Origin of the sequence: Rhodococcus rhodnii NBRC 100604, assembly GCF_001894925.1 — a bacterium.
GTDB classification, from domain to species: Bacteria; Actinomycetota; Actinomycetes; order Mycobacteriales; family Mycobacteriaceae; genus Rhodococcus_F; species Rhodococcus_F rhodnii.
In genome coordinates, this window is sequence record NZ_BCXD01000010.1 from 1 (window position 1) to 114,568 (window position 114,568).

The window sequence follows — 114,568 nt, forward strand, 5'->3', positions numbered from 1 at the left end:
GATCGCATTCGTCGAATAGGCGGCGGATTCGGGCCCCCAACGGCAGTCGGGAGCGTGGTGACGATCCCCCACGCACGGGCATTCCTGAGGAGAGTCGACCCGGATGGGTGCTTGCAGCAACTCCCCTGCGCTCGAGCGTGAGGGCTGGCATCAACGACCACGGTCGAGAGGCCCCAGCAGGACCCGAGAATGGCCCTACACGGCAGGTTGAATCAGCTTCTCGACCTTGCGGTGCGGAGCCTGACGGATGTTCGGATTCCAGAACATCTCGTCGGCAAGATTCTCGTCGGCGATCCAGCGACGTTCGCCGGAGTGCCAGAACTCGGGTACGACATCGAAGTTCTCACGCGGGTCGCTGGCAGCACGAATCACGAGCGCGGGGCTCGACTCGTGATTCAGCCAGTAGTACACAGCGGCGATCGTATCTCGATAGCTTCCCGGCATCGGAATGCTATCGAGCGATCGGCAAAGCGTGCCGGGACGAACCGCGCCACGACCCGTGGGGGTCTTCTCCACGGCTGCGAGGCCCGGCGCCAGCCGTGGCGAACGTTGGCGGGGCGACAAAACCCGGACGCGGTACCGACGCCTCAGCGTGACAGGCCTTGGTCGCGCGCCGCTCCCAGCTGCTCGGCGTCCGCTGGGTCGATATCGACGACACGAACGGTGTCGTGGCGTGATAGGAAAGGTCCCGCGGGTCAACGGCGTCGGCCTCGTGAGGGTCGACGCCACGAAAACCGAGGCCGGCCGGCGAATGATCCCTCTCCCCGGTTCGCCCCGGACATGCTGAAGCGGCGGGCCGACGAGCCACAGATCGGGACGCTCGGCGTCGTGTTCTCGTCGACCGCAGGAACGCTGCGTGACCCCAACAACTTCGAGCTGTGGCGGCCCGTGCGCGACGAGCTCGGCGTCAGCGACACGAGGACGCACTCGTTCCGAAAGACGGTCGCCACCCTCATCGACGACGAGGGTCTGTCTGCACGGATCGGCGCCGGCCACCTCGGACACCAGCACGTGTCGATGACGCAGGACCGGTACATGACCCGCGGCCGGCAGCACTCCGAGGTCGCTGCACTCCTGGATCGCGCCATAAACGATGGATGCCTGATCTCGCGTCTGCGAAAACAGGCTATGACGTGGGGCGGGCGGGGCTCGAACCCGCGACCTACGGATTATGAGTCCGCGGCTCTAACCGACTGAGCTACCGCCCCCTGGCCGAGAAACCGGCACGCACATGCTAGCCGAGCGCGACCGTGCAACGAACAGGGGACGGCCCCTCGACAACGGCACGCGCGTGCACCGACGATCGCTAGTCTCGAAGCCATGGCCCGTCGGAGTGCATCCCGTTCCCTGCTCGAGATCGTGGTGACGCTCGTCGTCGTCGTACTGCTCGCCTTCGTGCTGCAGACCTTCGTCGCCCGGCCCTACGTCATCCCGTCGGAGTCGATGGAACCGACGCTCCACGGCTGCCCCGGCTGCACCAACGACCGCATCATCGCCGAGAAGCTCACCTACTACGTACGCGAACCGCGGATCGGTGACGTCGTGGTGTTCCGGGGACCGCCGTCGTGGAACGAGGGGTATCAGTCGATTCGCTCCGACAACGCGGTGCGGAGGGCGCTCGAGAACGCCGCTGCCACGGTCGGTCTCGCGCCGCCCGACGAGAACAACCTCGTCAAGCGGGTCGTCGCCACAGGCGGTCAGACCGTGGCGTGCTGTGACGTCCAGGGCCGTGTGACGGTCGACGGCCTCGCCCTGGACGAGCCGTACGTCGTCCACGACTTCCCGTGGAATCCGGGCGGCGAGAACGCGTCGTACCCGGTGGGACGCGCGTTCGGCCCGATCACCGTCCCCGACGGGCACCTCTGGATGATGGGCGACAACCGCAGCAACTCGAAGGACTCGCGCTTCTACGTCGGCGACGAGACCAACGGGACGGTGTCCGTCGACGACGTGCGGGGCCGCGCGGTCGCGGTGTTCTGGCCGATCAACCGCGCCGGCCCGATCGACTGACCACCGCGTCACCCGACTGACCACCGCGTCACCGGGGATGCGGCGTCTCGCCTCGCGACAGCATCGCGACGAGTTTCGCGAGGCGGCGCGCCCTGACGGTCTCGTTCGGCGCGGTGAGGACGCGGTGCAGCACGGCGTACCTGTTGCGGGAGTCGAGGGTCGCGAACAGCTCCGCGGCGGCGGTGTCGGCATCGAGCGCTGCAGCGAGATCGGGTGGCACCTCGGCTCCGCTGGGACCGGCGTAGGCGCGCTCCCAGCGGCCGTCCGCCTTCGCGGCGTCGATCTCCGCGTGCCCGCGCGGTCGCATCCGGTCTTCCGCGAACAACCGTGCCGTGTACTCGACGTTGCGCTGTGACCAGATCGACCGTGCACGCCGTGGGGTGAAGCGCTGCCGGAAGGTCGTGGCGTCGAGCGATTTTCGCTGCCCGTCGATCCATCCGCTGCACAGCGCCTCATCGAGCGCCTCGGCGTACGACAGCGAGGTGGGCGAGATCGTCCCCTTCTTCGCGAGCATCAACCACACGCCGTCCGACGTCTCCTCGTTCAGGTCCAACCATGCCCGCCACGCGACCGTGTCCGCGAGGACGAGTGGATCGACATCGTCACCAGCCATGTGCTCGTTGTACTCCCCGCCACCGACAGCGCGAGGAGATACTGCGGCCATCCTCGCTGTGTCCGTCTCGGTCCGTGCGTCGGACCCTTACGCCAGAATCCCCCTTACGCCGGAGTCGACGGTCGGCGCGGATGCTCACCCGGCTACCCGCCCGGTCGGCCCTCCACCGACTCACGGCACACGAACGGACGACAGGACGGACATGCCCGACTTCATGCGAGAGAACTACGACATCGCCGGCACTGCGGCCACCGGTGCCGTGCTGTGGTCACTGCACGCTCCCTGGCCGTTGTGGCTGGTGTGGTGCGGAATCATCGCTTTCATCGTGTACGACCGCACGGCGGCCGCTCGACAGAACCGCGACCACGGCGAACCCGCCGGCCGTGACAATCCGTGACAAAAAGTTGGAGTCGTCGTGAAACGACAGAAGCCCCGGACCGCGTTTCCGCTGTTCCAGGGCTTCTGTTGCGCTCCCCCGGCTGGACTCGAACCAGCAACCGTCCGATTAACAGTCGGAAGCTCTGCCAATTGAGCTACAGGGGAATGCTCCGCACGCTCACCTCTCGGCGGCGCCTGAAAAACTGTAGCGCATAGCCCCACCCCTTCACCAAATCCGCTGGTCGACGCAGCGCCGGGGCGAGTCGGACAGGGCGCACGGAATCAGGCAGGATGGACGGGCACGCTCGTTCGGAGAGTGCGACGACAGCGGAGGGTGAACACATGATGCGGTTGTTGATCGGTGTCGCCGCGGGGTACGTGCTGGGGACCCGCGCCGGGCGCGCCCGCTACGAGCAGATCTCCCGCGGGGCGAAGGCGATCGCGACGAGTCCGGCCACCAAGAAGGTCGTGGAGATCTCGCGCGCGAAGCTCTCGGAGTCGCTCGATCCGCGCCCGAAGCTCGAACCGCTGAAGCCGGTCGACGAGCAGACGACGATCATGGTTCCGCAGGATCAGCTGCGCAAACGGCGGGGACGCGGCTAGCGCCGACTAACCCGCGAGGCCGCCCTGCGTGTCGCCGATCGCCTGATCGAGCAGGCTGCGCCGGTACTGCTCGAGAGCGACGAGGTCGCCGAGCAGCGAATGGAACTCGTCGGATTCGGTCGCGGGCGAGACGCGCTGCAGGCGGGATTTGAGGTCGGCGACCTGCTCCCCGACCCACACCTCCTGCAGCCGCGCGATCACGCCGGTGATGTACCGCGGGATCCTGTCCTCGTCCGCCGGGATCTCCTCCACGGCGAGTTCGGAGACGAGCGACTGCGCCGTCGGATCGGTCAGCGTGCGCCCGACGGCGTCGACCCACTCTCCGCCGCCGAGCCCGCAACTCGCGCCGCCCGCCTCGCTCATCGCGCCGCGGATGGCCGCGTACGCGGGATGCGTGAACGTCTCCGGCGGCAGCGAATCGAACACCGTCCCCGCGATCGCGGGATACTGCAACGCCGACTTGAGCGCCTCGCGCTGCGGCCACAGCACCGGATCGCGCGGACGTGGCCGGGCGAGGCCGACCGGGCGCTCCGCCTCCTCGCCCTCGCCGCCGCGACGCTTGGGTGCGATCTCGACGGGCGTTCGCGCGGCGCGACGTGCCTCTTCGCGCACACGGGTGCGCACCTGCCCGATGTTGTTCCAGCCGACTCGCTCGGCGAGTTGCACGGCGTAGTTGTCGCGCAGCGTCGACTCCTTGATCCGCGCGACGACGGGCACCGCACGACGCAGCGCCTCGGCCCTGCCCTCGGCCGTCTCCAGATCATGTTCCGCGAGAATCGCTTTCACGACGAACTGGAACATGGGAATCCGACGCGCGACGAGATCGCGCACGGCGGCGTCGCCCTGGTCCTGCCGCAGCTCGCACGGGTCCATTCCGTCGGGCGCGATGCAGACGAACGACTTGCCCGCGATCTTCTGATCGCCGTCGAAGGCCTTCATCGCTGCGGCCTGACCGGCGGCGTCGCCGTCGAAGGTGTAGATGATCTCGCCACGAAAGTAGCTGTCGTCCATGAGGAGTCGTCGCAGCATCGACAGATGCTCGTCGCCGAACGCCGTGCCGCACGACGCGACGGCGGTGCGCACGCCGGCGAGATGCATCGCCATGACGTCGGTGTAGCCCTCGACGACGACGGCCTGATGCCCCTTCGCGATCTCACGCTTGGCGAGGTCGAGCCCGAACAGCACCTCCGACTTGCGGTAGAGGATCGTCTCCGGAGTGTTGAGGTACTTGGCGCTCATCTGATCGTCGTCGTGGATCCGCCGCGCCCCGAACCCGATGACGTCGCCCGCCAGGTTGCGGATCGGCCACAGCAACCTGCGATGGAACCGGTCGATCGGCCCGCGCCTGCCCTCCTTGGACAGCCCGGCAGCTATCAGTTCCTTCTCCTCGAAGCCGCGGCCACGCAGATGCTTGGTGAGGGTGTCCCAGCCGCCCGGCGCGTAGCCGCAGCCGAACATCTGCCACGCGGCCTCGTCGAAGTTGCGTTCGGTGAGGTAGTCGCGCGCGGCCTGCGCCTCGGGCGAACGCAGCCGCTCGGCGTAGAACTCCTGCGCTGCGGCATTGGCGGCGACCAGCCTGGCCCGCGTCCCGCGGTCCTTCCTGACGGCCGCTCCCCCGCCACCTTCGTAGCTGATGGAGTAGCCGATCCGCTCGGCCATCTGCTCGACGGCCTCGACGAACCCGATGTGGTCGATCTTCTGCAGGAAGGCGTAGACGTCGCCGCCCTCGCCGCAGCCGAAGCAGTGGAAGTGGCCGTGATTGGGGCGGACGTGGAACGACGGCGACTTCTCGTCGTGGAACGGGCACAGCCCCTTCATCGAGTCGGCCCCGGCGCGCTTGAGCGCCACGTACTCGCCGACGACGTCTTCTATCCGGGTGCGCTCACGAATCGCCGCGATGTCTCGATCGGGGATTCTGCCTGCCACCCGGACAGTGTACGTCGCATGCGGCGATGCCGACCCCGGGTCGCGCTCAGCAGGTGGAGGGCGCCGGGACGCCCGCGATCCGGTCGCCGAGGTAGCCGAACGCCGCCGGGCCGCCCGCGACGATCGCGGTCCCGTGATCGGCTCCGGGGAAGGAGTCGAATCTCACCGGCGTCCCGCCCGCGCAGAACTTCCCCACGGCGTCGCGGACGGGCCCGATCGTCACGAGCGGGTCCGCATCGCCGTGCCACACGTACAGCGGGATCCGGGGCGGCGGCGCGAACGTCACACTGTTCTCGTTCATGACGCTCCGAACCTCCGGATCGTCGAAGATGCCGGGCCTCGTCGTCAGCTCGTCGATACTGCGGCCGGACCCTGCGGCGAGGATGTCGTCGGTGCACAGGTTCGCCATCCGGTCACGCAGTGCGAGTCCGTCCGGGTTGAGAACGTCGCCGAGCGGGCTCCGGGTCGGGTACTCGCGTTCGAGCCCGATCGCGGCGGCGAATCCGAGGCCGAATGCGGGCGACGGCGTGCCGCCGAGGCGGTCGGCGAGCTCACCGAGGTCGACGGGCGTTCCGCCGACCGCCGCGCCGACGAGCGGCAGGTCCGGTGCGTGTTCGGGGGCGAGCGACGCGGCCCACGCCGTCGCCATCGCGCCGCCCGAGTATCCCGCCATCGCGACGGGTCCGCCGGCCGCGGCCTCGGGAACGTCGCGCACAGCACGGATTCCGTCGAGAACGAGTCTGCCACCGAGCTGCGCCGCGCCGTACGCGCTCGTCGGGCCGAGGTGATCGGGCACCGCGACGGCCCAGCCGCGCGCGAGCATTCCCGCGAGCAGCGGCGTCTCCTGCAGGCCACCTGTCGCAACCGAATGCGATGGAGCGCACTGCATCCCGAGCGAGTTGACGAACGGCTGATACGACACGAGCGGCTTCGCGCCGCCACCGGGCGGAGTGAGCACCGTCGTCATCGCGGCGATCGGCGCGCCCGCCGAATCGGTCGACTTGTACCGCACCTGCCATGCACTCGCACCCGGGAACGCGGGCGCCGCGACCGGCCTGACCCCCAGCACGGCGCCGTCGGGCGTCGAGGACTCCGCGCCGCCGTAGTAGAACGGATCGCCGTCGGCAACGGGCTGCACGGGCGCCGCCGAGGCGGTGGGCACCGTGAGCAACGCGGCGGCGGCGAGCGCCGCTGCGGCGACGGCGAATCGGGCTCGTGACGCACGAAGCGATCGCGTGCTCGGTCTCATGGGGCTCCTCGGCGGAAGGTCGGGCATCCGGTCGACCGCACGATTGTCACCCAGGGGTTCTCGCAGCACCGGGGAATGAGACAGAACTCGGTGCAGTCCCGGCTAACCCCACCCGGCCTGCGCGCCGAGGCTCGCCTTGTCGATGCGCTCGAGTCGGCTCTCGGTGTAGGACGCGATCTGATCGACGACGACGCGCGACCGCTCGGCGTCCGACGTCGCGGATTCCCACGCGGGCAACACGAGTGGGTCGAGACCCGACGGCGCCGTCGCGAGCAGCCACTGAGCGACGCGATGGATTCGTTCGCGCTGCCGTAGCTGCCGCGCCCGATGCCCGGGATCGGACATCACGTAGTACAGCGCGACCGTCTTGAGCAGCGCCACCTCGGCGGCAACGGCAGCGGGGACGTCGAGTTCGGCGTCGTACCGGCGCAACGGCGACGTGCCGAACCGTCGCCGCGTTCCCGCGATCGCGGCCGTCGCGAACCGCCCGACGAGTTCGCTCGTGAGTCGTTTGAGCGCAACCGAACTCGTGAGCGTGCCGTCGTAGTGGCCGACATCGGCAACGACCGGTAGCTGCGACAGCCGAGTCGCGGCGTCGACGAGTTCGTCCTCGTCCAGACCGCGGAACTCGGCCGCGCCCCGTTCCGCGAGCGCGCGCCGTTCGGTCGGCGCGTCGAGCGAACGCAGGTCGATCCGGCCCGCGATCACGCCGTCTTCGAGATCGTGGACCGAATACGCGACGTCGTCCGCCCAGTCCATGACCTGCGCCTCGAGGCACCGGACGCGGTCGGGCGCGCCGTCGCGAATCCACGCGAGGACGCCGGCGTCGTCGTCGTAGGCGCCGAACTTCGCGCCCGGCTCGGGCCGCGTCCACGGGTACTTCGTCGCGGCGTCGAGCGAGGCCCGTGCGAGATTGAGCCCCACGCTGCGCCCGTCGGCGTCGACGACCTTCGGTTCGAGGCGCGTGAGGATCCGCAGATTCTGCGCATTGCCCTCGAATCCCCCGCACGACGCCGCGACCTCGTCGAGCGCGCGTTCGCCGTTGTGGCCGTAGGGCGGGTGCCCGATGTCGTGGGCGAGGCCCGCGAGGTCGACGAGATCCGGATCGCAGCCGAGCCCGTCGGCGATACCGCGACCGATCTGTGCGACCTCGATCGAATGGGTCAGCCGGGTGCGCGGGGTGTCGCCGTCGCGCGGACCGACGACCTGGGTCTTGTCGGCGAGCCTGCGCAGCGCGGCCGAGTGCAGCACCCGGGCGCGGTCGCGTGAGAAGACGCTGCGCCGCTCGTCGCCGTCCTCCGACGTCCCCGGCAGCGCAGCGCGTTTCGGCGATTCGGTGACGCGGCGCGCGCAGTCGTGCGGCGAGTACTCGGCGCGCATCGTCACTGCCCCGCGGTGTACGGGAAGTCGGCCGAGAAGTGGGTGAGCTGATACCACAGCAGCGCACCGGTCTCGCGGGTGATGCCGTGGAACTGCGACTCACGGGTGAAGACGGCCGGCCCCTGCCGCGTCGGCGACGTCCACGCGTCGAGACCGGCGTCGCGCGCCATGGTGCGGGTGCGCAGCGAATGCCACGGATCGCTGACGAGCACGGCGGAGTGCCAGCCGGCGCCCTCCATCGTGTCGGCGACCGACTCGATGCTGCGCAGCGTGTCCGAGCCCTCCTCGACGGGGACGATCGCGTCTGCCGGGACCCCCTGGTCCGTGAGATACGCCTTGCCGGACGCGGCCTCGGTGAAGAGATCGCCCTCCTGCTTGCCGCCGACCGTGACGATGCGCGGGGCGACCCCCTCCTCGTACAGCTTGCGGGCCTGCTCGAGGCGCGCCTCGAAGACCGACGACGGCGTGCCCGAGTACTGCGCCGCGCCGAGCACGACGATGGCGTCGGCACTCGTGCGGTCGTCGATCCGCGCGACCTGCCACACCCGCACCGCGGTCCCGAGCCCGACGGCGAGGCCGACGAGGATCGTGCCGACGATCAACCGCCGCGTCCAACGTCCGACACCCGCGACGAAACCGCTCCGCACGGGACGTGCGGGCTGCGGTCGTGCGGGGTCGCCCAGCACACTCGTGGAACTCACCCGCTCGATTCTGCCAGCAGCGACCGATCCGCACCGCGCTCGACTCGCCCCGGCCGCCCTCGACTCGGCGGGGGCACCACCGGACGGCGCACGATAGATTCGTCGGCATGGGGCCGCACGCGAGACCAGGGACCGTGACCGTACGCAGGACCGTGAGCGGACGGGGGGTGCGCGCGCTCGCGGTGGTGCTGTTCGCGCTGTGCGCGGCGCTCTGGGCGCCTGCTGCCGCCGTCGCCGAACAACCGCAGCGGCTGCCCGGCCAGATCACCGATCTCGCGGGTGCGCTCGACGCCGGCCAGACGGCGGACGTGCAGGCCGCGTTCGATCAGCTCTTCGACGAGCACGGCGTGCGGATGTGGGTCGTGTACGTCACCGACTTCGACGGGGTTCCGGCGGAGACCTGGGGCAACCAGACCTACGCGCAGTCCTCCCTCGACGAGACCCGTGACGGCCTGCTCGCCGTCGCGACGATGGACCGCGCGTACTACTTCACGACGCCGAGCACCGGCGGGATCGGCCAGGCGGACGCCGACGAGATCCGTCACGACGCGATCGAACCCGCGCTGGGTGCCGGCGACTGGGCCGGTGGCGCGATCGCGGCGGCGGGTGGCGTCGCCGACGCCGCCGGTGGAGGCGGGGGCGGCATGTCCGTCGGGACGATGGTCGTGGGCGTCGGTGTCGGCGTCGCCGCGATCGGTGGCTTCACCCTGTACTCGCGGCGCCGCAAGACGCGGCTGGATCAGAAGCAGGTGGAGGCCGCCCGCACCGTCGACCCCGAGGACACCGCGACGCTCGCGACGCTGCCGTTGCCCGCGCTCGACGAACGTGCCCGCGAGTCGCTCGTCGAGGCCGACGAGGCGGTGCGGGCGAGCGCCGACGAACTCGACATCGCCCGCGGGGAGTTCGGTGACGACGCGACCGCGCAGTTCGCCGCCGCTCTCGCGAAGGCGCGCCGCACGCTCGGCGCCGCGTTCGAGCTGCGGCAACGGCTCGACGACGCGATCCCCGAGACGCCCCAGCAGCGGCGCGAGATGCTCATCGAGATCATCTCGTCGTGCGGCCGTGCCGACCGCGAACTCGACGAGAAGGTCGACAAGTGGGACGCGATGCGCAATCTCCTCATCACCGCCGACGAGCACATCGAGACGCTCACGCAGCGCGTCGTCGCGGTGAGCGCGCGGTTGCCGGAGTCGGAGGCGACGCTGACCCGGCTGCGGACGGAGTTCCCCGGTGACGTGCTCAGCTCGATCGACGACAATGTCGACCTCGCCCGCGGGCGCCTGGAGTTCGCCGAGGAGTCGGTGGAGCAGGCGCGCGAGGCCGTCGCGCAGCGTGTCGGGCAGCAGGGCGCGGCCGTCGTTGCCATCCGGGCCGCCGAGAGCGCGCTGACCCAGGCCGATTCACTGCTCGACGCGGTGGATCACGCGCAGAACGACATTCGCCGAGCGATCGGGACGCTGCCCGACGCGATGGACGATCTGCAGCAGGGCGTCACCGCAGCCGGGACGTTCGACGGCCGGCCCGGCGTCGGCGGGCAGGGTGCCGCCGCCCTCACCACCGCGCGCCGCGAGGCCGAGGACGCACTGGCCTACGCCGAGGCGAACAAGGAGTCCGATCCGCTGACGAGCGCGCGCCGCGTCGCCGAGGCGGATGCCGCGCTCGACGCCGCACTCGAGCAGGTGGAGCAGGCGTCCGAGCGCGCCGAGCAAGCGCGTAAGCGGCTCGATCACGACCTGCTCACCGCCGAGTCGCAGGTGACGGCTGCCGCCGACTTCATCTCGACGCGGCGCGGTGCGGTGGGCCCGAATCCCCGGACCCGGCTCACCGAGGCACAGCGTCACCTGGATGCCGCGAAGGCGGCGCGCGAGTCCGATCCGGCGACGTCCCTCCAGCACGCACAGTCCGCGATCTCGCTCGGCCACCGGGCACTGATGGAGGCGCAGGCGGATGTCGCCGAGTGGAACCGCCGCAACCGCCCGCCCACGAGCGGACATCACCGTGGCGGCGGCTCCAACGCGGGCGCGGTACTGGGCGGCATCGTGATCGGCAGCATCCTGCGCGGTGGCGGTGGTGGCGGCTTCGGCGGGGGCGGCCCGCGCTCGTTCGGCGGATCCGGCAGCTCGGGCCGCGTCGGCGGCGGCGGCCGCTTCTAGGCGGCTCCGCCGCTTGTGCGTGAGTTTCCGGCCCCCAGGCCGGAAACTCACGCACAAGCGCTACGCGCCTACCAGGTGCTGGGCGAGGTAGCCCTCGACCTTGTCGAGCGCGATGCGCTCCTGCGACATCGTGTCGCGTTCACGCACCGTGACGGCCTGGTCCTCGAGCGTGTCGAAGTCGACCGTGATGCAGAACGGCGTACCGATCTCGTCCTGACGGCGGTAACGGCGGCCGATCGCCCCCGCGTCGTCGAACTCGATGTTCCAGTTCTGCCGCAGCTGCTGCGCGAGGTCGCGCGCCTTCGGCGACAGATCGGCGTTGCGCGAGAGCGGCAGCACCGCGGCCTTGACGGGCGCGAGACGACGATCGAGCCGCAGCACGGTGCGCTTGTCGACGCCGCCCTTCGCGTTGGGTGCCTCGTCCTCGTGGTACGAGTCGACGAGGAACGCCATGAGCGAACGCGTCAGGCCCGCAGCGGGCTCGATGACGTACGGCGTGTAGCGCTCACCGGTCGTCTGATCGAAGTAGTTCAGCTCGACGCCCGAGTGCTTCGAGTGCGTCGAGAGGTCGAAGTCGGTCCGGTTCGCGACGCCCTCGAGCTCGCCCCACTCGCTGCCCTGGAACTCGAAGCGGTACTCGATGTCGACGGTGCGCTTGGAGTAGTGCGAGAGCTTCTCGGCGGGGTGCTCGAACAGCCGCAGGTTCTCGGGCGTGATGCCCAGGCCCGTGTACCAGTCCATCCGGTAGTCGATCCAGTACTGGTGCCACTTCTCGTCCTCGCCGGGCTTGACGAAGAACTCCATCTCCATCTGCTCGAACTCGCGGGTGCGGAAGATGAAGTTGCCGGGCGTGATCTCGTTGCGGAAGCTCTTGCCGATCTGGCCGATGCCGAACGGCGGCTTCTTGCGCGCCGTCGTGAGGACGTTCGCGAAGTTGACGAAGATGCCCTGCGCGGTCTCGGGACGCAGGTAGTGCAGCCCCTCCTCGCTCTCGACGGGACCGAGGAAGGTCTTGAGCATCATGTTGAAGTCGCGCGGCTCGGTCCACTGACCGGTGGTGCCGCAGTTGGAGCACGTGATGAGGTCCATCGTGACCGCATCCGGGTCGTCGAGCCCCTTCTTGGCGGCGTATGCCTCCTGCATGTGGTCCTGGCGGAACCGGTGATGACAGTGCAAGCACTCGACGAGCGGGTCGTTGAAGACGCCGACGTGCCCGGACGCCACCCACACCTCGCGCGGCAGGATCACCGACGAGTCGAGGCCGACGACGTCGTCGCGGCTGGTGACCATGTTCCGCCACCACTGCTTCTTGATGTTGTCCTTGAGCTCGACACCGAGTGGCCCGTAGTCCCAGGCGGACTTCGTACCTCCGTAGATCTCGCCGCACGGGTAGACCAGCCCGCGACGCTTCGCGAGGTTGACGACGGAATCGATCTTCGACTTGGGTGCCACTCGGGTGCTCTCCATCTGGGTGAGTAGATGCACGGTGCTCGTGCGCGATACGTCGGTCCTCGAACTGCCCGAGGACCGACTCCAGCCTATCTGCCACCCCCCGGCCGACCCCAAGTCGCGGCGAGCGCACGCGTTTGACATGCGTCGTCGCGCATACAACAATGGAAACGATTTGCATTAAGCGAGGCAGGCGCGCGACGAACCCGCGCGACCGGCACGCTCCAGACGGAAGGGACCGACCGTGAGTGCCCCCCACCCAGCGTCCGTGCCGGACACGGCGGGCTCGCCGGTGGATCGCGAGGCGCTCGTCGCGGCCGGCGATCTGCTCCGCGCCCTCGCCGCGCCGGTACGGATCGCGATCGTGCTCCAACTTCTCGAGGGCGATCGCTGCGTCCACGAACTCGTCGGCTCGCTCGGCGTGACGCAACCCCTCATCAGCCAGCACCTGCGGGTGCTCAAGGCGGCGGGCGTCGTCCACGGCGAACGATCCGGCCGCGAGGTCATGTACCGCTTGGTTGACGATCACCTCTCCCATATCGTCGTCGATGCCGTCGCCCACGCACAGGAAGGACGCTCGTGACGCCCAGTTCGGCCCGCACGACCCCGGCAGTGGGTGTGCGCTCGACCAGACAACGCAGTGCGATCTCGGCACTGCTCGACGACGTGGACGAGTTCCGCTCGGCCCAGGATCTGCACGACGAATTGCGCCGCCGCGGCGAGGGAATCGGCCTCACGACGGTCTACCGCACTCTGCAGAGCCTGGCCGATTCGGGCACCGTCGACGTGCTGCGCACCGACACCGGCGAGGCCGTGTATCGGCGTTGCTCGTCGGGGCATCACCATCATCTCGTGTGCCGCCGCTGCGGCTACACGGTGGAGGTCGAGGGCCCCACGGTCGAGCGCTGGGCCGACCGCGTGGCCGCCGAGCACGGCTTCGGCGACGTCACCCACACGATCGAGATCTTCGGGACGTGCCGCGACTGCGGCGCCGCGTCCGACTGAGCGTTCCGGGAAAACCTTCACACGACGACGGTGACCGCGGTTCGATCGAACGGTGAGCACGCCGACTTCACGCCGCGTCGAGCATCGGATGCTGCCTATCGCGGGCGTCGACACGTTCGTCCGCACCGCGGGCCCGCCGGACGCACCCGTCCTGCTGCTCCCCCACGGCTACCCGTGCTCGTCGTACGAGTTCCGTGATCTGATGCCGGCGCTCGCGGATCGGTGGCGCACCGTCGCGCCGGATCTTCCCGGTTTCGGCTACAGCGCCGATCCCGATTTCCCGTCGACCTTCGCGGATTACGCGACGTGGCTCGGGCGGTTCGCCGACGAGTTCGGGCTCGACCGGTACGCGCTCTGGTTGCACGACTACGGCTCGCAGATCGGGCTCGAACTCGCGATGAGCGCTCCCGAGCGGGTGACGGCGCTGATCGTCCAGAACGGCGACATCTACGAGGACGTGCACGGTCCGAAATATGCTCCGCTGAAACAGTTCTGGGAGAATCCGACCGATGCCGCGCGCGCCGAGATCGCGACGAACATCTCGCAGGACGGGTTCCGCGACGAGTTCGTCGGCGAGGTGGACGAGACGGTCGCGCGGCGCGTGCCGCCCGACCTGTGGACGCTGCACTGGACGCTCATGGACACGCCGGTGCGGCGCGCGAGGATTCTCGAGCTGATCGAGAACCAGGCGAGCACGCTCGACCGGTTCGCGCTGCAGCAGCGCTATCTGCGCGAGCACACCCCGCCCACGCTGATCGTGTGGGGACCACAGGACGGCTACATGCCCGAGGAGTCGGCGCGCGCGTACCTGCGCGATCTGCCGGACGCGCTGCTGCACCTCGTCCCCGACGGCGGGCACTGGCTGCTCGAGACGCATCTGGACGACGTCGTCCCGCGTGTGCGGGAGTTCCTCGCCGAGTCGGCGTGACTACGCGAGCGTCTCGCGCGCGTCCGCCGTCGCCGAGAGCACGAGCAGCACCATCGTGGTGAGCGCGGTGTCGTCGAGGCCCCCCGCGGGGAAGGTGTAGCGCAGGATCACGTCGACGGTCTCGCCGCGATCGACGGCCAGCACCGTCCCGAACTGGATGTCGGCGTTGAGCGTCGCGATCCGCTGCGGGACGGCGTCGGACGCCGGGACGTCCCACGCGAGGACGCACGTGAGCGCGAGGACGTCGAGTCCGTCGGTGAGTGTCATCGCGCTCACCGAGCACAGTGCGCCCGAGTACTCGAACCGCAGCGAGCCGTCGTCGGCCCGCTCCACCGCACCGAGCGGCGCGAGCGCTGCCTCGGTCCGGGCGAGCAGCGTCTGCGCGGCGTCGCTCATCGCACACCTCCGAATCGGCGATCACGTTTGGCGTACTCGACGCATGCGTCCCACAGGTCGCGGCGGTCGAAGTCGGGAAACAGCTTCTCCTGAAACACCATCTCCGCGTAGGCGACCTGCCACAGCAGGAAGTTGGAGATCCGCTCCTCCCCCGACGGCCGCAGGAACAGGTCGACGTCGGGCATGTCGGGTTCGTCGAGATACTTCGCGACGGTGTCCTCGTCGACCTTCTCCGGGTCGATCCGCCCGGACGCGACGCGGCGAGCGATCTCGCGGGCGGCGTCGGCGATCTCGGCGCGACCGCCGTAGTTGACGCACATCGTCAGCGTCATGACGGTGTTGTCCTGGGTGAGCTCCTCGGCGATCTCGAGTTCCTTGATCACCGACTTCCACAGCCGCGGACGGCGGCCCGCCCACCGAACGCGCACGCCCATCTCGTTCATCTCGTCGCGCCGGCGACGGATGACGTCGCGGTTGAAGCCCATGAGGAAACGCACCTCGTCGGGGCTCCGCTTCCAGTTCTCGGTCGAGAACGCGTACGCCGAGAGCCACTGCACGCCGATCTCGATGCAGCCGCACACCGTGTCCATGAGGACGGCCTCGCCGCGCTCGTGCCCTGCCGTGCGCGGCAGCCCGCGCTCCTGCGCCCAGCGGCCGTTGCCGTCCATCACGAGCGCGACGTGCCGGGGGACGAACTCGGCGGGCAACTGCGGCGGCCGCGCGCCCGAGGGGTGCGGGTCCGGCGGACGGACGCTCGCCTCAGAGCTGCGGGGTGTGCTGCGTCGAATCACGTGCACCATCCTGCCCGAAGGCGCCGTCGATTCCGTCATGCGGGCGGGAGCGTTCGATGAGCGGCAGCGTCCGCAACTGCCGTTCGAGATGCCACTGCAGGTGGGCGGCGACGAGGCCGCTCGCCTGCCGTCGCCGCTGCGCAGGGATGGTCTCGACGACCGCCCAGTCGCCCCGGACGTAGGCGTCCATGAGCGTGAGGACGGCGGGATCCGGCCGGACGGCGCCGGGCGGACGGCACACCGCGCACACCGATCCACCGGCCGCGACGTGGAACGCCGAGTGCGGGCCCGGCGTACCGCAGCGGGCGCAGTCGGTGATCGCGGGCGCCCAGCCCGCGAAGCCCATCGCCCGCAGCAGGAAGGCGTCGAGGACGAGTTCGGGTTCGCGTCGGCTCTCGGAGATCGAGCCGAGCGCCCCGACCGCGAGGCGATACAGATCGGGCGCGGGTGCGCGCTCCTCGCCCGCGAGCCGTTCGGCGGTCTCGAGCACCGCACACGCACTCGTGTACCGGGCGTAGTCGTCGACGATGCCGATCGCGAACGCGTCGACCGTCTGGACCTGCGTGATGGTGTCGAGGCTGCGGCCCGGGTGCAGTTGCAGATCGATGTGCGCGAACGGTTCGACGCGCGCCCCGAACTTCGACCGCGTGCGGCGCACGCCTTTCGCGACGGCCCGCACGAGCCCGTAGCGACGGGTCAGCAACGTGATGATGAGGTCGGCCTCGCCCAGCTTGTGCTGCCGCAGCACCACCGCGTGATCCCGGTACAACCTCACAGCACATCTCCTCGCTCGACGCCCCAGTCTCTCACCGCGTCACGACGAACGCGGCGAGGTGGGCGCCCGGAGACGACGAATGCCGCCGACCTCATGGTCGACGGCATTCAGGGTGACGGTGCTCGCCATCACGCCTCTCGGCGAGTGGTCGCTCGAAGCGACGATTCTTGTGTGGGGCCCGGGGGATATCCGAGCACCGTCACTCTCCTCAACCGAGTGGGTCCGAGATCCATTCCCGCCGCGCCGACGCGAGCACCACCTCAGATGCGTTCGGCGACCATCGGCACGACCTGATCGAGCGCGGACCGCAGCGACAGCACCGAGTTCGTCGAGTACGACTTCGCGATCGTCGGGTCGTCGAACACGAGATAGCGACCGTCGGCGACGGCCGGGATCGTCCGGAACAGCTCGGTGTTCTCGGCGTCCTCGGCGGTCCGCTGGATCGGGAAGACGACGACGAAGTCGGCATCGAGCACGTCGAGGTTCTCCTCGGACACCGGGGCCGAGAACTTCTGCACCGGGAGTTCGTCGATCGCCGGGTTCGGCACGAACCCGAGGCGCGTCATGAACTCCACCCGTTCGGTGTCGGCGGTGTAAGCGCCCCAGCCGCCGCCCGACAGTGCCGCGACGGTGATCGTCCGGCCCTCGAACTCCGGGTGCGCCTCGCGCGCGGCGTCGAAACGCGCGTCGAGGTCGTCGAGCAGTGCCCGTCCCTCGTCGGGGACGCCGAGCACCGTCGCGATCATCGTGACCTGCTGCTCCGGCGTCGTCTTGTAGTTGTCGGCGCCCTCGGGCAGGGAGATCGTGGGCGCGATCGCGGACAGGGTGTCGTGGCGCGCCTGCTCGCCCGCGCTCTTGGTGTCGAGGATCAGATCGGGGGCGAGCGCTGCCACCTGCTCGTATGAGGGTTCGAGCGTCCCGATGATCTCGGGCGGTGTCTCGTAGAGGCCTTCGGCCCACGGACCGACGCCGTCGCCGCCGAAGTCGAGCCAGTCGCTCGCGCCGACCGGCTGCACCCCGAGCGCGAGCGCGGTCTCGGCGTCGCCCCACCCGAGCGCGACGACACGCTGCGGTGCCTGCTCGATCGTGACGTCGCCGAACTTCGTGTCGACTGTCGCGGGGAACGCTCCCTGCTCGCTCGCGGCGGCCGGTTCCGGTTCGTCCGTCGTGGACGAGCACGCACCGACGAACATCACTGCGGCGGCTACCGCCGCCACGATCACCGAGTTTCGCATCAGGGCAGGCTAACCTCATCCGCGCTGTCGATGGGGTGCGCCCGTCCGGCAAGCGCACGCACGGACGCCGGAACGGGCGTGCCGTCGTTCACCCACGGTGCGGGAACGGGATTCGCCGCGGCCGTGCGCAACGGCACCGTCCCTGCCCACGCACCGCGATCCTCGGGATCGGGTTCCGAGGGCGGGCCCTGCCGGACCTTGACAGTGAACCGATCGATCGAGAGCGCGAGCACCGTCGTCCCCGCGAGTTCCTTGCGCGTGTGGGTGCGCACCTCGCCGGACCGTCCGGGAAGTATCGCGTCGGAGATCGCATCGATCGCCTCGCGAGCCTGCTCACCCCGGAGCACCTCCGCGGTGCCGTGCACGACGGCCGAGCGGTAGTTCGCGGAGGAAGCGAACAGCGTCGGCGCCACGACGATCGCGTCGAGCGCCATCACGGAGAACGCCGCCGGCGCACCGCGAGCGATCGCGCCGAGCGCGCCCGCCCCGGTCGACCCGTGCACCACGATGCGCTCGCCGACGCGGGCATAGAGCATCGGGACGAGCCACGGCTCGCCGTCCCAGGTGGTCGCGAGGGTTCCGACGCACTGCGCGTCCAGAATCCGGTGGAGCGAGGCGCGGTCGGTGGCGGCGCGCTCGGCGTGGCGGCGTACGTGTTCGGGGCGGGATTCGGTCGTCATGCGGTGATCCTCGCCCACTAACCGGTATGTCATCGAGTACCGGTTTCCGGAATCTTCAGCAGACCGGTTACGGTGCCGGAATGGCCCGTACCTCGTCGCCGGTGATCGCAGTCCCCGTCCTGACGGACGGCCCCGGCCCGCTGCCACGGCGGATCGCGGATGCCGTCATCGAGCAGATCCGCACCGGTGTGCTGGGCGAGGGCGACGTCGTTCCGTCGACGCGCAGCCTCGCCGCCGCACTCGCCGTGTCGCGCACGGCAGTAGTCGCGGCGTTCGACGAGTTGACGGCGGCCGGGTGGGTCGACGCGAGAGCCGGGTCGGGGACGCATGTCGCGCCGGGCGCCCGTGCTGCGGCGCTCACCCACGCCGGCACCCGCAGCCCCGACCCCGGCACCACCCCTCCCGCTCCCCCGGACCCCACGCCGGGGCCGCCGCGGTTCGACCTCGTCCCTGGCCGTCCCGATGCCTCGCTCGTGGACGGCCCCTCGTGGCGACGCGCATGGCGGCGAGCGGCCGCCGCACCGATCCGCGACGAGGTCGAGGCGGGCGGTTCGGCCGAGTTGCGCACCGCACTCGCACAGCACCTGCGCCGCACGCGTGCCGTTGTCGCCTCGCCCGACGACATCGTCGTCGTCCCGGGTGTCGGCGCCGCGCTCCGCGTCCTCGTCCGCGCCGCCGAACTCGATGGCGCCGCAGTCGCTTTCGAGGATCCCGGCTACCGGCGGGCGCGGCTGACTCTCACGCGTGCCGGCGCGAGACCCCGCCCCGTGCGCGTCGACCACGACGGCCTCGACCCGTCGCTCCTCGAGCCGGGTGATCGCGCCGTCTACTGCACGCCCGCGCACCAGTACCCCACCGGAGGACGGATGCCGGTGGCGCGCCGCGCCGCACTGATCGCCGACGCGCGCCGCCACGGCCGGCTCGTCGTCGAGGACGACTACGACGGCGAGTTCCGGTACGACGTCGCGCCACTGCCCGCGTTGCGCGCCACCGACGGCGGCGCCGACTGCGTCGCGTACGTGGGGACGGCGTCGAAGATCCTCTCCCCCGCACTGCGGCTCGCGTGGATCGTCGTTCCCACCGGCCTCCGTGAGCGGGTCCTGGCAGCGACGCACGAGTGCGCCGAGGTCTCCGCGGAGCCGAACGGCACGGCACTCGCGGCGTTCATCGAGTCCGGTGCGCTGGTCGCTCATCTCGCGAGGGCCGGGCGCGTGTATGCGGCGCGGCGCGCTGCGTTCGTGGCCGCGCTGCGCGCCGCGGACCCACAGGGCGTCCTCACGATCGAGGGAATCGATGCGGGACTGCACGTCGTCGTGCGGTACCCCGAACCGCACCGTGACACCGAACCGATGGACGAGCGGGCCACCGCGATGCTCGCCGAACGGTCCGTCGCCGCAGCTCCGTTGAGCGCGTACTCGATGACGGGCGGCGACATCGGCCTGGTGTGCGGGTACGCGCGACTACCCGAGTCGCAGGCGCCTGCCGCTGCGGCAGCCGTCGTCGCCACCCTCCTCCGTTGTGGCGCAATGTGACATCGTGTGCACCGAGCGCGCACACTGTGACATCGCGCCACACGAGCGGGGTCGGTCAGAAGCCGAGGCGACCGAGCTGCTTCGGGTCGCGCTGCCAGTCCTTCGCGACCTTGACATGCAGGTCGAAGTAGATCCTCGTCCCGAGGATCCGTTCGATCTGGGTGCGAGCCGCGGTACCGACCTCACGCAGACGCGCGCCGCCCTTGCCGATGACGATGCCCTTCTGGCTCGGCCGCTCGACGTAGAGGATCGCGTGCACGTCGAGCAGTTCGCCTTGCTTCTCGGTGCGGCCCTCGCGCGGCACGATCTCCTCGATGACGACGGCGAGCGAATGCGGCAGCTCGTCGCCGAGCCCCTCGAGCGCGGCCTCGCGGATCAGCTCGGCCATGAGCGTCTCCTCCGGCTCGTCGGTGAGCTCGCCGTCCGGATAGAACGCCGGCCCGGGCTCGAGGGTGGAGACGATGAGATCGACCAGGACGCCGACCTGCTCGCCCGACTTCGCCGACACGGGGACGACGTCGGCGTCCTCCCCCAGCAGCTCGGAGGTGGCGACGAGTTGCTGTGCGACGGCGTCGCGGCTCACCTTGTCGATCTTGGTGACGATGCCGATCAACTTGGTGCGCGGCGCGACGGCCTTGATCTGCTGCACGATCCAGCGGTCGCCGGGCCCGATCTTCTCGTCGGCGGGGATCGTGATGCCGATGACGTCGACCTCGGAGTACGTGTCCTTCACGAGGTCGTTGAGCCGCTGACCGAGCAACGTGCGCGGCCGGTGCAGTCCGGGGGTGTCGACGAGGACGATCTGCGCGTCGTCACGGCTGACGATGCCGCGGATCGCGTGGCGCGTCGTCTGCGGCCGCGACGACGTGATCGCGATCTTGCTGCCGACGAGCGCATTGGTCAGAGTCGACTTGCCCGTGTTGGGGCGGCCGACGAAACAAACGAAGCCGGAACGGAATTCGCTCACCACCGGGCCTCCACACTTCCGTCGAGCCGTGCGCCGAGGACGACGGCGTCCGGCGAGAGTTCGCGCACCGCGGCGATGCCGGCGTCCTGATCCGACGACCCGACGAGCGCCGCGGCCTCGAGTCCGCGCGCGCCGCTCGACACGGCGGCGGCGACGGCGGCCTGCAGCGCCGAGAGCTCGAGGGCCGCGAGCGACACTGCGCCCGCCGCGTACGTGCGGCCGTCGAGGTCGCGGACGGCGGCACCGCGTGCGCCGTCCGTGCGCCCGGCGGCGCCGCGCGCGAGGACGACGAGCTTGTCGTCTTCCGGATCCAGGTCGGTCATCGCGTGTGTTCTCCCTCGTTCGTCTCGGCGTGGACGGTCTCGTCCGCTCCCGTGTCGTCTTCGTCGTCGGCGCGTCGCGCGGTCACCGTGGTGACGCGCACGCGCCCGCGCTGGTCCTTGCCGCCTTCGCCGCGCAGCAGCAGCCCGTGCGATCGGACCTCCGAGCCGGGCAGCGGGACCCGGCCGAGTTCGAGCGCCAGCAGCCCGCCGACGGTCTCGACCTCGTCGTTCTCGATGTCGAGGCCGAACAGGTCGCCGAGGTCCTCGGTCGACAGCCGCGTCGACACGCGGTACTCGCCGTCGCCCAGGTCCTCGACGTTCTCCGGTTCGTCGTGGTCGTACTCGTCGACGATCTCGCCGACGATCTCCTCGATGAGGTCCTCCATCGTCACGAGGCCGGCGACGCCGCCGTACTCGTCGACGAGGATCGCCATGTGGTTCGCGGTGCGCTGCATGTCGCCGAGCAACTCGTCCAGCGACTTCGAGTCGGGCACGAAGACCGCGGGCCGCATGATCTCGCCCACGGTGACGCCGCGTCCGCCGTCGGCGGAGTAGTAGGTCTGTTGCACGAGATCCTTGAGGTAGACGACGCCGAGCACGTCGTCGACACCCTCGCCGATCACGGGGATGCGCGAATGTCCGCTGCGGACGGCGAGCGACGTCGCCTGGCCCGCGGTCTTGTGCGCTTCGATCCACACCATTTCGGTGCGCGGCACCATGACCTCGCGCGCGCTGGTGTCGCCGAGCTCGAACACCGACTGGATCATGCGTCCCTCGCCCTCGGCGACGACGCCGCGCTCCCGCGCGAGATCGACGAGCTCACGCAGTTCGACCTCGGACGCGAACGGCCCGTTGCGGAAGCCGCGACCCGGCGTCACGGCGTTGCCGAAGCCGATGAGCAGCCGCGAGATCGGCACCAGCAGCACGCCGACGGCGCGCAGCGGCAGGGCGAGCGCGAGGGTCAGCGAGTACGCGTGCTGCCGGCCGAGCGTGCGCGGCCCCACCCCGATGACGACGAAGTCCACGATCACCATGACGACGGCAGCACCGACGAGCGCCCACACCGGTTCGAGGAGATCCATGAACGCCGCTGCGAGGACGACGGTCGCCGTGATCTCGCAGACGATGCGCAGCAGGACGGCGATGTTGATGTAGCGGGGACGTTCCCGCAGGATCTGCGCGAGACGTTCCGATCCCGGACGGCCCTCCTTGACGAGTTCGTCGACACGGGCGGGCGAGAGCGTCGCGAGCGCCGAGTCCACTGCCGCGAAGATGCCACCGAGCGGGACGAGGACGATCGCCAGCACGATGAGCGGCAGCGCGTCCTCGACGTTCGCGGTCATCACTGATCGGGTGTGTCGAAGAATCCGGCTCCGCCGAGCAGTCGGCGATCACGCGCCGCGAGTTCCGCGTCGCGTTCGGCGCGGCGGAGGTCCTCGTACCAGTCCTCGAGGAGACGGTTCTGCAGCGCGAACATCTCCTTCTCCTCGTCCGGCTCGCCGTGGTCGTAGCCGAGCAGGTGGAGGATGCCGTGCACCGTGAGCAGCGCGAGTTCGTGTGCGAGCGAATGCCCCGCCTTCGCGGCCTGGTCGGCGGCGAACGACGGGCACAGCACGATGTCGCCGAGCATCGACGGTCCCGGCTCCGGCGAATCGGGGCGGCCGCCGGGCTCGAGTTCGTCCATCGGGAACGACATGACGTCCGTCGGGCCGGGCAGATCCATCCACCGCATGTGCAGATCGGCCATCGTCGCCGAATCGACGAGCACCATCGACAGTTCGGCCGCGGGATGCACGTCCATCCGGGCGATCACGAATCGCGCGACGCTGATCAGCTCCTCTTCGGAGACGTCCATCCCCGATTCGTTGGAGACCTCGATGCTCATCTCGTGGGTGTCACCGCTCTCGTTTGGTGTGTGATGCCGGGCGCGAACGTCACATCGTACCGCCGCGCTCGCGTCGTCAACGCCGCGACGACCGCGGCTGGCCGGCCCGCCGCTGGGCGCGGTTGCCGAACTCGACCTTGCGCCGCTCGAGCGACTCGTAGCGGTCGTAGGCGTCGACGATGTCCGAGACGAGCCGGTGGCGCACGACGTCGGAGCTGTCGAGCTGCGAGAAGTGGATGTCGTCGACGTCGCCGAGGATCTCGTTCGCGGCGCCGAGCCCCGAGCGTGCGCCGCCCGGCAGATCGACCTGCGTCGCATCGCCCGTCACGACGATCTTGGAGCCGAAGCCCAGTCGGGTGAGGAACATCTTCATCTGCTCGGCGGTCGTGTTCTGCGCCTCGTCGAGGATGATGAACGCGTCGTTCAGCGTGCGGCCGCGCATGTAGGCGAGGGGCGCGACCTCGATCACGCCCGCCTGCATGAGCTTCGGGATCGACTCGGGATCCATCATGTCGTGCAAGGCGTCGTGCAGCGGCCGCAGATACGGGTCGATCTTCTCGTGCAGCGAGCCGGGCAGGAAACCGAGCCGCTCGCCCGCCTCGACGGCGGGGCGCGTGAGGATGATGCGGCTGACCTGCTTCGCCTGCAGCGCCTGCACGGCCTTCGCCATCGCGAGATACGTCTTGCCGGTGCCGGCCGGGCCGATGCCGAACACGATGGTGTGCTCGTCGATCGCGTCGACGTACTTCTTCTGACCCACCGTCTTGGGGCGGATCGTCTTGCCGCGGCGCGAGAGGATGTCGAGCGTGAGCACCTCGGCAGGCGATTCGCCGCCGCCGTCGGTGAGCATCTCGACGGTGCGGCGCACGGCGTCGGGAGTGAGGGCCTGACCGCGCGCAACGATGGCCGTCAACTCACCGATCACGCGCTCGGCGAGCGCGACGTCGGCGGGGCGGCCCGTCAGCGTGACGGTCGTGCCGCGCACGTGCACGTCGGCGGTGAGGAGACCTTCGAGCGCCCGGAGGTTCCGGTCGGCCGAGCCCAGCAGCGGGGGCACGAGTTCGGGTGCCAGATCCACTCCGGACCGGACGGTGCGTTCTGCGGGCGCGGTGGGGTCGTCGGTCGGGGTGTGCGATTCGGTGGGCTGCGTCACGTGGAGGCTTCGGCCTGCTTTCCGGAACGGGGACGAATACGGAACGGCGACGGGTCCACGACGCCGGACTCACCACCGATTCTATCGCGCACGCTCGGCGCTTCCCACCGAAAAACGCGCGGCCCACCGACCTGGCGGAACTCACGCAGCGAGGTCGGGTGCGATCGTCTCCATCTGTTCGAGGACCAGCTCGATGGCGGCGGGCTGCTGATCCGGCGGATAGCCGTGCCGCACCAGCAACCGCTTGATCTGCGAACGCAGCTTGGCCGTGACGTCGTCGCTACGACACCCCGGCCGGCGGCAACACCACCGTGCCGAAGCTGCAGGTGAACATCATAGAGGTGACCGGGTCCGCCTGACGGATCATCGGACCGGGCGGAGCACCTGGAACGGGGCGTGCTCGTCACGTCCGCGATCGAGCGTTGCGTCGACGATGCGTTGCACCGTCGACCCGATCATCGCGGACGTGGCGGGTGCGCAGACGATGTCGTTCTTCTCCTGCACGACGTAGCGGCCGTCGCCCTCGAAGTCGTACCAGAACACGACGTCCCGGCCACTCCGCTCAGCGTCGGCGCGCACAACGATCGTGATCTCACCGGACGCCGTGCACGGCACCTGCACGAACGCCCGCACCGGGTCGCTCGTCGGAGCCGCTCCGGCGCTGCGCAGCACCGATGTCGAGTACGACGAATCCGATGAGCCACCCCTCGGAGCGCGAAACGGTCGGCGGGCACCCGGTGGGCACTCGGGCAGCTGTGCTGCGATGGCGGCACCGAGTCCTCGTGGCGAGCACGCCGTCACGATCACATCGCCCCGCAACTCCGCCGAAGACAACTGTCGCGCAACGGCACCGGCTGCTCCGTCGATTCCTGCGAGTAGCCGCACCCCGTCGGCACCTCGAAACCCTGCAACCTCGATGCGCACATCGGAATCCACCAACGCCTGCAGTGCTCGCACGAAGCTCACATCCGACGCCAGCGCCGCCACCCTCGACGCCGAAGCACGACGGCGCGCCGTGCGGCCCTCGTAGTCGGCGGGCTCGGCGCGATAGCGGAACGGATACGGCACCCGATCCACACCGGCAGCCTCCAGCGCGTGGACGAACTCGGCCGCAGTCAGCCGCCACTCCGTCACGAGGGATCGGCCCCGATGACGGGAGGCGCGACGCCGTCGAGTGTGCCGATCAACTCGTTGCCGTTGTCCATGTTGATCAGGTACCCGGGCGTCTTGTGCTCTTTGTCGTCGCTGCCGCCACCACGAGCGCCGCCGGCAGCACCCATCGGCATCATGCCGCCCGCGCGAGCATCCGCCGCACCCGCTGCAGCACCGGCTGCACCCGACGACACCACGCCCGGGGCACCGGCCACCACACTCGGACCGGCGGTGAGCGGTCCCCCGATTCCTGCACCGATGCCACCGCCCGCGCCGCCACCGAATCCGCCGGACGAACCGCCGAGCCCTGCTGCGCCCCCGGACAATCCGGAAAGTGGACTCGCCGATGCCGCGACCGTCTGCGAACCCGCGTCCGGCAGTCCGCGACCCGACGTAGGCGCGCTCTCACCGAGGCCGAGCGATCCACCCGATCGATCCGCTTCTGCGGCCGCGCCGCGATCAGCGACGGCGTAGTTGTCGACGCCGACTCCCGTCGTCGGCGCACCGACGAAGGGTGCCGACGTACCTCCGCCCGGGACTCCCCCTCCAGGACGGCCTCCGTAGCCACCGCCGCCGCCGGAGCCTCCGCCCCCGAAACCACCGCCGGGTGAACCGGCTTGCTCCGGCAGTCCCGGCGGAGCAGGGGGTGGAGGCAGGATCGGAACCTGATCGTCCGCCTGCCTCACCACGGGCGTGTAGACGAGAGTCAGCACACGCCGCGCTTCAGCTTCCGCTTCGTCCAGTCGCGCCTGCTCCCGACTGTCCGGGGTGCCGAACCCCTCGGCCGCGACCATCGCATCCATACCGGAACTCCAGAAACCACCCGTCGCGGGTACCTCGGGAATCAGCGACTTCACCTGCCGCATACCAGTATTCATCTCGTCGACCTTGTTCGCCGTGAGTTGCACCGCCCCCTGCAGTTGCTCGGCGTTCTGGACGTAGCGCTGCGCTGCGGCGGTAGCCGCGTCCTTCGAAAGCCCCTGCCACTCGGCACCGGCGGCGCGAATCGCGCTGTCGAACTCGCGCCACCCGTCACCGATCCGCCTCGCGAGGGAACGCCAACCGTCGGCAATTCCTTCGACAAGCTCGGGGTTCATCGACTGAACATGAGCCGCCATCGTGGCGTAGTCCATCGACTCGAAGTCGTCGGGCTCGGCGACCGCCTTCGGTGCATAATTCGGCTGGTACTGCGACGTGACGAGATCACGCTCGGCGTACAAGACGTCACGTTGGGCGTTCCCGTGATTCCAGACGCGGTCCTCGTCGCTGTCGCCCCAGAGATTGCGAAGCCAACTCGGCGAATCGAATCCCATCTCGCTACCTCAATGATCCAACGACGCGGTGTACGACGAGAGCCTGCTGACGAAAGCCTCGTCCTGCTGATCGATCAACTGACCAGCAGCGATATAGGCATCACGCATCGCCTCGACCAGTACGATGTGTTCCCGGAGGCGGAGCGCGAGGGAATCGTCACCGCCATCCGCTTTCAGGGTGAACTTCTCTGCCAATGCGATTGCCGATGGCAGCGTCCCGAACGAGACGACCTTGAAGCGGTCGACGTCCAGATACGCGTCCACCAGTTTGTCGCGATACTCATCGCACGCCTTCGCGCAACTCCTCGCCGTATCTTCACCGATCGTGAGTTGCCCTGCTGCGCCGGCGACGGCGAGTGCTGCCCATTCCGATACTTCGCTCATCGTTCCCCCCGTGCGTGATCTAACCGGATTCTATCCCCGCGGCAGCAGATCTCCGAGGGCAATCGCATATCCGACGGCAGCGTCGCAGATGTTCTCGGTCATCCGCTCGCCATCCGCCCCAGGTCGCTTGTACACAGTCAACTGGCCGGCTCCCGTCCCGTTCGGCCACGTGACCTCGCAGATGAACTCTTCCTCACCGAGGCGTCGCCACGTGTGGGCTTCCGGTGTGGGCTCTCCGACATGGCGAATGTCGGTGTTGTTTCCGGTATCCCGTAGCGACTCGAGCGATCTCTCTGCATATGAGATCGCGATGTTGTGGGTCTCGCCGGACCACTTGCAGATCCCCCAACCCCACTGATCGACCCCGGCCACACCGCGGTCTGCGGTCGCAGGGTCGAATCCCAGCTCAGCAATGGCCTCGTCCGGAATATCGTCACACGGCTCGAACATCACGGGACGCTCCGACTCCGACTCCACCGCAGTCGAATCACCACAGCCGGACACCAGCGCCACCGCGGCCACAGCAGCAATCCCGAACTTCACGCGCACGGCTCCCCCTTTTTCGACTCGCGAAGCCTATCCCACGGCCGGGTCCCGCATCGCGGCGACCAGGTCTTCGAGCCGCACGTAACCGACCACCGACTACCCCCGCGGCAGCAGATCACCGAGCGCTGTCGCGTACCTGACAGCGGCGTCGCAGACATCTTCCGTCATCGATTCACCGTCGACGCCGGAATGCTTGTACACAGCCATCTGACCTGCGCCGGCTCCGTGCGGCCACGTGAGTTCGCAGATCAAGTCTTCGAACCCGAGCCTTCGCCAGGACTCGGCACCGGGTACGGAGATGCTCCACGGGCGAAAGTCGGTGTTATCGGTTGCTTCTCGAAGCGAATCCACGGAGCGTTCGGTGTAGGAGACCGTGATCGCATGAGTCTCCGCAGTCCACGAGCACATCCCCCACCCCCACTGATCGACCCCAGCCACCGCGATCCTCCGTAGAGACATCGAACCCCAACTCGGCGATGGCCTCGTCGGGGATGTCGTCGCACGGCTCGAACATGACCGGACGCTCAGTCTCCCACTCCACCACATCTGAACCACCGCAGCCGGACACCAACGCCACCACGGCCACTGCAGCAGCGATCCCAAGCTTCACGCGCACAGAACTCCCCCTCTTCGACGCGCGAAGCCTACCGTCGCACGGGATCTCGCATCCCTCCGGTCGGCCCGGATCCACGTTGTTCGGACAGTTCCGTCACTTCCGCCAGAACAGGTGGTGTACCACTCCGCTGGGGCTGGGGACGACGTCCAGGTGGAAGCGGTCCCGCAGCTCGTCGGGCGACTCCCACAGCCGGGTGCCGTGCCCGAAGGTCAGCCCGGGGTGGACCGCGACGTGCAGGGTGTCGACGAGGTCGGCATCGAGGAACTCGCGGATGGTCGTCGCCCCGCCGCCGAGGCGGACGTCCTTTCCCTGCGCGGCACCGCGAGCACGACCGAGGACCGCGGCGGGCTCGTCGTCGACGAAGTGGAAGCTGGTGTCGCCGAGCGTGAAGTCCGGGCGCGGGTGGTGTGTCATCACGAACACCGGCGTGTGGAACGGCGGCTCGTCGCCCCACCAGCCGCGCCACGAGTGGTCCTCCCACGGCCCACGGTGAGGACTGAACTTGTTGCGGCCCATGATCTCGGCGCCGATGTTGTGGTGGAAGTCGCGGGTCATGTAATCGTCGAGGCCGCGGCTCCCTCCGGCGTCGGTGCGATTGGGCCAACTCGCGGTCGCCCCTGCCCACACGAACATCTCGCTCGGGTCCGCATCCCCGAACGGGTGCTCGAAGCTCTGATTCTCCCCGGCGCCGTATCCGTCCGCCGACACCGTGAAGTTCTGGACCTTCAACAGTTGAGTCACCGCGCGTCCTCCTCGTTTCGTTCCTCTTCCCGATATGGACCCGGCGACACGGGCGAACTCATCGCAGCGTCTACCGCGCCCGATCCCACGGATCGTCGCCGAGGACGGCATCGAGTGTCGATGCCCAGCTGCGGGTGGTGCGATCGAGAAAGGCGTTGTGGCCTTCGTTCGGAATTTCCCACAGCACAGCGCGATCTCCGTGCAGGCGTGCGGCCTCGACGTAGGAGCGGCTCGCCTGGATCGGCACCTGCGCGTCGTCGACGCCGTGGATGCAGACCGTCGGAACACCTGTCGGGACGCGGTGCAGCGGCGACGCATCACGGTAGGTCTGCGGATCGTCGGCGTACGAGACACCGAACAACGCCTCCAACGCGGGTCCGCCGACGCGCGCCGACGCCCGCGAGGCGAGGTCGAGCGCACCGGCCTGCGACAAGACACGCGTCGGGCGGACGGCGCACTCCTTCTGTCCCGCAAGCCATACCGCCAGTTGCGCCCCCGCCGAATGCCCGACGATGCGGACATCGTCGATATCGAGCGGCACCGCCGACTGCTCGGGCAGCAGCGTCGCGACGGCCCCCAGCGCCGTCTCGATGTCGCTGCTCGTCTCCGCCCAGCCGCCACCCGCACCGACGCGCCGGTACTCGACGTTCCAGGCCGCGACGCCGCGCCGCGAGAGCTCCACCGCCATCGACGTGGCGAGGGTGAGCTGGAAGTCGGCGCTCCAGTAACCACCGTGGATGAGCATCACGACGGGCACGGGGCCGTCGGCGTCCGTGGGGAGGTAGAGGTGGCCGAACTGTTCGGGATGATCGCCGTACGCGATCGTCACGCGACGCTTCACGCGGGCTGCTCGCCGAAGGGCGTCGCCCGCCAGCGCTGCGTCGCCGACCCGATCGCGGCCAGCGCGAGGGCAGCAGCAGTGGAGGTGCGGACGACCTGCGGTCCGAGCAGGACGGTCGCGGCGCCCGCGGCCTCGAAGCGCGCGAGTTCGTCGCCGGACAGCCCGCCCTCGGGCCCGACGATCAGCACGACGTGCGGCACGCGCGTGAGCGGCAGATCCACGAGATGCGACGACGCGCCCTCGTGGAGCGCGAGGACCAGCGCACCGCCCGCGACCGCGTCCGCGATCAGCGTCGCGACGCCCTTCGTCGTGTGCAGTTCGTCGACGGACGGAACGACGGGCCGGCGCGACTGCTGCGCCGCCCGCAACGCCGCCGAGCGCCAGCGACCGACGCCCTTCGCAGCCTTCGGTCCCTCCCACCGCGACACCGACCGCGACGCCTGCCACGGCACGATCGCATCGGCACCGGCTTCCGTCGCGAGTTCGACAGACAGCTCGGAGCGCTCCGACTTCGGCAGTGCCTGGACCACGGTGACACGCGGCGTCGGCGCCGTGACCGAGCGATCGCGGCCGATCAGCAGCTCGAGCCGATCCTTGCCCGCCCCGACGACCTCGGCGTCCGCGACACGGCCGTGGCCGTCCGCCAGGACGAGCCGCTCGCCGACGCCGATGCGGCGCACCGTCGCAGCGTGCCGTCCCTCGGGGCCGTCGAGCACCGCCCGCTCACCCTCGCGGGGCAGCGGATCGAGGTAGAAGAGGGTCGCGGCCACGGTCAGCGGCTGAACGCGTCGCGCAACCGCGAGAACAGCCCGCCGCTGTTCGACGACCCGCTCGTGACGACCTCCGCGTTCTCGCCGCGCAGCCCGCGGAACTCCTTGAGTACCTTGGCTTCCTTGTGGTCGAGCCGCGGCGGGACGACGACCTCGAGGTGCGCGTGCAGGTCACCGCGCACACCTGACCGCAGCTTCGGCATGCCGTGGCCGCGCAGCACCGTCTCCGACCCGGGCTGGGTGCCCGCCTCGACATCGATCTGCTTGTCGCCGTCGAGGATCGTGCTCACCGACACCGTGGTGCCGAGCGCGGCGTCGACCATGGGGACACGGATCGTGCAGTGGAGGTCGTCGCCGTCGCGCACGAAGATCTCGTGCTGCTGCTCGACCACCTCGACGTAGAGGTCGCCGGCGGGGCCGCCGCCGGGCCCGACCTCACCCTGCGACGCGAGCCGGATCCGCATCCCGCCCGCGACCCCCGCGGGGACCTTGACGGTGATGTCGCGACGCGACCGCACACGACCGTCGCCACCGCACTTGCGGCACGGATCGGGAATGACCTCGCCGGCGCCGTGGCACGTGGGGCACGGGCGCGACGTCATGACCTGACCGAGGAACGAGCGCTGCACCGACTGCACCTCACCCGCGCCGTGGCACGTCTCGCAGCGCACGGGCTTCGAGTCGCCGTTGGTGCCGCCGCCGTGACACAGATCGCAGAGCACCGCGGTGTCGACGGTCACCGTCTTGGTGACGCCGGTCGCGCACTCCTCGAGGGTCAGCTTGGTCCGCAGCAGCGAATCCGCACCCGGCTGGACGCGGCCGCGTGGGCCACGGGTCGCTCCCCCGCCGCCACCGAAGAACGCCTCGAAGACGTCACCGAGGCCGCCACCGAAACCGCCGAAACCGGCTCCCGCACCGCCGCCGCCGGCACCCGCGAGCGGGTCGCCGCCGAGGTCGACCATGCGCCGCTTCTCGGGGTCCGACAGCACCTCGTACGCCGCGGAGATGTCCTTGAACTTGGCCTGAGCGGCCTCGTCGGGATTGACGTCGGGGTGGTACTCGCGTGCCAGCTTCCGGTAGGCGCGCTTGATCTCCTGATCGGTCGCCTGCCGGTCGACACCGAGGATTCCGTAATAGTCGCGTGCCACGTCGGTCTACTCGTCCTTACTGTCCGTGCTTGTCGAAATGATGGGAGCTTGTCGAGATGATTCGGGCTCTCGCGCCCGCGTCGCGCTCAGCGTCCCGCGAGCACCTGGCCGATGTACCGGGCAACGGTCGCCACCGAGGCTATCGTGCCGGGATAGTCCATCCTGGTCGGGCCGAGGACGCCCATGCCGCCGAGAACGGTGCCGGCGGACCCGTAGCCCGTCGACACCACCGAGGCACTGCGCATCTCCTCGAACTCGTTCTCCTCGCCGATCCGCACCGTCACGGTCCGCGAATCCTGCGCGGCGGCGAGCAACTTGAGCACGACAACCTGCTCTTCGAGCGCTTCGAGCATCGACCGCAGCGACCCCGGGAAGCCGGCGAAGTCGGCCGCATTGCGCGTGAGGTTCGCCGTCCCGCCCAGCACGATCCGCTCCTCGGGATGTTCGACGAGCGTCTCGACCAGCACCGTCGCGCACCGCACGACGGCGTCACGCAGATCGTCGGGCGCCTCGTCGGCGAGCTCGGCGACGGCGATGGACGCGGCCTCGAGGCGCTTGCCCTCGAGGGCGTGCCCGAGCAGTGCCCGCAGCCGCGACAGATCGTCCTCGACGACGACGTCACCCAACTCCACGATCCGCTGATCGACCCGGCCGGTGTCGGTGATGAGCACCAGCAGCAGGCGCGCGGGCGTGAGTCCGACGACCTCGAGGTGGCGTACCGACGACACCGACAGGCTCGGATACTGCACGACGGCGACCTGGCGGGTGAGCTGTGCGAGCAACCTCACGCCGCGGCGTAGCACGTCGTCGAGGTCGACGCCCGACTCGAGGAAGTCGAGGATCGCGCGACGCTCCGCCGACGACAGCGGCTTCACCTCGGCGATCCGGTCGACGAACTGCCGATACCCCTTGTCGGTAGGGACGCGTCCCGAGCTCGTGTGCGGTTGCGCGATGTATCCCTCGCGCTCGAGGGCGGCCATGTCGTTGCGGATGGTGGCACTCGACACACCCAGGTTGTGCCGCTCGACGAGCGCCTTGGAGCCGATCGGTTCCTTCGTCGAGACGTAGTCGGCGACGATCGCGCGCAGAACCTCGAAGCGCCTGTCGTCCGTGTTCGACATCCGTCACCTCCGATTCGTCACCTGCCGCTCGGACCAGTCTAATGCGCGCCGCGCCGTCCGCCGATCGCCGCGCGCGGCTCCGGGAGCGACCGCCTACGCTCTACCGGTATCCGACGGCGGTGTTTCGATCACAGCGATCCGGGAACGACTGCGGGCCGACGACAGGACGGGGAGGAAGCGCGGATGATCTTCAAGGGCGTGCGAGACGGCAAGCCGTATCCCGATCACGGGCTGTCGTTGCGCGACTGGGCGAAGATCCCGCCCCGCCAAGTGCGGCTCGACGAGATCGTCACGACGACGAAGGTCCTCGAACTCGACCGCCTGCTGTCGGAGGATTCGACCTTCTACGGCGATCTCTTCCCGCACGCCGTCCAGTGGAAGGGCGTGCTGTACCTCGAGGACGGCCTGCACCGCGCCGTGCGTTCGGCCCTGCGCAACCGCGTCGTCCTGCACGCGCGGGTCATCGACCTCGACGAGATGCAGGGCATCATCTCGGCGTAGGCGTTCGCGCTCGTGAGTGATTTTTCGGTGTAGGGGCCGGAAGGTCACGCACGAGCGGCTCGCCGCCTACGCAACGATGTCGCGGACGATGCCGTCGGCGAGCAGGCGGCCACGGTCCGTCAGGACGTAGCGCTCGCCGCTCGCTTCCCCGCCGCCGGCTCCGTCACCGCCGGATTCACCGCCCTCGAGCACCAGCAGGCCGTCGTCGACGCGGTCGTCCGCCACGCGCCGCTCGGCAGCGGTGAGGTCGGCCGCAGGCAGGCCCGTCCGCAGCCGGATCGTGAGCATGAGGCGCTCGAGGTGCGCGTCGTCGTCGGTCAGCGTCTCGTGGCCGGCGACCGGCAGTGTGCCCTCGGCCAGGACGTCCGCGTAGCGCGCGGGGTGCTTGACGTTCCACCACCGCACTCCCCCGACGTGGCTGTGCGCGCCCGGGCCGGCGCCCCACCAGTCGCCGCCGTCCCAGTAGCCCAGGTTGTGACGGCACCGCGCCGCCTCCCCCCTCGCCCAGTTGGACACCTCGTACCAGTCGAAGCCCGCCGCACGCAGCCGCCGGTCGACGAGTTCGTAGCGGGCGGCGAGGACGTCGTCGTCGGGCGCCGGGAGATCGCCCCGCCGCACCTTGCGCGCCATCGCGGTGCCGTCCTCGACGATGAGCGAGTACGCCGACACGTGATCGACGTCCGCTTCGAGGACGGCGGACAACGACAGGTCGAGGTCGGATTCGGACTCGCCGGGCGTCCCGTAGATGAGATCGAGGTTCACGTGAGCGAAGCCGGCGGCCCGCGCCTCGCGTGCGGCCGCGACGGCGCGACCCGGCGTGTGGGTGCGGTCGAGGACGCGCAGCACGTGCTCGGCGGCCGACTGCATCCCGAGCGAGACGCGCGTGTATCCGCCGCGCAGCAACGCGTCGAAGAACTCCGGCGAGGTCGACTCGGGGTTGGACTCCGTCGTCACCTCGGCGCCGGGCGCGAGCCCGAAACTCGACCGCACCGCCGCGAGCACGTCGGTGAGCCCGTCGCCGCCGAGCAGCGACGGCGTGCCGCCGCCCACGAACACGGTGTCCGCCGCGGGTGCGCCCGTCAGTTCGGCGGCGGCGTCGAGTTCGCGCCGCAGGCCCTCCAGCCACGACGACGGCGACGCGGACGTCCCCAGCTCACCGGGCGTGTAGGTGTTGAAGTCGCAGTAGCCGCACCGTGTCGCGCAGAACGGGACGTGGACGTAGACGCCGAACGGGCGGGTTCCGACGCCCGCCGTCGCGGTCTCGGGCAGCACGAACGGCCCGTCGGTGGCGGTGGGGGTCGAGGTGGTCACCCTTCCAGTGTCCCACCGGTCCGTGCGGCGAGATCGGGCCTGGTCGCCACCCGATCGCCACATTTCCCCCGATTTTCGGGGAAATACGGTGCCCATGTGGGAACGGCCGCCGTGACGTGGCACAATCGGTCGCATGATCGGAACCGGGGTGCGACTCGTGGCACGACGCCACGTCGACCTTGCGCGCGTGTGCAGCAGCTGCTGTCGCTGCTGTCGCTGTCGCTGACCCGCCCTCGTTCGGTATTCGCGCCGCCTCCCGCAGGCACCGTCGCCCGTTCGACACGCGTCCTCGGTCAGCCCACCCGGGCGCCAGCGCCCGCTCCCAGCACGGCCCCTGCGCGCCCGGTCACGGGCGTGCTCCGACCCCCAGGAGCTCTCCCCCGATGCCCTCCTCGACCAACGAGACCCCGCCGGCCGCCGAGGCCCGTACGCCGCGTGCCCGCACCGGCCGGCCGGTCAAGCGCCGCGCCGAGGGCCAGTGGGCCCTCGGATACCGCGAACCGCTCAACGCGAACGAACAGAGCAAGAAGGACGACAACCCCCTCAACGTCCGTGCGCGCATCGAGAACATCTACGCGCACCAGGGCTTCGACAGCATCGACAAGGGCGATCTGCGTGGCCGCTTCCGCTGGTGGGGCCTCTACACGCAGCGCGCCGAAGGCTACGACGGCACGTGGACGGGCGACGAGAACATCGACGTCCTCGAGGACAGCCACTTCATGATGCGCGTGCGCTGCGACGCCGGCGCACTGAACGTCGAGCAGCTGCGTACCGTCGCGGGCATCTCGACGGAGTTCGCGCGCGACACCGCGGACCTCTCCGACCGCGAGAACGTGCAGTACCACTGGATCGACGTCGAGAACGTCCCGGAGATCTGGAAGCGCCTCGAATCGGTCGGCCTGAAGACGACCGAGGCGTGCGGCGACTGCCCCCGCGTCGTCCTCGGGTCGCCGCTCGCCGGTGAGTCGTTCGACGAGATCCTCGATCCCACGCCCGCGATCGACGAGATCGTCCGCCGCTACATCGGCAAGCCCGAGTACTCGAACCTGCCGCGCAAGTTCAAGACGGCGATCTCCGGCCAGCAGGACGTCGTCCACGAGATCAACGACATCGCGTTCGTCGGCGTCGTGCATCCCGAGCACGGCCCGGGTCTCGACCTCTGGGTCGGGGGTGGCCTGTCGACGAATCCGATGCTCGCGCAGCGCGTCGGCGCATGGATCCCGCTCGACGAGGTGCCGGACGTGTGGGAGGCCGTCGTCTCGCTCTACCGCGACTACGGCTACCGCCGGCTGCGGACCAAGGCGCGGCTGAAGTTCCTCGTCAAGGACTGGGGCATCGAGAAGTTCCGTCAGGTGCTCGAGGACGAGTACCTGCACCGCACGCTGATCGACGGCCCCGCCCCGGAGAAGCCGACGCGCCCGATCGATCACGTCGGAATCACCAAGCTGCGCAACGGAACCAACGCTGTCGGCGTCGCCCCGATCGCGGGCCGCGTCTCTGGCACGATCCTGCGGCAGGTCGCCGACGCCGCCGAGCGCGCGGGAAGCGACCGGATCCGGTTCACGCCGTACCAGAAGATCATCGTGCTCGACGTCGCGGACGACCGCCTCGACGGCCTGATCGCCGACCTCGACGCGCTCGGTCTGCCGGCGCGGCCGTCGCACTGGCGCAAGAACCTCATGGCGTGCTCGGGAATCGAGTTCTGCAAGCTGTCGTTCGCCGAGACCCGCAAGCGCTCCCAGGTTCTCGTGCCCGAGCTCGAGAAGCGGCTCGACGACATCAACGCGCAGCTCGACGTCCCGATCACGATCAACATCAACGGCTGCCCCAACTCGTGCGCGCGGTCGCAGATCGCCGACATCGGGTTCAAGGGACAGCTCGTCGACGACGGCGCGGGTAACCAGGTCGAAGGCTTCCAGGTGCACCTCGGCGGCAGCCTCGGCTTCGACGCCGCGTTCGGCCGCAAGCTCCGCCAGCACAAGGTGACCTCGGACGAACTCGGCGACTACGTCGAGCGGGTCGTCCGCAACTTCGTGAAGAACCGCACGGACGGTGAGCGTTTCGCCGAATGGACGGTCCGAGCAGACGAGGAGGATCTGCGATGACGGTGGACATCGCGACCGCGAGCGCCGACGAGTTGCGCGCCGTCGCCGAGCGCGGCGCCGCCGAACTGGACGGCGCCTCGGCGCACGAGTTGCTGCGGTGGACCGAGGACACCTTCGGCGAGCAGTACATCGTCGCGTCCAACATGCAGGACGGCGTGCTCGTGCACCTCGCCGCGCAGGTGCATCCCGGCGTCGACGTGCTCTTCCTCGACACCGGGTATCACTTCGCCGAGACGCTCGGCACGCGCGACGCCGTCGAGCAGGTGTACGGCGTGAACGTCGTGAACGCCCGGCCCGCCGCGAGCGTCGCGGAGCAGGACGCGATCGAGGGTAAGGACCTGTTCGCTCGCGACCCGAACCGCTGCTGCGCGCTGCGCAAGGTGGCGCCGCTGAAGGCGACGCTCTCGAACTACCGTGCCTGGGTCACCGGCATCCGGCGCGTCGAATCGCCGACGCGTGCCAACGCGCCGCTCGTCTCGTTCGACGAGGGCTTCGGACTCGTGAAGATCAATCCGATCGCGCCGTGGTCCGACGAGCAGATGCAGGCCTACATCGACGAGCACTCGATCCTCGTCAATCCCCTCGTCGACGAGGGTTATCCGTCCATCGGGTGCGCGCCGTGCACCTCCAAGCCGGCGCCCGGCAGCGATCCGCGCAGCGGACGCTGGGCGGGCAACGCCAAGACAGAATGCGGGTTGCACGCCTCATGAGCATCGATCAGTCCTCACTCCTCGAGTCGCGACCGCACCTCGACGGCACGCAGTTCGACACGCTCTCGGCGCTCGAGTCCGAGGCCATCCACATCTTCCGCGAGGTCGCGGGCGAGTTCGAGCGTCCCGTCGTGCTCTTCTCGGGCGGCAAGGACTCCACCGTCCTGCTGCACCTCGCGCTCAAGGCGTTCTGGCCCGCGCCGCTGCCGTTCGCGCTGCTGCACGTCGACACCGGCCACAATCTGCCCGAGGTCCTCGCGTTCCGCGATCACGTCGTCGCGAAGTACGACCTGCGACTGCACGTCGCGAAGGTCGAGGACTACCTCGCGGACGGCCGGCTCACCGAGCGTCCCGACGGCGTGCGCAATCCGCTGCAGACCGTCCCGTTGCTCGACGCGATCGCCGAGAACCGGTTCGACGCAGTCTTCGGCGGTGGCCGCCGCGACGAGGAGCGCTCGCGGGCGAAGGAGCGGATCTTCTCGCTGCGCGACGGATTCGGCCGCTGGGACCCGAAGAAGCAGCGTCCCGAGCTGTGGAACCTGTACAACGGCAAGCACTCTCCGGGTGAGCAGGTGCGTGTCTTCCCGCTGAGCAATTTCACGGAGCTCGACATCTGGCGCTACATCACGCGTGAGAACGTCGAACTCGCGAGCATCTACTACGCGCATCAGCGCCCCGTCTACCAGCGCGACGGCATGTGGATGACGCCGGGCGTCTGGGGCGGGCAGGACGAGGCGCTCGAGACCCGTTCGGTGCGCTACCGCACCGTCGGCGACGGGTCGACGACGGGCGCGATCCTGTCCGAGGCCGCGACGAACGAGGAGATCCTCGCCGAGGTGGCCGCGTCGCGGCTCACCGAGCGCGGGGCGACACGCGGCGACGACCGCGTGTCCGAGGCTGCGATGGAAGATCGCAAGCGAGAGGGTTACTTCTGATCATGAGCGCAACTCAGCTCCTTCGCCTCGCGACCGCGGGCAGCGTGGACGACGGCAAGTCGACTCTCGTCGGCCGTCTGCTCTACGACACGAAATCCGTTCTCGCCGACCAGATCGACGCCGTCACCCGCGCGTCGGTCGACAAGGGCCTGTCGACGCCCGACCTGTCGCTGCTCGTCGACGGCCTGCGCGCCGAGCGCGAGCAGGGCATCACGATCGACGTCGCGTACCGCTACTTCGCGACGCCGCAGCGCTCGTTCGTCCTCGCCGACACGCCGGGCCACGTGCAGTACACGCGCAACACCGTGTCGGGCGCGTCGACGGCGCAACTCGTCATCCTGCTCGTCGACGCCCGCAAGGGGGTCATCGCCCAGACGCGGCGCCACGCCGCCGTGATGGCGCTGCTGGGTGTGCCGCGACTCGTGCTGGCCGTCAACAAGATCGACCTCGTCGAGGATCCCGCGACCGTGTTCGGCGAGGTCTCGGCGGAGTTCGCCGAGATCACGTCCGCGCTCGGCTGGAAGCCCGACGCCGTCACCGCGATCCCGGTCTCGGCGCTGCACGGCGACAACGTCGCGGTGCGCTCCGAGAACACGCCGTACTACGACGGTCCGACGCTCATGGAGCACCTCGAGTCGGTCCCGGTCGACGCCGAACCGCACCGCGTGAACCTGCGCTTCCCGGTGCAGTACGTGATCCGTCCCCGCACCGCCGAGTACCCCGACTACCGCGGCTACGCGGGCCAGGTCGGCGCCGGGTCGGTGCGTCCGGGTGACGAGGTCGTCGTGCTGCCGTCCGGCATCAGGACGACGGTCGAACGGATCGACACCGCCGACGGCGAACTCGATGTCGCGCACGCGGGCCGCAGCGTCACGCTCGTCCTCGCCGACGACGTCGACATCTCACGCGGCGACACCATCGCCTCTCCCGAGGACGCCCCGGAGCCGATCGCGGACTTCGAGGCGACGGTGTGCTGGCTCGCGGAGAAGCCGCTGCACCCGGGTGCGCGTCTGCTGCTCAAGCACGGCACACGCACGACGCAGGCGATCGTCGGCAGTATCGTGGAGCGCTTCGACGAGCAGACGCTGTCGACCGAGCCGTCACCGGACTCACTGTCGCTCAACGAGATCGGCAAGATCTCGGTGCGCGTCGCCGATCCGATCGTCGCCGACGACTACGCCGTGAACCGGCACACGGGCTCCTTCCTGCTCATCGACCCCGCGGGCGGAAACACACTCGCCGCCGGGCTCGTGGGCGATGCGATCGCGACCGTCGAGGCCGCAGGAGTCGTGGCCGGAGCCGAGTGATCTCGTGTTCGCCACCTCTGCACCCCCGCTCGTCGCGGTCGCGCACGGCAGCCGCGATCCGCGCAGCGCTGCCGTGATCGGCGAGGCCGTCGCGAACCTTCGCGCGGCCTCGCCCGATCTCGACGTGCGAGCGGCGTTCCTCGATCTCAGCGCGCCGCGGATCGATCACGTCCTGACGACGCTGGCGCGCGAGGGCCACCACGAGGTCGTCGTCGCACCGATGCTGCTGGGCCGGGCCTTCCACGCGCGCGTGGATCTTCCCGGGATCATCGCGGCAGTGCGGTCCCGTCATCCCCGGCTGACGGTGCACACCGCCGACGTCCTCGGCCCGGATCCACGACTGATCGCCGCCGTCCGTGATCGTGTGACGGACATCGGTGTGGCGGCGGGCGATCCGGACGTGGGTGTCGCGCTCGTGGCGGTCGGGTCGTCCGACGCCGCCGCCAATGACGTGACGAGCCGCATCGTCGGCACACTCCGTGCGGGAGCCGGATGGCATTCGGCGACGGCATGTTTCGCGACGGCCGCCTCCCCCTCGGTGAGCGACGCCATTGCTTCACTGCGTGAGCGCGGTGCGCGCGACGTCGTCGTGGCGCCGTGGTTCCTCGCGCCCGGCCTGCTCATCGACCGCGTCCACGACGCCGCTGCGGCAGGCCGCGCCCGCGTCGCCCCCACGATCGGCGCGCACCCGGCCCTCACCGAGGTCGTGCTCGATCGCTACCGCGCCGCCCTCGAGCGGGCGCGGCACACGCGCGCCGCGGGCTGAGCCTCGTCTCAGCCGTTCGCTGTGGCCGGCTCCGCTGCCACCTCCGCGACCGGCTTCTCCGGCAGATCCGGTACGCGCGTCGCCCGCGCGTACACCGTCTCCCCCTCGCTGAGCCCGAGCGCGGCGCTGTCACCGCGCGTGACCTGGGCCGAGAAGTGCTCTCCCGTCGCCTCGTTGCGGAGATCGACACGCACCTCGAAACCGAGGTGCACGACGCGCTCGACCGTCGCGCGCGTGATCCCCAGCGATTCGACGGTCTCGCCGTCGCGCGCCACCGCGAGGTCGGGATCGCGCCCGATCCGGATGTCGTGCGGGCGCACGAGCTGCCCGTTGAGCTTCGCGACGGGCCCGAGGAACGACATCACGAAATCGTTCGACGGACGGTCGTAGAGATCGGCCGGCGGCCCGACCTGCTCGATCCGGCCGCGATTGAGGACGGCGATCCGGTCGGCGACGTCGAGCGCCTCCTCCTGATCATGCGTGACGAGCACCGTCGTCACGTGCACCTCGTCGTGCAACCGCCGCAGCCACAGCCGCAGATCCGCACGCACCTTCGCGTCGAGGGCACCGAACGGCTCGTCGAGCAGCAGCACCTGCGGATCGACGGCGAGTGCGCGCGCGAGCGCCATCCGCTGCCGCTGACCACCCGAGAGCTGCGCCGGGTAGCGGTGCTGGAAGCCGTCCAGGCCGACGATCTCCAGCAGCTCGTCGACCTTGCGCGCGATCTCGGCCTTGCCGCGCTTGCGGATCTTCAGCCCGAACGCGACGTTGTCGCGCACCGTCATGTGCTTGAAGGCCGCGTAGTGCTGGAACACGAACCCGATGTCGCGCTTCTGCGGCGAGACGTTCGTGACGTCGCGCCCGGCGATCGTCACGGTCCCGCCGTCGAGGTCCTCGAGTCCCGCGATCGAACGCAGCAGCGTCGACTTGCCCGATCCGGACGGCCCGAGCAGCGCCGTGAGGCTCCCCGACGGGATGTCGAGCGTGACGTCGTCGAGCGCGGCGAAGGACCCGTAGTTCTTGCGGGCGCCGGTCACGGTGATCATGATGTTGTGCTCCTCTTGCGGTCGAGCAGAGTCATCAGCAGCAGTGCGACGATCGCGATGCCCATCAGGAGGGTGGCCGCCGAGTACGCGCCGAAGGTGTTGTGGTCGTCGATGTAGCGCGAGTGGACGAGCAGGGTCAGCGTCTGCGACACACCGGGGAATCCGCTCGACACCATGATGACGGCACCGAACTCGCCGAGCGAACGCGCGATCGTGAGCACGATGCCGTACGTGAGGCCCCAGCGGATCGCGGGAAGGGTGATGCGCCAGAACGTCTGCCATCCGTTGGCACCGAGCGTCGCGGCGGCCTGCTCCTGCTCCTCGCCGATCTCGTGCAGGACCGGTTCGACCTCGCGGACGACGAACGGCAGCGTCACGAAGATCGTCGCGAGCACCATGCCGGGAAGGCTGAAGATGACCTGCAGTCCCAGCGATTCGAGTCCGCCGAACCAGCCGTTCGACCCCCACAGCAGGATCAGCGCGACACCCACGACGATGGGCGACACCGCGAACGGGAGGTCGACGATCGCCTGGACGATGCCGCGCCCGGGGAACCTGCCCCGGACGAGTGCGATCGCCGTGACGACGCCGAACACGACGTTGAGCGGTACGACGATCGCCACGATGAGCAGCGACAGGTTGAACGCCGAGATCGCCGCGGGCGTCGTGATGGATTCGTAGAACGCCATGAAGCCGTCGCCGAACGTTCGGGTGAGGATCACCCCGATCGGGACGACGAGCAGCACGAACAGGTAGACCAGCGCCACCGTGCGCAGCGTGATCCGGCTCCGGGTACTGGTCTTCACTGCGCGGCCTCCATCCGGCGCTGGTTGCGGCCGGCGAACAGCCGCAGCAGAAACAGCGTCACGAAGGCGATCGCGAGCAGCGTCACCGACACTGCCGCCGCGGCCTCGGGCCGGTCGACCTCGATGAGCTGCTGGATGTACTGCGACGTCACCTGCGTCTCGTGCGGAATGTTGCCGCCGATGAGCACGACGGAGCCGTACTCGCCGATCGCACGGGCGAACGCGAGGCCCGTACCCGACACGATGGCCGGCGTCAGCGTCGGCAGCACGATCGTCCGGAAGATCGTCCAGTTCTTCGCGCCGAGCGACGCAGCCGCCTCCTCGACCTCACGGTCGAGTTCGATGAGGACGGGCTGCACCGCACGTACGACGAACGGCAGCGTCACGAAGGCGAGCGCGATGATGAGCCCGCCCTGCGTCGCGTTGAGGTGCACACCGACCGGGCTGTCCGGCCCGTACAGCGACAGCAGCACGATGCTCGCGACGATCGTCGGGAGCGCGAACGGCAGGTCGATGAGCGCGTTGACGACCCGCTTGCCGCGGAAGTCGTCGCGGACCAGCACCCACGCGATGATCGTGCCCATCACGGCGTTGACGAGCGCGACGACGACCGACACGAACACCGTCACTCGCAGCGACGCGAGAGCGGCGGGCGCCGTGACGGCATCGAAGAACCCCGAGATGCCGCCTTCGAGCGAGGCCACCGCGAGCGCCGCGAGCGGCAGCAGCACGATGATGCTCAGCCACAGTGTGGCGACGCCGATGCCGAGCGGCCCCGTGCTGCCGGTCGTACGACGCAGTGCGCGTGTCCGTTTCGGGGCCGCCGGTGCCGCCGCGGCGGGTCCGGTGTCCGTGTCGGTCATGGTCGTCCGTGATGGGTCGGGCATCGGCCGGTCAGCGCGTCGCGTTGTCGTAGATCACGGCGATCGAGCCCGAGCCGGGAGCGAAGAGCTCGCCGTCGACCTGACCCCAGCCTCCGAGATCGTCGATCGTCCACAGTGTCTCGGGCTCCGGGTACTTGTCGGCGAACTGCGCGGCGACCTCGGGATCGACCGGACGGAATCCGGCCTCGGCCCACTGCGTCTGCCCCTCCTCGGTGTAGAGGAAGTCGCGGAACTCGACGGCCTTCTCGCGATTCGGGCTGTTGGACAGCACCGCGACGGGATTGTCGATCCGGAACGTCACCTCGGGGGTGACGTGCTCGACGGGCTCGCCGTTGCCCTCGATGAAGAGCGCTTCGTTCTCGTAGCTCAGCAGCGCGTCACCGGTCCCCTGCAGGAACGCCTCGGTCGCCTCGCGACCCGACTTCGGCTGCACCGTCACGTGTTCGGTGACGAGCGAGGACACGAAGTCGAGGCCCGCCTGCGGGTTCTCGCCGCCGCCACTCTTCGCCGCGTACGGCGCGAGCAGGTTCCACTTGGCCGAGCCCGAGCTGAACGGATTCGGCGTCACGACCTCGACGTCGGGACGCAGCAGGTCGTCCCAGTCCCGGATGTTCTTGGGGTTGCCCTCGCGGACGACGATCGTGACGACCGACCCGAACGGCACACCGCCGTAGGCGTCGGCGTTCCAGTCGGGATCGACGAGGCCGGCGTCCACCAGGCGGGTGATGTCGGGTTCGACGGAGAAGTTGACGATGTCGGCGGGCGCGCCGTCCTTGACCTTGCGCGACTGGTCGCCCGACGCGCCGTAGGACGGCTGGAACGCGACGCCCTCGCCCTCGTCGGTCTCGTTGAACGCGGGGATGACGCGGTCGAAGCCGGGCTTCGGCACGGCGTAGGCGAAGAGATTCACCGTGCCGGCACTGCCGTCACCGCCTCCTTCGGCACCCACGGTGTCGCTGGCGCCGCCTCCCCCGCACGCGCTCAGCGTGAGCGATGCAGCGGCGAGCGCGGCCAGCGCGGACGCGCGGCGACGATGACGGAGGGATCGAAACATGGTTGTCGTGCCTTTCGGGGCTGCCGGAAAGAGCTACACGGGAAGGCGCGGGCACGGCACGGAAACGAGAACCGAACCCGCGGAGGAGTGCGCTGGCGGTCGGACGTCACACGTCACGACGGCGGCGGACCGGGCGGCACCTGCCGAACGGCCGCACGGAGATACAGCGCAGCGGGAGGTTCAACAACAGTCGATGTCGGCGACCGAGGGCATGCCGACAGCGATCAACGCCAGCTGATGGCGGATCTGCGGGATGGTTGCCTCGGACACGCGAAGGAATCTAGCAGAGCAGGTGCGACCACTCACAACCGGGCGGAGGGCCGCTCACCACCGAACGCAGTCGATCACGACCGGGCACGGCTCAGAGCACGGACGTCACGAACCAGGCGACGACGACGAGGAGGAGGAGGGCGATCAGCGCCAGGGTGACTCGTGAGCGCGGCATCAGCTCTCCTTCGCCGGGGCGGCGGCGGTGTCGGGGACGGGGGCGTCGCCGGACTCGTCGTCCGGGACGGTGTCGGGATCGGGTGCGGTGTCCGGTCCACGCCGGAGCGCGACGAGAACCGCCGCGAGCACGCGATCGAGCAGCCACGCCCCGAGCGCACACAGCGGCACGACGACGACGAGCACGAGCGCGACCTGCGGGACGAACGCGAGTCCGACGATCCACAGCTCGAGGCCGTCCCACCAGCCCGCGATCCGATCCACGCCGACCACTGTAGCTTCCGCGGCACCCGGTACGCCGCGGCCACCCCACCGCCGTGCGCACCGGGAATCCCGCGAATCGCCGCACGGTTGATCGAGACGCGAGCATTCGCCGGATGCAGGTTTTCCCACACCGGGCACCCCGCGAACGCGCACAATTCTCGAAAGACGGTGAGCGCTCCACGGAAGGGGATGCCATGTCGCAGGCAGAGCACACCGACGTCGACGTCACCGACGTCGAACTCGACACCGATCAGGTCCGCAAGGCCCAGCGCGTCGTCGCGCTGCACTCGAACGGCACCGACGACTGCCGCATGCTGCTGTCGATGCTGGGGATCGGTGATCCGCCGGACTGACGGCGGTCAGGGCCGCCCGATGCGCGCGAGCAGCGCGTCCGCGTCGGCACCGATCCGCCGGACGACGTCCGCTGCAGGCAGCGTCTCGGTGACCGATCCCGCGGCCTGACCCGCGTAGACGACGCCGAGGTCGGGGTCCGAGGGGTCGTAGTCGCCGCGCAGTTCGTCGGCCTCGGCGTCGGGGATCGGCCCGGCCCCGGCGGCATCGTGCCACGTCCGGGTGAAGCGGTTCACGAGGGCTCGCCCGCCCCATCGGTGCGGCCATTCGAGCGCACGGGCGCGGTCGAAGACCGAGGTGTAGACGGTGTCGGTGGCGTCCGCCGCGAGGAGACGTCCCACGGCGTACTCGGGCCCGGTGGTCTCGGGACTCGCGAGCAGCGCGGTCCCGACCATCGCACCCTGCGCGCCCGCCGCGAGCACCGCGGCGAGCCCACGTCCCGTCGCGATGCCGCCGGCCGCGAGAACCGGCAGCTGCGTTGCGTCGAGGACCTGCTGGAGCAGCGGCAGCGTCGCGACGCCGCCCGTGTGACCGCCCGCTTCCGCGCCCTGTGCCACGACGACGTCCACGCCGGCCGCCTCGGCGACCATGAGGTCGGCGGGCGTGTTGACCTGTGCCAGCGCGAGCGCGCCGGCGGCGTGCACACGATCGACGTACGGCGCGGGATCACCGAACGAGAGCGAGACGATCGCCGGGCGCTCGTCGAGCGCGGCGTCGAGTGGAGCGTCGTCCTCGTCGAGCGACCACACCATGAGTCCTACCCCGAACGGCCCCGCCTCACGGGCGACCGCGGCCTCTCGCGCGAGCCACTCGGCCGTGACGTATCCCGCACCGAGCATTCCCAGCCCGCCGCCGCGCGTCACCTCCGCGACCAGGGCGCCGCCCGCTCGCCCCGCCATCGGCGCGCCGAGCACCGGGATCTCGATCCCGAGGGTCTCCGTGAGCCACGTCGCGGTCATGCGATCACTTCTTCGGCTTGTCGCCACCGGCGTCCGACGACAGCGCCGCGACGAAGGCCTCCTGCGGCACGTCGACGCGGCCGATCGTCTTCATGCGCTTCTTGCCTTCCTTCTGCTTCTCGAGCAGCTTGCGCTTACGCGAAATATCGCCGCCGTAGCACTTCGCGAGGACGTCCTTGCGGATCGCCCGGATGTTCTCGCGCGCGATGATCCGCGAGCCGATCGCAGCCTGCACCGGCACCTCGAACTGCTGGCGCGGGATGAGCTCCTTGAGCTTCGTCGTCATCTTGTTGCCGTACGCCGACGCGGCGTCCTTGTGGACGATCGCGCTGAACGCGTCGACCGGCTCGCCCTGGAGCAGGACGTCGACCTTGACGAGTTCCGCGGACTGCTCGCCCGCCTCCTCGTAGTCGAGGCTCGCGTAGCCGCGCGTGCGGGACTTCAGCGAATCGAAGAAGTCGAAGATGATCTCGGCGAGCGGCATCGTGTAGCGCAGCTCGACGCGCGTCTCCGAGAGGTAGTCCATCCCGCCGAGCTCACCGCGCCGCGACTGGCACAGCTCCATGATCGGGCCGATGAACTCGCTCGGCGCGATGATCGTCACCTTGACGACGGGCTCGTAGATCTCGCGCAGCTTGCCGGCGGGCCAGTCGGACGGGTTCGTCACCTGACGTTCCTCACCGCCCTCCTCGACGACGCGGTACACGACGTTCGGGGAGGTCGAGATGAGGTCGAGCCCGAACTCCCGCTCGAGCCGCTCGCGCGTGATCTCCATGTGCAGCAGGCCGAGGAAGCCGCACCGGAACCCGAACCCGAGCGCGACCGACGTCTCCGGCTCGTACGTCAGCGCCGCGTCGTTGAGCTGCAGCTTGTCGAGCGCCTCGCGCAGATCCGGGTAGTCCGAGCCGTCGAGGGGGTACAGCCCCGAATAGACCATCGGCCGCGGTTCGCGATAGCCCGTGAGGGGCTGCTCCGCGCCGCGGCGGGCCGTCGTGACGGTGTCGCCGACCTTCGACTGCCGCACGTCCTTGACGCCCGTGATGAGGTAGCCGACCTCGCCGACGCCGAGCCCGGCCGACGCCTTCGGTTCGGGAGAGACGATGCCGACCTCGAGCAGCTCGTGCTGCGTGCCCGTCGACATCATCTTGATCTTCTCGCGCGGCATGATCCTGCCGTCCACGACGCGCACGTACGTCACGACGCCGCGGTACGTGTCGTAGACCGAGTCGAAGATCATCGCGCGGGCGGGCGCATCGGCATCGCCGACGGGCGGCGGGATCTGGCGCACGACCTCGTCGAGCAGTTCCCCGACGCCCTCACCGGTCTTGCCCGACACGCGCAGCACGTCCGACGGCTCGCACCCGATGATGTGGGCGATCTCCGCCGCGTAGCGCTCGGGATCGGCGGCGGGCAGATCGATCTTGTTGAGGACCGGAATGATCGTGAGGTCCTTGTCGAGCGCGAGGTAGAGATTCGCGAGCGTCTGCGCCTCGATACCCTGCGCGGCGTCGACCAGCAGCACCGCGCCCTCGCAGGCCTCGAGTGCGCGGGAGACCTCGTACGTGAAGTCGACGTGACCCGGCGTGTCGATCAGATGCATGACGATCTCGTCGGTCGTGCCGTCGTCACGCGTCACCGTCCAGGGCAGCCGAACGTTCTGCGCCTTGATCGTGATGCCACGTTCGCGCTCGATGTCCATGCGGTCGAGATACTGCGCCCGCATCTGCCGTTCCTCGACGACCCCGGTCAGCTGCAGCATCCGGTCGGCCAGCGTCGACTTGCCGTGGTCGATGTGCGCGATGATGCAGAAGTTACGGATCCTGGCCGGATCCGTGAACGTCGTGTCGGCGAAGCTGCTGATGGTCGATCTCCTGACCTGGTCGATACTTCGCGGCGTCGGTGCGCCGTGACGACGGTGCGCGAGCGCGGACGTGCGAAGTCACCGGAAGCGTGGTGTCGGGACGAACTCCAGAATATCCAAGACCGTGCCCCTCGGCGCTGCCGGTACCGGTCCGCACCACCCGGAACATCGGCCGGGGCGTCCTAGACTTCTGTCATGGCGTCACGTTGGCAGGCTCTGGGCCGCACTCTCGGCAAGCTCGCGCGCGAGAACGGTCCGCGCATCGTCGATCAGCTGCAGCGTTCGGGCGCGCTCCAGAAGGCCGCGGGCGTCCTCACCGGCGGCGCGTCCACCTCGACGGTTCCCGCGGGCCGGCCCGTCGCGTCCGGCTCGGCACCGACGGCGCACCGCGCGCGCCACGTCGAGTACGCACCCGACCTCGACGGCCAGGCAGATCCGGGCGAGATCGTCTGGACGTGGGTCGCCTACGAGGACGATCCGACCCAGGGCAAGGACCGCCCGGTGCTCGTCGTCGGGCGCGACCGCACCACCCTGCTCGGACTCATGCTGTCGTCGCAGGCGCGCCATGACGGCGATCCCGACTGGCTCGGCATCGGCCCGGGCCCGTGGGACGCCGAGCGCCGGCCCAGCTGGGTCCGGCTCGATCGCGTGCTCGACGTGCCCGAGGCCGGCATCCGCCGTGAGGGTGCCGTCATGGACAAGGCGGCGTTCGACCGTATCGCCGAGCGGCTGCGGCGGGACTTCAGCTGGACGTGACGGTCGCGTAGTCGGCGGCGATCATGTCGGCGATCGCCGACATGACCAGCTCGTTCGGGTGTGCGGGCTCCGCGGGCGACCGCGGCACGATGCCCTCGAACCACCGCTCGCCGGTCGGTGCGCAGCCGTCGTGACCGCCCTCGACGGCAGCCGTCGCGATGTCGATGTACTCGACGTCGTACTTCTCGGCGGCACGCACGTAGATGTCGTTGAACCGGTCGAAATAGTCGCGCAGCCACGGCGCGTCCTGCTCGCCCACCGGCAGGATCGGCCAGCACGCGCGGTCACCGACGGTGCCGCCGTGCGACACCACGTACACCCGCGCGTCGGGCGCCTTCGCGACGATCGCCCCGACGACGGCATCGACCTCACGCGCCATCTTCTCGATGCCCTCGGTTGCGAGCCGCTCCGCGAGCGGATTGTCGCGGCACCCCCCGTCGAAGTCTGGGACGGGTGCGGCACACAGCAACGACACCGGCAGATGATTCGATCCGCCGCCGCCGATGCTCAGCGTCACGAGTTCGGTGTCGGGCGAGAGCGCGTCGAGCTGCGGCGGCGCCGTCCGTGTCCCCACGAACTGCGGAGTGTCGATCACGTGCGACGGCTTGGCCGCCGAGCACGTGACATCGGTGAACGACGACGCACCGACCTGCGCGGCGAGCTTCGCGGGGTAGTTCGCGTTCGGCGAGTGGAGACAGAAGTCGCGGTGTTCGCTCGCCTCGATGAGCGGCCCCGAGGCGCGCGAGTCGCCGAGCGCGACATAGGACGGGCCGGTCGGCGCCGGATCCGCATGCGCGGCCGTGGCCGACCCTGCCGCCACGAACAGTGCGAGCGCCGCGGCGACCGCCCCCGCGCCGGAGCGGGCCGAGAAGCGACGAGCCATGAAGGAATCCCCCTGCTGGAAGTGACGGGCCGGAAAGAACGACGGTCGGACGACGGGGTCAGCGCGTCTCGACGCCGAGCCGTTCGGCGATCATGTCGGCGACCGCGGCCATGCCGCGAGCGTTGAAGTGCGCCGGCTGCGCCGACGACGTGGGAATCAGGCCCTCGAACCACTTGTCCTCGGGCGCGGCGCACGGGTCGTGCCCGCCCGCGACCGTGGCGGCACCGATGTCGACGAACTCGGCACCGTGCGCTGCGGCGGACTCGCGGTAGATGTCGTTGAACCGATCGAAGTAGCCGGTGAGGAAGCGCGCGTCGTCGTCCGAGTACGGAATGGACGGCCAGCAGCCGCGCTCACCGATCGCGCCGCCGTGACCGACCACGAAGATCCTGGCGTTCGGCGCACGGTCGCGCACCGCGGCGATCGCGCCGTCGATCTTCGGGCGGGCCTTCGCGATGCCCTCCTCGGCGTCGCGCTGGGTCTGTGCGTCGTCGCGGCACCGCCGGTCGACGCCGGGCGCGAGCGATGCGCAGTGCTCACGGGTGACGACGACGTGATTCGAGTCGACGCCGCCGATGCTGATCGTGACGATGTCGGTGTCGGGGCTGCGCCTCGACCTGCGGGGCACGCACCGTGGTCCCGATGCGCTGCGGCGTATCCACGATGTTCTCGGACTTCGCCGCGATACACGTGACGTCGGTGTAGCTGCGGGCGCTGATCAGCCGGGCCAGCACGGCGCCGTAGTTCTGCTCGGAGCGCATGCAGAAGTCGTCGTGCGAGAGCGGATCGATGAACGGGCCCGCCGCACGCGAGTCGCCGAGGGCGACCAGGCTGGGCCGCTCGTCTGTGGTGCCCGAGTCCGAGTTCGCCGAGGCGACGGCTACGGGACCACCCGCGACGAGTGCCGCGAGGCACGCTCCCATCGCCACGACAGTTCGGGTCGACCCCGTCCACCGGCCTCGGATCATCGAGCCATTCCCCCTCGGCAGTTGGCTGCGGCGCCGCCCGATGCGACGCCGCGGCCATCATGCCGCAGGGCACCGTCACACGTGGATGCGGTCCCCGAAACGCCCGAACAGGGCGCGGTAGACGAAAGCGCCGACGAGACCGCCGATGAGCGGGAAGACGATGAACAGCCACACCTGGCCGAGCGCGCCGTCCTGGTAGAACGCGACCGCGAGGCTGCGGGCCGGATTGACCGACGTGTTGTCGATCGGGATCGCGACGAGGTGGATCGTCGCGAGGGTGATGCCGATCGCGAGGCCCGCCTGCGGGATCTCCGAGATCCGGTCGGTCGCGGAGAGCACGACGAACACCAGCACCGCGGTGAGCACGATCTCGATCGCCATCGTCGCGCCGATGCCGTACCCGTGTTCGAGAACACCACCCAGCGGGCCTTCGATCGCCGACGGGCTGTGCGCGCCCCAGCCGTTCGCGCCGAGCCCGTCGGCGGCCCGGTCGTAGGCGGGAAGCGACTGCGCGATCGCGAACAGCGACAGACCGGCGACGAGACCACCGACGAACTGCGCGATCCAGTAACCGACCGCCTCGACGATCCCCACCCGGCCGATCGCCAGGAAACCGGCCGTCACCGCGGGATTGACGTGACAGCCCGAGATCGGGCCGATCGCGTAGACGAGGAAGAGCAGCGAGAAGCCGAACGCCAGAGCGACTCCCAGATTGCCGACCTCGTCACCCGCGAAGACCGCCGTCCCGACCGCCATGAACACCAGCAGGAACGTGCCCAGACACTCGGCCGCGTACTTCTTCCCAGCGGAGATCGGTGTCGCTTCGTCGATTTCCTGAGCAGTGGACATGGATGCCACCTTCCGCCGTGAGATCCTCCCGGAACACTTCGGACCGCGCTCGATGCGGCTCTGGGAGGACCTTACGCCGGGACCTAGGCCAGTCGGGTGATTTTCACCACCACTTCGAGGTCGGTTGCCCGGCCACCCGAGAAGATCCCCTGCAGCGGCGGCACATCCGAGTAGTCACGACCCACACCGATCGTCACGTGCTGCTCCCCCACGTGTTTCGCGTTGGTCGGGTCGTAGCCCCACCACGAACCCGTCCACGCCTCGATCCACGCATGGGATTCGCCGGTGACGGTGTCGCCGATCACGGCGTCGGGCTTGGGATGCAGATAGCCCGAGACGTAACGGCTCGGAATCCCCATGCTGCGCAACAGGACCAGGGTCAGATGCGCGTAGTCCTGGCAGACGCCCTTGCGCTCGTTCCACGCCTGTACCGCCGAGGTGTGCACCGCCGTCGCGCCGGGGACGTAGTCCATCTCCTCGTAGACGCGATCACATGTCGCGATCACGGCCTCTACCGGTGTGCGGCCGCCTCGGAGCTCGCGTGCGAGAGCCGACAGTGCGCGATCGGCCGGAACGTAACGCGTGTAGGACAGCTGCTCGTTGAACCGGTCGACGACGTCCTCGCTCGTGAGGTCGTCCCACGTCACGTCCTCCTCGGGCTCGGTGGGCTCGTCGGTCTCGACGACCGAGAGCCCCACGACCTCGAGTTCGCGGTGCGGCGCGTGCAGATCGAACGCCGTCACCGCCGTACCCCAGTAGTCGGAGTACCGGAACGAGCGCGTCGCCGGATTCGTCTCCACGCGAGAGAGAATCACCGTCTGCCGATTGTCCGAACGAGGCGTCAGCCGCGCCTCGTTGTACGAGGAGGTGACCGGTGCGTCGTACCCGTATCCGGTCGTGTGCTCCACGCGTAGCCGCCAGCTCACAGCCCACCCTCCGCCACGATGTCGAGATCGATCGCACGCGCGTCGGTCCAGGCGACCCACGGCGCGGCGTGAAAGTACTGCAGGGCGATCGCTTCACCCAGCTCACGGCACGTGTGCTGCAAGCCGATCAGCCGTTCCTGCAGGTCCTCGAGGAGCACGCCCGGGGGCAGGAACTCGAGTTCGCTGCGTGCCCGGCCCAGCACTCGCTGCGCCTCGGCCCGCAGTCCCACGCGGCTGTCGGGCTGCTGATCGAGCTCGTCGAGGCAGATCTCGGCCTGCCGCAAGGCGTGGAAGACCGAACGCGGGAAAAGCCGGTCGAGCAGGATGAACTCGACGACGCGGCCCGCGTCGAGCGCACCCCGGTACGTCCGCAGATAGGTGTCGTGCGCGCCGGCCGAGCGCAGCACCGTCACCCACGCGGGTGACGACGGCCGGTCTCCGGCACGCGAGAGCAGCATCCGTACGAGCATGTCGACCCGCTCGATCGAACGGCCCAGCAGCAGAAAGCGATAGCCGTCGTCGCGGCTCAGCGTCGAGTCCGCGAGCCCCGCGAACATCGCGGCCCGCTCCTCGACGAAGCGGAAGAACTCGTGCGGGCCGAGCCGCCGGGACGCGCGCTCGCGTTCGGCCAGTGCGTTGTACGTGGCATTGAGGCACTCCCACATCTCGCTCGACGTGACCTCCCGTGCGCCACGGGCGTTCTCGCGGGCGTTCGCGAGCGAGTCACGGATCGAGCCGACCTGATTCCGGCTGAACGCGACGAGGTCGGTCAGCGAACGGACATCCAGCTCACCGGATTCCGGCTCCGCGATCCCCAGCACGCGCAGGAGCCGCCGCGACGTGTGATCGACGTCGATCGTGGCGTCCTCGAGCAGCTGGTGCACCGCGACGTCGAGAATCCGCGCCATGTCGTCGGCGCGTTCGACATATCGCCCGATCCAGTACAGCGATTCGGCGTTACGCGCGAGCATCGATGATCGCCTCCCCCTCGGTCCTGCCCTGCTGTTGCTGCTGTTGCTGCTGCGACGTCGTGAGCTCGGGGCCCTGTTCGGCGGCCTCCGATTCGACGGCCTCACGGACGAGCTCGTCGCCCGCGAGTTCGCGCTCGTCGTCGGACGTGCGGGAGGCGAGCACCCACGTGTCCTTGCTGCCACCGCCCTGGCTCGAATTGACCACGAACGACCCCTCCGGCAACGCGACACGGGTCAGCCCGCCCGGCAGCACCCACACGTCGTCGCCGTCGTTGACGACGAAGGGACGCAGGTCGACGTGACGCGGCGCGAGCCGTCCGCCCGTGCGGGTCGGGACGGTCGACAGCTGGACGACGGGCTGTGCGATCCAGCCACGAGGGTCGGCGCGGATCTTGCGCGCGACCGTGCGCAGTTCCTTCTGCGACGCCTCGGGGCCGAACACGATCCCGTATCCGCCGGAACCCTCGACGGGCTTGACGACGAGTTCGTCCAGCCGGTCGAGGACGTGCTCGCGCTCGTCGTCGAGCCAGCACCGCAGCGTGTCGACGTTCGCGAGCTGCGGCTTCTCACCGAGGTAGTAGTCGATGATCTCGGGGACGTAGGTGTACACGAGCTTGTCGTCGCCGACACCGTTGCCGACGGCACTCGAGATGACGACGTTGCCGGCGCGCGCGGCGTTGAGCAGCCCCGCGACGCCGAGCACCGACTCGGGGCGGAACTGCATCGGATCGAGGTACTCGTCGTCGATGCGGCGATAGATCACGTCCACCTGGCGCTCGCCCTCGGTCGTGCGCATGTAGACGATGTTGTCGCGGCAGAACAGGTCACGGCCCTCGACGAGTTCGACACCCATCTGCCGCGCGAGCAGCGAATGCTCGAAGTACGCGGAGTTGGCGACGCCGGGCGTGAGGACGACCACCGTCGGGTCGGCCTCGTTGAGCGCCGCCGACGCGCGCAGCGCCCGCAGCAGCTGTGCCGAGTAGTCCGCGACCGACCGCACGCGATGCGACATGAACAGATCGGGGAACACCCGTGTCATCGTGCGCCGGTTCTCCATGACGTACGACACACCCGACGGCGACCGGAGATTGTCCTCGAGGACCCGGAAGGTGCCGTTCTCGTCGCGGACGAGGTCGATACCCGCGACGTGGATGCGCACACCGTTCGGCGGGACGATGCCCGCGGCCTGCCGGTGGAAGTGCGCGCACGACGTCACGAGCCGTTTCGGGATCACGCGATCGCGCAGGATCCGGCGTTCGCCGTAGATGTCGTCGAGGAACAGTTCGAGTGCCTGGACACGCTGTTTCAGGCCGCGCTCGACCTTCGTCCACTCCGCCGCCGCGATGACCCGCGGCACGAGGTCGAGTGGGAACGGCCGTTCCTGCCCCGAGAGCGAGAACGTCACGCCCTGGTCCTCGAAGGCGCGGCCGAGCGCTTCGGCGCGCGCCGCGAGGTCGTCGCGGTCGTTCGCTTCGAGGGCCTTGTAGACGCCGCGATAGGGAGCACGGACGGAACCGTCGGCGTCGAACATCTCGTCGTACGCGCGGGCGTAGTGATCGATGTCGCCGTAGCCGTCGAAGATCGACGCCGCGGCGTCCTTCGCCGCCGACCGCGAGCGGCGCGTGCGCGGCGTCGCTCGCGTCGTGGACGTCGCCGGCCCCGCCGCCTTCGAGGTCGCCTTCGTGGTCTTCTTGCGGTCCGCGGACGCTCCGCGACCGGTGTCGCTCTCGCCGGCCGCGGCCGAACCGTTCTTGCGGGAGGTCGTGCTCGTCCCTGCGCGACTCCTACCGGACCGCGCGCTCGCGGCAGTAGCCTTGGACGCCGTGGATGCCATGGGCGTCATCTTGCCTCCATCCGGCCGGGTCGGCTGGACACGGGCGATCCGCGCAGCACACCGGCGGTGCCGAGGCGCGGCCGTTTGAACCGTGCGGAGAACCGCTGGTATGCTGACGAGTCGGTGCGGCGTTCACGCGCGCAATCCCCCGGTTCGGGCTCGGTAGGGCTCGTCATCGGTGGTCGGGTGCGCGTGTGACGTACACGGTGACGGCAGCCGTCACTCCCGTAGACACAGACAGAAGACGCGGGGCCTCGAGTATCGAGCTCGGGACTTCGGAATCAGTTCGAGACGACAGGATATTCACGCGTGGCCAACATCAAGTCCCAGAAGAAGCGGATCCGTACCAACGAGGCGGCCCGTCTGCGCAACCAGTCGGCGAAGTCCTCGCTGCGCACCGCGATCCGCTCGCTTCGCGAGGCGGCGGCGGCCGGCGAGAAGGACAAGGCCGGCGAGCTCCTCGTGTCGACGAGCCGCAAGCTCGACAAGGCCGTCACCAAGGGCGTCATCCACAAGAACCAGGCTGCCAACAAGAAGTCTGCGCTCGCGCAGCTCGTCGGCAAGCTCTGACGACGCGGCCACACGGCCGTAGCACTCTCGACGAGAGCCCCGGGACATGATGTCCCGGGGCTCTCGTCGTGGTGAAAGGCGTGCGAGTCGTGGTGAATCGCCGAGCGAGCGGCGCGGTCAGCGAGCCCGGAGCGACGCGACGCGACGCACGGCGGTCTCGACCGCGTAGTCGGGATCTGCTGCCGCACCCTTGACGTCGGCGTTGAGCGCAGCGACGATCCGCAGCGCCGTGCCCACGGACGCGGGATTCCAGCCGCGGGTGAGGGCCTGGGTCTTCTTGACCTTCCACGGCGGCATGCCGAGTGACGGCGCGAGCCGATACGGGTCGCCGCGCCCCGCGGGGGCGACCTTCGCGATCGAGTGGACGGAGTCGGCGAGCGCGTCGGCGAGCAGAACGTGCGGCACGCCACCGAGGCGCGCCCAGCGCAGCGCCTCGAGCGCACCGCCGACGTCACCCGAGACGGCGCGTTCGGCGACCTGGAAGCCCGTGACGTCGGCGCGGCCGCGGTAGTAGCGCCCGACGGCGTCCACGTCGACCTTGCCGCCGGTGTCGGCCGCGAGCTGCGAGCACGCGGCAGCGAGTTCGCGGAGATCGGTCCCGACGGCATCGACGAGTGCCACGGCCGTGTCGGGTGACACCCGCACCCCGTGCGACGAGAACTCGGCGCGCACGAATCCCGCGTGCTCGCCCATCCCGAGCTTGCCGCAGTGATGCACCGTGGCGCCGAGCTGCTCGAGCGTGCCCGCCATCGCCTTCGCGCGGCCACCACCGTTGTGGACGACGACGAGCACCACGCCCTCGGGCGGATCCTGGGCGGCGGTCGTGACGACGTCGACCGCCTCCTTGCCCGCCTCCCCCGCGGCTTCGAGCACGATCACCCGCTCTTCGGCGAACAGCGACGGGCTCAGCAGTTCGGTGAGCTCGGACGACGACGCGTCACCGGCCCGCATGCGGGTCACCGGGATCGCCGCGGCTCCCGCTGCCGGGCTCGCGCTGCCGTCGACCCCACCGATCACGCGGGAGACCGCGCGCTCGACGAGAAGCTCGTCGTCGCCCAGCACGAGATGAACGCTGTCGGATCCCGACGTGACGGATCCCGGTGCCGATGCCCGGCGCGGCCCGGAGGAACGAGAACTCACACACCCGATCCTGCCATGCACCGCCGACACCGCCGGACACCCCGACTCCGAACACCGCCCGCAGCAACCACCACACGATCGCTCCCGTCGCCACGAGACCTGCGACCGTCCACAGCCCACCCGCGAGACCGGTGGGCACCTGCAGCACAGCACCCTTCGTCACCGCCGCCTGTTCGGCGACCGCGACGACCCACCGCAACGGATACTCCGCGAGCGCCGCCGGATACCGCGCCGCACCCACGTCGACCGCGGCGACGACGGCCGTGATCGCCCCGACGATCGTCACCGCCGCGATGACGGGCGCCACGAGCAGATTCGCGAGCATCGACACCAGCGAGACGGTCCCCGACATCGCCGCGATCAGCGGCGCAGTCACGACACCCGCCACGACGGCGACGACCACCGCCTCCGCGAGCGCCCGCGGCCACCCGCGCTCCCGCAGACGCTCGACGCAACGCGGCACCACGACGATCAGGCCCGCCGTCGCCACGACCGACAGTGCGAAACCCCAACTCGTCGCCAACTCGGGACGCACGATCACCAATGCCGTCACCGACACCGCGAGCGCCGGCAACGCCTGCCGGCGACGCCCCACGACGAGAGCGAGCAACAAGATCGCTCCCATCGCCGCCGCCCGCAGCACACTCGGATCGGGCCGAGCGACGAACACGAACGCGCACAACACGATTCCCGCGGCAACCGCACCGAGCCTCGGCGGCACACCGAGCACCCGCACGAGCAACAGTACCGCGCCGAGCACGATGCTGACATTCGCACCCGACACGGCCGTGAGATGCGAGAGCCCCGCGGCCGTGAAATCCCGCTGCACCCGCACCGACAGGTGCGAGGTGTCCCCCACGACGAGTCCGGGCAACAAGCCCGCGGGATCGGCCGACAGCCCCGCCGCACACGCCTCGGCGAACCGCTCACGAAGCGCCGTCGCCGCCCGATGATGCCACGGCGGCGGCGCGAGGATCCGCGGTGCGTCCGGAGCACGCGCAGCCGCCACGGTGAGATCCGGCCGGGTGGCCGCCGCGAGCGAGGCGTCGAAGCGCACCACGGTGCCGGGACCGACATCGGCCCAACCGCGGTCGCTGCTCGTGACGACGATCGCCCCGCGGCCACGCACCTCGGCGTCGTGATGCCGCACGACGCGCAGGTCCGCGCCGATCACCTGGAACACACCGCCGCCCGTACGCCTCGGATCGGACGTGACGACGGCGTCGATCTCGACGTGCGCACCGCGAGTGGCGAGTTCGGCCGCAGGATGCTCGCGCACCGCGTCGACCCGGACCAGCGCACCGACCGCGACGGCGACCCCGAACAGCGCCACCGCCACCACGCGGAGGGCGTGCGCACGAAGGCCCTCGACGAGGCCGGCCAGTGCACCGCAGACCGCGACGGCTGCCACGACGACGAGCACCGGCCGCGGATCGACGGCGAGCGCGAATCCCACGACGGCCCATGCGATGAGCGCGAACGGAACGGCGCGTGCGTCGAACTCGGGCGCGCCGCGATCGTCGTCTGCGGCCGTCACACCGTCACGAGCGGACGGAGTCGTTCGAGCCGGGCCGGGCCGATGCCGTCGACCTCCGCGAGCTGATCGATCGACGTGAACCTGCCGTTGGCCGTGCGCCACGACAGGATCGCCGCCGCCGTCACGGGCCCGACTCCGGGCAGCGAGTCGAGCTCGGTCGCGTTCGCGGAGTTGAGGTTCACCGGTCCCGCTGCGGATCCCCCACCACCCTCCGCAGCCCCGACAGCGCCGTCGCCGGTGACGACGGCGCTCGGCGGCAACGTCGGCTCGCTGCGGGTTCCGACGAGGATCTGGTCGCCGTCCTCGACGCGGCGTGCGAGGTTGAGGCCCACGGTGTCGGCGCCCTCGCGCGTGCCGCCCGCGGCGTCGACGGCATCGGCCACCCGCGACCCGGGCGGCAGCGTCACGAGTCCCGGTGCGTGGACGAGACCGACGACACTGACGACGACCGACACGGGCGACTCGCTCGGCGAGGGCGCGGCAGCGGGGCCCGCCCCACTCGTCGACTCTGCGGTCTCCCCGGCCTCGGCAGCCGTCGGCGGCGAGGCCGTCGCGACCAGCGGTGGCACCGCGGCCGACGTCGGCGAGTCGCGCCACACGAACAGGTAGGTCACCGCGGCTGCCGCGACCGCGACGAGCACCAGGATCGCGCTGCCTCGCCGGCCCGTGTCCCACCGCGTCCGGGGACGCGTCGGCCGCAGTTCGCCGTCGGCGTCGTCGTCCGCATCACGTACCCGGTCGAGCAACCACATGGGCGCCGCCGGTGCGGTCGGCTCCACCGACGGCGAGTCGGCGCGCGGAGGCTCGTCTCGGGTCGCGCGTTCGAGCCGATCGCGGGCGTGCTCGGTCGTTGCCATGGGCAGACGCTAAGGGCTCGCACCGTGCCCGCCCCGTCGCACGAGCCTTCGCTGTGGACGGAGGCCGAGCTGTGGATCGATTCGGAGCGTGTCGGCGGTGCCGTACTCTCCGCGCGACCCCGCCGCACTCCCGAACCGCGACGGTGCTCGGCCACACGATCACCGCGATGATCGTTCCGGCCACGGCGAGCGCCGCGAGCAACGACCACGCCACCCCGAGCCCGAGTGAGGTCCCGAGCCACCCTGCGATCGGGTAGGTCACGAGCCACGCCGAATGGGACAGCGAGAACTGGGCCGCGAACGCTGCAGGCATTCCCTGCGCCGGAGTGGACGAACGGATCACTCGTCCCGTCGGAGTGACGATCAGCGCCATGCCGGCGCCGATGACCACCCAGATCGCGGCCGTCACGGCTGCGGACGCGAGCTGCGTCGTCGTCATCGCCACCGCGGCGCCGACACCGACGAGGAGGACACCCGCTCCGGTCGTCATCACGACCCGTTCGCTGATCCTGTCGAGAACACGAGGCAGGAGCAGTGCGATCGTCAGGGTGCCGCCGCCGGACGCGGCGAGCATCCACGCGACATCGGTCTGTGTGCCGCCGAGTCCGTCGCGGACGTGATTGACGGTGTTGACCACGACGATCGAGCCAGCCGCTGCCACGACGAGGTTCAGGCCCATGACTCCACGCAGAGCCGGCGTGCGGACGAAGCCCCGGATTCCCGAGGCGACCCGATCCCACGCTCCCGCACGCCCGGTGGCGGCGGCGTTCGGGATACGCGTCGAGAGCACGAGCAGCGCGGAGATCACGAACCCGATCGAGGTACCCAGGAACAATCGATCGAACGTCAGAAACAGCAGTGCGACCGCTGCGACGACAGGGCTGAGCAGGCTCTCCATCGTGTAGGCGACCTGTGACGCCGACAGCGCGCGGGTGTACTGCGCGTCGTCGGTGACGATGTCGGGAACGACGGCCTGGAACGTCGGAGTGAACGCCGCCGATGCCGCCTGGAGAAGGCCCACCAGCAGATAGATGTGCCAGGTCTCGGTGACGAAGGGCAGCGCGAGAACCACAGCCGCCCTGACGACGTCGAGCAGAGTCAGAAAGAGCCGCCGCGGCAACCGGTCTGCGTAGGCGGCGGCGACGGGAGCGATCAGGACGTACATCAGCATCTTGATCGTCAGTGCCGTCGCGAGCACAGCGCCTGCGTCGGGGCCCGCGAGTTCGTAGGCGAGCAGGCCGAGGGCGACCGTGGCAAGCCCGGTGCCGAACAGTGCGATCACCTGTGCACCGAACAGGTGCCGGAAATCGCGGAGCGCGAGTAGTCCCATGGCCGATCCCTCCGTTCTCGTCGTGGGGTAACCGCAGTGGGGTAACCGCACAACCGATGTACCCCCTGGGGGTATTCCTACGACGGTGCTCGACGGCCGCGCGGTCCGGTCACGACACGACCGTGCCCCCGGTCGACTCGCGGTCACCGAAGACGGTGACGCGAGCGCCCGGGGGCACGGATCAGGCAGGTCGGCGCAGACGCCGCACCCGCGAGTGTCAGTCGGTGGCGAGCCGGTAGCCCGCCTGCTCGACGGCATCGCGCACGGCGTCGTCGCCGACGGCGCCGTCGGTGGTGAGCGTGATCCCGCCGACGGCGAGATCGACGTCGACACCGAGCACGCCGGGAATCCGCTCGACGGCGACGGTGACCTTGCCGGCGCAACCGCCACACGTCATACCGGAGACGGTGTAGGTGTTGTCGCTACTGGCGCTGACGGACATGAGTGTTCCTTCTCTCTGTGTTCGGACGCATGTCGTCCGGAGGTCGTGGATTCGGGTTCGGGGAGCGGGCGTCAGGTGGCCGACGACTCGAATCGCCGCAGGCGCTGACTGTTCGAGACGACAAACACCGAGGAGAACGCCATGGCCGCACCCGCGAGCATCGGGTTGAGCAGACCGGCTGCCGCGAGCGGCAGCGCGGCGACGTTGTAGGCGAACGCCCAGAACAGGTTCGTCTTGATGGTGCCGAGAGTCTTCCGGGACAACCGAATCGCGTCCGCCGCAGCTCGGAGATCACCCCGGACCAGGGTGAGATCGGACGCCTCGATCGCGACGTCGGTACCGGTTCCCATTGCCAGCCCGAGGTCGGCCCGGGCCAGGGCTGCCGCGTCGTTGATGCCGTCGCCGACCATCGCCACCGACTTGCCTTCGGACTGCAAGCGCGCGACGACGTCGACCTTGTCGGACGGCATCACCTCCGCGATCACCTGATCGGGATCGATCCCGACCTCGGCCGCCACCGCCGCGGCCACCTTCGCGTTGTCTCCCGTGAGCAGCACCGGGGTCAGGCCGAGCTCGCGGAGTTGTGTGATCGCGTCCGCGGAGGTCGGCTTGATCGCGTCGGCGACGACGAGCACACCGCGGGCCTTCCCGTCCCAGCCGACGGCGACCGCCGTCCTCCCCTGTGCCGCCGCGGCGTCCATCGCCGCGGCGAGTGGGGGCGACAGGTACTGTGCCCAGTCCTCGAGCAGGCGCACCCGACCGACGACCACTGCCCGGCTCTCGTCACCGTCGCCGACGATGCCCTGCACGCCGAGGCCCTCCACATTGGCGAAGTCCTCGACCGAGGGCAGCTCACCGACGCGCGCTGCTGCGCCCTCGGCGATCGCCCGGGCGATCGGATGCTCGGATGCGTTCTCCAGCGCACCTGCGAGCCGCAGCAACTCGTCTGCATCCACACCCTCGTCCGCGACGACGTCGAGCAATGTCATCTGCCCGGTGGTGACGGTGCCGGTCTTGTCGAGCACGACGGTGTCGACGCGGCGGGTCGTCTCGAGCACCTCGGGACCCTTGATGAGGATGCCCATCTGGGCCCCTCGACCGGTGCCGATCATCAGCGCCATCGGTGTGGCGAGTCCGAGAGCACAGGGGCACGCGATGATGAGGACGGCGACGGCCGCGGTGAACGCGGCCGCGACGGCTCCGCCCGTCCCGGCCCAGAAGCCGAACGTGACGAAGGCGAGCGCGATCACGATCGGCACGAACACTCCGGAGATGCGATCGACGAGCCGCTGTGCATCGGCCTTGCCGTTCTGAGCGTCCTCGACCATCTGTGCCATCTGCGCCAGCTGGGTGTCCGAGCCGATGCGTGTCGCCTCGATCACCAGTCGCCCGCCGACGTTCACGGTTGCTCCGACCACGGCGTCGCCGGGGCCGGTCTCGACCGGGACGGACTCGCCGGTGACCATCGACGCATCGACTGCGGATGCTCCCTCGACGATGCGCCCGTCGGTGGCGATCTTCTCGCCTGGGCGGACGACGAAGTGATCGCCGACGACGAGCTGATCGATGTCGATACGCTCCTCACGCCCGTCGCGCAAAACCGAGACCTCCTTGGCCCCGAGCTCGAGCAGCGCGCGCAGTGCGGCGCCCGCTCGGCGCTTGGAACGCGCCTCGAAGTAGCGGCCCAGCAGGACGAACGTGATGACACCCGCGCCGACCTCGAGATAGATGTTGGCGGAACCATCACTGCGAGCGATCGTGATCTCGAACGGGTGCGTCATACCCGGCTCGCCCGCCGTGCCGAAGAACAGCGCGTACAGCGACCACAGCAAGGCTGCGCCGGTACCCATCGAGATGAGGGTGTCCATCGTCGCTGTACCGTGCCGGAGGTTCTTCCACGCGGCCGTGTGGAAGGGCAGACCCGCCCACACGATCACCGGCGCGGCGAGCGCCAACGACAGCCACTGCCAGTAGGTGAACTGCAGTGCGGGGATCATCGCCATCGCGACGACCGGAGCGGTGAGCAGGGCCGAGATGATCACCCGGCTGCGCAGCGCCCGGACGGGGCCGTCGTCGTCACCGGAATCGGTGGGTTCCGAGCCCGTCTCGGGTCGTGGCGATTCGGCCGTGTACCCGGCCTGTTCCACTGCCCTGAGCAGATCCGACTCGGCGACGGTGTCCTCGTAGACGACCTTCGCCTTCTCCGTCGCGTAGTTGACCGTCGCACTCACTCCGTCGAGCTTGTTCAGCTTGCGCTCGATCCGGTTCGCGCACGACGCACAGGTCATCCCACCGATCGCCAACTCGACTCGGTTGCCTGCAGCGGTGGACGACGTCGCGTCGTCGATCGCCCTCGTCATGTCGATCCTTTCGTTTCGTGTGAGTGTGCGTGTGAACCGTGGCGTCAGCCGTGCTCGCCGTGGTCGGCGGATTCCTGGCCACCCGCGGTCGCATCGAGCGTGAAGTCCGCGGTGCGGACGACACCGTCGTGCTGGAAATCGAGGAACAGCCGGTATGCGCCCGCCGAGGGTGCGGTCGCGGCGAACGAGATCTCCGGACCGCCGCCGGTGTCGTCGCTCGGCTCTCCCTCGGGGTGCACGTGCAGGTAGCCGAGGTCCCCGACGCGCAGTGCCACGAGGTGGCCGTACGCACCGAGGTAGGGCTGGAGATCTGCGACCGGTTCGCCGTTCTTCGTCACGGTCAGCGTGATCTCGCGGGATTCCCCGGGGACCAGTTCACCGCCGAGCGCCACGTCGTATCCGTCGACGTGAGCGACCCGCGTCTCCCCTGTCAGCGGATCGGGAACGTAGTCGCCGGCCACGGCGGCGTCGACGCCGAGCGTCATCGCGTCCTCGCCCTCTGGCTGGAAATCGGCGAAGAATCGCCAGTCGCCGGGGGTGAGGTCCACGTCGGCCCGCCATGTCCCCGAGTCGTCCATCACCGGATGCACGTGCTGGAACTGCGTGGTGTCACGGCGGACCGCGATGAAGTGCAGCTCCTTCTCGTGTGAACGGTCGAACGCGGTCACGGCTGCGCCGTCCGGTCCGGTGACGCGGAAGGCGACCTCACTGGTCCCCGCGTCGAGGATCCTGGACTCGAGGTCGAGCGTGTAACCGGCTTCGGACACCTGCAGACCGCCGGGAGCCGCGTGCTCCTCGGCTCCGCGATGGGCGTGGGGATTCGTCATGTCTTCTCCGCTCGAGTGGTGGGTGGGGGTATCGACGGCGATCGGGCCGACTGCGGTGCCGACTCCGAAGGCAAGGCCCGCCGCTGCGGCGACCGCGGCGACATAGCCACCGAGTTTCACAGGTGTTCTCATCGCGGGCTCCCGGAATCGAGGTTCCCGTCCGTCGTGTTCGTGGTGCCCATCGGTGCTGTCCTCTCGGTGGTTCCGCTGCGAACCGTCGCCGTGGCGGGCATCGGTCGCATCGGTCCGGCGTCGTCGACGACGCCTATGACCTAATACCCCTATGGGGTATCTCTGACATGGTCGCCACTGTACCCCATAGGGGTATATTTGCAAGGAGTGTCCCGCCGGACGGGACGGAGTAGGAGAGCACCGCACGCCGACGCGCAGGATTCGGCTACCGGCGCACAGCCGGGTGCGTGGGGGGGAACCGGCACTCGGCCGGCCGCGATGACGACGCCGGCACGCGGCCGGGAAGTTACCGAGCCCGGTGCGGCGGAAATCCGGACTCGCCCGGGACGACCACGATCCCGACGGCGCCCGGCCCGAGATGCGTGCCGACGACCGCGCCGATGTCGGCGACGATCGGCGCCGAGGCGTCCTCGCCGTCGAGTGCCTGCTCCAGGCGCTGGGCGATGTCGGCCGCCCGTTCGGGTGCGGCGACGTGCTGCACCGCGAGCTCGACCCGGCCGTGCGCGCCCCGCGCGGCCTCGGCCGCGACGGACACGAGCCGGGTCAGCGCCTTCGACGACGTCCTGGCCTTCTCACGCAGCACCAGCTTGCCGTCGTCGAGATGCAGTACCGGCTTGATCGCGAGCGCCGTTCCGACGAGCGCCGCAGCGGTGCCGATGCGCCCGCCTCGCCGCAGCTGATCCAGCCGTTCCACGACCACGAAGCAGCAGCCCGCCGCAGCGTGGGTCGCGGCGCGCTCGGCCAACTCGCCCAGTGCCACACCGGCCGCGGCGTCGCGGGCGGCGGCGAGCACCGGGTAGCCGAGGCCGTAGGCGATCGAGCGGGAATCGAGGACGCGGACGGCGCCCGCGAACTCGTCGGCCGCCGTCGTCGCGGCGCGCCACGTCCCGGAGAGCTGCTGCGACAGGTGGACAGCGAGGACGCCGTCGCCGCCGCTGCGCTCCAGCGCCGCCGCGTAGACCTCGCGCAGTTCGGCGGGCGAGGCGCCGGACGTGGTGGCCGACGACAGATCGGCGGGCACGTCGTCGACTCCCTCGCGCACGTCACGCCCGTCGACGAGGACGTGCAGCGGGACGACCTCGATCCCCCAGCGCTGCGCGACGTCCGCCGGGATCGACGACGAGGAATCGGTGACGACGACGACCGGCACGGATCACTCCGCCCGAGCCGTTGCGGGGGCCGTGGCGTCGAGCGCGGTGAGCACGGCCGACGCCACGGCGGTGTGCCCGTCGAAGCCCCAGTGGATGCCGTCGGGGTTCGCACTGCCGGACACGATGTCGAGCCGGACAGCCTCACCCAGGTCGACGAGCGGCAGCCCGTGGGACTCCGCCCATGCACTCGTGGCCTGCACCGCCGGCGCCCGGCCGGCGTGGATGCGGCCGTACGCCTCGGCGCGATGGACCGCCGGGAGCGTCGCGACGACGGGCAGCTCGGGCCGCAGGTGGGCGAGCGCGGTCCGCGCCTGCTCGAGGTAGTCGACGCTGACGCGCGGCGGCAGCGCGACGGGCCAGCCGAGCGGCGCGAGGCGCGGCTGCAACCGGCCGTAGACCGACCGGACGGCACGACGCAGCGCGGGCGGACGCAGGTAGCGGATCTGCTCACGCAGCGCCGTCGGGAGTGGCGACGGCAGCGAGTCCATGCCCCCGGTGGCGAACACGACCGCGCCGGCGCGCGGCACGGCGGCCCACACTCGTGGGTCCTGGGTGAGCGCCCAGTACAGGTCGCGGCAGGTCCAGCCGATCCGCGCGACGAGTTCGACGTCCCAGCCGAGCTCCGCGGCGACCAGATTCGGCCAGATCCGCGGATCGTCCGCGGGCAGGCCGCCCTCGGGCCCGTAGTACGCGAGCGAGTCGCCGAGCACGAGCAGTGTGGGACGCGCCCCCCGAACGGTCACAGCACGTCGCCGGCGACGTCGGCCGACGCGTTCCACACGTCGAGGCGCCAGTGCGGATCGGGGCCGTCGCCGTGCGCGGCGAGCTGGACCCAGCTGGTGTTGCCGAGACCACCGAGCACCGGCCAGCGGTCCACCGGCAGATCGAGCAGCGACGCGGTGAGGGCCGCGATGACGCCGCCGTGCGCGACGAGGAGCAGCGGTGCGCCGGGCCGCTCGCCCGCACCCCACTGCGTCCGGGACGCGAGCTGATCGTCGACGACGGCGCGACTGCGCCGGGCCGCGTCGAGCCGGCTCTCGCCGCCGGGCGGTGCCGCCTCGGCGTCGGCGCGCCACGCGATGCGGGCGCCGGGCCAGCGTGCGTCGACGTCGGTGTGGGTGAGGTCCTGCCAGTCGCCGAGGTGGGTCTCGCGCAGTCGCTCGTCGGTCTCGACAGGCAGCCCGACGGCGTCGGCGACGGCGACGGCGGTGTCGTAGGCCCGCCGCAGATCGGACGACACGATCGCGAGCGGCGCCCGCGCCGCCATCGCCTCGCCCGCCGCCTTGGCCTGATCGCGGCCCTTCGCCGACAGATCGGTGTCGAGCTGTCCCTGCATGCGGTTGCCCGCGTTGTACTCGGTCTGCCCGTGCCGCAGCAGGATCAGCCGGCGGACGCGGTCTCCCGCGGACGTCACTGCCCGGAGTCCTGCGGCCGGTCGGGGTTCTGCTCGCCGAGACCGGACACCTCGATCTCGGGGCAGTCCTTCCACAGCTGATCGAGTGCGTAGAAGTTGCGCTCGTCGGAGTGCTGGATGTGGACGACGACGTCGACGAAGTCGAGCAGCGCCCATCGGCCCTCGCGGGTGCCTTCGCGGCGCACCGGCTTGTGCCCGATGTCGCGCAGCGCGTCCTCGACGGCCTCGACGATCGCGCCGACCTGCCGTTCGGTGGGCGCCGACGCGAGCACGAAGCAGTCGGTGATCACGAGCTGCTCGGACACGTCGAGGACGACGACGTCGGTGGCGAGCTTCGCGTCGGCCGCACGCGCTGCCGCGGCCGCGATCTCGATCGCTTCGGGGGTTGCACTCACTCTTCGATCTCCTGTGTCTGCGGGTTCCAGCCTGCGAGGCCGGTGCTCTCGTGGAGCGGGGGTGGTTCGGATGCGCCCGGATCGGACACGGCGGTCGGGCCGGACATGGTCGTCTCGCCGTCGGTGCGGGCGTTGTCGGAGCGATAGAGATTGCGCTTCGAGATGTACTGCACGACGCCGTCGGGCACGAGGTACCAGACGGGCGCCCCCTCGCGGGCACGCCGGCGGCACTCCGTCGACGAGATCGCGAGGGCCGGGATCTCGAGCAGCGTCACCGCATCGGCGGGCAGCCGATCGAGATGCTCCGCGAGGTGCTCGGCCTGCAGCTCGTAGCCCGGCCGCGACACACCCACGAACTTCGCGAGCGAGAACAGTTCCTCCCACGCCTGCCACGACAGAATACTGGCGAGGGCGTCGGCCCCGGTGATGAAGTACAGGTCGGCGTCCGGGTGCAGCCGCCGGAGATCGCGCAGCGTGTCGACGGTGTACGTGACCTTGTGACGGTCGACGTCGACGCGGCTCACCGAGAAGCGTGGGTTCGACGCTGTCGCGACGACGGTCATGAGGTAGCGGTCCTCTGCGGGACTCACGGCCGCCGAGTCCTTCTGCCAGGGCCTGCCGGTGGGGACGAACACGACCTCGTCCAGAGCGAACCGGTGCGCCACCTCGCTCGCGGCGACGAGGTGACCGTGATGGATCGGATCGAAGGTTCCGCCCATGATGCCGACGCGCCTGCGCTCGGGCTGCCTTCCCACGGTGTCCACGACGGCCAAGCCTACGTGCTCACACCGGGAGCAATCCGGCGACCACGTCGGCGAGCTGCTTCGCCGAACGGCACTCGTGCATCGGCACCACCTCGCCGTACACGTCCGCCGCCGAATCGCCGAGCCCCCACTGTCCGCGCGGCTCCGGGTTGAGCCAGTACGCGTGCTTCGCGACGGACGCCAGATGCGCGAGCGTCCCGAGTTCGGGGTCGCGGTAGTTGGTGCGGGCGTCGCCGAGTACGAGCAGCGACGTCCGCGAGGTGATCGCGGGAGCGAAGCGATCGGCGAAGCGATCGGCGAAGGTCGCGAACGCCGATCCGTAGTCGGAGTGCCCGTCGTAGCCGACGATGTCGGCCTCGCTCACGATCCTCGACATCGCGGCGCCGAGATCGGAGTTCGAGTCGAAGAACCGCGTGACCTCGTCGGTGCGGTCGACGAACGCGAAGATCCGGACGCGGGAGAACTGTTCGCGCAGTGCGTCGACGAGCAGCAGCGTGAAGTGGCTGAAGCCGGCGACCGAGCCGGACACGTCGCACAGCACCACCAGCTCGGGACGGGCGCGACGGGGCTTGCGCTGGACGAGATCGATCGGTACCCCGCCCGTCGACATCGAGCGCCGCAGCGTCCGGCGGAGATCGATCGCACCGGACCGCGACCGGGCACGGCGCGCGGCGAGACGGCTCGCGAGCAACCGCGCGAGTGGTGCGACGGTGCGGCGCAGTTCGGTGAGTTCGCGATCGGACGCGCGCAGGAAGTCGACCTCCTCCGCGAGTGCGGGGACGCCGTAGTTCGCGACGCGTTCGCGGCCCAGCCGCTCCGCCGTCCGGCGTTTCGTCTCGTCCTCGATCCGGTTCCGGAAGTCCGCGAGCCGCTGCGCCGCACCGCGGGCCGCGACCTCGTCGGCGTAGCGCGCGGTGCTGCGCCCCGCCGGGTCGCTGCCCTCGCCCGGCGCGTTGCCGAGCAGGCCACCGAGGATCTTGTCGAGAAGCGAGGCCGGATCGAGCTCGCGCAGCGCCTGATACGCGGAGAAGGACGGCCCCTTCGGCGAGTCGTAGCGCCCGAGCTCCCCGACGATCGCCGCGGTGAGCTGGTCGAGTGCACGTCCCGCCTCGTCCGAGTCCTCGGTGAGCAGCTGGGCGATCGTCTCGCGCAGTGCGTCGAGATCCACCGAGCCGTCCGGCCGCCGCGGGACGTCACGCGCGCCGTCCTCGCCGTCGCTCGTCCCGGCACCGACGGCGCGGGGGAACCACAGGTCGAACAGGGCGTCGAAAGTCGGCCGGTGCGTGGATCGCCGGAGCAGCGCGCACGCGAGTCCTTCGCGCAGCACCTCGCGGTCGAGCAGGTCGAGGACCGACATCACCCGGGCGGCGTCGACCGTCTCGGCCGGCCCCACCGTGATGCCGCGGCGCCGCATGGCCGCGACGAAGTCGACGAGCCGTCCGGGAATCCCGTGCGGCGAGGGCCCGAGGCCCGCGGCGGGTGTCGCTGCCACGTCCGACCTCCCTAGTTGAGCCGGAGCTCCGCGGCGGCGCGCACGTGATCGGGCTGATGCTTGAGGATCACCCCGAGCGTGGCCCGCACGGCGTCGTCGTCGAGCGTGTCGAGGCCGAGCGCGAGCAGCGTGCGGCCCCAGTCGATGGTCTCGGCGACCGACGGCACCTTCTTGAGCGCCATGCCGCGCAGCACCCGGATCGTTCGGACCAGCTGTTCCGCGACCGCCTCGGGCAGCTCGGGCACCCGGCTCGCGAGAATGCGCCGCTCGAGATCGGCGCCCGGGAAGTCGAGGTGCAGGAACAGACAGCGGCGCTTGAGAGCCTCGGACAGCTCCCGCGTCGCGTTCGAGGTCAGGACGGTGAACGGGCGCCGCGTCGCGGTGACGGTGCCGAGTTCGGGCACCGTGACGGCGAAGTCGCTCAGCACCTCGAGCAGCAGTCCCTCGATCTCGACGTCGGCCTTGTCCACCTCGTCGACGAGCAGCACCGTCGGATCGTCGCGGCGGATCGCGGTGAGCAGCGGACGCGGCAGCAGGAACTCCTCGGAGAAGACGTCGGCCTTCGCCGCGTCCCAGTCGCCGCCCTGCCCGGCCTGGATGCGCAGGATCTGTTTGGCGTGGTTCCACTCGTACAGCGCACGGGCCTCGTCGACGCCTTCGTAGCACTGCAGACGAACGAGTTCGGCGTCGGTGGTCTGCGCGACGGCGCGCGCGAGTTCGGTCTTGCCGACACCTGCGGGGCCTTCGATCAGCAGCGGCTTGCCGAGACGATCTGCCAGGAACACCGCCGTCGCCGTCGCGTTGTCTGCCAGGTAGCCGGTGTCCTCGAGCTTCGCGACGACGCCGTCGACACTCGTGAACGCCGGCGCCTGGGTGGGTGCTGCTCGATCCACGCGGTCTCCTCGGGAGCGTTCGGCTGATGATGCTGCGGGTGAGCGCGGCGGCTCAGGCGGGACGCGTCTGTCCCGAACCCCACACGATCCACTTCGTGGACGTCAGCTCGGGCAGGCCCATCGGGCCCCGCGCGTGCAGCTTCTGCGTCGAGATGCCGATCTCGGCGCCGAACCCGAACTGTTCTCCGTCCGTGAAGCCCGTCGAGGCGTTCACCATGACGGCGGCGGCGTCGACGCGCGCGGTGAATTCCTGGGCCGCGGCGAGATCGCTCGTGACGATCGCCTCGGTGTGCCCCGTACCGTACCGGTCGATGTGGTCGATCGCCGCGTCCATGTCGTCGACCACGGCGAGCGCGATGTCGAGGGTCAGGTATTCGTTCGCCCAGTCCTCCTCCGTCGCCGGGACGAGGCCGTCGAGGTCGCCGTGCACGGTGACGTCGCTGCGACGCAGCGCGTCGAGCAGCCTCGGCACAGCGGTGTCGGCGATCGCGGCGTCCACGAGGAGCGTCTCGACGGTGTTGCAGACGCTCGGCCGGCGCGTCTTCGCGTTGAGCACGATCGACTCGGCCATGCCGAGATCGGCGGCCGAGTGGACGTAGACGTGGACGTTGCCCACGCCGGTCTCGATCGTCGGCACCGTCGCGTCGCGCACGACAGCGTCGATGAGCCCGGCTCCGCCGCGAGGGATGACGACGTCGACGAGGCCACGCGCCTGGATCAGCGCCGTGACGCTCGCTCGATCGTGGCTCGGCAGCAGCTGCACCGCGTCCTCGGGCAGCCCGGACGCCGCGAGGCATTCGCGCAGGACGCGCACGAGTTCGGCGTTCGAGTGCGCGGCCGACGACGATCCGCGCAGGAGCGCGGCGTTACCGGACTTCAGCGCGAGCCCGAACGCGTCGACGGTGACGTTCGGCCGCGCCTCGTAGACCATGCCCAGCACGCCGAGCGGCACGCGCACCTGCCGCAACTGCAGACCGTTCGGCAGCGTGCTGCCGCGCACGACCTCGCCCACGGGATCCGCGAGCCCGGCGACCTGGCGCAGACCCGAGGCGATCCCGTCGATCCGGGCGGCCGTCAGCCGCAGCCGGTCGAGGAGCGACTCCTCGGTTCCCGCGGCGCGCGCGGCGTCGATGTCGGCGGCGTTCGCGGTGAGGATGGCGTCGGCCGATGCGAGAAGCGCGTCCGCGGCCGCGTGCAGTGCCGCGTTCTTCTCGGCGGTCGTGAGCAACGCGAGCCGGCGCGACGCGACACGGGCGCGGCGGGCCGCGTCATGGACGGTCGCGCGGATCTCGTCCGCTGCGGCGGGCGTGGGCGTGACGGCGGTCATGCATCCAGGATATCGACCCGACGTGGGAGGCGGCCGCACGCGGGTCGGGACGAATCGGATATAGCCGACAACCAGGGCTTTTGCAATCCCCACGCCGCTCGGGTCGCTGTTAAATTCGGCCTCTCGAAGGCCGGTTCACACCGGCGTGACCGCCACACGGGTGACGAGAAGATGCGTGCATCCGGGTACGTGCCCCGGGGTGGCGGCGACGGCGCGCGAGGAGCGCGCATGCGATGAACCCACACGATCCGCACGCGACGCCCGAGGACGAGACGTCCGGGGACGGGCGGGGCCGCACACTCACCCGCGCCGAGATCGACGCCGCACCCGAGGTCACGCTCACCGACGAGAAGGCCGTCAAGCGTGCCGTGAAGGCGACGATGCTCGGCAACGCGATGGAATGGTTCGACTTCGGCGTCTACGCGTATCTCGCCGCCACCATCGGCAAGGTGTTCTTCCCGGAGGCCAGCGGCACGGCACAGCTGCTGTCGACGTTCGCGATCTTCGCGGCTGCGTTCGTCGTCCGGCCGCTCGGCGGGCTGTTCTTCGGCCCGCTCGGCGATCGCATCGGCCGCAAACAGGTGCTCGCGACGACGATCGTCCTCATGGCGGCGAGCACCTTCGCGATAGGGCTCGTGCCGAGCTACGGCTCGATCGGCATCGCCGCACCGATCATCCTCGTCCTGCTCCGGCTGCTGCAGGGCTTCTCGACGGGCGGTGAGTACAGCGGCGCGAGCACGTTCGTCGCGGAGTACGCACCGGACCGCCGTCGCGGCTCCTTCGCGAGCTTCCTCGAGTTCGGCACGCTCGCCGGGTACGTCGCCGCAGCCGGTCTCGTCACGACGATCCAGGCGCTCGTGAGCGAGGAGGCGCTCGTCGACTGGGCGTGGCGCATTCCGTTCCTCGTCGCCGGGCCGCTCGGGCTGATCGGCCTCTATCTCCGGCTGCGGCTCGAGGAGACGCCCGCCTTCCGCCATCTCGAAGCGGCGGAGGACGCCTCGCGCGCCGCCGAGAGCGCCGGGGCCGGGATCAAGCGGACCCTCGTCGATCACTGGCGGCCACTCGTGCTGTGCATCCTGCTCGTCGCCGCGTACAACATCGCGCACTACGGCCTGCTCAGCTACATGCCCACCTATCTGAACTCGACGCTCGGCTACGACGAGTCACACGGGCTGATCCTCATGATCGTCGTCATGCTGGTCATGATGATCGGCATCACGTTCGTCGGACGGCTCTCCGATCGCGTGGGGCGAAAGCCGTTGCTGTATCTCGGTTTCGCGGGCTTCTTCGTTCTCTCGGTGCCTGCGTACCTGCTCATCGGCATGGGCAGCTACCTCTCGATCTTCGTCGGGCTCGCGATCCTGGGCGGCCTGCTGCTGCTGTTCGTCGGTGTCTTCCCGTCGGTCCTGCCGGCGCTGTTCGCGACGGGCATCCGCTACGGCGGACTGTCGATCGGCTACAACGTCGCGGTCTCGGTGTTCGGTGGCACGACCCCGTTCGTCCTCACCGCACTCGGCAGCGTCACCGACTCGCAGCTCGCTGCACCGGCGTACATGATGGTCGCCTCGGTCGTCGGTGGCATCGCGGTGTTCTGCATCCGCGAGACCGCGCGCAAGCCCCTCGCGGGGTCGCCGCCCGCGGTCTCGACGGAGGACGAGGCGCGCCGGGTGATCCTCGAACACCGCACCTACCAGCCGCGCTGAACGCCCTGCCCGGTGATCCGTCGTACCGGGTTCACTGTGCCGCGGCACGGTGGCTGGGTACGGTCGCGTCATGGCACCCTCCCGCATCGTCGTCGTGGGCAGCGTCAACGCGGACCTGTCGGCACGAGTCGACGCACTCCCCCGACCGGGAGCGACCGTGCTCGCCCGCTCGTTCGACGTCGGGCAGGGCGGCAAGGGTGCGAATCAGGCGATCGCGGCGGCACGGGCCGGCGGCACCGTCGCCTTCGTCGGCGCCGTCGGCTCGGACGCCTTCGCCCCGATGCTGCGCGACGCGCTCGCCGGTGCGGGTGTCGACACCCGCGAACTGCGCACCGAGCGGGGCCCGAGCGGCGTCGCGATCGTGACGGTCGATTCCGCCGGTGAGAACTCGATCGTCGTCGCGGCGGGCGCGAACTCCACCGTCACCACGCTCACGGACTCCGACCTCGACCTGATCGCCGCGGCGGACGTCCTGGTGTGCCAGTTCGAGATCCCACTGCCTGCGGTCACGGCGGCCGCCCGGCACGCGGCGCGTCACGGCACCGAGGTGATCGTCAATCCCTCACCGGTACAGCGGCTTCCGGACGATCTCGCCGCGGTGGTCGACGTTCTCGTCGTCAACGAGGGCGAGGAACGCACACTGCGGGAGGACCTCGGGGCCGTCCCCCACGTCGTGACGACGCTGGGGCGATCGGGCGCCCGAGCCCGCTCGGCCGACGGCACCGAGACCCGGGTGCCCGCGCCCGAGGTGACGGCGGTCGACACGACCGGAGCGGGCGACGCGTTCACCGGCGCGTTCGGGGTGCGCTGGGCGGAACTCGCCGGCGACCGAGACCGCATGCAGGGTGCACTCGAGTTCGGCTGCGCGGCAGGGGCACTCGCTACGACACGTCGCGGCGCAGACAGCGCGCCCACACGGGCCGAGATCGAGGCGATGTGACGGAGGCCCGGTCAGACCGCCTCGGGGCGGTCGACGCGGACCGGCCGCGACGCCGGTCGTGCCCGCAGCTCCGACATGCAGACGAAGCGGTCGAAACCGACTCGCCGAGCTCCCTCGACGTCGCCCGCGGCGCGCAGAGCGCTTTCACGGGCGGCAAGCTCGGTGATGGTCGATTCGAGTTCGTCCGTCGTCATGCCGGCGACTGCGGCCACGACCGGCGCGGCGCGGTCCGCGCACCGGCCGTAGGGTCCGGCCCGTCGGGCCTGGGCGACGATCGCGAGCCCGACGGCCGCGAACGTGAGAGACAGCAGGCCCAGCACGAGAGCGAGGGTCATCGACGTCCTCGCCGCGTCGGGAGTGGACAGTGCGGTGCCCGGAGTGCGGATACGGGGTGTGCGAACACGCTGCATGCCTTCCGTCTCGTTGGCAGCACCGGCGAGAACGAGAGTGCCGCGCTGGTGCCGCACATAGTAGGACAGACGTCCACACAATGCGCGCTGTTCAACTGTCGGACGCTCACGTATCGCTTCCACCAGCCCATACGTGATCGACACCGCTCTCGCAGCCTCGGACGATCGTCCAACCGCAGCACAGATGTCGCACGACGGCGACACGTGTGTCGGTCACGGCGGGCACGATGGAGGACATGACCGAGACGACGTCGCGCGACACCACCACGGCCGCCGAGCACCGGCATGCGGGCGGACTGCGCGCCCGCGCCGACGAGTTGCTGCGCGGACTCGCCGGCGACGGCGCATCGCTGCGCGAGGACCAGTGGGCCGCGATCGAAGCCCTCGTCGTGCAGCGCCGCCGCGCCCTCGTCGTTCAGCGGACCGGGTGGGGCAAGTCCGCGGTGTACTTCATCGCCGCCGCACTGCTGCGCGAGCAGGGGTTCGGGCCGACGGTCATCGTGTCGCCGCTGCTCGCACTCATGCGCAATCAGGTCGCCGCGGCCGAGCGTGCGGGGGTTCGCGCCGCGACGGTGAACTCGGCGAACGTCACCGAGTGGGACGACGTGCACGCCGCGGTGCGCGAGGGGCGGATCGACGTGCTGCTCGTCAGCCCCGAGCGGCTCAACAATCCAGACTTCCGCGACAGCATCCTGCCCGCCCTCGCCGCCGACGCCGGCCTCGTCGTCGTCGACGAGGCCCACTGCGTGTCCGACTGGGGGCACGACTTCCGCCCCGACTACCGCCGCATTCGCACGCTCGTCGGTGAATTGGGTACGGACGTACCGGTTCTCGCGACCACCGCGACGGCGAACGACCGCGTCGTCGCCGATGTCGCGGCCCAGCTCGGAGTCGGCGGCGGCGAGACGCTCGTCCTCCGGGGCTCGCTCGACCGCGAGTCGCTGCATCTGTCGGTCACCACGATCGACGACGCCGCCCGGCGCACCGCGTGGCTCGCGCGCACGCTGTACGAGCTGCCGGGGTCGGGCATCGTCTACGCCCTCACGGTCTCGGCCGCCGAGGACCTCGCCGAGACGCTCACCGCAGCCGGCCACACCGTCGCCGCGTACACCGGCCGCACCGAGGCGACCGAACGCGAAGGGCTCGAACAGGCTCTGCTCGACAACGAGGTCAAGGCACTCGTCGCGACGTCCGCACTGGGCATGGGCTTCGACAAGCCCGACCTGGGATTCGTCGTGCACGTCGGCGCGCCGTCGTCGCCGATCGCCTACTACCAGCAGGTCGGCCGTGCCGGCCGCGCGACCGAGCGGGCCGAGGTGCTGCTGCTGCCCGGCCCCGAGGATCGCCGGATCTGGGAGTACTTCTCGTCGGTCGCGTTTCCGCCGGAGGCCACCGTGCGGTCGGTGCTGGATGCGCTCGAGACCGACCGCGCGCAGAGCACCGCCGCCCTCGAACCGCTCGTCGACCTCGGCCGCACGCGACTCGAGATGGTGCTCAAGGTGCTCGACGTCGACGGCGCGGTCCGGCGTGTGCGCGGCGGCTGGATCGCCACCGGCGCGCCGTGGGAGTACGACGACACGCGCTACGGCCGGCTCGACGAGGCCCGCCGCGCCGAACAGCAGGCGATGCTGGACTACATCGCGACGGACGAGTGCCGCATGGTGTTCCTGCGACGTCAGCTCGACGATCCCGACGTCGCCGCGGATCCGGACGCCGCGCGGTGCGGACGCTGCGACAACTGCACGAACACACATCGCGGGGTCGAGGTCGCGGACAGCGACGTCGAGCGCACCCGCGCGCAGCTCGATCGCCCCGGAGTGCTGCTCTCGCCGCGCAAGCAGTGGCCCACCGGGCTCGGGAAGCTCGGCGTCTCGCTGTCGGGACGGATCTCCGACGGCCCGGAACCGGGCCGGGTCGTGGGCAGGCTCTCGGACCTCGGATGGGGCGCACGGCTGCGCCCGCTCCTCGACGGCCCCGACCGTCCGCTCACCGACGACCCCGCGGACGCGCAGCTGATGCGGGCGGTCGTGGAGGTGCTCGCGGCCTGGGACTGGGCTCGGCGTCCGACGTCCGTGCTCGCGGTCGAGTCGGCGACGCACCCTCGGCTGTCCGCGTCGCTCGGGCAGCGTGTGGCCGCTCTCGGGCGGATGCGCGATCTCGGCGTCCTGCGCCGCAGACCCGACCACCCTCCCGTCTCGGCAGCGAATTCGGCGCTCCGCGTCGCGGGCCTCGTCGATGCGTTCGAGGTCCCCGCACTCGAGGACCTCGACGGCCCCGTCCTGCTCGTCGACGCACTCGCGGACACCGGGTGGACGCTCACCTACGCGGCACACGAGGTGCTGCGCGCGGGGGCCGACGCCGTGCTGCCGTTCGCGCTCGCGTCGGTGCGCTGACCGGCCGTCGCGGCGGGCCGTACACCGTCTCACCCGGAGTCGGAGAGCGGTGACGAAACCCGGAATTGTGATCGGTACCACAAAAGGCGTCTCACCTGGGGCGGCCCCGGGTCGGCAACGCCCGAATCCGGGTGTAACCGTGAAATGAACGAAGAAGCTTGTTACGTTCGGGTTTCCGATGAGGCCTGGATATACGAGTAGTACCCCGCCCACCGCGCCGGACGCGGTGCAGTTTCGTCGACCACAGATCTCCGATGGAGTCCGGCTCTGGGAGATCGCCAGAGATACCGAGGTCCTCGACCTCAATTCGAGTTATGCCTACGTGTTGTGGTGTCGCGATTTCGCCGACACGTCGATCGTCGCGACCGTGGACGACCGCCCCGTCGGGTTCGTGACGGGCTACCGCCGCCAGAGCGCGCCCGACACCCTGATGGTGTGGCAGGTCGCCGTGGATTCCGAGCAACGTGGCCGCCGTATCGCCGGCCGCATGTTGCACGCGCTGCTCGACGACGTCGCCACTGCGGGGATCGATCGTCTCGAGACCACCATCAGTCCCGACAACACCGCGTCCATCGCGCTGTTCACGGGCGTGGCCCGAGATCGCGACCGCACGATCACACGTCAGGATCTCTTCTCGCCCAACGATTTTCCGGAAGGGCACGAGGCGGAGGATCTGTACAGCATCGCCTAGGAAGAACCCGTCCGGCTGAATACCGCCGAGTCAGGCTGAAACTACCGAAAAGGCCCGCAGGCCCATGCCCGAAGGCCCCCATGGAGGAACAACCGTCATGACGACAGCCGAGAAAGCCGCGAAAACCACCGCGGACAACAGCATCTTCGAGAACCTCGAATCCGAGGTCCGCAGCTACAGCCGCGGATGGCCCACGACGTTCACCACCGCGTCCGGATCGTGGATCCGCGACGAGAACGGCAAGGAGTTCCTCGACTTCTTCGCCGGCGCGGGTGCGCTGAACTACGGCCACAACAACCCCGTCCTCAAGCAGGCGCTGGTCGACTACATCACCGGCGACGGCATCACGCACGGGCTCGACATGAACACCGTCGCCAAGCGTGAGCTGCTCGAGAGCTTGCAGACCAATGTGCTGGCGCCCCGCGGGCTCGACTACAAGGTCCAGTTCCCCGGCCCGACCGGCACGAACTCCGTCGAGGCCGCGCTCAAGCTCGCGCGCAAGGTGACGGGCCGCGAGTCCATCATCAGCTTCACCAACGCGTTCCACGGCATGACGCTGGGCGCCCTGTCGGTGACCGGCAACTCGATGAAGCGCGCAGGCGCCGGTATCCCGCTCGTCCACGCGACGCCGATGCCGTTCGACAACTACTTCGGTGGCGTCACCGAGGACTTCCAGTGGTTCGAGCGCGTGCTCGACGACTCCGGCAGCGGGCTCAACCGCCCCGCCGCCGTCATCGTCGAGACCGTCCAGGGTGAGGGCGGCGTCAACGTCGCCCGCGCCGAGTGGCTGCGCGCGCTCGCCGAATTGTGCGCTCGCCGTGACATTCTGCTCATCGTCGACGACGTGCAGATGGGCTGCGGCCGTACCGGCAACTTCTTCTCGTTCGAGGAGGCCGGCATCGTTCCCGACATCGTGACGCTGTCGAAGTCGATCGGCGGCTACGGCATGCCGCTCGCACTGACGCTGTTCAAGCGCGAACTCGACGTGTGGACGCCGGGCGAGCACAACGGCACCTTCCGCGGCAACAACCCGGCGTTCGTCACGGCCAAGGCCGCCCTCGACACCTACTGGGGCCCGGACACCACGCTCCCCGCCGAGACGGCTGCGAAGGGCGCGAAGATCGAGGCCGCGTTCGACGAGCTCGCCGCGAAGACCACCGGCGTGAGCCATCGTGGCCGCGGACTCGTGCAGGGACTCGTGTTCGAGGACCCCGATCACGCGTCGAAGGTCTGCTCGATCGCGTTCGACGAGGGCCTGCTCGCCGAGACGTCCGGCCCGTCGGACGAGGTCGTCAAGCTGCTCCCGCCGCTCACGGTCACCGAGGACGAACTCGACCGCGGTCTGGGGATCCTCGCAGAAGCGACCGTCAAGGTCTGCAGCTGAGTCGCGCCGTCCGGCACCCGCACACGTGAGGAGTTTCATCGCATGATCGTTCGCACCACCGCAGACATCACCGGCACCGAGCGCGACGTCGAGAGCGAGGACGGCAACTGGCGCAGCAAGCGCATCGTCCTCGCGAACGACAAGGTCGGGTTCTCGTTCCACGAGACGACGATCCAGGCCGGATCCGTCAACAACTTCCACTACGCGAACCACATCGAGGCCGTATGGCTCGTCGAGGGGACCGGGAAGCTGACCGATCTCGAGACGGGCGAGGAGTACGCCCTCGCCCCCGGCTCGATGTACCTGCTGGACGGGCACGAGCGGCATCGCGTCGAGCCCGACACGCAGATGCGCATGCTGTGCGTGTTCAACCCGCCCGTCACCGGGCGCGAGGTCCACGACGAGAACGGCGTCTACCCGCTCATCGTCGAGGAATCCGCCTGATCGCTCGTCGATCACACGGCGCGGCCGGCCCGACGTACCGTCGAGTCATGGCATCCACCGATCGACCCGTGATCGCACTCGGCCCCGACGCGAACGACCCGATCGAAGAATCGGTTCGGCGCGCCGGGGCCGACGTCGTTCTCACCCACGACGGCACCGTTCCGGAGAACGCCCGGGGTCTCGTGTGGCTCGGCGGCGCCGACGACTTCCCCACCTCGCTTCCCGACGGCCTCGAGTGGGTCCAGCTGCCCTCGGCGGGCGTGGAGAGCTGGTTCACCTCGGGCGTGATCACCCCCGGGACGCGGCTCACCTGGACGTCGGCGGCGGGCGCGTACTCCGACACCGTCGCCGAACACGCGCTCATGCTGCTCCTGGCCGGGGTACGTGGGCTTCCCGCCTATCTCGCGCGCACGTCGTGGGACGACGACGCGAAGTCGGGGACCACGGACTCCGGCGAGACGACCCGCACCCTGCACGGCGCGACGGTGGGCATCGTCGGGGCCGGCGGCATCGGCCGCACCGTCATCCGCATGCTCGCGCCGCTCGGCGCCCACACGATCGCGGTGAACCGCTCCGGCCGCGAGGTCGAAGGCGCAGGTCGCACGATTCCCACGTCGGAGATCGACTCGCTGTGGGACGACGTCGACCACATCGTCGTCGCGGCGCCCGCGACCGACCGGACACGTCACATCGTGGGTGCCGCCGAACTCGCTCGGCTCCGCCCGCATTCGTGGGTGGTGAACATCGCCCGCGGCTCCCTCGTCGACACCGACGCACTCGTCGAGGCGCTGCGTGCGGAGACGATCGGCGGCGCAGCGCTCGACGTCACCGATCCCGAACCGCTCCCCGACGGGCATCCGCTGTGGACGCTGCCCAATGCGATCGTGACACCGCACGTCGCCAACCCGTGGCCCGTGCAGGAGGCCGCGCTCGCGCGGCACGTGGAGGCGAACGTCGCCCGCTTCGTCGCGGGAGAGCCGCTGCACGCGCAGATCGATCCCGCCGCCGGCTACTGAGCGCCCGGGGCGCACCGCCGACCGCGGTTACCCTGGACAGGGTGATCGATCGGCTGAGGGACCTTCTCGACGGACGCCGCCTGTGCGTGCTCACGGGCGCCGGCGTCTCGACCGACTCCGGCATCCCCGACTACCGCGGACCGTCGTCTCCCCCGCGCAATCCGATGACCTTCCAGCAGTTCGTGGGCGACCCGGAGTTCCGGAACCGCTACTGGGCGCGCAATCACCTCGGCTGGCGGCACATGGACGCCGCGCGCCCCAACGACGGCCACCTCGCGCTCGCCGAACTCGAGCGCGCCGGGGTTGTCTCGGGCGTCGTCACGCAGAACGTCGACCTGCTGCACACCAAGGCACGCAGCCGCACCGTCGTGGACCTGCACGGGACGTACGCTCAGGTCGTGTGCTTGGAGTGCGCGCATCGCATGTCCCGGCACACCCTCGCCGAACTGCTCGAGGAGGCGAATCCGGGGTTCGCCCGCGCCGTCGCCGGTGAGGGCGCCATCGAGGTCGCGCCGGATGCCGACGCCGTCGTTCCGGATTCGGTGGAGTTCACCATCGTCGACTGCCCGCGCTGCGGGGGGATGCTCAAGCCCGACATCGTGTACTTCGGCGAGACGGTGCCACGCCCCCGCGTCGACCTGGCCTACTCGATGGTCGACGACGCCGATGCGCTCGTCGTCGTCGGATCGTCGCTCACGGTCCAGTCGGGGCTGCGGTTCGTCCGTCACGCCCATCGCCGCGGGATCCCGGTGGCGATCGTCAATCGTGGTGTGACACGCGGTGATCCGCTCGCGACGCTCACGGTGGACGCGGGCTGCAGCGAGACGCTTCGCGCCCTCGCGGATCAGAACCGGACGAGATCGTCCGCGTGGACGAGCGGGCGCCGCGACTCCGGCGGCAGGTCACGTGTCGAGCGGCCGATCATCTCCTCGACCTCGGCGGCGTCGTAGGCGACGACGCCACGCGCCACGGTCCGCCCGTCGGGTCCGACGAGCGCCACGACGTCGCCGCCGTAGAAGATCCCCGACAGCGCCGTCACGCCGGCGGGCAGGAGCGACCCTCGCCGGCCGACCACGGCCTCGACGGCACCTGCGTCGAGGTGCAGCGCGCCGTGTTCGTCCGCGGCGTGCCGCACCCAGAACCGGCGAGCCGTCATGCGGGTCGGACGCGGCGCGAAGGCCGTCCCGACCTCCGCATCGCCCAGTGCCGCGGCGGCATCGGACGCGGCGGCGAGGAGGACCGGGACGCCGCCGTCCGCCGCGAGCCGCGCCGCCGAGAGCTTCGACGCCATTCCCCCGGTGCCCAGCGTCCCACCCGCACCCGCGACGACACCGTCGAGATCCTCGGGGCCACTCACCTCGGGAACGAAGTTCGCGTTCCCCTTGCGCGGATCGCCGTCGTAGAGCCCGTCGACGTCCGACAGCAGGACGAGGGCGTCCGCGCGCGTGAGGTGCGCGACGAGGGCCGCGAGCCGGTCGTTGTCGCCGAAGCGGAGCTCGGCCGTCGCGACGGTGTCGTTCTCGTTGACGATCGCGACCGCGTGCAGCGACCGCAACCGGTCCAGCGTCCGCGTCGCGTTGCGTGCCTGGGTGCGCCGCGCGATGTCGTCGGCGGTGAGCAGCACCTGCCCCACCGTGCGTCCGTAGCGCGCGAACGACGCTCCCCACGCGTTCGCGAGCGCGAGCTGACCGACGCTCGCGGCTGCCTGCTTCGTCGCGAGATCACGCGGGCGCGTGACGAGCCCGAGCGGAGCGAGCCCGGCACCCACCGCGCCCGAGGACACGACGACGACGTCCGACCCCGCCCGCATGCGCGCCTCGATCGCGTCGACGAGCCGATCGAGCCGCGCGACGTCGAGCCCGTCGACGATGCTCGTGATCGCCGACGACCCGATCTTCACGACGACGCTGTGTGCGTTCGCGATCGTCGTGCGGGTCGTACTGGTCCGGGCCGCCTCGCCGTCGGCGGTGGTGGTCTTCTCCGCGGTCATTCGGTGTCCTCGTCGGGGTCGACGAGTCCGCGGCGCACCCGCCTCGCGTGCTTGCGCTCGTCCGCGCCGATGCGGTCGACCTGGTCGAGGCGGGCGTCCGTGCCGCGGCCCGTGCGCGTGATGTCGACACCTGCGGGAGTCTGTGGCTCCCACTCGAATCCGACGTCGCCGATCGTGACGAACGCACCCGGCTGGGCGCCCTGCTTGACGAGTTCGTCCTCGACGCCGAGCCGCGCGAGCCGGTCGGCGAGGTAGCCGACGGCCTCGTCGTTGTCGAACTGCGTCTGCGCGACCCACCGCTCGGGGCGGGTACCGCGCACCACGAACCCACCGGGGGTCTCGGGATCGGGTACCACCGTGAACGCCGCCTCGTTGCGCGCGACAGGACGCAGAACCTGCCGAGCCGGCTCGGCCGGCGGGTGCGCTTCGCGGTAGTCGTGGACGAGCTTCGCGAGCGCGAAGGTCAGCGGGCGCAGCCCGGAGTGGCTCACCGTCGAGATGGAGAACACGGGCCACCCGCGTGCCTCGAAGTCGGGCGTCACCATCTCGGCGAGTTCGGCGGCCTCGGGCACGTCGACCTTGTTGAGGATGACGATGCGCGGCCGCTCCGCGAGATCGCCGAGGCCGGAGTCCGCGTCGAGCGCGGGCTTGTACGCCGCGAGTTCCGCTTCGAGGGCGTCGACGTCGGAGATCGGGTCACGGCCGGGCTCGAGTGTCGCGCAGTCCACGACGTGCGCGAGGACCGCGGTGCGCTCGAGGTGCCGCAGGAACTCGAGTCCGAGTCCGCGCCCCTCGCTCGCGCCCGGGATGAGACCGGGGACGTCCGCGATCGTGAAGGTCGTGTCGCCACTCGACACGACACCGAGGTTCGGCGTCAGCGTCGTGAAGGGGTAGTCGGCGATCTTCGGCTTCGCGGCCGACAGCGTCGCCACGAGCGAGGACTTGCCCGCCGACGGGAACCCGACGAGGCCGACGTCCGCGACCGACTTGAGTTCGAGGACCAGATCGCGCTCGACGCCGGCCTCACCGAGCAGCGCGAAGCCCGGCGCCTTGCGGGCCTTGGACGCGAGCGCGGCGTTGCCGAGACCACCACGGCCGCCGCTCGCCGCCTCGAAGCGTGTACCCACGCCGACGAGGTCGGCGAGCACCGTGCCGTCCGGGTCGAGGACGACGGTGCCGTCGGGCACCTTGAGGACGAGATCGTCGCCGTTGGAGCCGCTGCGATTGCCGCCCATCCCCTGCGTGCCGTTCTCGGCCTTCGCATGCTGGTGATAGTGGAAGTCGAGGAGCGTGTGCACGCCCGGATCGACCTCGAGGATCACGGCGCCGCCACGGCCGCCGTTGCCGCCGTCGGGCCCGCCGAGCGGCTTGAACTTCTCGCGGTGCACCGAGGCACACCCGTTCCCGCCCTTACCTGCGCTGACGTGCAGCGCCACGCGGTCGATGAAGCGAGACATGGGTGAAACCTTTCCTGCCGGGGCACCGGCGTGGTGATCGTGAACGGTGTCGCCGGACACGATCGGGGTTGTCGAACACGAACGGTGTCCTCGAACACGACAGGGGCGGACCGGAGTACCCGGTCCGCCCCTGTTGAAGAGCTCGTCGTGCTTCGGCTGCGGACTAGGCCTGCGCCGGAGCCGGGACGATGTTGACGGTCTTGCGACCGCGCTTGGTGCCGAACTCGACCGCACCGGCCGAGAGGGCGAACAGCGTGTCGTCGCCGCCACGGCCGACGCCCACACCGGGGTGGAAGTGCGTGCCGCGCTGGCGGACCAGGATCTCGCCGGCGTTGACCGTCTGGCCGCCGAAGCGCTTGACGCCGAGATACTGGGGATTCGAGTCGCGACCGTTGCGCGAGCTGGATGCACCCTTCTTGTGTGCCATGACCGACCCTCCTCAGGGTGAAAGCGAGATGAAGACGAAGCCTCGTGAAGAACGAGGGTGTCTCGCGCGGACTCGCCGCGTGGGACGAAGGACTACTTGATGCCGGTGACCTTGAGGACGGTCAGCTTCTGCCGGTGACCCTGACGCTTGTGGTAGCCGGTCTTGTTCTTGAACTTGTGGATCCGGATCTTCGGGCCCTTGACGTGCTCGACGATCTCGCCGGTGACGGCGACCTTCGCGAGCTTGTCGGCGTCCGTCGTCAGATCTGCGCCGTCGACGACGAGGATCGGAGCAAGCGAGACAGCCGTGCCGGGCTCACCCTCGATCTTCTCGACCTTGACGAGGTCGCCGGCAGCGACCTTGTACTGCTTTCCGCCGGTCTTGACGATCGCGTACGTTGCCATCGGAGGGCTACCCCTTGCTTCCTTCGAACTTGTTTCGCGTCCTCGTCGGACGCGACTGGTCTTGTTGGTCGCCACGCGTACGGGCTCGCAGCGAGCAACGCGCCTGTCAGCCCCACAGGGGCACAGTTGAACCCGGTCGCCGACGTGCGACTGTTCAAGGTTACACGAGAGCGGTACGCCGAACAAAATACGCCCGGCGCCCGCGCTCCCGCGCGCTCGCGCCCTGCTCAGCCGTCGACGGGCGGGCCCGCGGGCCTCGCGGCGGCCCTACGACGACGCGGCTTGCTCACGACGGCGACCTCCTGCACCTCGACCGGGGCCGCGGCGGGCTCCTCGGCCTCGGGCGTCGGGACGACGAAGACCGTGCCCTGCGCCGCGGCCTCCGCCGGAGCGGACGACGCACGAGACGCACGACGTGCACGACGACGCGGTGCGGGTGCCGCGGGCTCGGCCGGTTCCGACTCCGGAACGGCGGCGGGTTCACGGGCGACGACAGGCTCGACGGTGGTCTCTGCCACGGCGACCTCGTCGACCACGGCCTCCGAACGCTCGGCCTCGGCGACCGCGGCGACGGCATCGGTCGCCTCGGCGACCGCCACCGCGTCCTCGGCGATCTCGTCCACCGGTGCGGCGTCCTCGGCGTCGGCGGGAGCCTCGGCGTGCGGACCGTGCCCGGCCATCGCGAGGGCGACGGGATGCGCGGCCTTGTCGGGCCCCGCCTTCTCGCCGTGTTGCTTGTCGGACCCGTGCTTGTCGGCGTGCTTGTCGCCGCCCGGCTTGCCGGCAGTCGCGTCGTCGGCGTCGTCGCGGCGGTCACGACCGCCCTTGCCGGACTCCTTGCCGCCGCCGTCCTTACCGGCGGCAGGCTTCCCGTTCTGATCCGAACCGCCCTTGTCCTTGCGCTTGCGGCGCGAGGAACCCGAGCGTCCGTCGTCGGAGGTCTTCTGCTCGACGGGATCGGCGTGGACGAGGATGCCGCGGCCGTGGCACGTCTCGCACTGCGTCGAGAACGCCTCGACGAGTCCGGTGCCGAGCTTCTTGCGGGTCATCTGGACCAGGCCGAGCGAGGTGACCTCGGAGACCTGATGCCGGGTGCGGTCGCGTCCCAGCGCCTCGGTCAGCCTGCGCAGCACGAGATCCCGGTTCGACTCGAGGACCATGTCGATGAAGTCGACGACGATCATGCCGCCGATGTCGCGCAGCCTCATCTGGCGCACGATCTCCTCGGCGGCCTCGAGGTTGTTCCGCGTCACGGTCTCCTCGAGGTTGCCGCCCGAGCCCGTGAACTTGCCGGTGTTGACGTCGACGACCGTCATCGCCTCGGTGCGGTCGATGACGAGGGTGCCGCCCGAGGGCAGCCACACCTTGCGATCGAGTGCCTTCGCGAGCTGCTCGTCGATGCGGTGATGGGCGAACACGTCACCCGATCCCCCCTCGGCCGAGTACTGCTCGAGTCGCGGCAGCAGGTCGGGTGCGACCGACTCGATGTAGCCGTGGATCGTCTCCCACGCGCGGTCGCCTTCGACGACGAGCCGCGAGAAGTCCTCGTTGAACAGGTCGCGGACGACCTTGACCAGCAGATCCGGCTCCTCGTAGAGGGCGATGGGGTTACCCGACCGCTTCTCCTTGGCGTCCGCCGACTGCGTCTCGATCTTCTCCCACTGCGCCTGCAGCCGCTGGACGTCGCGTGCGATCTCCTCCTCGCTGACGCCTTCCGCCGCGGTGCGGATGATCACGCCGGCCTCGGCGGGCACGACCTCGCGGAGGATCTCCTTGAGCCGCTTGCGTTCGGTGTCCGGCAGCTTCCGGCTGATCCCCGTGGAGCTGCCACCCGGCACGTACACCAGGAACCGGCCCGCGAGCGAGATCTGCGTCGTCAGCCGGGCGCCCTTGTGCCCGACCGGATCCTTGCTGACCTGCACGAGGACCTGATCGCCGGGCTTGAGCGCCTGCTCGATCCTGCGCGAGTTGCCACCGAGTCCGGCAGCGTCCCAGTCGACCTCGCCCGCGTACAGCACGCCGTTGCGGCCGCGGCCGATGTCGATGAACGCCGCCTCCATCGACGGCAGCACGTTCTGGACGCGGCCCAGGTAGACGTTGCCGACCATCGACGGCGAACTCGTCGTCGTCACGAAGTGCTCGACGAGGATCCCGTCCTCGAGGACACCGACCTGCGTCGCGGCGTGCGGATGCGCGCCCGTGTCGCGGTCGCGCACGACCATGACGCGGTCGACCGCCTCGCGGCGCGCGAGGAACTCGGATTCGGTGAGAATCGGCGGACGACGGCGGCCTGCATCGCGGCCGTCACGACGGCGCTGACGCTTCGCCTCGAGGCGGGTCGAGCCGGAGATCCCCTGGACCTCGTCGCGCGCCTTCGACTTGCCGCGCGGCTCGCGCTCGTGGACGACGGTGTTGGGCGGGTCGTCGTCGGACGACGTCGTGGTGTCCGATCCGTCACCGCTCTTGCGGCGCCGACGGCGGCGACGGCGCGAACTGCCGCCCTCGGGCTTCGCCTCGCCCTCGCCCGCGTCGGCCGAGGTCGTCTCGCCGTCCGACTGTTCTCCCGACGCCTGCTCGCTCGTGTCGCTCTCGCCCGAGGCTTTGCCCGAACCTTCGGCGGCGTCCTCCGTCGTGGTCGCGTCCGCAGCGGACTCGCCGCCCTTCCGGCGGCCACCGCGGCTGCGCTTCGACCCGCCGGACTCGCCACCCTGGGTGGCGGCATCCGTGCCCGCGTCCGCGGCCCCGTCGGTCGACTCGGCGGTGCCGGTCGACGCGGTGTCGTCCGTGCCGGCGCTGCCCTCGGCCTGCGCACCGGAGTCCGATCCGGAGTCGGACCGCTCCGCGCCCTGTTCACCACGGCCACGACCACGGCCACGACCACGGCCACGACGGCCGCGGCGGCGACGCTTCGGGTGCTCGCCGTCGTCACCGTCGTCGCTGCCCTCGCTGTCGGCAGCCGGCCGCGTATCGCTCGCGGCGTCGTCGGCCGCAGGTGCGGGTTCGGGTGCCGGCGTGGGTTCGGGACGCCGCGGGGGCGCGGCGGTGGGGTCGGACGGCAGGAACAGCGGCGAGCGGTTGACCGGTGCCGCGGGCGGCGGCGGGGTGGGCTCGGCGCCCAGATCCAGTTCGGGCGCGTCCGCCACTGCCGTCTCCGCGGCCTCCGCCGGCTCGGCAGCGGGCGCGGGCTCGACTACGGGCTCCTGAGCCGCGGGTGCGGTCTCCGCCGGTGCTGCGGTCCCGGGGGCCGCAGTAGGCGCGAAGACGTCGCGAACCCGCTCGGCGAGGTCGCGCGTGATGCTCGACTGCGCAGTGCGCAGCTCGGCGCCGAGCTCGGTTGCCTCGGCGAGCACCTGTTTGCTGGTGACGCCGAGCAGCTTCGCCAGCGCGTGGACCCGCATCTTCTCGGGCAGCGGGGCTGGAGCGGACGTCTCGTCTGCCGAGCCGTTGTTCGTCGGCTCGGTGGGCGGCACTTGATCGGCCACGTGATCTCCTCGGGCCCCCGGGCGCGGCGTCATCGGCGCACGCGGCCACACGGGAGCACTGTCTGTGTACTCGCGCCCGATCGGGTCGCGAGATTGTCTGGTCTCGCTCCGCACACCACGACCGTGACCGTCAGCACGTCCTGTGCGCAGTGCCTGGCTCGGCGACCTGTCGTCCGAACACCGGCTCGTGCAGTCCACCCGGAGTGCGAACACCTGGTTCGGTGACGCATCGGGGACGACGAGGGGGTGCCGCTTCACATCGCCGGACCGAATCACCCGAGGGACTCTCCCCCATGAGCGATGCGGCTGCGTTCAGTATCCCACATCGTCGGCGGCGTCCCGTCATCACACGCGCGACAGCCGCCCTCGATCCGCTGCGGCGAAACGAAAGACCGGCGAACCGGACACCTCGGAAGGTGTCTCGATTCGCCGGCCGGGAACGGGTGGAGAACTCAGAGAGCGGGGAACCAGAGCGCGATCTCGCGCTCAGCGGACTCCACCGAGTCCGACCCGTGCACCAGGTTCTCCTGCGTCTCGAGACCGAAATCGCCACGGATCGTGCCGGGGATCGCCTTCTCGACGGGGTCGGTGCCGCCGGCGAGCTGCCGGAAGGCCGCGACGGCGCGCGGGCCTTCGACGACGGCCGCCACGAGCGGTCCCGACGTGATGAACTCGAGCAGGCTCGGGTAGAACGGCCTGCCCTCGTGCTCGGCGTAGTGCTGCTGCGCGACCTCGTTCGGTGCGACCTTCAGTTCGAGGGCCGCGAGACGCAGTCCTTTGCGCTCGATACGGGCGAGAATCTCTCCCACGTATCCACGGGCGACGGCGTCGGGCTTGATCAAGACGAGGGTGCGCTCTTGCGTCGCGGGCTGCTCTGTCACGCAGGTCAGCCTATCTGTCCCGATCGCTGGCTCGGCAGCTGGCCCTTCTCGATGCGCCGGCGCATGTCGCCACGCAGATGCAGCAGGTACGCCCACACGCCGCCGAAGAGCACGCCGACGAAGCCGATCGACAGGTCGACGAAGAACCCGAGCAGCAGCACGACCTGGATCGCGAGGTTGTAGGTCATCGCCCACGAGCGTCCCTGCAGTCCTGCGCCGAGGAACATCGCGAGCGCGCTGCCGAGGACGAGACCGCCCGACAACCACGTGATGCCACCGCCCAGCTGCGCGAGGATCGGCAGCGTCAGCAGGACGACGATCATCTCGAGAACGAGCGTCCCCGCGCAGACACCACGAAAGCCCTTCCAAGGGTCGGAAGCCGGGGCCGGCGGCGGGCCGGCGGCCGATCCCGGCGGACCGGGCTCGGGGGTGGGGTCGGGGGTCTCGCTCACGCGGGGTCCTTTCCGAAGAGGGTGCGGGCGGCACCCGCGGTCACGACCGATCCCGTCACCACGACACCCGCGCCGGAGACGGTCTCCCCCGGATCGCTCACGTCCTCGGCGATGCCGATCGCGGTCTCGATGGCGTCGGGCAGGGTGGGGGCGACCACGACGCGTTCGTCGCCGAAACGCTGAGAGGCACGGGCTTCGAGCTCGTCGACGCTCATCGCGCGCGGCGAGCCGTTGCTCGTCACGACGATCTCGTCGAGGACGGGCTCGAGGGCTTCGAGGATGCCGTCGGCGTCCTTGTCTCCCATGACCGACACGACGCCGACCAGCCTGCGGAAGTCGAACTCGTCGGACAGTGCCGTCGCGAGTGCGCGCGCGCCGTGCGGGTTGTGCGCGGCGTCGAGGAAGACGGTCGGCGCGGCGCGCACCCGTTCGAGCCGTCCCGGATTCTCGACCGTCGCGAAGCCTTCGCGGATCGCGTCCTGATCGAGCTGGCGGTCGGGCCCGGCACCGAAGAACGCCTCCACCGCGGCGAGCGCGAGCGAGGCGTTGCGCGCCTGGTGTTCGCCGTGCAGCGGCAGGAAGACGTCGGTGTAGACGCCGCCGAGCCCCTGCAGTTCGAGCTGCTGACCACCGATGGCGACGGCACGCGCGAGCACCGAGAACTCGGAACCCTCGCGCGCGATCGCGGCGTCGACCTCGACGGCGCGACGCAGCAGCACGTCCATGACCTCGGGTTCCTGCTGCGCGAGGATCGCGACCGAGTCACGCGGGACCAGACCGTCCTGCGGCGACGGCTTGATGATCCCCGCCTTCTCCCCGGCGATCGTCGCGAGATCGGTGCCGAGGTACTCCGCGTGATCGAGCCCGATCGGCGTGATGACCTCGACCTGCGACGCCACGACGTTCGTCGCATCCCACCGGCCGCCGAGGCCCACCTCGACGACGGCGACGTCCACGGGCGTTTCGGCGAAGGCGGCGAACGCCATCGCGGTGAGCACCTCGAACTTGCTCATCGCCGGTCCCCCGGCGGCGCGCGACTGCTCGTCGATCATGAGCACGTACGGCTCGATCTCGCGATAGGTGTCGACGTAGCGTCGCGGCGAGATCGGTGCACCGTCGATGCCGATCCGCTCCGTCGCGAGCTGCAGATGCGGGCTCGTCGTCCGGCCGGTGCGGCGATGCAGCGCGCGCAGCAGCGAGTCGATCATCCGAGTCACCGACGTCTTGCCGTTGGTGCCCGCCACGTGGACGGTCGGATACGCCAACTGCGGCGAGCCGAGCAGATCCATGAGCGCAGCGATGCGGGTCAGCGACGGCTCGATCTTCGTCTCGGGCCAGCGGGTGTCGAGCTCGGCCTCGACCAGCGCCAGTTCGGCGAGGTCGACGGGGCTCGGCTCGCCCGGGGCGGCGTCGGAACTCACGCGTGCCCCAGCTCCGCGAGCCGCGCGCCGATCCGCTCGATCTCCTCGGTCGCGACCTGCTGCCGCGCCCGGATCTTGTCGACGACCTTCTCGGGCGCCTTGCCGAGGAACTCGGCGTTGCCGAGCTTCGCCGTCGTTCCCGCCAGTTCCTTCTCGGCGGTCGCGAGATCCTTCTTCAGGCGGGCGATCTCGGCGCCGACGTCCACCGTGCCGGAGGTGTCGAGTTCGACGCCGACGGTCGCTCCGGTGAGCCGGACCTCGATCGAGGCCGACGGCGCGAAGCCCTCCTCCGGGTCGGTGAGCCGCGCGAGCGAGGCGACGACGGGCGCGAGCGCGGCGAGATCGGCGGCGTCGACACCGACGAGTCGCGCGGGAACCTTCTGCGACGGCTTGAGGCCCTGATCGCTGCGGAACCGGCGGATCTCGGTCACGAGCCGCTCGAGATCGGCGATCCGGCGCGCGGAGTCCGCATCGGCCGGGACGCCCGAGGGCTGCGGCCACGACGCGACGACGAGCGACTCGCCGCCCGTGAGGACCTTCCACAACGTCTCCGTGACGAAGGGGACGAAGGGATGCAGCAGCCGCAGCAGATCGTCGAGGACGACGCCGAGCACCGTACGGGTCCGCGCCGCCGACTCCTCCTCCGCGAACTGGACTTTCGCGATCTCGAGGTACCAGTCGCAGACCTCGTCCCACGCGAAGTGGTACAGCGCCTCGCATGCCTTGCTGAACTCGTAGCGCTCGAACGCGCCGTCGACCTCCGCGCGGACCTGCTCGAGCCGATCGAGAATCCAGCGATCGGCGTCCGTGAGCAGCGCGCGATCGGCGAGCTCGCCCGGGGCTGCACCGTTCATGAGCGCGAACTTGGTCGCGTTGAAAATCTTGTTGGCGAAGTTGCGCGAGCTCTGCGCGTGGTCCTCGCCGACCGACAGATCCGACCCCGGATTCGCGCCGCGCGCGAGGGTGAATCGCAGTGCGTCGGCACCGAATCGGTCGACCCAGTCGAGTGGATCGATTCCGTTTCCGCGCGACTTCGACATCTTCTTGCCGTGCTGGTCGCGCACGAGGCCGTGGAGGAAGACGTCGCGGAACGGCACCTGCGCGCCCGAATCCTGCTGTGCGCCTTCGGTGATCGCGGCATCCTGCGAGACGTACGTGCCGAACATCATCATGCGCGCGACCCAGAAGAACAGGATGTCGTAGCCCGTGACGAGCACGCTCGTCGGATAGAACTTCGCGAGATCCTCGGTCCGCTCGGGCCAGCCCATCGTCGAGAACGGCCACAGGCCCGACGAGAACCACGTGTCGAGGACGTCCGGATCCTGCTCCCAGCCGGCCGGCGGAGTGTCGTCGGGTCCGAAGCACTCGACCTCGCCGTCGGGGCCGTACCAGATGGGAATCCGGTGACCCCACCACAACTGGCGCGAGATGGTCCAGTCGTGCATGTCGTCGACCCACGCGAACCAGCGCGGCTCCTGGCTCTTCGGATGGATCACGGTGTCGCCGCCGCGCACGGCGTCACCGGCGGCCTTCGCGAGCCGGTCGACGGCGACGAACCACTGCAACGACAGCCGCGGCTCGATCGCCTCACCGCTGCGCTCGGAGTGTCCGACGCTGTGCAGGTAGGGCCGCTTCTCGGCGACGATCCGGCCCTCCCGGGCGAGCTCTTCCCGCACCTTCACACGCGCCTCGAAGCGGTCCATTCCGTCGAAGTGCGTTCCTGTGTCGGCGATCCGGCCCGCCTTGTCCATGATGGTCGGCATCGGCAGGCCGTGCCGACGGCCCAGCTCGAAGTCGTTGGGGTCGTGCGCCGGAGTGATCTTCACGGCGCCCGTACCGAACTCGGGATCGACGTAGTCGTCGGCGACGATCGGGATGCGCCGACCCGTGATGGGGTGCTCGAGCGTCGTCCCGATCAGATCGCGGTAGCGCTCGTCGTCGGGGTGCACCGCCACGGCGGTGTCGCCGAGCATCGTCTCGACTCGCGTCGTCGCCACGATCACGTGCGGCTCGGCGTCGTCGAGCGACCCGTAGCGCAGCGACACGAGCTCGCCCTCGACCTCCTCGAATTTCACCTCGATGTCCGAGATCGCCGTCTGCAGCACGGGCGACCAGTTGACGAGCCGCTCGGCGCGGTAGATCAGGCCGTCGTCGTAGAGCCGCTTGAAGATCGTCTGCACGGCACGCGAGAGGCCCTCGTCCATCGTGAACCGGTCACGGCTCCAGTCGACGCCGTCACCGATCCGGCGCATCTGCCCCTGGATCGTGCCGCCCGACTCGCGCTTCCATTCCCACACCTTCTCGACGAACGCCTCGCGGCCGAGCTCCTCCTTCGTGAGCCCCTGCTCCGCGAGCCGCTTCTCGACGAGGGTCTGCGTCGCGATGCCCGCGTGGTCCATGCCCGGCAGCCACAGCACCTCGAAGCCCTGCATCCGCTTGCGGCGTGTGAGGGCGTCCATGAGCGTGTGGTCGAGCGCGTGGCCCATGTGCAGGCTGCCGGTGACGTTCGGCGGCGGCAGCACGATCGAGTAGCCGGGACGATCGCTCGTCGCGTCGGCGGTGAAGTACCCGGCCGCCACCCAGCCCTCGTAGAGATCTGCCTCGACCGAGCTGGGATCCCAGCTCTTGGGCAGGTCGGCGACGCTGTGCGGGTTCTCGGCGGGTGTGCTGCTCACCCCACCGAGTCTAGAGAACCGCGGTGCGGAGAAACGCGCACACCCTCGCACCCCGCGCCGTACACCTTCAGCCGAGGACGTCGGGTATCGCCGCCGATTCGCCCAGCACGTGCTCGGACAGGAACGCGGCCACGACCTCGTACCAGAGTTTCGTGTGCTGCGGGGCGAGCACCCAGTGGTTCTCGGTCGGGAAGTACAGGAACCGGTGCGCCGTGACGCCGGCGTCGTCCGCGGGCAGCCCGGACTCCGACAGCAGCTCGTACCAGAGCCGCAGCCCCTCCCCGATCGGCACGCGATAGTCCTTGTCGCCGTGGATCACGAGCATCGGCGTCGAGATGTCCGCGACGAACAGGTGGGGCGAGTTCTCGACGGCCATCTCGGGCGTCATCTCGCGTGCCCAGTACCACGCGGCGTCCGTCGTCGGCCCGAACTGATCGAGCGCCCACAGGCTCGCGTGGGTGACGATGGCCGAGAACCGGTTCGTGTGGCCGGCGACCCAGTTCGCCATGTAGCCGCCGAACGAACCACCCATCGCACCGATACGGGCACCGTCGATCTCGGCCCGCTCCGTCGCGGCATCGGTGAGCGCCATGAGATCCGTGAACGGCTCCTTGCCCCACCGGCCCCAGCCGCGACGCACGAAATCCTGCCCGTAGCCCGTCGACAGCGCCGGGTCCGGCAGCAGCACGGCGTACCCCTGCGCGACGAGCAGCCACGGATTCCAGCGCCACGACCACGTGTTCCACGACGACAACGGGCCACCGTGGATCCACAGCAGCATCGGGACGGGAGCGTGCGGTTGCGCGCCCGTCGGCAACGCGAGCCACGCGCGCAGCGGGTGACCGTCGGGCGCGAGCGTCTCGACCTCGACGAGGGTGCCGGGCAGTTCGGGACGCTCGTCGGGTGCGCGCAGCACCGCGACCGAGCCGGTGCCGAGGTCGATGCGCACCGGGTGCGGCGGCGCGAGATAGGACGCTCGCAACGCGAACAGCGTCGAACCGTCCGGTGCGACCCGGACGTCGGAGTACGTGTGGTCGTCGTGCGTGACGGCGCGCGGTTCGCCCTGCCGCGGCACCACGAAGACCGGTCCCCTGCCGCGTTCGTCCGCCGTCACGACGAGATCCGCGCCGTCGGCGGTCCACGCGACCGACGTGGGCCACCGATCCCAGCCCACCGCGAGTTGCTCGGTCGTCCCGGACTCGAGATCGAGCCGGTGCAGCGTCACGTGCGGTGGTTCGTCGGGCGTGGACCACGACTCGCGCAGGTACGCGACGGATCCACCGTCGGGCGCGACGGCAGGTGAACCCAGATCGGCGACCGGGTCGTCGGCGAGCACGGTGCGCGCGCCGGACGCGACGTCGATGCGGCACAGCACCGTGCGGCGCGCCGCGCCCGGGGCACCGACCGTCCAGGTGCACACGACGAACGTGCCGTCCGGGGACAGCGCGACGTCCGCCTCGCGCAGCGCGTCACCGGGCGCGGGCGAGAGATCCCGCGCGGTGCACGTCTCGGTGCCGGGATCGCTCTCGCCGGTGAGCAGATGCGGGACGTCGGCGCCGAGATCGGCATCCCAGTGCCGCACCGGGTATCCGGTGTGCAGGACCGCCGACACCGAACCCTCCCGGCGTGCGGCGCGGATCCGCTCGTCGTCGGGTAGCGACGTCCCGAAGACCTTCGACGTGAACACGAACGCCGGTGCGCTGCGGGCCGTCACGACGCTCGTGACTCCCCCGCCCACCCGCACGAGCGGGATCGCCTCACCGGACCCGGCGGGAAGCCGCCACAGTGCGGACACGTCGTCGGACGCGGCGCCTCGCGTCGCCGTGCGCTTCGCTGTGAACAGCAGGTCGCCGTCCGACGTGAACGATGCGCCGGACTCGCCGCTCGAGCCCCACGTGAGGCGCCTGGCCGGACTCGCGCCGGTGACGTCGATCTCCCACAACGCGCTCGTGTACTCGGTGCGATCGTCACCGAGGGCCGCGCGCCCGACGACGAGCCTGCGCCCGTCCGGCGACAGCGCGAGCCCGGACAGTCTCGGCAACGCGATGTAGTCGTCCGTCGAGTCGAACGGCGTGCCTTCGTGCATCCCTGGAATCGCGGTCACCCCGCTGTCGTATCACGCGGTCGGCGCATCGTGCGCGCGCCACGGCGAGAAGGCGCATCGCCTCGTGTCCGCGGACTCGTCCGGCTCGGACGCCGTGACGGCGGACAAGCACTGCGACTCCTCGCCGGTCGGCCCCGCGCGCGCCTAGTATCGACTTCACGTGAGCGACACCGGCGATCGGGAGGCCCCGTGCGAGCGAGACGACCCAGTACGGCACGAGAGCGAGGGGAGTCGCCGTGGGCCGCGTGACGGCGCGCCGCCCGATCGTGCGGATCCGCGGCGACGTCGTGTCACGCCGGCCCGACTCGCTCGCGGTCGAGGAACCGCTCGAGATCCGGGTCGGCGGCGAGTCGCTCACCGTCACGATGCGCACACCTGGGCACGATTTCGATCTCGTCCACGGGTTCCTGCTGGGTGAGGCAGTCGTCGGCGCACGCGAGGACATCGCGACGCTGCGCTACTGCGACGGCGTCGACGAGGACGGCCGGAACACCTTCAACGTCGTGGACGTGACGCTCCGAGTCCCCGTTCCCGTGACGTCCGGGCGCAACTTCCCGACCACGTCCGCGTGCGGAGTGTGCGGGAAGGCCTCGCTCGATCAGGTCAGGATGCACGACCGCTTCGCGCCCGGCGCCGACCCCGTCTCCGTCACGGCGGCGGCACTCGCCGGGATGCCCGACACCCTGCGCGCGGCCCAGCGCGTCTTCGACGCGACGGGCGGCCTGCACGCCGCCGGACTGTTCACCCCGGACGGCGAACTCCTCGCGCTGCGCGAGGACGTCGGCCGGCACAACGCCGTCGACAAGGTGCTCGGCTGGGCGCTCGCCGAAGGGCTCGTGCCGTTGCGCGGCACCGTGCTCATGGTGTCCGGACGGGCGTCGTTCGAGCTCGTGCAGAAGTCCGTCGCGGCGGGCGTACCCGTGCTCGGCGCGGTCTCGGCGCCGTCGTCGCTCGCGGTCGACGTCGCCGAGACGGCAGGAACGACGCTCGTCGGGTTTCTGCGTGGCGACACGATGAACGTCTACACCGGGAGCGGCCGCATCGACACGTGAGCGGACCCGCGCGACGTCACGACGTGCGGGTCACCACCACGTGCCGAGAGTCCCGCTCGTGATCGCGTTCACGACGTACAGCACGACGACCAACGGATACAGCATCCTCGTCACCTCCCGGTAGAGTCCCGACGATTCATGCCTACTCCCCGGACGTCACGCGCGCACACTCGGGGTGGTCTCGGTTCGGCCAATCACGCCGCGCAGCACGTCCGGACGCGCTCGATCAGCGCGGATCGCGCCACATCGCGTAGGCCACGACGGCCTCGGCGTCCCCACGCGCGGGCACGAGTTCGATCTCGTCGTACGCCTCGAATCCGAAGCGCTCGTAGTACGAGATGTTCGCGACGTTGCTCGATTCGAGGTACGCGGGCATCGCGTCGCGGTCGACGACCTCGAGCCGCGACCGCAGGAGCGCCGAACCGAACCCACCGCCCCGCGCCGACCGCCCGGTGCCGATGGCCGAGAGGAACCAGTGCGGTGTCGTCGGATGCGCGCGCTCGAACGCCTGCGACATCCGCGCGCCCGCGAGCGCCCGCGGCCCGAGTGCTCTGACGAGCCCGGGAAGCATCCGCAGCTGGGTACCGATGCCCTGATGCCATCGCCCCGGCGGATCCCAGACGGCCGCGCCACCCATCACGCCGTCCTCCCCCACCGCGACGTCGACAGCCCCGCCGGGGAGATGATGGACGCCGATCTCGGTCGCGAACAGGCGCGTGAGGCGGCGGTCCCGCGTGCCGGAATCCGGCAGCATCGCCGCCATCACGGGATCCGACTCGAACGCCTCGGCCAGCAGCCCGGCCACGGCCGGGACCTCGTCGGCGCGGGCGGATCTGATCAGTGGCGGCATGACCGCGACACTAACAACGCGTCACGACTCCGTGCGGCAGATGTAGTCGACCGCGAGCCCGTACCCGGCGACACCCAGGCCCGCGATCACGCCGGTCGCGACCGGCGAGATGTACGAGTGGTGACGAAACTCCTCGCGCGCGTGGACGTTGCTGATGTGCACCTCGACGACCGGAACCGACAGCGTGACCAGCGCGTCGCGCAACGCGACCGAGGTGTGTGTGTAGCCACCGGGATTGACGACGACGCCCGACGACGCCGTCCTCGCCTCGTGGACCAGATCGATGAGGACGCCCTCGTGATTCGACTGCTGGGCCACGATCGAACGCCCGTACCGTTCGGCGGTCTCGCGGCAGAGATGCTCGACGTCGCCGAGCGTCTCGCTGCCGTACACCTCGGGCTGGCGCTGCCCCAGCAGGTTCAGATTGGGTCCGTTGAGGACGTAGATCGGTCGCGTCACCTCGAGCCTTCCTGTCCGCGGACCGGGCATCCGGTCCGGTGGCAGGATAGCGGCCCGCTCACGCGGTCACGCCGACTTGTCGCGGCGCTCCCGCTCCGGTTCGCGCGGAACGATCGTGGGCAGCACGTTGTCGTTCACGGTCTCCGCCGTCACGACGACCTTCTCGACGTCGTCGCGACTCGGGATGTCGTACATGACCGGAAGCAGGACTTCCTCCATGATCGCGCGCAGACCGCGAGCACCGGTGCCGCGGTGGATCGCCTGATCGGCGATCGCCTCGAGCGCGTCCTGCGAGAACTCGAGCTCGACGCCGTCCATGTCGAACAGCCGCGTGTACTGCTTCACGAGGGCGTTCTTCGGCTCGGACAGAATCTCGACGAGCGATTCCTTGTCGAGGTTCGTCACCGACGCGATCATCGGCAGCCGGCCGATGAACTCGGGGATCAGGCCGAACTTGATGAGGTCCTCCGGCATGACCTCGGCGAAGTGGTCCTGGGTGTCGATCTCGGCCTTCGAACGGACCTCGGCACCGAAGCCGAGACCACGCTTGCCGATGCGATCGGACACGATCTTCTCGAGCCCGGCGAACGCACCCGCGACGATGAACAGGACGTTCGTCGTGTCGATCTGGATGAACTCCTGGTGCGGGTGCTTGCGGCCGCCCTGCGGCGGGACGCTCGCCTGCGTGCCTTCGAGGATCTTCAGCAGCGCCTGCTGCACGCCCTCGCCCGACACGTCACGCGTGATCGACGGGTTCTCGCTCTTGCGCGCGATCTTGTCGACCTCGTCGATGTAGATGATGCCCGTCTCTGCACGCTTGACGTCGTAGTCGGCGGCCTGGATGAGCTTGAGCAGAATGTTCTCGACGTCCTCGCCCACGTAGCCGGCCTCGGTCAGCGCCGTGGCATCCGCGATCGCGAACGGAACGTTGAGCATCTTCGCGAGAGTCTGCGCGAGGTACGTCTTGCCGCAGCCCGTCGGGCCGAGCATGAGGATGTTGGACTTCGCGAGCTCGACGGATTCGGCGCGCGGGTCGCGATTCTTGTCGCCCGCCTGAATCCGCTTGTAGTGGTTGTAGACGGCCACCGCGAGCGTCCTCTTCGCGGAATCCTGGCCGATGACGTAGTTCTCCAGGAAGTCCCGGATCTCCTTGGGCTTGGGGAGCTCGTCGAGCTTGACGTCGCTCGTCTCGGCGAGTTCTTCCTCGATGATCTCGTTGCACAGGTCGATGCACTCGTCGCAGATGTACACGCCCGGGCCTGCGATGAGCTTCTTGACCTGCTTCTGGCTCTTGCCGCAGAAAGAGCACTTCAGCAGGTCCCCGCCGTCTCCGATGCGTGCCATCTCGTGAGGTCCCTACTTCCCGTGTGTCCGTGCTGTCGCCGTGACCGGAACCGCCGGTACGAGCGTCTTCAGTGCCGGTACGAGCGTCTTCAGTGCTGTACGAACGCCTTCAGTGACCGTACCCGCGATCGCCGGAAGAGGTCGGCCGCTTCGCCGCGATCGCCGCTTCGGCGTGTCCCACACCGTGCTGTATCCACCGTAGAGCAGCGGACGCCGCCGCGTGGGCGAGCGTTCCGGCCCGGTTCGTCGAACCGGGGCCGGAACGAGCCTCACTTCTGTGCGCTGAGCTTGCGGTACTCGAGAACGTCGTCGATGATCCCGTACTCCTTGGCCTCTTCGGCCGTGAGGATCTTGTCGCGGTCGGTGTCGGTGCGGATCGTGTCCGGATCCTTGCCCGTGTGCCGTGCGAGGGTCGTCTCCATGAGGCGACGCATCCGCTCGATCTCGGCGGCCTGGATCTCGAGATCCGAGACCTGGCCCTGCACACCGCCGGTCGCGGGCTGATGGATCAGCACACGCGCGTTGGGCAGCGCGAGACGCTTGCCGGGCGTGCCGGCCGCGAGGAGGACGGCCGCGGCGGACGCCGCCTGGCCGAGACACACCGTCGCGATGTCGGCGCGGACGTACTGCATCGTGTCGTAGATCGCCATCAGCGACGTGAACGAGCCACCCGGCGAGTTGATGTACATCGTGATGTCGCGATCGGGATCGAGCGACTCGAGCACGAGCAGCTGCGCCATGATGTCGTTCGCCGAGGCGTCGTCGACCTGCACGCCGAGGAAGATGATGCGCTCCTCGAACAGCTTGTTGTACGGGTTCGACTCCTTGACGCCATAGCTCGAGTGCTCGATGAACGACGGCAGGATGTAGCGAGACTGCGGCGCCGCGGGAGCGTGGCCACCGCCGAGATTGCGCGGATCGAACGTGTTCGTCATCAGTTCTCCAATGAGTGGAAGTCGGCTTGGGCTGCGCGGCGGCGACTCCGGTCCGGATGCCGGCGGCTCGACGCTGCGCGCCGGTGACCGGACGACGGCCGGAGGTCGCGGGTCAGAGGTTGCTGCCGCCGGCGTCGCGAGCGCGCGACACCACGTGATCGACGAAGCCGTACTCGAGGGCTTCCTGCGCCCTGAACCAGCGGTCGCGATCCGAGTCGAGCGTGACCTGCTCGACGGTCTGGCCGGTGTGGAACGCGATCAGTTCCGCCATCTCGCGCTTGGTCTGCGCGAGCTGATCGGCGAGGATCGCGATGTCGGCCGCCGAGCCACCGATGCCACCCGAGGGCTGGTGCATCATGATCCGTGCGTGCGGCAGCGCGTAGCGCTTGCCCTTCTCCCCTGCACACAGCAGGAACTGCCCCATCGAGGCCGCCATGCCCATCGCGAACGTCGCGACGTCGCATTCCGCGAACTGCATCGTGTCGTAGATCGCCATGCCCGCCGTGACGGAGCCACCGGGCGAGTTGATGTACAGCGAGATGTCGCGCGTCGGATCCTCTGCCGAGAGCAGCAGGATCTGGGCACACAGCTTGTTGGCGATGTCGTCGTCCACCTGGGTGCCGAGGAAGATGATCCGTTCGCGCAGCAGGCGTTCGTAGACCGAGTCGGAGAGGTTCAGGCCCGCGGTCGCCGACGTCATCCGCGCCGGGTCCACGGTGGCGAGTGCGGGGGCGATGGCGGGACTGCTGGTGGTCTCCAGGTGGGAAGTCACGGTACCTGCCTTCTGTGTGCTCTTCGGACTGTGCTCTTCGGGAGAGCCTCTCGGGGTTCGCCGGTCGCCCGGCGGACGAAAGCTCGCGTTCGATCATCGCGATCGCTTCTGTCATCGACCCTAACGAAGTGGGGCGACACCGCAGTCCCGGTGCCGCCCCACTTCGCTCACAGCGGACAACGCTCGTGCCGGCCGGCGCCGCGAAAGCGCGCCCGACCAGCACCTGCGTCGATCACTCCTTGGATTCGCCCTCAGCGGAATCGGCCGCCGCACCCTCGACGTCGTCCGAATCCTGCTCGCCCGCAGTACCGAACATCTCGGCGGTGTCGATCGTGTTGCCCTCCGAGTCGGTGACGGTGGCGGCCTCGACGACCTCGGCCAGCGCCTTGCCGCGACGCACGTCGGCGAAGATCGCGGGCAGCTGGTTCGCCTGCTGGATCTGCTGGATGAACTGGTCGGGCGACATGCCGTACTGCTGCGCCTGGAACAGGATGCGCTCGGTGAGCTCCTCCTGGCCGACCGAGACCGACTTCTCCTCCGCGATCGCGTCCAGCAGGAGCTGGGTCTTCACCGAACGTTCGGCGTTCGCGCGCGCCTCGGCGTCGAACTCCTCACGGCTCGAGCCCTGCTCCTCGAGGACCTTGGCGAGCGCTTCCTCGCTGTGGTCGAGCCCGTGGATCGCGTCGTGCAGCGCCGCGTCGACCTCGGCCTTGACGGCGCCCTCGGGAGCCGGGACCTCCGTCTGCTCGAGCAGCGCTTCGAGCACCTTGTCGCGGATCGCGCCGGCCTGCTCGACCTTCTTGACGTTGGCGACCCGCTCACGCAGATCGGTCTTCAACTCGTCGAGCGTGTCGAACTGGCTCGCGAGCTGCGCGAACTCGTCGTCCTCGGCGGGAAGCTCGCGCTCCTTGACCGACTGCACCGTGACGGTGACGAGGGCTTCCTTGCCCGCGTGCTCACCGGCGACGAGCGTCGTCGTGAACTGCTTGTCCTCGCCCTCGGAGACGCCGACGATCGCCTCGTCGAGACCCTCGACGAGCGTTCCCGAACCGACCTCGTGCGACAGGCCCTCGGTCGTCGCGTCCGGCACCGGCTCGCCGTCGACGGTCGCCGCGAGGTCGATCGAGACGAAGTCGCCGTTCCGGACGGGACGATCGACGCCGGTCAGCGTGCCGAAACGCTGACGCAGCGACAGCATCTGCTCCTCGACGTCGTCGTCCGAGATCTCGATCGGATCGACCGAGACGGCGATCGACGAGAAGTCGTGCAGCTCGATCTTCGGACGAACGTCGACCTCGGCCGCGAACTCGAGGACGTCGCCGTCCTCGATCTTGGTGATCTCCACCTCGGGCTGACCGATCGGGGCGACGTCGTTCGCGCCGACGGCCTCGCTGTAGCGGGCCGGGATCGCGTCGTTGACGACCTGCTCGAGCACCGCGCCGCGGCCGACCCGCGCCTCGAGGAGCTTCGCGGGAGCCTTGCCGGGACGGAAGCCGGGCAGGCGGATCTGCTGAGCGAGGGCCTTGTAGGCCTTGTCGAAGTCGGGCTTGAGCTCCTCGAAGGGCACCTCGACATTGATACGGACTCGCGTCGGGCTCAACTGCTCGACGGTGCTCTTCACGGATGACTCCTTCTCGTGGACTCTCTCGGGCCGGGCGTTGCCCGGCGCGCCTTGCGGACGCCGGCACGCAGGGACGATCCCGGCCGACGACCCGTCGTTCTCATTGTGCTCCGGACCCATTGTGCTGCGGGGCCGGACCTGCGCTGGTCGGGATGACAGGATTCGAACCTGCGACCCTCCGCTCCCAAAGCGGATGCGCTACCAAGCTGCGCCACATCCCGTCGCCGGCCGACGCTCGCCGCTGCGGCGGGCGCAGGCGACCCGACCGCGAATCCTACGGCCCCCCGATTATGAATTCCAAAGCCGGGTCGGCTACAGTCTGTGACGCACACGGCGAGATGGCGATCCCACCCGCGCCGTATGCACGGGGATGTAGCTCAATGGTAGAGCCTCAGTCTTCCAAACTGATTACGCGGGTTCGATTCCCGTCATCCCCTCCACGCCTCCCGCGCAGCTGCGCACCATCTCGACAGTCGCCTCCCGAGCCCGTCACCCTCACGGTGGCGGGCTTCGTCGTGCCGCCTCCACCCGTCGGACGAGGGCCGCGCTCGACTGTCCGGTATCGAGCACTCCGGTATTGTGGGCGTTGCCCGAATTGCCGTGCTCGACGGCGCGCATCGCTGCGCTCTCGGCACCTTTTCTCCCCCGCCGAACCGGAGGCCCCCCACTCATGGAACTGCTGCTGATCGTCGCCATCATCGCGGTGGTCGCCGTCCTCGTGAAGCGCAACCGATCGATCGGTGCCGGCAATCAGGCGCGTGCGCTCGAGGACGCGAAGGCCGACGCCCGCCAGGCGATCGAACGTCTCGGTGGCCAGGTGTTCAACCTGGTCGGGTCCGACACCGCGTCCAAGCAGGCCCTCGCCGACGCCTCGGAGCGCTACACGGCCGCAGGCTCGCAGATCGAGCAGGCGAACTCCCCCACGCAGGCACGGCTCGCGAAGCAGACCGCGCTCGAGGGCCTCTACTACATCCGCGCGGCGCGCGTCGCGATGGGCATCGACCCCGGCCCCGAGGTCCCGACGCTCGACGGCCAGCAGGCCGCGGGACGCGTGACCGAGGACCGGAAGATCGACTTCGAGGGACGGCAGATCGAGGCGTCGCCGAGCCCGTCGCAGCAGACCCCGAACTACTACCCCGGCGGCCGGGTCGCGGGTCGTCCCGTTCCCGCCGGCTGGTACTCCGAGCCGTGGTGGAAGCCCGCGCTCGTCGCAGGCGCGTGGGGCCTGGGCTCGATGTTCCTCTTCTCCGCGATGTTCTCCGGGATGGCCGGCGTTCCCTACGACGCCGAGGCGTTCGAGAGCGGAGCGGGCGACGGCTCCGACGCCGGTGACATGGGCGGCGGCGACGACTTCGGTGGTGGCGACGACATGGGTGGTGGCGACGACATGGGCGGCGACTTCGGTGGCGGCGACATGGGCGGCGACATGGATTTCGGCGGATTCGACTTCTGACCCCCGCGGGCACCCGCACACGAATCCCGCCGAGTCCTTCGGGAACCGGCGGGATTCGTCGTATCGGGACCGAGTCCGCGCAGCTACCGCTGGCACTCCGGGCACCAGAAGAGGTTGCGCCCCTTCATGTCCGAGCGCAGCACGCGCGTACCGCACACGCGGCACGGGTCACCGACGCGCCGGTAGACGTAGGTCCTCGGCCGGTTCTCCGCGTACGACGGCGCGCCCGTGTCGTGTTCGGGCCGCACGACGTGCATCACGCCGTGCTCGACTCCGACCGCCATGAGTGCGACGAGGTCGTTCCACATCGCGTCCCACTGTTCACGGGAGATGCGGCGGCCCGGTGTGTGCGGATCGATGCCGTGCCGGAACAGCACCTCGGCGCGGTAGACGTTGCCGATACCCGCGACGACGGCCTGATCGAGCAGCAGCGCGCCGATCGGCATCGCCGACCGTGAGATCCGCGCCCACGCGCGCTCGGGGTCCGCATCGGCGCGGAGCGGGTCCGGCCCGAGCCGCGCCTCGATCGCGTCGACCTCGGGCGGCGTGAGCACCTCGCACGCCGTCGGGCCCCGGAGATCGGTCCCGGTGTGCGCCCCGATCAGGCGCATCCGCACCTGCCCCACCGGCTCCGGCGCCGGCAGCGCGAACTCGGTGAACGCGCCGTACAGCCCGAGATGGACGTGCACCGCGAGGTCGCCCTCGTAGCGGTGCAGCAGATGCTTCCCCCACGCCTCGGCACCGAGGAACACCCGCCCGTCGACGGCCGCGGCACCGTCGGCGAAGCGGCCCTGCGGGCTCGACACGCGAACCGGCTCGCCCGCGAAGCTGCTCTGGTGCAGGCGGGCGAGCCGGTGAAGGGTGTGACCCTCGGGCACCTCAGGAAGCGGGGAGTTCCGGCGCGACGCCGGTTTCCTCGTAGGCCGAGAGGATGTCGATACGACGCTGGTGACGCGGAGCCTCGGACCACTGCGCGGTGAGGAAGGCGTCGACGATCGCGAGCGCCTCCTCCGTCGTGTGCATCCGGCCGCCGATGCCGATCAGCTGGGCGTTGTTGTGCTCACGGGCGAGCTGCGCGGTCTCGACGCTCCACGCGAGCGCACACCGCGCGCCCTTCACCTTGTTCGCGGCGATCTGCTCGCCGTTGCCGCTGCCGCCGAGCACGATGCCGAGGCTGCCCTCGTCCGCGACGACGCGCCGCGCCGCCTCGATGCAGAAGGCGGGGTAGTCGTCGTCGGCATCGTAGTCGAGGGCGCCGACGTCGATCGGCTCGTGCCCGGTGTCGGTGAGATGGGTGACGATGGCGGCCTTGAGTTCGAATCCGGCGTGGTCGCCGCCGAGGTATACGCGCATGTCGTCGATTGTGGCAGGCGGGACGTCGAGCGGGAAGCGAGGGTGCTCGGGGCGCTCCGACCACCACCGCTTCTAGGCTGGACGGCATGCATCCGCCGCGTCCGTTCCGAGACGGCCCCGACGACGTACCCCGACCTCCCACCGCGCCCTACACGGCGTCGCACACCACGTGGCAGTACCGGCCCGCGCTTCCCGGCCTGTCGTCCGGAGGGCGGCCGGTGCGTCATCCGTGGGAGATTCCGCTGCTCGTCGTCGCGGTGCTCGTCATGGCGATCGCCTACACGACCGCGATCGGGATGATCGCGGCCGGGGAGCTGTCGACGTGGGTCGTCGTCCTGCTCGGTGCGCCGATCGCGATCGCGATCGTCCGCGGTCAGACCTACGGCTCCCAGCAGGTCAACGGGATCCGGATGTCGCCGACGCAGTTCCCCGAAGGCCACGCGCTCGTCCGCGAGGCCGCGCAGCGGCTGGGGATGCGCTACGTCCCCGACGCGTACGTCGTGCTGGGCAACGGCCAGATCAACGCGTTCGCGTCGGGGCACGGGTTCCGGCGCTTCGTCGTGGTCACGAGCGACCTCTTCGAGGTGGGCGGACAGGCGCGGGAGCCGGACGCACTCGCCTTCGTGATCGGGCACGAGGTGGGCCACATCGCGGCGGGGCACGCGTCGTACTGGCGTCAGGTCGGCCAGTTCGCGGCGCAGTACGTCCCGATCCTCGGCGCGGCACTGTCGCGGTCGATGGAGTACACCGCCGACAACCACGGCTACTGCGTCCGCAGTACGGGCGCGCGCAGCACGATGGGCGTCCTCGGCGCCGGAAAGTACCTCGTCGGGACGGTCGGCTTCGACGAACTCGCCGACCGCGCGGCCTTCGAGCGCGGGTTCTTCCCGTGGCTCGTCAATCTCCTGTCGAGCCACCCCGTCCTCACGTGGCGTGCGTCCGCCCTGCGCGACCGGTCGCGTCACGGCCGGTTGTTCCGCAAGCCGTCGACGACGGTCGCCGATCCCGTCGTGTGGCGTTCCGGCGCCGAGATCGCCTGACCGTCAGCCGAACTCGGGGTCCTCGGTGCGGGTGCGCTTGAGCTCGAAGAAGTGCGGGTAGCTCGCGAGCGCGACGGTCCCGTCCCACACCCGGCCGGCGTCCTCCCCGCGGGGAATGCGCGAGAGGACGGGCCCGAAGAACGCGACACCGTTGACGTGGATGGTGGGGGTGCCGACGTCGTCGCCCACCTTGTCCATCCCTTCGTGATGGCTGCGACGCAGCTCGGCGTCGTACTCGCCCGACTGCGCCGCCTCGGCGAGCTCCAGCGGCAGCCCGACCTCACCGAGCGCCCGCACGGCGACGTCGGCGAAGTCCTTGTTCCCCCGATCGTGGATCTCGGTGCCCATCGCGGTGTAGAGCGGCGACAGGATCTCGTCGCCGCGTTCGCGGGCCGCCGCGATCGCGACCCGGACAGGTCCCCACGCGTTGTCCATCAGCGCGCGGTACTCGTCGGGCAGATCGCGTCCCTCGTTGAGCACGGCGAGACTCATGACGTGGAAGGCGACGTCGATGTCGCGGACCTTCTCGGCCTCGAGGATCCAGCGGGAGGTGATCCAGCACCACGGGCACAGCGGATCGAACCAGAAATCCACGCGGTCACGCCCGTTCTCGGTCACGATGGCACTCCTTGCAGTCGATTCGCGGCGATGTGCCGCCTCGTCCGAACCTAGTTCGCGCGGCTCTCGCGCGCCCGTCCGGCCGCGGTGGCGAGTGTGCTCGTGACGGACGGGCCCGGCGTGATGGGATGGTGAGCACCGAGCAGTCCGCCGACACTAGGAGAATCCGTGGCCCCGCCCAATCTCACGCGTGATCAGGCAGCCGAGCGCGCCGCGCTGCTGTCGAACCTCGAGTACGCGATCGAGCTCGACCTCACCGACGGCGCGGGTGCACCCGGCGAGACGACGTTCCGCTCGCGCACCGTCGTCCGGTTCGACGGCGTCGCGGGGGCCACCACGTACGTCGACATCATGGCCGGCCGCATCCGGTCGGCGACCCTCAACGGCGAGCCGCTCGACACCGGCGGGTACGACGAGCAGACCGGCATCACGCTGCCGTCCCTCGCCGAGCACAACGAACTCGAGATCGACGCGGACTGCGTGTACTCGCACACGGGTGAGGGCCTCCACCGCTTCGTCGATCCCGCGGACGACGCCGTCTACCTCTACACGCAGTTCGAGACGGCCGACGCGAAGCGGATGTTCGCGTGCTTCGACCAGCCCGACCTCAAGGCGACCTACACACTCACCGTGACGGCCCCCGAGGACTGGACGGTCGTGTCCAATTCGGCTGTCGTGAACACGGTCGCCGCCGAACCTGGCGTGCACCGCTTCCGCACGACGCCCCTGATGAGCACCTATCTCGTCGCGCTCGTCGCCGGCCCGTACGCGGAGTGGACGGACGCCTACACCGACGAGCACGGGGCGATTCCGCTGGGCCTGTACTGCCGGCGCTCGCTCGCCGAGTACATGGACGCCGAGCGGTTGTTCACCGAGACCAAGCAGGGCTTCGGCTTCTATCACCGCAACTTCGGCGTGCCGTACGCCTTCGGCAAGTACGACCAGCTGTTCGTACCCGAGTTCAACGCGGGCGCGATGGAGAACGCGGGTGCGGTGACCTTCCTCGAGGACTACGTCTTCCGGTCCAAGGTGACGCGGTACTCCTACGAGCGGCGTGCCGAGACCGTGCTGCACGAGATGGCGCACATGTGGTTCGGCGATCTCGTCACGATGCGCTGGTGGGACGACCTGTGGCTCAACGAGTCGTTCGCGACGTTCGCGTCGGTGCTGTGCCAGGCCGAGGCGACGGAGTACACCAACGCGTGGACGACCTTCGCGAACGTCGAGAAGTCGTGGGCGTACCGGCAGGATCAGCTGCCGTCGACGCACCCCGTCGCCGCGGACATCCCCGATCTCGCCGCCGTCGAGGTGAACTTCGACGGCATCACGTACGCGAAGGGCGCGAGCGTCCTCAAGCAGCTCGTGGCGTACGTCGGACTCGACGCCTTCCTCGCCGGGCTGCGCGCCTACTTCGCGGAGCACGCCTTCGGCAACGCGACGTTCGACGACCTGCTGTCGGCGCTCGAGGAGTCCTCGGGTCGTGACCTCTCGCAGTGGGGTGCGCAGTGGCTCAAGACGACCGGCCTCAACACGCTGCGGCCCGATTTCGACGTCGACGACCAGGGTGCGTTCACGCGGTTCGCGGTCGAGCAGAGCGGTGCCGAGCCCGGCGCCGGCGAGCATCGGGTGCACCGGTTGGCGATCGGCGTGTACGACGACGACGGCTCGGGTTCGCTGGTCCGCACGCATCGGGTCGAGGTCGATCTCGAGGCCGCCGAACGCACCGAGATCCCCGAGCTCGTGGGAGTCCCGCGCGGGCTGCTCGTCCTCGTCAACGACGACGATCTGACGTACTGCTCGGTGCGGCTCGACCCGCTTTCACAGGAGACGGCCATCGAGCGGGTCGGCGACATCGCCGACCCGCTCCCCCGCACACTCGTGTGGTCGGCGGCATGGGAGATGACGCGGCAGGCGGAGTTCCGCGCCCGCGACTTCGTCGCCCTCGTCGAGCGCGGCATCGCCGCGGAGACCGAAGTCGGTGTGGTGCAGCGCATTCTGCTGCAGGCACAGACGGCACTGAGCAGCTACGCCGATCCCGACTGGGCCGAGACGACAGGCGCGCCCGGCTTCGCCGACAGGCTCCTCGAACTCGCGCGCGACGCCGCGCCGGGCTCGGATCACCAGCTCGCGTTCGTCAACTCGCTCGCGGCCTCGCAGCTCGCGGAGCGCCACACCGACGTCCTCGCCTCGCTCCTCGACGGCGATCCCGCCGACGCGGGGCTTCCGGGCCTCGCGGTCGACGCGGATCTGCGGTGGCGGATCGTGGTCGCGCTCGCGGGCGCCGGGGTGATCGACGCCGACGGCACGGAGTCGCCGCGTATCGACGCCGAGGAGCAGCGGGACCGCACGGCCGCGGGCGCCCGGCACGCCGCCGCGGCGCGGGCGGCGCGTCCGCAGGCGGACGTCAAGGAGAGCACATGGCAGCGGGTCGTCCACGACGACAGCGTTCCCAACATCACCGCGAGGTCGATCATCGGCGGATTCGTCGGTCGCGGCCAGGACGAGTTGCTCTCGCCGTACGTCGACCGCTACTTCGCCGACATCTCCGGGGTCTGGGAACGGCGGTCGAGCGAGGTCGCACAGACCGTGGTGATCGGGCTGTACCCGTCGTGGGCGATCGATCACGAGGCCGTCGCCGCGGCCGATCGGTTCCTGGACGGCGACGTACCGCCCGCGCTGCGCCGCCTCGTCGTGGAAGGCCGCGCCGGTGTCGTGCGCTCCCTCGCCGCACGGGAGTTCGACGCACGCTGACGGTGGCGTGAACGCGCCCGGCCGAGGTGCCGCTGCGACCGCTCAGTCGGGCAGCAGCGGCACCTCGACCCCGCCGCGGCGGCCGAGCAGCGCCCCGCGCGTGACGGCTGCCCTGCCGAACCTCGCCCGGAGTTCGTCGAGCGTGCCGTCGAGCTGCTCCCGTGTCCGCGCTTGCTGTTCGCCGTCGAAGAGAGGGAGTTCGAGCTGTTCGGGACGCAGCTCGAGCCCGGTGAGCGAGACGCCGATCAGCGTGAGCCCGCGCACCGACACCAGCCCGCTCGCCTCCGTGAGCAGGGCGCGCGCCGTCGCGAGGATCAGTTCGGTGTCGGTGGTCGAGTGCGGCAGGGTCCGCGAGCGCGTCGCTCGGGTGTAGTCGCCGAAGCGCAATCGCAGTACGACGGTGCGGCAGCGGCGATCGGCGCGCCGCAGGCGTGCCGCCGTGCGCTCGACGAGGCCGGCGAGGTGGGCGTCGACCTCGTCGTGGTCGAGCGGACGCCTGCCCAGCGCATGCTGTGCACCGATCGACCGACGGCGGCGTCCCGTCTCGACGCGCCTCGGGTCGCGAGCCCACGCGAGCGCGTTCAGGTGGCGTGCCGCACCGCGCCCGAGCGTGAAGGCGAGCCGGTCCTCGTCGATCGCCGCGAGCTCCCCGACCGTGTGCACACCCAGCCCGTGGAGTTTCGCCGACGTCACAGCGCCGACACCCCACAACCGTTCGACGGGCAGCGGATGCAGGAAGGCGAGCTCGCCGCCCGCCGGCACCGACAGCAGCCCGTCGGGCTTCGCGACGGCACTCGCGACCTTGGCGAGGAACTTCGTCTCCGCGATCCCGACCGTGATGGGCAGCCCCACTTCGCGAGCGACCCGGCGTCGCAACGCGTGGGCGATGTGCTCGGGCGTACCCGCCGACCTCGCGAGCCCGCCGACGTCGAGGAACGCCTCGTCGATCGAGATTCCCTCGACCACGGGCGTGGTGTCGCGGAAGATCGCGAACACCGCGGCGCTCGCCTCGGAGTAGGCGGCCATCCGCGGCGGAACCACGATCGCGCCCGGGCATCGCCGCCTCGCCTCGGCGGCGCTCGACGCCGTCCTGACCCCGCGGGCCTTCGCCTCGTAACTCGCGGCGAGGACCACTCCGCCCCCGACGACGACCGGACGGCCCCGCAGCCGGGGGTCGTCGCGTTGTTCGACCGAGGCGTAGAACGCGTCGAGGTCGGCGTGGAGAATCGACACGAACACATGTTCGCATTCGCCACCGACAGGATCAGGGAGCCGGTTCGGGCTCCGGCGCAGGATCGGACCTCGGCTCGGGGTCACGCGACTCGGCCACCGGCTGCCGGGCATCGCTCGGCACGGCTGTGGCCGATGCCACGCGAGCCCGGCGTCGTTCGCGCACGAGCCGGCCCGCCACCGCGGCGACGACGGCGATGTACAGCCAGAGATAGACGTTGACGTGCAGCCACGCCGTGGGCCAGCTCGGCGGATAGAGGAACAGCCCGACGACGATCGGGCCGTCACCCCAGTGGAACGGCCAGGCTCCCGCCACGGCGAACACCCCGAGCACGCCCCACCACCACCGTCCCCGGACGAGCGCGCGCTCGACGAGGACGACCGTCAGCGGAACGAGCCACACCCAGTGGTGACTCCACGAGAACGGCGACACGACGGCGGCGGTGAGCCCGGCGAGCGTCACGCCGAGGAGGCGTTCACCGCGCCGCTCCAGCGCGAAGACGAGCGCCATGCTCCCGGCGACGACGACGGCCGAACCGAGCAGCCACACCCAGATCGGGCCGGGCCCGCCCGTCAGGTGCGCGATCATGCCGCGCAGCGACTGGTTCGACGGGTGCTCGTCGTCCGCGATCCGGTTGGAATCGAAGAAGGTGCGCGTCCAGTACCGGTGCGACTCGCCGGGCAGGACTGCCCACGCGAGGGCGATGGTCGCGGCGAAGGTCCCCGTCGCGACCGCCGCGGCGCGCCACCGTCGCAGCACGAGGTAGTACGCGACGAAGTAGAGCGGCGTGAGCTTGACGGCGGCGGCGAGCCCGATCCCGATTCCCGCGAGCCGGCTGTTCCGGCCGCGCGAGACGTCCCACAGCACGGCGAGCATGAGCCACAGGTTGATCTGGCCGTAGAACAAGGTGGTGCGGACCGGTTCGAGGAACGTGCAGCCGAGGCCCATCGCGAACGACACGGCGAGCAGCCGCGGCGAGAGCCGGTATCCCGCGAGCCGCCACGCGAGCGCGATGCACGCGACGAGAACCAGGACGTTGACGCCCATCCAGAGTTCGGTGACGACGCCGCCGGGAATCGCCTGGAGGGGAACGAAGACGAGCGTCGAGAACGGGGTGTAGGTGTACAGCAGGCCGAGCACGACGGGGACTCCGTAGATCGGCATCCCGTGGAGGGCGCGCCAACCGCCGTCCCGGTAGACCCACAGATCGGCGCCGCCCGCGAGGATCCCGATCTCGTGGTAGTGGACGGGAACGAGCGCCACGACGAGGACGATCGCGGCGACCGCCCATGCTGCGAACAGCACGATGCGGAGCCTGCCGAGTCTCGGCAGGCTCCGCATCGGCCGGGCCGTGTCCCCGCGCCTCGCTGTATCCCCCACGGACGGAGTTGCCCTAGTTCTGGGTGATCGCCGCCGTCATGACGCGCAGTGCGCTCACGAGGCCGTCGATCAGATCACCTTCACGGAAGGAGGAGAGAGCTGCCGTGACACCGAGCTGCGTGATCCGCTCAGTGACGCGACCGGCGACGGCACGCCCGGTGCGGATCTCGATCGAGCGCTGATTGGGCAGCACCGCGATGAGCACGGAGTGCGCAGCGTCCGGGGTCGTCCCGAACAGGGCGTCCGCACCTGCTGCGGGATCGACACCGAAGTCGCCGATGTAGATGTTGTAGCGGACGAGCGACTTGCGCGTCGCGTCCGTGAGCGCCTCGTCGAGCCGGACGAGCTGATCGGTCGTGAACGGCAGATCGTCGAGGTAGGGCTCGCCGATCCGGTGCACACCGGACACGCGTCCGCTCGAGGTCACCACGAACCCGGTCGGGAGATCACGGTCCCGGACCGCGGGATCACCACTTACCACTGCTGGACCCTCCGATCAGTTCGGCGCCGGACTCCACGGCGTGATGTCCGCCGTGGTGACGCGTGACGGTCTCGTCCACCGCCGACCACAGCACCGGACCGTGGGTCCAGGGCGTGTCGAGCCGATACGGCTTCGGGACGGCACCGACCGTCTTCTTTCCCAGCGACATCGACAGCACCGCGATCACGAGCGTGATCAGCAGCGGGATGCCGACGAAAATCAGCACTGTCTCGAGAATGCTCACGCGGCAAACCTATCCCAGCACCTCGGGACCGGAGGCGGGAGGTCCCCACATCGGGAGTGACGGTTCGATCACGACTCGGCCGGCCGGCGTCCGGTCACGCCGCGCCTTCGCCGAGGTACTGCATCCAGGAGGGATGCGGTTCCTTGATCGAGGCGAGCAGACGCCAGTGGCGGCCGGACGGCGGGCCGAGCGGGTGTTCGAGAGTCCATCCCAGCTCGGCCAGCATTTTGTCCGCTTTGCGATGGTTGCAGCGGGTGCAGCACGCGACGCAGTTCTCCCACGAATGCGTCCCGCCGCGGCTGCGCGGAACGACGTGGTCGATGGTCTCGGCCTTCGCGCCGCAGTACGCGCACCGGAAGCGGTCGCGGTGCATGAGCGCGGCGCGCGTGAGCGGAACCCGGGCGCGATAGGGCACCCGGACGAAGGTGCGGAGCCGGATCACCGAGGGCAGCGTGAGTGCGACGTCGGCGGAACGCACGTACGGACCGTCGGGATCTTCGTGGACGGTGTCGGCCTTGCCGCCGGTCATGAGGACGACGGCGCGCCGCGCGGGAAGTGCGGTGAGCGGCTCGTAGGTGGCATTGAGGAGCAGGACGCGCCGGGAGAGCCACGAGGGAGGCGCTGCTGCCGGAGAGAGCAACGGGTTCGGCGTCGGCACGGCGGCCACGCGAGCGACGCCGTCGCTCGGCACGACGTGGATCGGAGGGGGCCCTGCGCCCGCGGTGACGGAGGCGCCAGCGGGCACGGGTTGTCGATGAGTACGT

The 114,568-nt window shown here is 70.0% G+C and carries 110 protein-coding genes, 4 tRNA genes and 2 pseudogenes (1 of these 116 cut by a window edge); 30 read left to right on the forward strand and 86 right to left on the reverse strand.

The window, feature by feature from the left end; all coding sequences use genetic code 11:
- Window positions 1-195: 195 nt before the first annotated feature.
- On the reverse strand, window positions 196-516 hold the full coding sequence (locus tag RR1_RS08750) for a hypothetical protein (protein WP_143153776.1): 321 nt from the start codon (window positions 514-516) through the stop codon (window positions 196-198).
- 618 nt (window positions 517-1,134) lie between these two features.
- Window positions 1,135-1,208, reverse strand: a tRNA-Ile gene (locus RR1_RS08760).
- 112 nt (window positions 1,209-1,320) lie between these two features.
- On the opposite strand from RR1_RS08760, the gene lepB reads away from it, so the two are divergent.
- Window positions 1,321-2,010, forward strand: a complete 690-nt coding sequence (gene lepB / locus RR1_RS08765; RefSeq protein WP_010838927.1) for a signal peptidase I — start codon at window positions 1,321-1,323, stop codon at window positions 2,008-2,010.
- A gap of 28 nt (window positions 2,011-2,038) precedes the next feature.
- On the opposite strand, the gene RR1_RS08770 is transcribed toward lepB, so the two are convergent.
- Entirely contained in the window at window positions 2,039-2,623 is a 585-nt protein-coding gene (locus tag RR1_RS08770) for a YdeI/OmpD-associated family protein (protein WP_040774003.1), read from the reverse strand.
- A 202-nt stretch (window positions 2,624-2,825) separates the two neighbouring features.
- Between RR1_RS08770 and RR1_RS08775 the strand changes: the two genes are divergently transcribed.
- Entirely contained in the window at window positions 2,826-3,020 is a 195-nt protein-coding gene (locus tag RR1_RS08775; protein WP_010838929.1) for a hypothetical protein, read from the forward strand.
- Between the two features lie 73 nt (window positions 3,021-3,093).
- Here RR1_RS08775 and RR1_RS08780 read toward each other — a convergent pair.
- Window positions 3,094-3,166 (reverse strand) — tRNA-Asn (locus RR1_RS08780).
- Between the two features lie 177 nt (window positions 3,167-3,343).
- On the opposite strand from RR1_RS08780, the gene RR1_RS08785 reads away from it, so the two are divergent.
- Complete coding sequence (locus tag RR1_RS08785) at window positions 3,344-3,604, forward strand: hypothetical protein (protein ID WP_040774006.1); 261 nt, start codon at window positions 3,344-3,346, stop codon at window positions 3,602-3,604.
- A 6-nt stretch (window positions 3,605-3,610) separates the two neighbouring features.
- On the opposite strand, the gene dnaG is transcribed toward RR1_RS08785, so the two are convergent.
- The 4 genes from dnaG to RR1_RS08805 form a co-directional block, all read right to left on the reverse strand.
- Window positions 3,611-5,530, reverse strand: coding sequence for a DNA primase (gene dnaG / locus RR1_RS08790; protein WP_010838931.1), 1,920 nt, complete (start codon window positions 5,528-5,530; stop codon window positions 3,611-3,613).
- Window positions 5,531-5,576: 46 nt separating this feature from the next.
- Entirely contained in the window at window positions 5,577-6,779 is a 1,203-nt protein-coding gene (locus RR1_RS08795) for a lipase family protein (protein ID WP_040774009.1), read from the reverse strand.
- Window positions 6,780-6,881: 102 nt separating this feature from the next.
- Window positions 6,882-8,159 carry a deoxyguanosinetriphosphate triphosphohydrolase gene (locus tag RR1_RS08800; protein WP_040774020.1) on the reverse strand — a complete coding sequence of 426 codons (1,278 nt, stop codon included), beginning with the start codon at window positions 8,157-8,159 and terminating at the stop codon, window positions 6,882-6,884.
- Window positions 8,160-8,161: 2 nt separating this feature from the next.
- On the reverse strand, window positions 8,162-8,842 hold the full coding sequence (locus RR1_RS08805; protein ID WP_051111233.1) for a YdcF family protein: 681 nt from the start codon (window positions 8,840-8,842) through the stop codon (window positions 8,162-8,164).
- 125 nt (window positions 8,843-8,967) lie between these two features.
- On the opposite strand from RR1_RS08805, the gene RR1_RS23025 reads away from it, so the two are divergent.
- Window positions 8,968-11,013: a TPM domain-containing protein gene (locus RR1_RS23025; RefSeq protein ID WP_040774015.1), complete on the forward strand. Its 2,046-nt coding sequence runs from the start codon at window positions 8,968-8,970 to the stop codon at window positions 11,011-11,013.
- A gap of 60 nt (window positions 11,014-11,073) precedes the next feature.
- Here the strand turns inward: RR1_RS23025 and RR1_RS08815 are convergent, their stop codons facing one another.
- Entirely contained in the window at window positions 11,074-12,465 is a 1,392-nt protein-coding gene (locus RR1_RS08815) for a glycine--tRNA ligase (protein WP_040774023.1), read from the reverse strand.
- 241 nt (window positions 12,466-12,706) lie between these two features.
- On the opposite strand from RR1_RS08815, the gene RR1_RS08820 reads away from it, so the two are divergent.
- The 3 genes from RR1_RS08820 to RR1_RS08830 are packed head-to-tail and all read left to right on the forward strand — an operon-like array spanning window position 12,707 to window position 14,395.
- Window positions 12,707-13,045, forward strand: coding sequence for an ArsR/SmtB family transcription factor (locus tag RR1_RS08820; protein ID WP_051111232.1), 339 nt, complete (start codon window positions 12,707-12,709; stop codon window positions 13,043-13,045).
- Window positions 13,042-13,467 carry a Fur family transcriptional regulator gene (locus RR1_RS08825; protein WP_072713623.1) on the forward strand — a complete coding sequence of 142 codons (426 nt, stop codon included), beginning with the start codon at window positions 13,042-13,044 and terminating at the stop codon, window positions 13,465-13,467. Before RR1_RS08820 ends, RR1_RS08825 begins: the two co-directional genes overlap by 4 nt.
- A gap of 52 nt (window positions 13,468-13,519) precedes the next feature.
- The gene (locus RR1_RS08830; protein ID WP_010837441.1) at window positions 13,520-14,395 is read left to right on the forward strand and encodes an alpha/beta fold hydrolase; all 876 of its coding nucleotides are present in this window, start codon (window positions 13,520-13,522) and stop codon (window positions 14,393-14,395) included.
- Here the strand turns inward: RR1_RS08830 and RR1_RS08835 are convergent, their stop codons facing one another.
- From RR1_RS08835 to RR1_RS08855, 5 genes are all read right to left on the reverse strand, one after another.
- Window positions 14,396-14,791 (reverse strand): hypothetical protein, encoded by a 396-nt coding sequence (locus tag RR1_RS08835; RefSeq protein WP_010837442.1) that lies wholly within the window; start codon window positions 14,789-14,791, stop codon window positions 14,396-14,398.
- The gene (locus RR1_RS08840) at window positions 14,788-15,591 is read right to left on the reverse strand and encodes an isoprenyl transferase (protein ID WP_051111091.1); all 804 of its coding nucleotides are present in this window, start codon (window positions 15,589-15,591) and stop codon (window positions 14,788-14,790) included. Before RR1_RS08840 ends, RR1_RS08835 begins: the two co-directional genes overlap by 4 nt.
- Window positions 15,551-16,357 (reverse strand): DNA repair protein RecO, encoded by an 807-nt coding sequence (gene recO / locus RR1_RS08845; RefSeq protein ID WP_010837444.1) that lies wholly within the window; start codon window positions 16,355-16,357, stop codon window positions 15,551-15,553. The genes RR1_RS08840 and recO overlap by 41 nt, the downstream gene beginning before the upstream one ends.
- A 260-nt stretch (window positions 16,358-16,617) precedes the next feature.
- Complete coding sequence (locus RR1_RS08850) at window positions 16,618-17,592, reverse strand: iron-siderophore ABC transporter substrate-binding protein (RefSeq protein WP_010837446.1); 975 nt, start codon at window positions 17,590-17,592, stop codon at window positions 16,618-16,620.
- On the reverse strand, window positions 17,592-18,272 hold the full coding sequence (locus tag RR1_RS08855; protein ID WP_040772523.1) for a pyridoxamine 5'-phosphate oxidase family protein: 681 nt from the start codon (window positions 18,270-18,272) through the stop codon (window positions 17,592-17,594). The genes RR1_RS08850 and RR1_RS08855 overlap by 1 nt, the downstream gene beginning before the upstream one ends.
- 80 nt (window positions 18,273-18,352) lie before the next feature.
- Here RR1_RS08855 and pdxR point away from each other — a divergent pair, with 80 nt between their 5' ends.
- Window positions 18,353-19,804 (forward strand): MocR-like pyridoxine biosynthesis transcription factor PdxR, encoded by a 1,452-nt coding sequence (gene pdxR, locus RR1_RS08860; RefSeq protein ID WP_040772524.1) that lies wholly within the window; start codon window positions 18,353-18,355, stop codon window positions 19,802-19,804.
- A 55-nt stretch (window positions 19,805-19,859) separates the two neighbouring features.
- Here pdxR and era read toward each other — a convergent pair whose 3' ends face one another.
- The 15 genes and pseudogenes from era to hrcA form a co-directional block, all read right to left on the reverse strand.
- A complete protein-coding gene (era, locus tag RR1_RS08865; RefSeq protein ID WP_010837449.1) occupies window positions 19,860-20,774 on the reverse strand; it encodes a GTPase Era in 915 nt (304 codons plus the stop codon).
- Window positions 20,768-21,094 carry a cytidine deaminase-like protein gene (locus RR1_RS08870; protein ID WP_072713624.1) on the reverse strand — a complete coding sequence of 109 codons (327 nt, stop codon included), beginning with the start codon at window positions 21,092-21,094 and terminating at the stop codon, window positions 20,768-20,770. Before RR1_RS08870 ends, era begins: the two co-directional genes overlap by 7 nt.
- A complete protein-coding gene (locus tag RR1_RS08875) occupies window positions 21,091-22,437 on the reverse strand; it encodes a hemolysin family protein (RefSeq protein ID WP_010838220.1) in 1,347 nt (448 codons plus the stop codon). Before RR1_RS08875 ends, RR1_RS08870 begins: the two co-directional genes overlap by 4 nt.
- Entirely contained in the window at window positions 22,437-22,979 is a 543-nt protein-coding gene (gene ybeY, locus RR1_RS08880) for an rRNA maturation RNase YbeY (protein ID WP_010838221.1), read from the reverse strand. The genes RR1_RS08875 and ybeY overlap by 1 nt, the downstream gene beginning before the upstream one ends.
- A 76-nt stretch (window positions 22,980-23,055) precedes the next feature.
- Entirely contained in the window at window positions 23,056-24,132 is a 1,077-nt protein-coding gene (locus RR1_RS08885; RefSeq protein ID WP_010838222.1) for a PhoH family protein, read from the reverse strand.
- Between the two features lie 141 nt (window positions 24,133-24,273).
- A pseudogene (locus tag RR1_RS08890) lies at window positions 24,274-24,411 on the reverse strand (type I restriction enzyme endonuclease domain-containing protein); the annotation flags it as partial.
- A gap of 84 nt (window positions 24,412-24,495) precedes the next feature.
- Window positions 24,496-25,266: an ESX secretion-associated protein EspG gene (locus tag RR1_RS08895; RefSeq protein WP_010838225.1), complete on the reverse strand. Its 771-nt coding sequence runs from the start codon at window positions 25,264-25,266 to the stop codon at window positions 24,496-24,498.
- On the reverse strand, window positions 25,263-26,597 hold the full coding sequence (locus tag RR1_RS22540; RefSeq protein WP_010838226.1) for a WXG100 family type VII secretion target: 1,335 nt from the start codon (window positions 26,595-26,597) through the stop codon (window positions 25,263-25,265). Before RR1_RS22540 ends, RR1_RS08895 begins: the two co-directional genes overlap by 4 nt.
- A gap of 9 nt (window positions 26,598-26,606) precedes the next feature.
- On the reverse strand, window positions 26,607-26,981 hold the full coding sequence (locus tag RR1_RS08910; protein WP_010838227.1) for a hypothetical protein: 375 nt from the start codon (window positions 26,979-26,981) through the stop codon (window positions 26,607-26,609).
- Between the two features lie 30 nt (window positions 26,982-27,011).
- Window positions 27,012-27,524 carry a DUF3558 family protein gene (locus RR1_RS08915; RefSeq protein ID WP_010838228.1) on the reverse strand — a complete coding sequence of 171 codons (513 nt, stop codon included), beginning with the start codon at window positions 27,522-27,524 and terminating at the stop codon, window positions 27,012-27,014.
- Between the two features lie 712 nt (window positions 27,525-28,236).
- Complete coding sequence (locus RR1_RS08925; protein WP_010838231.1) at window positions 28,237-28,884, reverse strand: dihydrofolate reductase family protein; 648 nt, start codon at window positions 28,882-28,884, stop codon at window positions 28,237-28,239.
- Between the two features lie 70 nt (window positions 28,885-28,954).
- The gene (locus tag RR1_RS08930) at window positions 28,955-29,725 is read right to left on the reverse strand and encodes an alpha/beta hydrolase family protein (RefSeq protein ID WP_010838232.1); all 771 of its coding nucleotides are present in this window, start codon (window positions 29,723-29,725) and stop codon (window positions 28,955-28,957) included.
- Window positions 29,722-30,495, reverse strand: coding sequence for a 16S rRNA (uracil(1498)-N(3))-methyltransferase (locus RR1_RS08935; RefSeq protein ID WP_010838233.1), 774 nt, complete (start codon window positions 30,493-30,495; stop codon window positions 29,722-29,724). Before RR1_RS08935 ends, RR1_RS08930 begins: the two co-directional genes overlap by 4 nt.
- 2 nt (window positions 30,496-30,497) lie before the next feature.
- Complete coding sequence (gene dnaJ, locus RR1_RS08940; protein ID WP_010838234.1) at window positions 30,498-31,643, reverse strand: molecular chaperone DnaJ; 1,146 nt, start codon at window positions 31,641-31,643, stop codon at window positions 30,498-30,500.
- Window positions 31,644-31,729: 86 nt separating this feature from the next.
- Window positions 31,730-32,764, reverse strand: a complete 1,035-nt coding sequence (hrcA, locus tag RR1_RS08945) for a heat-inducible transcriptional repressor HrcA (protein WP_010838235.1) — start codon at window positions 32,762-32,764, stop codon at window positions 31,730-31,732.
- A gap of 183 nt (window positions 32,765-32,947) precedes the next feature.
- Here hrcA and RR1_RS08950 point away from each other — a divergent pair, with 183 nt between their 5' ends.
- The gene (locus RR1_RS08950; RefSeq protein WP_010838236.1) at window positions 32,948-33,265 is read left to right on the forward strand and encodes a type II toxin-antitoxin system VapB family antitoxin; all 318 of its coding nucleotides are present in this window, start codon (window positions 32,948-32,950) and stop codon (window positions 33,263-33,265) included.
- A gap of 66 nt (window positions 33,266-33,331) precedes the next feature.
- Here the strand turns inward: RR1_RS08950 and hemW are convergent, their stop codons facing one another.
- Window positions 33,332-34,576 (reverse strand): radical SAM family heme chaperone HemW, encoded by a 1,245-nt coding sequence (gene hemW, locus RR1_RS08955; RefSeq protein WP_010838237.1) that lies wholly within the window; start codon window positions 34,574-34,576, stop codon window positions 33,332-33,334.
- A gap of 383 nt (window positions 34,577-34,959) precedes the next feature.
- On the opposite strand from hemW, the gene RR1_RS08960 reads away from it, so the two are divergent.
- From RR1_RS08960 to RR1_RS08980, 5 genes are read left to right on the forward strand one after another with little or no spacing between them, the layout of a single operon-like run.
- A complete protein-coding gene (locus RR1_RS08960) occupies window positions 34,960-36,681 on the forward strand; it encodes a nitrite/sulfite reductase (protein ID WP_010838238.1) in 1,722 nt (573 codons plus the stop codon).
- Entirely contained in the window at window positions 36,678-37,391 is a 714-nt protein-coding gene (locus RR1_RS08965; RefSeq protein WP_040773208.1) for a phosphoadenylyl-sulfate reductase, read from the forward strand. Before RR1_RS08960 ends, RR1_RS08965 begins: the two co-directional genes overlap by 4 nt.
- Entirely contained in the window at window positions 37,388-38,326 is a 939-nt protein-coding gene (cysD, locus tag RR1_RS08970) for a sulfate adenylyltransferase subunit CysD (RefSeq protein ID WP_010838240.1), read from the forward strand. The genes RR1_RS08965 and cysD overlap by 4 nt, the downstream gene beginning before the upstream one ends.
- Before the next feature lie 2 nt (window positions 38,327-38,328).
- The gene (locus tag RR1_RS08975) at window positions 38,329-39,633 is read left to right on the forward strand and encodes a sulfate adenylyltransferase subunit 1 (protein ID WP_040773212.1); all 1,305 of its coding nucleotides are present in this window, start codon (window positions 38,329-38,331) and stop codon (window positions 39,631-39,633) included.
- A 4-nt stretch (window positions 39,634-39,637) separates the two neighbouring features.
- Window positions 39,638-40,399 carry a sirohydrochlorin chelatase gene (locus RR1_RS08980; RefSeq protein WP_010838242.1) on the forward strand — a complete coding sequence of 254 codons (762 nt, stop codon included), beginning with the start codon at window positions 39,638-39,640 and terminating at the stop codon, window positions 40,397-40,399.
- Between the two features lie 8 nt (window positions 40,400-40,407).
- Here RR1_RS08980 and RR1_RS08985 read toward each other — a convergent pair whose 3' ends face one another.
- The 6 genes from RR1_RS08985 to RR1_RS09005 form a co-directional block, all read right to left on the reverse strand.
- Window positions 40,408-41,445 (reverse strand): sulfate/molybdate ABC transporter ATP-binding protein, encoded by a 1,038-nt coding sequence (locus RR1_RS08985; RefSeq protein ID WP_010838243.1) that lies wholly within the window; start codon window positions 41,443-41,445, stop codon window positions 40,408-40,410.
- Window positions 41,442-42,251 carry a sulfate ABC transporter permease subunit CysW gene (cysW, locus tag RR1_RS08990; RefSeq protein WP_010838244.1) on the reverse strand — a complete coding sequence of 270 codons (810 nt, stop codon included), beginning with the start codon at window positions 42,249-42,251 and terminating at the stop codon, window positions 41,442-41,444. The genes RR1_RS08985 and cysW overlap by 4 nt, the downstream gene beginning before the upstream one ends.
- On the reverse strand, window positions 42,248-43,114 hold the full coding sequence (gene cysT, locus RR1_RS08995; protein ID WP_010838245.1) for a sulfate ABC transporter permease subunit CysT: 867 nt from the start codon (window positions 43,112-43,114) through the stop codon (window positions 42,248-42,250). Before cysT ends, cysW begins: the two co-directional genes overlap by 4 nt.
- Window positions 43,115-43,145: 31 nt before the next feature.
- A complete protein-coding gene (locus RR1_RS09000; protein WP_010838246.1) occupies window positions 43,146-44,189 on the reverse strand; it encodes a sulfate ABC transporter substrate-binding protein in 1,044 nt (347 codons plus the stop codon).
- Between the two features lie 180 nt (window positions 44,190-44,369).
- Window positions 44,370-44,459: an Ms4533A family Cys-rich leader peptide gene (locus RR1_RS23105; protein ID WP_338010968.1), complete on the reverse strand. Its 90-nt coding sequence runs from the start codon at window positions 44,457-44,459 to the stop codon at window positions 44,370-44,372.
- Window positions 44,460-44,633: 174 nt separating this feature from the next.
- Entirely contained in the window at window positions 44,634-44,897 is a 264-nt protein-coding gene (locus RR1_RS09005; protein ID WP_051111162.1) for a hypothetical protein, read from the reverse strand.
- Window positions 44,898-45,091: 194 nt separating this feature from the next.
- Here RR1_RS09005 and RR1_RS22295 point away from each other — a divergent pair, with 194 nt between their 5' ends.
- Window positions 45,092-45,250 carry a hypothetical protein gene (locus RR1_RS22295; RefSeq protein WP_169847036.1) on the forward strand — a complete coding sequence of 53 codons (159 nt, stop codon included), beginning with the start codon at window positions 45,092-45,094 and terminating at the stop codon, window positions 45,248-45,250.
- A 6-nt stretch (window positions 45,251-45,256) separates the two neighbouring features.
- Here the strand turns inward: RR1_RS22295 and RR1_RS09010 are convergent, their stop codons facing one another.
- Both RR1_RS09010 and lepA read right to left on the reverse strand, forming a co-directional pair.
- Window positions 45,257-46,207 (reverse strand): NAD(P)H-dependent flavin oxidoreductase, encoded by a 951-nt coding sequence (locus tag RR1_RS09010; RefSeq protein WP_010838250.1) that lies wholly within the window; start codon window positions 46,205-46,207, stop codon window positions 45,257-45,259.
- Between the two features lie 4 nt (window positions 46,208-46,211).
- Window positions 46,212-48,026 (reverse strand): translation elongation factor 4, encoded by a 1,815-nt coding sequence (lepA, locus tag RR1_RS09015; protein ID WP_238558999.1) that lies wholly within the window; start codon window positions 48,024-48,026, stop codon window positions 46,212-46,214.
- Between the two features lie 237 nt (window positions 48,027-48,263).
- On the opposite strand from lepA, the gene RR1_RS09020 reads away from it, so the two are divergent.
- On the forward strand, window positions 48,264-48,824 hold the full coding sequence (locus RR1_RS09020; RefSeq protein ID WP_010838253.1) for a type II toxin-antitoxin system PemK/MazF family toxin: 561 nt from the start codon (window positions 48,264-48,266) through the stop codon (window positions 48,822-48,824).
- Here RR1_RS09020 and RR1_RS09025 read toward each other — a convergent pair.
- The 7 genes from RR1_RS09025 to RR1_RS09050 all read right to left on the reverse strand — a co-directional run bounded on the left by RR1_RS09025 (window position 48,811) and on the right by RR1_RS09050 (window position 54,952).
- Window positions 48,811-49,707 (reverse strand): SGNH/GDSL hydrolase family protein, encoded by an 897-nt coding sequence (locus RR1_RS09025; RefSeq protein WP_010838254.1) that lies wholly within the window; start codon window positions 49,705-49,707, stop codon window positions 48,811-48,813. The genes RR1_RS09020 and RR1_RS09025 overlap by 14 nt on opposite strands.
- 58 nt (window positions 49,708-49,765) lie before the next feature.
- Window positions 49,766-50,335 (reverse strand): GDSL-type esterase/lipase family protein, encoded by a 570-nt coding sequence (locus RR1_RS09030; RefSeq protein WP_010838255.1) that lies wholly within the window; start codon window positions 50,333-50,335, stop codon window positions 49,766-49,768.
- Window positions 50,244-50,636 carry an SGNH/GDSL hydrolase family protein gene (locus RR1_RS22850; protein WP_238558994.1) on the reverse strand — a complete coding sequence of 131 codons (393 nt, stop codon included), beginning with the start codon at window positions 50,634-50,636 and terminating at the stop codon, window positions 50,244-50,246. Before RR1_RS22850 ends, RR1_RS09030 begins: the two co-directional genes overlap by 92 nt.
- A gap of 114 nt (window positions 50,637-50,750) precedes the next feature.
- Window positions 50,751-51,524 (reverse strand): aquaporin, encoded by a 774-nt coding sequence (locus RR1_RS09035; RefSeq protein WP_010838256.1) that lies wholly within the window; start codon window positions 51,522-51,524, stop codon window positions 50,751-50,753.
- Between the two features lie 83 nt (window positions 51,525-51,607).
- The gene (locus tag RR1_RS09040; RefSeq protein WP_040773216.1) at window positions 51,608-52,450 is read right to left on the reverse strand and encodes a transglutaminase family protein; all 843 of its coding nucleotides are present in this window, start codon (window positions 52,448-52,450) and stop codon (window positions 51,608-51,610) included.
- Entirely contained in the window at window positions 52,447-53,421 is a 975-nt protein-coding gene (locus RR1_RS09045) for an alpha-E domain-containing protein (RefSeq protein ID WP_010838258.1), read from the reverse strand. The genes RR1_RS09040 and RR1_RS09045 overlap by 4 nt, the downstream gene beginning before the upstream one ends.
- The gene (locus tag RR1_RS09050) at window positions 53,408-54,952 is read right to left on the reverse strand and encodes a circularly permuted type 2 ATP-grasp protein (protein WP_174555416.1); all 1,545 of its coding nucleotides are present in this window, start codon (window positions 54,950-54,952) and stop codon (window positions 53,408-53,410) included. The genes RR1_RS09045 and RR1_RS09050 overlap by 14 nt, the downstream gene beginning before the upstream one ends.
- Window positions 54,953-55,564: 612 nt before the next feature.
- On the opposite strand from RR1_RS09050, the gene rpsT reads away from it, so the two are divergent.
- Window positions 55,565-55,825, forward strand: coding sequence for a 30S ribosomal protein S20 (gene rpsT / locus RR1_RS09055; RefSeq protein WP_010838261.1), 261 nt, complete (start codon window positions 55,565-55,567; stop codon window positions 55,823-55,825).
- 117 nt (window positions 55,826-55,942) lie between these two features.
- On the opposite strand, the gene holA is transcribed toward rpsT, so the two are convergent.
- The 15 genes and pseudogenes from holA to RR1_RS09130 all read right to left on the reverse strand — a co-directional run bounded on the left by holA (window position 55,943) and on the right by RR1_RS09130 (window position 71,946).
- Complete coding sequence (gene holA / locus RR1_RS22855) at window positions 55,943-56,887, reverse strand: DNA polymerase III subunit delta (protein WP_040773220.1); 945 nt, start codon at window positions 56,885-56,887, stop codon at window positions 55,943-55,945.
- Window positions 56,888-57,044: 157 nt separating this feature from the next.
- Window positions 57,045-58,604, reverse strand: a pseudogene (locus tag RR1_RS09065) (ComEC/Rec2 family competence protein); the annotation flags it as partial.
- Window positions 58,499-59,254 (reverse strand): helix-hairpin-helix domain-containing protein, encoded by a 756-nt coding sequence (locus tag RR1_RS09070; protein ID WP_238558995.1) that lies wholly within the window; start codon window positions 59,252-59,254, stop codon window positions 58,499-58,501. The pseudogene RR1_RS09065 and the gene RR1_RS09070, both read right to left, overlap by 106 nt.
- On the reverse strand, window positions 59,229-60,689 hold the full coding sequence (locus RR1_RS09075; protein WP_010838265.1) for an MFS transporter: 1,461 nt from the start codon (window positions 60,687-60,689) through the stop codon (window positions 59,229-59,231). Before RR1_RS09075 ends, RR1_RS09070 begins: the two co-directional genes overlap by 26 nt.
- A gap of 217 nt (window positions 60,690-60,906) precedes the next feature.
- Entirely contained in the window at window positions 60,907-61,131 is a 225-nt protein-coding gene (locus tag RR1_RS09080; protein WP_010838266.1) for a heavy-metal-associated domain-containing protein, read from the reverse strand.
- Between the two features lie 71 nt (window positions 61,132-61,202).
- A complete protein-coding gene (locus RR1_RS09085) occupies window positions 61,203-63,491 on the reverse strand; it encodes a heavy metal translocating P-type ATPase (RefSeq protein ID WP_010838267.1) in 2,289 nt (762 codons plus the stop codon).
- A 44-nt stretch (window positions 63,492-63,535) separates the two neighbouring features.
- A complete protein-coding gene (locus RR1_RS09090) occupies window positions 63,536-64,450 on the reverse strand; it encodes a DUF8832 domain-containing protein (protein WP_010838268.1) in 915 nt (304 codons plus the stop codon).
- Window positions 64,451-64,796: 346 nt separating this feature from the next.
- Window positions 64,797-65,660: a DegV family protein gene (locus RR1_RS09095; RefSeq protein ID WP_010838269.1), complete on the reverse strand. Its 864-nt coding sequence runs from the start codon at window positions 65,658-65,660 to the stop codon at window positions 64,797-64,799.
- 3 nt (window positions 65,661-65,663) lie between these two features.
- Entirely contained in the window at window positions 65,664-66,404 is a 741-nt protein-coding gene (gene octT, locus RR1_RS09100) for a diglucosylglycerate octanoyltransferase (RefSeq protein ID WP_040773226.1), read from the reverse strand.
- Window positions 66,401-67,075, reverse strand: a complete 675-nt coding sequence (locus tag RR1_RS09105; protein ID WP_010838271.1) for a histidine phosphatase family protein — start codon at window positions 67,073-67,075, stop codon at window positions 66,401-66,403. The genes octT and RR1_RS09105 overlap by 4 nt, the downstream gene beginning before the upstream one ends.
- Window positions 67,072-67,470 (reverse strand): ribosome silencing factor, encoded by a 399-nt coding sequence (gene rsfS, locus RR1_RS09110; RefSeq protein WP_010838272.1) that lies wholly within the window; start codon window positions 67,468-67,470, stop codon window positions 67,072-67,074. Before rsfS ends, RR1_RS09105 begins: the two co-directional genes overlap by 4 nt.
- Window positions 67,467-68,189 (reverse strand): nicotinate-nucleotide adenylyltransferase, encoded by a 723-nt coding sequence (nadD, locus tag RR1_RS09115; protein ID WP_051111163.1) that lies wholly within the window; start codon window positions 68,187-68,189, stop codon window positions 67,467-67,469. The genes rsfS and nadD overlap by 4 nt, the downstream gene beginning before the upstream one ends.
- Before the next feature lie 64 nt (window positions 68,190-68,253).
- Window positions 68,254-69,726 (reverse strand): vWA domain-containing protein, encoded by a 1,473-nt coding sequence (locus RR1_RS09120; protein WP_010838274.1) that lies wholly within the window; start codon window positions 69,724-69,726, stop codon window positions 68,254-68,256.
- An 11-nt stretch (window positions 69,727-69,737) separates the two neighbouring features.
- The gene (locus RR1_RS09125) at window positions 69,738-70,619 is read right to left on the reverse strand and encodes an AAA family ATPase (protein ID WP_010838275.1); all 882 of its coding nucleotides are present in this window, start codon (window positions 70,617-70,619) and stop codon (window positions 69,738-69,740) included.
- 52 nt (window positions 70,620-70,671) lie between these two features.
- Window positions 70,672-71,946, reverse strand: a complete 1,275-nt coding sequence (locus RR1_RS09130; RefSeq protein WP_040773229.1) for a glutamate-5-semialdehyde dehydrogenase — start codon at window positions 71,944-71,946, stop codon at window positions 70,672-70,674.
- 233 nt (window positions 71,947-72,179) lie between these two features.
- Between RR1_RS09130 and RR1_RS09135 the strand changes: the two genes are divergently transcribed.
- Together RR1_RS09135 and RR1_RS09140 are read left to right on the forward strand one after the other, a co-directional pair.
- The gene (locus RR1_RS09135) at window positions 72,180-73,649 is read left to right on the forward strand and encodes an MFS transporter (RefSeq protein WP_010838278.1); all 1,470 of its coding nucleotides are present in this window, start codon (window positions 72,180-72,182) and stop codon (window positions 73,647-73,649) included.
- Between the two features lie 70 nt (window positions 73,650-73,719).
- Window positions 73,720-74,589, forward strand: a complete 870-nt coding sequence (locus RR1_RS09140) for a ribokinase (RefSeq protein WP_010838279.1) — start codon at window positions 73,720-73,722, stop codon at window positions 74,587-74,589.
- 11 nt (window positions 74,590-74,600) lie between these two features.
- On the opposite strand, the gene RR1_RS09145 is transcribed toward RR1_RS09140, so the two are convergent.
- Window positions 74,601-74,999, reverse strand: coding sequence for a hypothetical protein (locus tag RR1_RS09145; RefSeq protein WP_143153778.1), 399 nt, complete (start codon window positions 74,997-74,999; stop codon window positions 74,601-74,603).
- Window positions 75,000-75,235: 236 nt separating this feature from the next.
- Here RR1_RS09145 and RR1_RS09150 point away from each other — a divergent pair, with 236 nt between their 5' ends.
- The 6 genes from RR1_RS09150 (at window position 75,236) to RR1_RS09175 (ending at window position 81,877) form a co-directional block, all read left to right on the forward strand.
- On the forward strand, window positions 75,236-77,392 hold the full coding sequence (locus RR1_RS09150) for a RecQ family ATP-dependent DNA helicase (protein ID WP_051111164.1): 2,157 nt from the start codon (window positions 75,236-75,238) through the stop codon (window positions 77,390-77,392).
- A 178-nt stretch (window positions 77,393-77,570) separates the two neighbouring features.
- Complete coding sequence (ectA, locus tag RR1_RS09155) at window positions 77,571-78,083, forward strand: diaminobutyrate acetyltransferase (protein WP_040773235.1); 513 nt, start codon at window positions 77,571-77,573, stop codon at window positions 78,081-78,083.
- Window positions 78,084-78,180: 97 nt separating this feature from the next.
- Window positions 78,181-79,467, forward strand: coding sequence for a diaminobutyrate--2-oxoglutarate transaminase (gene ectB, locus RR1_RS09160; protein WP_010838283.1), 1,287 nt, complete (start codon window positions 78,181-78,183; stop codon window positions 79,465-79,467).
- Between the two features lie 42 nt (window positions 79,468-79,509).
- On the forward strand, window positions 79,510-79,911 hold the full coding sequence (locus tag RR1_RS09165) for an ectoine synthase (RefSeq protein WP_010838284.1): 402 nt from the start codon (window positions 79,510-79,512) through the stop codon (window positions 79,909-79,911).
- 47 nt (window positions 79,912-79,958) lie between these two features.
- Window positions 79,959-80,927: a D-isomer specific 2-hydroxyacid dehydrogenase family protein gene (locus RR1_RS09170; RefSeq protein WP_010838285.1), complete on the forward strand. Its 969-nt coding sequence runs from the start codon at window positions 79,959-79,961 to the stop codon at window positions 80,925-80,927.
- Window positions 80,928-80,959: 32 nt separating this feature from the next.
- Window positions 80,960-81,877 (forward strand): NAD-dependent protein deacetylase, encoded by a 918-nt coding sequence (locus RR1_RS09175; protein WP_371836783.1) that lies wholly within the window; start codon window positions 80,960-80,962, stop codon window positions 81,875-81,877.
- Here RR1_RS09175 and proB read toward each other — a convergent pair.
- From proB to RR1_RS09225, 10 genes are all read right to left on the reverse strand, one after another.
- On the reverse strand, window positions 81,772-82,917 hold the full coding sequence (proB, locus tag RR1_RS09180) for a glutamate 5-kinase (protein ID WP_010838286.1): 1,146 nt from the start codon (window positions 82,915-82,917) through the stop codon (window positions 81,772-81,774). The two genes, RR1_RS09175 and proB, sit on opposite strands and share 106 nt — an antisense overlap.
- Entirely contained in the window at window positions 82,914-84,374 is a 1,461-nt protein-coding gene (gene obgE / locus RR1_RS09185) for a GTPase ObgE (RefSeq protein ID WP_040773297.1), read from the reverse strand. The genes proB and obgE overlap by 4 nt, the downstream gene beginning before the upstream one ends.
- Before the next feature lie 163 nt (window positions 84,375-84,537).
- Window positions 84,538-84,801, reverse strand: coding sequence for a 50S ribosomal protein L27 (rpmA, locus tag RR1_RS09190; RefSeq protein WP_010838288.1), 264 nt, complete (start codon window positions 84,799-84,801; stop codon window positions 84,538-84,540).
- Between the two features lie 92 nt (window positions 84,802-84,893).
- Window positions 84,894-85,205, reverse strand: a complete 312-nt coding sequence (gene rplU, locus RR1_RS09195) for a 50S ribosomal protein L21 (RefSeq protein ID WP_010838289.1) — start codon at window positions 85,203-85,205, stop codon at window positions 84,894-84,896.
- 227 nt (window positions 85,206-85,432) lie between these two features.
- The gene (locus RR1_RS09200) at window positions 85,433-88,687 is read right to left on the reverse strand and encodes a translation initiation factor IF-2 N-terminal domain-containing protein (protein ID WP_040773241.1); all 3,255 of its coding nucleotides are present in this window, start codon (window positions 88,685-88,687) and stop codon (window positions 85,433-85,435) included.
- A gap of 452 nt (window positions 88,688-89,139) precedes the next feature.
- Window positions 89,140-89,568: a nucleoside-diphosphate kinase gene (gene ndk / locus RR1_RS09205; RefSeq protein WP_010838292.1), complete on the reverse strand. Its 429-nt coding sequence runs from the start codon at window positions 89,566-89,568 to the stop codon at window positions 89,140-89,142.
- Between the two features lie 5 nt (window positions 89,569-89,573).
- Complete coding sequence (locus tag RR1_RS09210; RefSeq protein ID WP_040773244.1) at window positions 89,574-90,020, reverse strand: DUF4233 domain-containing protein; 447 nt, start codon at window positions 90,018-90,020, stop codon at window positions 89,574-89,576.
- Window positions 90,017-91,441, reverse strand: a complete 1,425-nt coding sequence (gene folC, locus RR1_RS09215) for a bifunctional tetrahydrofolate synthase/dihydrofolate synthase (protein WP_010838294.1) — start codon at window positions 91,439-91,441, stop codon at window positions 90,017-90,019. The genes RR1_RS09210 and folC overlap by 4 nt, the downstream gene beginning before the upstream one ends.
- A complete protein-coding gene (locus RR1_RS09220; protein ID WP_010838295.1) occupies window positions 91,438-94,116 on the reverse strand; it encodes a valine--tRNA ligase in 2,679 nt (892 codons plus the stop codon). The genes folC and RR1_RS09220 overlap by 4 nt, the downstream gene beginning before the upstream one ends.
- Window positions 94,117-94,183: 67 nt before the next feature.
- Window positions 94,184-96,202: a S9 family peptidase gene (locus RR1_RS09225; protein ID WP_010838296.1), complete on the reverse strand. Its 2,019-nt coding sequence runs from the start codon at window positions 96,200-96,202 to the stop codon at window positions 94,184-94,186.
- Between the two features lie 254 nt (window positions 96,203-96,456).
- On the opposite strand from RR1_RS09225, the gene fdhD reads away from it, so the two are divergent.
- Window positions 96,457-97,272: a formate dehydrogenase accessory sulfurtransferase FdhD gene (gene fdhD, locus RR1_RS09235; protein WP_040773249.1), complete on the forward strand. Its 816-nt coding sequence runs from the start codon at window positions 96,457-96,459 to the stop codon at window positions 97,270-97,272.
- 226 nt (window positions 97,273-97,498) lie between these two features.
- Here the strand turns inward: fdhD and RR1_RS09240 are convergent, their stop codons facing one another.
- From RR1_RS09240 to RR1_RS09270, 7 genes are all read right to left on the reverse strand, one after another.
- Window positions 97,499-98,122, reverse strand: a complete 624-nt coding sequence (locus RR1_RS09240; protein WP_010838298.1) for a GNAT family N-acetyltransferase — start codon at window positions 98,120-98,122, stop codon at window positions 97,499-97,501.
- A 21-nt stretch (window positions 98,123-98,143) separates the two neighbouring features.
- Window positions 98,144-98,611: a type II 3-dehydroquinate dehydratase gene (aroQ, locus tag RR1_RS09245; RefSeq protein WP_051111160.1), complete on the reverse strand. Its 468-nt coding sequence runs from the start codon at window positions 98,609-98,611 to the stop codon at window positions 98,144-98,146.
- A 36-nt stretch (window positions 98,612-98,647) separates the two neighbouring features.
- Window positions 98,648-99,925 carry an ATP-dependent Clp protease ATP-binding subunit ClpX gene (clpX, locus tag RR1_RS09250; RefSeq protein ID WP_010838300.1) on the reverse strand — a complete coding sequence of 426 codons (1,278 nt, stop codon included), beginning with the start codon at window positions 99,923-99,925 and terminating at the stop codon, window positions 98,648-98,650.
- Between the two features lie 269 nt (window positions 99,926-100,194).
- Entirely contained in the window at window positions 100,195-100,860 is a 666-nt protein-coding gene (locus tag RR1_RS09255) for an ATP-dependent Clp protease proteolytic subunit (protein WP_010838301.1), read from the reverse strand.
- Window positions 100,861-100,972: 112 nt separating this feature from the next.
- The gene (locus RR1_RS09260; protein ID WP_040773299.1) at window positions 100,973-101,560 is read right to left on the reverse strand and encodes an ATP-dependent Clp protease proteolytic subunit; all 588 of its coding nucleotides are present in this window, start codon (window positions 101,558-101,560) and stop codon (window positions 100,973-100,975) included.
- A gap of 304 nt (window positions 101,561-101,864) precedes the next feature.
- Window positions 101,865-103,253, reverse strand: a complete 1,389-nt coding sequence (gene tig / locus RR1_RS09265; protein WP_010838303.1) for a trigger factor — start codon at window positions 103,251-103,253, stop codon at window positions 101,865-101,867.
- 144 nt (window positions 103,254-103,397) lie between these two features.
- Window positions 103,398-103,474 (reverse strand) — tRNA-Pro (locus tag RR1_RS09270).
- Between the two features lie 145 nt (window positions 103,475-103,619).
- Here RR1_RS09270 and RR1_RS09275 point away from each other — a divergent pair.
- Window positions 103,620-103,693, forward strand: a tRNA-Gly gene (locus RR1_RS09275).
- A 230-nt stretch (window positions 103,694-103,923) separates the two neighbouring features.
- Window positions 103,924-104,706, forward strand: a complete 783-nt coding sequence (locus RR1_RS09280) for a hypothetical protein (protein ID WP_010838304.1) — start codon at window positions 103,924-103,926, stop codon at window positions 104,704-104,706.
- Window positions 104,707-104,789: 83 nt separating this feature from the next.
- Here RR1_RS09280 and RR1_RS09285 read toward each other — a convergent pair whose 3' ends face one another.
- Both RR1_RS09285 and RR1_RS09290 read right to left on the reverse strand, forming a co-directional pair.
- On the reverse strand, window positions 104,790-105,584 hold the full coding sequence (locus tag RR1_RS09285; protein ID WP_010838305.1) for an Fpg/Nei family DNA glycosylase: 795 nt from the start codon (window positions 105,582-105,584) through the stop codon (window positions 104,790-104,792).
- A gap of 1 nt (window position 105,585) precedes the next feature.
- A complete protein-coding gene (locus RR1_RS09290; protein ID WP_010838306.1) occupies window positions 105,586-106,059 on the reverse strand; it encodes a ribose-5-phosphate isomerase in 474 nt (157 codons plus the stop codon).
- An 86-nt stretch (window positions 106,060-106,145) separates the two neighbouring features.
- Between RR1_RS09290 and RR1_RS09295 the strand changes: the two genes are divergently transcribed.
- Window positions 106,146-107,099: a M48 family metallopeptidase gene (locus RR1_RS09295; RefSeq protein ID WP_010838307.1), complete on the forward strand. Its 954-nt coding sequence runs from the start codon at window positions 106,146-106,148 to the stop codon at window positions 107,097-107,099.
- A gap of 3 nt (window positions 107,100-107,102) precedes the next feature.
- Here RR1_RS09295 and RR1_RS09300 read toward each other — a convergent pair whose 3' ends face one another.
- Window positions 107,103-107,717, reverse strand: a complete 615-nt coding sequence (locus tag RR1_RS09300) for a DsbA family oxidoreductase (RefSeq protein ID WP_010838308.1) — start codon at window positions 107,715-107,717, stop codon at window positions 107,103-107,105.
- Window positions 107,718-107,885: 168 nt separating this feature from the next.
- Here RR1_RS09300 and pepN point away from each other — a divergent pair, with 168 nt between their 5' ends.
- Window positions 107,886-110,468 carry an aminopeptidase N gene (pepN, locus tag RR1_RS09305; protein ID WP_010838309.1) on the forward strand — a complete coding sequence of 861 codons (2,583 nt, stop codon included), beginning with the start codon at window positions 107,886-107,888 and terminating at the stop codon, window positions 110,466-110,468.
- 42 nt (window positions 110,469-110,510) lie between these two features.
- Here pepN and dinB read toward each other — a convergent pair whose 3' ends face one another.
- The 5 genes from dinB to RR1_RS09330 form a co-directional block, all read right to left on the reverse strand.
- A complete protein-coding gene (gene dinB, locus RR1_RS09310; protein WP_010838310.1) occupies window positions 110,511-111,707 on the reverse strand; it encodes a DNA polymerase IV in 1,197 nt (398 codons plus the stop codon).
- Window positions 111,708-111,732: 25 nt separating this feature from the next.
- Window positions 111,733-113,004 carry a glycosyltransferase 87 family protein gene (locus RR1_RS09315; protein ID WP_238558996.1) on the reverse strand — a complete coding sequence of 424 codons (1,272 nt, stop codon included), beginning with the start codon at window positions 113,002-113,004 and terminating at the stop codon, window positions 111,733-111,735.
- Window positions 113,005-113,092: 88 nt separating this feature from the next.
- Window positions 113,093-113,560, reverse strand: a complete 468-nt coding sequence (locus RR1_RS09320) for a DUF5130 domain-containing protein (RefSeq protein WP_010838312.1) — start codon at window positions 113,558-113,560, stop codon at window positions 113,093-113,095.
- Window positions 113,547-113,804, reverse strand: coding sequence for an aa3-type cytochrome oxidase subunit CtaJ (gene ctaJ, locus RR1_RS09325; RefSeq protein WP_010838313.1), 258 nt, complete (start codon window positions 113,802-113,804; stop codon window positions 113,547-113,549). The genes RR1_RS09320 and ctaJ overlap by 14 nt, the downstream gene beginning before the upstream one ends.
- A gap of 94 nt (window positions 113,805-113,898) precedes the next feature.
- On the reverse strand, window positions 113,899-114,568 hold the 3' portion of the coding sequence (locus RR1_RS09330; RefSeq protein WP_081634157.1) for an HNH endonuclease. It continues 20 nt past the right edge of the window; only the last 670 of its 690 coding nucleotides appear in the window; the start codon falls outside the window, past its right edge — the gene reads right to left on this strand; the stop codon is at window positions 113,899-113,901.

Bases quoted from the DNA above. Each gene is read 5' to 3' on its own strand.
- RR1_RS09135 (WP_010838278.1), top strand. From the start codon at position 72,180: ATGAACCCACACGATCCGCACGCGACGCCCGAGGACGAGACGTCCGGG.
- rpmA (WP_010838288.1), bottom strand. From the start codon at position 84,801: ATGGCACACAAGAAGGGTGCATCCAGCTCGCGCAACGGTCGCGACTCG.
- RR1_RS22540 (WP_010838226.1), bottom strand. From the start codon at position 26,597: ATGGGATTCGATTCGCCGAGTTGGCTTCGCAATCTCTGGGGCGACAGC.
- RR1_RS22295 (WP_169847036.1), top strand. From the start codon at position 45,092: ATGTCGCAGGCAGAGCACACCGACGTCGACGTCACCGACGTCGAACTC.
- RR1_RS09150 (WP_051111164.1), top strand. From the start codon at position 75,236: ATGACCGAGACGACGTCGCGCGACACCACCACGGCCGCCGAGCACCGG.
- RR1_RS09080 (WP_010838266.1), bottom strand. From the start codon at position 61,131: ATGTCCGTCAGCGCCAGTAGCGACAACACCTACACCGTCTCCGGTATG.
- RR1_RS09075 (WP_010838265.1), bottom strand. From the start codon at position 60,689: ATGGGACTACTCGCGCTCCGCGATTTCCGGCACCTGTTCGGTGCACAG.
- RR1_RS08840 (WP_051111091.1), bottom strand. From the start codon at position 15,591: ATGGTGCACGTGATTCGACGCAGCACACCCCGCAGCTCTGAGGCGAGC.
- cysD (WP_010838240.1), top strand. From the start codon at position 37,388: ATGAGCATCGATCAGTCCTCACTCCTCGAGTCGCGACCGCACCTCGAC.
- RR1_RS08910 (WP_010838227.1), bottom strand. From the start codon at position 26,981: ATGAGCGAAGTATCGGAATGGGCAGCACTCGCCGTCGCCGGCGCAGCA.
- ybeY (WP_010838221.1), bottom strand. From the start codon at position 22,979: ATGAGCATCGAGGTCTCCAACGAATCGGGGATGGACGTCTCCGAAGAG.
- clpX (WP_010838300.1), bottom strand. From the start codon at position 99,925: ATGGCACGCATCGGAGACGGCGGGGACCTGCTGAAGTGCTCTTTCTGC.
- RR1_RS09000 (WP_010838246.1), bottom strand. From the start codon at position 44,189: ATGTTTCGATCCCTCCGTCATCGTCGCCGCGCGTCCGCGCTGGCCGCG.
- RR1_RS09145 (WP_143153778.1), bottom strand. From the start codon at position 74,999: ATGCAGCGTGTTCGCACACCCCGTATCCGCACTCCGGGCACCGCACTG.
- RR1_RS09140 (WP_010838279.1), top strand. From the start codon at position 73,720: ATGGCACCCTCCCGCATCGTCGTCGTGGGCAGCGTCAACGCGGACCTG.
- lepB (WP_010838927.1), top strand. From the start codon at position 1,321: ATGGCCCGTCGGAGTGCATCCCGTTCCCTGCTCGAGATCGTGGTGACG.
- pdxR (WP_040772524.1), top strand. From the start codon at position 18,353: ATGGCCCGTACCTCGTCGCCGGTGATCGCAGTCCCCGTCCTGACGGAC.
- ectA (WP_040773235.1), top strand. From the start codon at position 77,571: ATGAGGCCTGGATATACGAGTAGTACCCCGCCCACCGCGCCGGACGCG.
- RR1_RS09020 (WP_010838253.1), top strand. From the start codon at position 48,264: ATGGCGTCACGTTGGCAGGCTCTGGGCCGCACTCTCGGCAAGCTCGCG.
- RR1_RS09225 (WP_010838296.1), bottom strand. From the start codon at position 96,202: ATGCACGAAGGCACGCCGTTCGACTCGACGGACGACTACATCGCGTTG.
- RR1_RS09240 (WP_010838298.1), bottom strand. From the start codon at position 98,122: ATGCCGCCACTGATCAGATCCGCCCGCGCCGACGAGGTCCCGGCCGTG.
- rplU (WP_010838289.1), bottom strand. From the start codon at position 85,205: ATGGCAACGTACGCGATCGTCAAGACCGGCGGAAAGCAGTACAAGGTC.
- RR1_RS09090 (WP_010838268.1), bottom strand. From the start codon at position 64,450: ATGAGAACACCTGTGAAACTCGGTGGCTATGTCGCCGCGGTCGCCGCA.
- cysT (WP_010838245.1), bottom strand. From the start codon at position 43,114: ATGACCGACACGGACACCGGACCCGCCGCGGCGGCACCGGCGGCCCCG.
- RR1_RS08855 (WP_040772523.1), bottom strand. From the start codon at position 18,272: ATGACGACCGAATCCCGCCCCGAACACGTACGCCGCCACGCCGAGCGC.
- RR1_RS08770 (WP_040774003.1), bottom strand. From the start codon at position 2,623: ATGGCTGGTGACGATGTCGATCCACTCGTCCTCGCGGACACGGTCGCG.
- RR1_RS08835 (WP_010837442.1), bottom strand. From the start codon at position 14,791: ATGAGCGACGCCGCGCAGACGCTGCTCGCCCGGACCGAGGCAGCGCTC.
- hrcA (WP_010838235.1), bottom strand. From the start codon at position 32,764: ATGTCGAACACGGACGACAGGCGCTTCGAGGTTCTGCGCGCGATCGTC.
- RR1_RS08850 (WP_010837446.1), bottom strand. From the start codon at position 17,592: ATGCGAAACTCGGTGATCGTGGCGGCGGTAGCCGCCGCAGTGATGTTC.
- proB (WP_010838286.1), bottom strand. From the start codon at position 82,917: ATGACCGCGGAGAAGACCACCACCGCCGACGGCGAGGCGGCCCGGACC.
- aroQ (WP_051111160.1), bottom strand. From the start codon at position 98,611: ATGCCCGGTCCGCGGACAGGAAGGCTCGAGGTGACGCGACCGATCTAC.
- RR1_RS09035 (WP_010838256.1), bottom strand. From the start codon at position 51,524: ATGTCCACTGCTCAGGAAATCGACGAAGCGACACCGATCTCCGCTGGG.
- ectB (WP_010838283.1), top strand. From the start codon at position 78,181: ATGACGACAGCCGAGAAAGCCGCGAAAACCACCGCGGACAACAGCATC.
- RR1_RS09050 (WP_174555416.1), bottom strand. From the start codon at position 54,952: ATGTTCGACGCCGACGGTTCCGTCCGTGCTCCCTATCGCGGCGTCTAC.
- RR1_RS23025 (WP_040774015.1), top strand. From the start codon at position 8,968: ATGGGGCCGCACGCGAGACCAGGGACCGTGACCGTACGCAGGACCGTG.
- RR1_RS08975 (WP_040773212.1), top strand. From the start codon at position 38,329: ATGAGCGCAACTCAGCTCCTTCGCCTCGCGACCGCGGGCAGCGTGGAC.
- RR1_RS09130 (WP_040773229.1), bottom strand. From the start codon at position 71,946: ATGACCGCCGTCACGCCCACGCCCGCCGCAGCGGACGAGATCCGCGCG.
- RR1_RS09260 (WP_040773299.1), bottom strand. From the start codon at position 101,560: ATGACGTCGGCGACCGCGGGCCTGAACCTCTCCGACTCGGTCTACGAA.
- RR1_RS09010 (WP_010838250.1), bottom strand. From the start codon at position 46,207: ATGACCGCGACGTGGCTCACGGAGACCCTCGGGATCGAGATCCCGGTG.
- RR1_RS08985 (WP_010838243.1), bottom strand. From the start codon at position 41,445: ATGATCACCGTGACCGGCGCCCGCAAGAACTACGGGTCCTTCGCCGCG.
- RR1_RS08950 (WP_010838236.1), top strand. From the start codon at position 32,948: ATGATCTTCAAGGGCGTGCGAGACGGCAAGCCGTATCCCGATCACGGG.
- RR1_RS09295 (WP_010838307.1), top strand. From the start codon at position 106,146: ATGCATCCGCCGCGTCCGTTCCGAGACGGCCCCGACGACGTACCCCGA.
- RR1_RS09165 (WP_010838284.1), top strand. From the start codon at position 79,510: ATGATCGTTCGCACCACCGCAGACATCACCGGCACCGAGCGCGACGTC.
- RR1_RS09170 (WP_010838285.1), top strand. From the start codon at position 79,959: ATGGCATCCACCGATCGACCCGTGATCGCACTCGGCCCCGACGCGAAC.
- RR1_RS09255 (WP_010838301.1), bottom strand. From the start codon at position 100,860: ATGACGAACACGTTCGATCCGCGCAATCTCGGCGGTGGCCACGCTCCC.
- RR1_RS08870 (WP_072713624.1), bottom strand. From the start codon at position 21,094: ATGACCGACCTGGATCCGGAAGACGACAAGCTCGTCGTCCTCGCGCGC.
- RR1_RS08785 (WP_040774006.1), top strand. From the start codon at position 3,344: ATGATGCGGTTGTTGATCGGTGTCGCCGCGGGGTACGTGCTGGGGACC.
- RR1_RS08960 (WP_010838238.1), top strand. From the start codon at position 34,960: ATGCCCTCCTCGACCAACGAGACCCCGCCGGCCGCCGAGGCCCGTACG.
- RR1_RS09070 (WP_238558995.1), bottom strand. From the start codon at position 59,254: ATGTGGTTGCTCGACCGGGTACGTGATGCGGACGACGACGCCGACGGC.
- RR1_RS09025 (WP_010838254.1), bottom strand. From the start codon at position 49,707: ATGGCTCGTCGCTTCTCGGCCCGCTCCGGCGCGGGGGCGGTCGCCGCG.
- RR1_RS09085 (WP_010838267.1), bottom strand. From the start codon at position 63,491: ATGACGAGGGCGATCGACGACGCGACGTCGTCCACCGCTGCAGGCAAC.
- RR1_RS08965 (WP_040773208.1), top strand. From the start codon at position 36,678: ATGACGGTGGACATCGCGACCGCGAGCGCCGACGAGTTGCGCGCCGTC.
- RR1_RS08800 (WP_040774020.1), bottom strand. From the start codon at position 8,159: ATGCGCGCCGAGTACTCGCCGCACGACTGCGCGCGCCGCGTCACCGAA.
- RR1_RS08875 (WP_010838220.1), bottom strand. From the start codon at position 22,437: ATGACCGCGAACGTCGAGGACGCGCTGCCGCTCATCGTGCTGGCGATC.
- RR1_RS09045 (WP_010838258.1), bottom strand. From the start codon at position 53,421: ATGCTCGCGCGTAACGCCGAATCGCTGTACTGGATCGGGCGATATGTC.
- RR1_RS09280 (WP_010838304.1), top strand. From the start codon at position 103,924: ATGGAACTGCTGCTGATCGTCGCCATCATCGCGGTGGTCGCCGTCCTC.
- RR1_RS08775 (WP_010838929.1), top strand. From the start codon at position 2,826: ATGCCCGACTTCATGCGAGAGAACTACGACATCGCCGGCACTGCGGCC.
- obgE (WP_040773297.1), bottom strand. From the start codon at position 84,374: ATGTCTCGCTTCATCGACCGCGTGGCGCTGCACGTCAGCGCAGGTAAG.
- RR1_RS08795 (WP_040774009.1), bottom strand. From the start codon at position 6,779: ATGAGACCGAGCACGCGATCGCTTCGTGCGTCACGAGCCCGATTCGCC.
- nadD (WP_051111163.1), bottom strand. From the start codon at position 68,189: ATGGGCGGAACCTTCGATCCGATCCATCACGGTCACCTCGTCGCCGCG.
- RR1_RS09290 (WP_010838306.1), bottom strand. From the start codon at position 106,059: ATGCGCGTATACCTCGGCGGCGACCACGCCGGATTCGAACTCAAGGCC.